The organism is Pontibacter populi (assembly GCF_040278685.1).
GTDB classification, from domain to species: domain Bacteria; phylum Bacteroidota; class Bacteroidia; order Cytophagales; family Hymenobacteraceae; genus Pontibacter; species Pontibacter populi.
The window spans coordinates 57,672-173,014 of record NZ_JBEOKT010000003.1 but is presented as its reverse complement, the minus strand read 5'-3'; the positions used below and the strand labels follow the sequence as shown (position 1 = coordinate 173,014).

General features: G+C 46.7%; 96 protein-coding genes (2 of these 96 cut by a window edge). 37 read left to right on the top strand and 59 right to left on the bottom strand.

Going from position 1 to position 115,343, the window contains the following annotated elements; genetic code table 11:
• The 7 genes from hrpB to ABS362_RS04190 all read right to left on the bottom strand — a co-directional run.
• Positions 1–402 carry the 5' end (the start) of an ATP-dependent helicase HrpB gene (hrpB, locus tag ABS362_RS04220; protein WP_350411058.1) on the bottom strand. 2,145 nt of this gene lie to the left of the window's left edge, so 402 of the gene's 2,547 nt are visible here — the first part of the coding sequence; it begins with the start codon at positions 400–402; the stop codon falls past the left edge of the window.
• A gap of 250 nt (positions 403–652) precedes the next feature.
• Positions 653–2,218, bottom strand: coding sequence for an amino acid permease (locus ABS362_RS04215; protein WP_350411057.1), 1,566 nt, complete (start codon positions 2,216–2,218; stop codon positions 653–655).
• Between the two features lie 49 nt (positions 2,219–2,267).
• Positions 2,268–2,630, bottom strand: coding sequence for a hypothetical protein (locus ABS362_RS04210; protein ID WP_350411056.1), 363 nt, complete (start codon positions 2,628–2,630; stop codon positions 2,268–2,270).
• A 13-nt stretch (positions 2,631–2,643) separates the two neighbouring features.
• Entirely contained in the window at positions 2,644–4,380 is a 1,737-nt protein-coding gene (locus ABS362_RS04205; protein WP_350411055.1) for an amino acid permease, read from the bottom strand.
• A gap of 282 nt (positions 4,381–4,662) precedes the next feature.
• Entirely contained in the window at positions 4,663–6,597 is a 1,935-nt protein-coding gene (locus ABS362_RS04200) for a KUP/HAK/KT family potassium transporter (RefSeq protein ID WP_350411054.1), read from the bottom strand.
• Between the two features lie 98 nt (positions 6,598–6,695).
• A complete protein-coding gene (locus ABS362_RS04195) occupies positions 6,696–7,349 on the bottom strand; it encodes a DedA family protein (protein WP_350411053.1) in 654 nt (217 codons plus the stop codon).
• An 88-nt stretch (positions 7,350–7,437) separates the two neighbouring features.
• Positions 7,438–7,773 (bottom strand): hypothetical protein, encoded by a 336-nt coding sequence (locus ABS362_RS04190; protein WP_350411051.1) that lies wholly within the window; start codon positions 7,771–7,773, stop codon positions 7,438–7,440.
• Positions 7,774–7,990: 217 nt separating this feature from the next.
• Between ABS362_RS04190 and ABS362_RS04185 the strand changes: the two genes are divergently transcribed.
• The 5 genes from ABS362_RS04185 to ABS362_RS04165 all read left to right on the top strand — a co-directional run bounded on the left by ABS362_RS04185 (position 7,991) and on the right by ABS362_RS04165 (position 14,873).
• Positions 7,991–9,643, top strand: coding sequence for a peptide MFS transporter (locus tag ABS362_RS04185; RefSeq protein ID WP_350411050.1), 1,653 nt, complete (start codon positions 7,991–7,993; stop codon positions 9,641–9,643).
• A 145-nt stretch (positions 9,644–9,788) separates the two neighbouring features.
• Positions 9,789–10,691 (top strand): magnesium transporter CorA family protein, encoded by a 903-nt coding sequence (locus ABS362_RS04180; RefSeq protein ID WP_350411049.1) that lies wholly within the window; start codon positions 9,789–9,791, stop codon positions 10,689–10,691.
• Between the two features lie 124 nt (positions 10,692–10,815).
• The gene (locus tag ABS362_RS04175; RefSeq protein WP_350411048.1) at positions 10,816–11,193 is read left to right on the top strand and encodes a hypothetical protein; all 378 of its coding nucleotides are present in this window, start codon (positions 10,816–10,818) and stop codon (positions 11,191–11,193) included.
• Between the two features lie 104 nt (positions 11,194–11,297).
• Positions 11,298–13,589: a TonB-dependent receptor domain-containing protein gene (locus ABS362_RS04170; RefSeq protein ID WP_350411047.1), complete on the top strand. Its 2,292-nt coding sequence runs from the start codon at positions 11,298–11,300 to the stop codon at positions 13,587–13,589.
• Between the two features lie 18 nt (positions 13,590–13,607).
• Positions 13,608–14,873: a hypothetical protein gene (locus ABS362_RS04165; RefSeq protein ID WP_350411046.1), complete on the top strand. Its 1,266-nt coding sequence runs from the start codon at positions 13,608–13,610 to the stop codon at positions 14,871–14,873.
• 452 nt (positions 14,874–15,325) lie between these two features.
• Here the strand turns inward: ABS362_RS04165 and ABS362_RS04160 are convergent, their stop codons facing one another.
• The 4 genes from ABS362_RS04160 to ABS362_RS04145 form a co-directional block, all read right to left on the bottom strand.
• Positions 15,326–15,952 carry a pseudouridine synthase gene (locus tag ABS362_RS04160; RefSeq protein ID WP_350411045.1) on the bottom strand — a complete coding sequence of 209 codons (627 nt, stop codon included), beginning with the start codon at positions 15,950–15,952 and terminating at the stop codon, positions 15,326–15,328.
• A gap of 33 nt (positions 15,953–15,985) precedes the next feature.
• Positions 15,986–17,485, bottom strand: coding sequence for an N-acyl-D-amino-acid deacylase family protein (locus tag ABS362_RS04155; protein WP_350411044.1), 1,500 nt, complete (start codon positions 17,483–17,485; stop codon positions 15,986–15,988).
• 49 nt (positions 17,486–17,534) lie between these two features.
• Positions 17,535–18,026 (bottom strand): VOC family protein, encoded by a 492-nt coding sequence (locus ABS362_RS04150; protein WP_350411043.1) that lies wholly within the window; start codon positions 18,024–18,026, stop codon positions 17,535–17,537.
• Positions 18,027–18,143: 117 nt separating this feature from the next.
• Positions 18,144–20,183: a PA14 domain-containing protein gene (locus ABS362_RS04145; protein ID WP_350411042.1), complete on the bottom strand. Its 2,040-nt coding sequence runs from the start codon at positions 20,181–20,183 to the stop codon at positions 18,144–18,146.
• Between the two features lie 405 nt (positions 20,184–20,588).
• Here ABS362_RS04145 and ABS362_RS04140 point away from each other — a divergent pair, with 405 nt between their 5' ends.
• The 6 genes from ABS362_RS04140 (at position 20,589) to ABS362_RS04115 (ending at position 26,020) form a co-directional block, all read left to right on the top strand.
• Positions 20,589–21,149 (top strand): DUF1543 domain-containing protein, encoded by a 561-nt coding sequence (locus tag ABS362_RS04140; RefSeq protein ID WP_350411041.1) that lies wholly within the window; start codon positions 20,589–20,591, stop codon positions 21,147–21,149.
• Positions 21,150–21,258: 109 nt separating this feature from the next.
• A complete protein-coding gene (locus tag ABS362_RS04135) occupies positions 21,259–22,338 on the top strand; it encodes an efflux RND transporter periplasmic adaptor subunit (protein WP_350411040.1) in 1,080 nt (359 codons plus the stop codon).
• The gene (locus ABS362_RS04130) at positions 22,335–23,594 is read left to right on the top strand and encodes an ABC transporter permease (protein ID WP_350411039.1); all 1,260 of its coding nucleotides are present in this window, start codon (positions 22,335–22,337) and stop codon (positions 23,592–23,594) included. Before ABS362_RS04135 ends, ABS362_RS04130 begins: the two co-directional genes overlap by 4 nt.
• A gap of 1 nt (position 23,595) precedes the next feature.
• Positions 23,596–24,276, top strand: coding sequence for an ABC transporter ATP-binding protein (locus tag ABS362_RS04125; RefSeq protein WP_350411038.1), 681 nt, complete (start codon positions 23,596–23,598; stop codon positions 24,274–24,276).
• Positions 24,277–24,329: 53 nt separating this feature from the next.
• A complete protein-coding gene (locus ABS362_RS04120; RefSeq protein ID WP_350411037.1) occupies positions 24,330–24,833 on the top strand; it encodes a hypothetical protein in 504 nt (167 codons plus the stop codon).
• Between the two features lie 170 nt (positions 24,834–25,003).
• Positions 25,004–26,020: an NADP-dependent oxidoreductase gene (locus ABS362_RS04115; RefSeq protein WP_350411036.1), complete on the top strand. Its 1,017-nt coding sequence runs from the start codon at positions 25,004–25,006 to the stop codon at positions 26,018–26,020.
• A gap of 108 nt (positions 26,021–26,128) precedes the next feature.
• Here ABS362_RS04115 and ABS362_RS04110 read toward each other — a convergent pair whose 3' ends face one another.
• The 14 genes from ABS362_RS04110 to ABS362_RS04045 all read right to left on the bottom strand — a co-directional run bounded on the left by ABS362_RS04110 (position 26,129) and on the right by ABS362_RS04045 (position 43,806).
• Positions 26,129–26,830, bottom strand: a complete 702-nt coding sequence (locus ABS362_RS04110) for a DsbA family oxidoreductase (protein ID WP_350411035.1) — start codon at positions 26,828–26,830, stop codon at positions 26,129–26,131.
• Positions 26,831–26,888: 58 nt separating this feature from the next.
• Entirely contained in the window at positions 26,889–27,131 is a 243-nt protein-coding gene (locus tag ABS362_RS04105; protein WP_350411034.1) for a DUF3820 family protein, read from the bottom strand.
• A 136-nt stretch (positions 27,132–27,267) separates the two neighbouring features.
• On the bottom strand, positions 27,268–27,600 hold the full coding sequence (locus ABS362_RS04100) for a hypothetical protein (RefSeq protein WP_350411033.1): 333 nt from the start codon (positions 27,598–27,600) through the stop codon (positions 27,268–27,270).
• A gap of 57 nt (positions 27,601–27,657) precedes the next feature.
• Positions 27,658–28,821: a hypothetical protein gene (locus ABS362_RS04095; RefSeq protein ID WP_350411032.1), complete on the bottom strand. Its 1,164-nt coding sequence runs from the start codon at positions 28,819–28,821 to the stop codon at positions 27,658–27,660.
• Between the two features lie 104 nt (positions 28,822–28,925).
• Positions 28,926–29,555 carry a DUF3347 domain-containing protein gene (locus ABS362_RS04090; RefSeq protein WP_350411031.1) on the bottom strand — a complete coding sequence of 210 codons (630 nt, stop codon included), beginning with the start codon at positions 29,553–29,555 and terminating at the stop codon, positions 28,926–28,928.
• Between the two features lie 96 nt (positions 29,556–29,651).
• On the bottom strand, positions 29,652–30,122 hold the full coding sequence (locus tag ABS362_RS04085; RefSeq protein WP_350411030.1) for a hypothetical protein: 471 nt from the start codon (positions 30,120–30,122) through the stop codon (positions 29,652–29,654).
• 153 nt (positions 30,123–30,275) lie between these two features.
• Positions 30,276–31,481 (bottom strand): efflux RND transporter periplasmic adaptor subunit, encoded by a 1,206-nt coding sequence (locus ABS362_RS04080; protein ID WP_350411029.1) that lies wholly within the window; start codon positions 31,479–31,481, stop codon positions 30,276–30,278.
• Between the two features lie 82 nt (positions 31,482–31,563).
• Positions 31,564–32,871: a heavy metal-binding domain-containing protein gene (locus ABS362_RS04075; protein WP_350411028.1), complete on the bottom strand. Its 1,308-nt coding sequence runs from the start codon at positions 32,869–32,871 to the stop codon at positions 31,564–31,566.
• Between the two features lie 82 nt (positions 32,872–32,953).
• A complete protein-coding gene (locus ABS362_RS04070) occupies positions 32,954–34,213 on the bottom strand; it encodes a TolC family protein (RefSeq protein WP_350411027.1) in 1,260 nt (419 codons plus the stop codon).
• 37 nt (positions 34,214–34,250) lie between these two features.
• Positions 34,251–36,149, bottom strand: coding sequence for an efflux RND transporter permease subunit (locus ABS362_RS04065; protein WP_350411026.1), 1,899 nt, complete (start codon positions 36,147–36,149; stop codon positions 34,251–34,253).
• A 139-nt stretch (positions 36,150–36,288) separates the two neighbouring features.
• On the bottom strand, positions 36,289–37,575 hold the full coding sequence (locus ABS362_RS04060; RefSeq protein ID WP_350411025.1) for an efflux RND transporter permease subunit: 1,287 nt from the start codon (positions 37,573–37,575) through the stop codon (positions 36,289–36,291).
• Between the two features lie 158 nt (positions 37,576–37,733).
• On the bottom strand, positions 37,734–38,162 hold the full coding sequence (locus tag ABS362_RS04055; protein WP_350411024.1) for an HYC_CC_PP family protein: 429 nt from the start codon (positions 38,160–38,162) through the stop codon (positions 37,734–37,736).
• A 129-nt stretch (positions 38,163–38,291) separates the two neighbouring features.
• Complete coding sequence (locus ABS362_RS04050) at positions 38,292–39,431, bottom strand: efflux RND transporter periplasmic adaptor subunit (protein ID WP_350411022.1); 1,140 nt, start codon at positions 39,429–39,431, stop codon at positions 38,292–38,294.
• Between the two features lie 4 nt (positions 39,432–39,435).
• Entirely contained in the window at positions 39,436–43,806 is a 4,371-nt protein-coding gene (locus ABS362_RS04045) for a CusA/CzcA family heavy metal efflux RND transporter (RefSeq protein ID WP_350411021.1), read from the bottom strand.
• 483 nt (positions 43,807–44,289) lie between these two features.
• On the opposite strand from ABS362_RS04045, the gene ABS362_RS04040 reads away from it, so the two are divergent.
• On the top strand, positions 44,290–46,431 hold the full coding sequence (locus tag ABS362_RS04040) for a glycoside hydrolase family 97 protein (protein WP_350411222.1): 2,142 nt from the start codon (positions 44,290–44,292) through the stop codon (positions 46,429–46,431).
• 125 nt (positions 46,432–46,556) lie between these two features.
• Complete coding sequence (locus tag ABS362_RS04035; protein ID WP_350411020.1) at positions 46,557–46,733, top strand: hypothetical protein; 177 nt, start codon at positions 46,557–46,559, stop codon at positions 46,731–46,733.
• A gap of 210 nt (positions 46,734–46,943) precedes the next feature.
• Here the strand turns inward: ABS362_RS04035 and ABS362_RS04030 are convergent, their stop codons facing one another.
• The 15 genes from ABS362_RS04030 to ABS362_RS03960 all read right to left on the bottom strand — a co-directional run bounded on the left by ABS362_RS04030 (position 46,944) and on the right by ABS362_RS03960 (position 62,109).
• Positions 46,944–47,351, bottom strand: a complete 408-nt coding sequence (locus ABS362_RS04030) for a VOC family protein (RefSeq protein ID WP_350411019.1) — start codon at positions 47,349–47,351, stop codon at positions 46,944–46,946.
• Between the two features lie 104 nt (positions 47,352–47,455).
• Positions 47,456–48,103 carry a hypothetical protein gene (locus ABS362_RS04025; RefSeq protein WP_350411018.1) on the bottom strand — a complete coding sequence of 216 codons (648 nt, stop codon included), beginning with the start codon at positions 48,101–48,103 and terminating at the stop codon, positions 47,456–47,458.
• A gap of 257 nt (positions 48,104–48,360) precedes the next feature.
• Complete coding sequence (locus tag ABS362_RS04020; protein WP_350411017.1) at positions 48,361–49,653, bottom strand: IS1182 family transposase; 1,293 nt, start codon at positions 49,651–49,653, stop codon at positions 48,361–48,363.
• A gap of 150 nt (positions 49,654–49,803) precedes the next feature.
• Positions 49,804–50,256, bottom strand: a complete 453-nt coding sequence (locus ABS362_RS04015; protein ID WP_350411016.1) for a hypothetical protein — start codon at positions 50,254–50,256, stop codon at positions 49,804–49,806.
• Positions 50,257–50,403: 147 nt separating this feature from the next.
• On the bottom strand, positions 50,404–51,624 hold the full coding sequence (locus ABS362_RS04010) for a hypothetical protein (protein ID WP_350411015.1): 1,221 nt from the start codon (positions 51,622–51,624) through the stop codon (positions 50,404–50,406).
• 1 nt (position 51,625) lies between these two features.
• Entirely contained in the window at positions 51,626–52,318 is a 693-nt protein-coding gene (locus tag ABS362_RS04005) for an ABC transporter ATP-binding protein (RefSeq protein ID WP_350411014.1), read from the bottom strand.
• Positions 52,319–52,608: 290 nt separating this feature from the next.
• The gene (locus ABS362_RS04000; RefSeq protein WP_350411013.1) at positions 52,609–53,820 is read right to left on the bottom strand and encodes an ABC transporter permease; all 1,212 of its coding nucleotides are present in this window, start codon (positions 53,818–53,820) and stop codon (positions 52,609–52,611) included.
• Between the two features lie 12 nt (positions 53,821–53,832).
• A complete protein-coding gene (locus ABS362_RS03995; protein WP_350411012.1) occupies positions 53,833–55,050 on the bottom strand; it encodes an ABC transporter permease in 1,218 nt (405 codons plus the stop codon).
• A gap of 3 nt (positions 55,051–55,053) precedes the next feature.
• Positions 55,054–55,782 carry an outer membrane lipoprotein-sorting protein gene (locus tag ABS362_RS03990; protein WP_350411010.1) on the bottom strand — a complete coding sequence of 243 codons (729 nt, stop codon included), beginning with the start codon at positions 55,780–55,782 and terminating at the stop codon, positions 55,054–55,056.
• 177 nt (positions 55,783–55,959) lie between these two features.
• Positions 55,960–56,208, bottom strand: a complete 249-nt coding sequence (locus ABS362_RS03985) for an acyl carrier protein (protein ID WP_350411008.1) — start codon at positions 56,206–56,208, stop codon at positions 55,960–55,962.
• The gene (locus tag ABS362_RS03980) at positions 56,205–57,473 is read right to left on the bottom strand and encodes a dihydrolipoamide acetyltransferase family protein (RefSeq protein ID WP_350411007.1); all 1,269 of its coding nucleotides are present in this window, start codon (positions 57,471–57,473) and stop codon (positions 56,205–56,207) included. The genes ABS362_RS03985 and ABS362_RS03980 overlap by 4 nt, the downstream gene beginning before the upstream one ends.
• Positions 57,460–58,452 carry an alpha-ketoacid dehydrogenase subunit beta gene (locus ABS362_RS03975; RefSeq protein ID WP_350411006.1) on the bottom strand — a complete coding sequence of 331 codons (993 nt, stop codon included), beginning with the start codon at positions 58,450–58,452 and terminating at the stop codon, positions 57,460–57,462. Before ABS362_RS03975 ends, ABS362_RS03980 begins: the two co-directional genes overlap by 14 nt.
• Complete coding sequence (gene pdhA, locus ABS362_RS03970; RefSeq protein WP_350411005.1) at positions 58,452–59,447, bottom strand: pyruvate dehydrogenase (acetyl-transferring) E1 component subunit alpha; 996 nt, start codon at positions 59,445–59,447, stop codon at positions 58,452–58,454. The genes ABS362_RS03975 and pdhA overlap by 1 nt, the downstream gene beginning before the upstream one ends.
• Before the next feature lie 123 nt (positions 59,448–59,570).
• Positions 59,571–61,286: an acetate--CoA ligase gene (gene acsA, locus ABS362_RS03965; RefSeq protein WP_350411003.1), complete on the bottom strand. Its 1,716-nt coding sequence runs from the start codon at positions 61,284–61,286 to the stop codon at positions 59,571–59,573.
• 67 nt (positions 61,287–61,353) lie between these two features.
• Complete coding sequence (locus ABS362_RS03960; protein WP_350411002.1) at positions 61,354–62,109, bottom strand: SDR family oxidoreductase; 756 nt, start codon at positions 62,107–62,109, stop codon at positions 61,354–61,356.
• 224 nt (positions 62,110–62,333) lie between these two features.
• Here ABS362_RS03960 and ABS362_RS03955 point away from each other — a divergent pair, with 224 nt between their 5' ends.
• Positions 62,334–62,969 (top strand): hypothetical protein, encoded by a 636-nt coding sequence (locus ABS362_RS03955; RefSeq protein ID WP_350411001.1) that lies wholly within the window; start codon positions 62,334–62,336, stop codon positions 62,967–62,969.
• 114 nt (positions 62,970–63,083) lie between these two features.
• Positions 63,084–65,516, top strand: coding sequence for a phosphoenolpyruvate synthase (ppsA, locus tag ABS362_RS03950; protein WP_350411000.1), 2,433 nt, complete (start codon positions 63,084–63,086; stop codon positions 65,514–65,516).
• Positions 65,517–65,596: 80 nt separating this feature from the next.
• On the opposite strand, the gene ABS362_RS03945 is transcribed toward ppsA, so the two are convergent.
• Together ABS362_RS03945 and ABS362_RS03940 are read right to left on the bottom strand one after the other, a co-directional pair.
• Positions 65,597–66,331 (bottom strand): PRC-barrel domain-containing protein, encoded by a 735-nt coding sequence (locus tag ABS362_RS03945; RefSeq protein ID WP_350410999.1) that lies wholly within the window; start codon positions 66,329–66,331, stop codon positions 65,597–65,599.
• A gap of 28 nt (positions 66,332–66,359) precedes the next feature.
• Positions 66,360–66,563 carry a hypothetical protein gene (locus ABS362_RS03940; protein WP_350410998.1) on the bottom strand — a complete coding sequence of 68 codons (204 nt, stop codon included), beginning with the start codon at positions 66,561–66,563 and terminating at the stop codon, positions 66,360–66,362.
• Positions 66,564–67,023: 460 nt separating this feature from the next.
• Here ABS362_RS03940 and ABS362_RS03935 point away from each other — a divergent pair, with 460 nt between their 5' ends.
• The 12 genes from ABS362_RS03935 (at position 67,024) to ABS362_RS03880 (ending at position 86,191) form a co-directional block, all read left to right on the top strand.
• Positions 67,024–69,663 (top strand): PAS domain-containing protein, encoded by a 2,640-nt coding sequence (locus ABS362_RS03935; protein WP_350410997.1) that lies wholly within the window; start codon positions 67,024–67,026, stop codon positions 69,661–69,663.
• Between the two features lie 24 nt (positions 69,664–69,687).
• Positions 69,688–70,320 carry a response regulator gene (locus tag ABS362_RS03930; protein WP_350410996.1) on the top strand — a complete coding sequence of 211 codons (633 nt, stop codon included), beginning with the start codon at positions 69,688–69,690 and terminating at the stop codon, positions 70,318–70,320.
• Positions 70,321–70,588: 268 nt separating this feature from the next.
• Positions 70,589–71,065, top strand: a complete 477-nt coding sequence (locus tag ABS362_RS03925; RefSeq protein ID WP_350410995.1) for a hypothetical protein — start codon at positions 70,589–70,591, stop codon at positions 71,063–71,065.
• Positions 71,066–71,232: 167 nt separating this feature from the next.
• Positions 71,233–72,786, top strand: coding sequence for a GAF domain-containing protein (locus ABS362_RS03920; protein ID WP_350410993.1), 1,554 nt, complete (start codon positions 71,233–71,235; stop codon positions 72,784–72,786).
• Positions 72,787–72,851: 65 nt separating this feature from the next.
• Entirely contained in the window at positions 72,852–76,946 is a 4,095-nt protein-coding gene (locus ABS362_RS03915) for a chemotaxis protein CheB (RefSeq protein WP_350410992.1), read from the top strand.
• Between the two features lie 86 nt (positions 76,947–77,032).
• Positions 77,033–77,449, top strand: coding sequence for a response regulator (locus ABS362_RS03910; RefSeq protein ID WP_350410991.1), 417 nt, complete (start codon positions 77,033–77,035; stop codon positions 77,447–77,449).
• A 549-nt stretch (positions 77,450–77,998) separates the two neighbouring features.
• Positions 77,999–79,459, top strand: a complete 1,461-nt coding sequence (nirK, locus tag ABS362_RS03905; protein ID WP_350410990.1) for a copper-containing nitrite reductase — start codon at positions 77,999–78,001, stop codon at positions 79,457–79,459.
• Positions 79,460–79,470: 11 nt separating this feature from the next.
• Positions 79,471–80,256 (top strand): formylglycine-generating enzyme family protein, encoded by a 786-nt coding sequence (locus tag ABS362_RS03900; protein ID WP_350410989.1) that lies wholly within the window; start codon positions 79,471–79,473, stop codon positions 80,254–80,256.
• A gap of 42 nt (positions 80,257–80,298) precedes the next feature.
• Complete coding sequence (locus tag ABS362_RS03895) at positions 80,299–80,925, top strand: SCO family protein (protein ID WP_350410988.1); 627 nt, start codon at positions 80,299–80,301, stop codon at positions 80,923–80,925.
• A gap of 46 nt (positions 80,926–80,971) precedes the next feature.
• Positions 80,972–82,378, top strand: a complete 1,407-nt coding sequence (locus ABS362_RS03890; protein ID WP_350410987.1) for an alginate export family protein — start codon at positions 80,972–80,974, stop codon at positions 82,376–82,378.
• A gap of 426 nt (positions 82,379–82,804) precedes the next feature.
• Positions 82,805–85,153, top strand: coding sequence for a TonB-dependent receptor (locus ABS362_RS03885; protein WP_350410986.1), 2,349 nt, complete (start codon positions 82,805–82,807; stop codon positions 85,151–85,153).
• 6 nt (positions 85,154–85,159) lie between these two features.
• Positions 85,160–86,191, top strand: a complete 1,032-nt coding sequence (locus tag ABS362_RS03880; RefSeq protein WP_350410985.1) for a DUF4249 domain-containing protein — start codon at positions 85,160–85,162, stop codon at positions 86,189–86,191.
• A gap of 85 nt (positions 86,192–86,276) precedes the next feature.
• Here ABS362_RS03880 and ABS362_RS03875 read toward each other — a convergent pair whose 3' ends face one another.
• Complete coding sequence (locus ABS362_RS03875; RefSeq protein ID WP_350410984.1) at positions 86,277–86,690, bottom strand: hypothetical protein; 414 nt, start codon at positions 86,688–86,690, stop codon at positions 86,277–86,279.
• Positions 86,691–87,199: 509 nt separating this feature from the next.
• Here ABS362_RS03875 and ABS362_RS03870 point away from each other — a divergent pair.
• The 4 genes from ABS362_RS03870 to ABS362_RS03855 all read left to right on the top strand — a co-directional run bounded on the left by ABS362_RS03870 (position 87,200) and on the right by ABS362_RS03855 (position 92,468).
• Positions 87,200–88,354, top strand: coding sequence for an acyl-CoA dehydrogenase family protein (locus ABS362_RS03870; protein WP_350410983.1), 1,155 nt, complete (start codon positions 87,200–87,202; stop codon positions 88,352–88,354).
• Positions 88,355–88,360: 6 nt separating this feature from the next.
• Positions 88,361–89,899, top strand: a complete 1,539-nt coding sequence (locus ABS362_RS03865) for a sensor histidine kinase (protein ID WP_350410982.1) — start codon at positions 88,361–88,363, stop codon at positions 89,897–89,899.
• A 92-nt stretch (positions 89,900–89,991) separates the two neighbouring features.
• Complete coding sequence (locus ABS362_RS03860) at positions 89,992–91,020, top strand: synaptic vesicle VAT-1 family membrane protein (protein WP_350410981.1); 1,029 nt, start codon at positions 89,992–89,994, stop codon at positions 91,018–91,020.
• A 215-nt stretch (positions 91,021–91,235) separates the two neighbouring features.
• Positions 91,236–92,468 carry a serine hydrolase domain-containing protein gene (locus tag ABS362_RS03855; protein ID WP_350410980.1) on the top strand — a complete coding sequence of 411 codons (1,233 nt, stop codon included), beginning with the start codon at positions 91,236–91,238 and terminating at the stop codon, positions 92,466–92,468.
• Positions 92,469–92,470: 2 nt separating this feature from the next.
• Here ABS362_RS03855 and ABS362_RS03850 read toward each other — a convergent pair whose 3' ends face one another.
• The 5 genes from ABS362_RS03850 to uvrA all read right to left on the bottom strand — a co-directional run bounded on the left by ABS362_RS03850 (position 92,471) and on the right by uvrA (position 99,002).
• Complete coding sequence (locus ABS362_RS03850) at positions 92,471–92,902, bottom strand: response regulator (protein ID WP_350410979.1); 432 nt, start codon at positions 92,900–92,902, stop codon at positions 92,471–92,473.
• A 193-nt stretch (positions 92,903–93,095) separates the two neighbouring features.
• A complete protein-coding gene (locus tag ABS362_RS03845; protein WP_350410978.1) occupies positions 93,096–94,190 on the bottom strand; it encodes an endonuclease/exonuclease/phosphatase family protein in 1,095 nt (364 codons plus the stop codon).
• Between the two features lie 287 nt (positions 94,191–94,477).
• Complete coding sequence (locus tag ABS362_RS03840; protein WP_350410977.1) at positions 94,478–95,281, bottom strand: pseudouridylate synthase; 804 nt, start codon at positions 95,279–95,281, stop codon at positions 94,478–94,480.
• 211 nt (positions 95,282–95,492) lie between these two features.
• Positions 95,493–96,434: a DUF808 domain-containing protein gene (locus ABS362_RS03835; RefSeq protein ID WP_350410976.1), complete on the bottom strand. Its 942-nt coding sequence runs from the start codon at positions 96,432–96,434 to the stop codon at positions 95,493–95,495.
• Positions 96,435–96,461: 27 nt separating this feature from the next.
• Entirely contained in the window at positions 96,462–99,002 is a 2,541-nt protein-coding gene (gene uvrA, locus ABS362_RS03830) for an excinuclease ABC subunit UvrA (protein ID WP_350410975.1), read from the bottom strand.
• A gap of 1,065 nt (positions 99,003–100,067) precedes the next feature.
• Here uvrA and ABS362_RS03825 point away from each other — a divergent pair.
• Both ABS362_RS03825 and ABS362_RS03820 read left to right on the top strand, forming a co-directional pair.
• Complete coding sequence (locus ABS362_RS03825) at positions 100,068–101,039, top strand: aldo/keto reductase (RefSeq protein ID WP_350410974.1); 972 nt, start codon at positions 100,068–100,070, stop codon at positions 101,037–101,039.
• A 10-nt stretch (positions 101,040–101,049) separates the two neighbouring features.
• Positions 101,050–101,964 carry a pirin family protein gene (locus ABS362_RS03820; RefSeq protein WP_350410973.1) on the top strand — a complete coding sequence of 305 codons (915 nt, stop codon included), beginning with the start codon at positions 101,050–101,052 and terminating at the stop codon, positions 101,962–101,964.
• Between the two features lie 233 nt (positions 101,965–102,197).
• Here ABS362_RS03820 and ABS362_RS03815 read toward each other — a convergent pair whose 3' ends face one another.
• From ABS362_RS03815 to ABS362_RS03765, 11 genes are all read right to left on the bottom strand, one after another.
• Positions 102,198–102,848 (bottom strand): CatA-like O-acetyltransferase, encoded by a 651-nt coding sequence (locus ABS362_RS03815; RefSeq protein WP_350410972.1) that lies wholly within the window; start codon positions 102,846–102,848, stop codon positions 102,198–102,200.
• A 195-nt stretch (positions 102,849–103,043) separates the two neighbouring features.
• Complete coding sequence (locus ABS362_RS03810; RefSeq protein ID WP_350410971.1) at positions 103,044–103,547, bottom strand: YkgJ family cysteine cluster protein; 504 nt, start codon at positions 103,545–103,547, stop codon at positions 103,044–103,046.
• A gap of 145 nt (positions 103,548–103,692) precedes the next feature.
• The gene (locus ABS362_RS03805; RefSeq protein ID WP_350410970.1) at positions 103,693–104,292 is read right to left on the bottom strand and encodes a hypothetical protein; all 600 of its coding nucleotides are present in this window, start codon (positions 104,290–104,292) and stop codon (positions 103,693–103,695) included.
• Between the two features lie 168 nt (positions 104,293–104,460).
• Positions 104,461–104,895: a hypothetical protein gene (locus ABS362_RS03800; RefSeq protein WP_350410969.1), complete on the bottom strand. Its 435-nt coding sequence runs from the start codon at positions 104,893–104,895 to the stop codon at positions 104,461–104,463.
• Positions 104,896–104,966: 71 nt separating this feature from the next.
• The gene (locus ABS362_RS03795; RefSeq protein WP_350410968.1) at positions 104,967–105,569 is read right to left on the bottom strand and encodes a hypothetical protein; all 603 of its coding nucleotides are present in this window, start codon (positions 105,567–105,569) and stop codon (positions 104,967–104,969) included.
• A 256-nt stretch (positions 105,570–105,825) separates the two neighbouring features.
• A complete protein-coding gene (locus ABS362_RS03790) occupies positions 105,826–107,073 on the bottom strand; it encodes a sulfate adenylyltransferase subunit 1 (protein ID WP_350410967.1) in 1,248 nt (415 codons plus the stop codon).
• 3 nt (positions 107,074–107,076) lie between these two features.
• A complete protein-coding gene (cysD, locus tag ABS362_RS03785; protein ID WP_350410966.1) occupies positions 107,077–107,982 on the bottom strand; it encodes a sulfate adenylyltransferase subunit CysD in 906 nt (301 codons plus the stop codon).
• Between the two features lie 7 nt (positions 107,983–107,989).
• Positions 107,990–108,706: a phosphoadenylyl-sulfate reductase gene (locus ABS362_RS03780; RefSeq protein WP_350410965.1), complete on the bottom strand. Its 717-nt coding sequence runs from the start codon at positions 108,704–108,706 to the stop codon at positions 107,990–107,992.
• Positions 108,672–108,962 carry a DUF2061 domain-containing protein gene (locus tag ABS362_RS03775; RefSeq protein ID WP_350410964.1) on the bottom strand — a complete coding sequence of 97 codons (291 nt, stop codon included), beginning with the start codon at positions 108,960–108,962 and terminating at the stop codon, positions 108,672–108,674. The genes ABS362_RS03780 and ABS362_RS03775 overlap by 35 nt, the downstream gene beginning before the upstream one ends.
• A gap of 103 nt (positions 108,963–109,065) precedes the next feature.
• A complete protein-coding gene (locus tag ABS362_RS03770) occupies positions 109,066–109,488 on the bottom strand; it encodes an RrF2 family transcriptional regulator (protein ID WP_350410963.1) in 423 nt (140 codons plus the stop codon).
• A 179-nt stretch (positions 109,489–109,667) separates the two neighbouring features.
• Complete coding sequence (locus ABS362_RS03765; RefSeq protein ID WP_350410962.1) at positions 109,668–110,690, bottom strand: rod shape-determining protein; 1,023 nt, start codon at positions 110,688–110,690, stop codon at positions 109,668–109,670.
• A gap of 467 nt (positions 110,691–111,157) precedes the next feature.
• On the opposite strand from ABS362_RS03765, the gene ABS362_RS03760 reads away from it, so the two are divergent.
• The 4 genes from ABS362_RS03760 to ggt form a co-directional block, all read left to right on the top strand.
• Entirely contained in the window at positions 111,158–111,670 is a 513-nt protein-coding gene (locus ABS362_RS03760) for a DUF488 domain-containing protein (protein ID WP_350410961.1), read from the top strand.
• A 186-nt stretch (positions 111,671–111,856) separates the two neighbouring features.
• A complete protein-coding gene (locus ABS362_RS03755) occupies positions 111,857–112,942 on the top strand; it encodes an alkaline phosphatase family protein (protein WP_350410960.1) in 1,086 nt (361 codons plus the stop codon).
• A gap of 269 nt (positions 112,943–113,211) precedes the next feature.
• Positions 113,212–113,481, top strand: a complete 270-nt coding sequence (locus ABS362_RS03750) for a hypothetical protein (RefSeq protein WP_350410959.1) — start codon at positions 113,212–113,214, stop codon at positions 113,479–113,481.
• Positions 113,482–114,135: 654 nt separating this feature from the next.
• Positions 114,136–115,343, top strand: the 5' portion of a protein-coding gene (gene ggt / locus ABS362_RS03745; RefSeq protein ID WP_434086513.1) for a gamma-glutamyltransferase. It continues 523 nt past the right edge of the window; 1,208 of the gene's 1,731 nt are visible here — the first part of the coding sequence; its start codon is at positions 114,136–114,138; its stop codon lies off the right edge, out of view.

The window sequence follows — 115,343 nt, the reverse complement described above, 5'->3', positions numbered from 1 at the left end:
CTCATCGAAAATAATGGCTGCTATCCCTTCCAGTGCCGGGTCGTCCTGTATCAATCGGGTAAGTATCCCTTCGGTTACAACTTCCACTCTCGTCTTATTCGAAACCACATGCTCCATACGCACCCAATACCCTACGGTCTGGCCAAGCGGCTCATTCATCAGGTCAGACATGCGCTGTGCTGCTCCGCGGGTAGCTAAACGTCGTGGCTCCAGCACCAGTATCTTCCCATCGTTTCGCCAGACGGCTTCGAGTAATGCGAGTGGCACAAGCGTAGTTTTACCGGCACCTGGCGGCGCCTCAAGCACAACCCGGGTGTTGGTTTCCAGGGCAGCAAGCAGGCGGGGCAGGGCTTCCTTAACAGGTATGTCAGGTAAGCTTTGTAGTATAGTTGTTGGCGACATTACCTGCAAAGTTCAGAAATCTAATGGAGAAAGCTATAGTTAAATGGGGAGGTGTGGCAATCTGTTAAACTATAAAAAACAAAAACCGCCCGGATCTCTCCAGGCGGTTTTTTATGAGCAAGTAGCAAATATGGTTTATTTCTTTTTCTTTTTTTCAGCTCTTCTGAAATAGAAAGTGAGAACAGTTAAGGCTGTCAGAAATATGAATAATTCAAGCATTCCCATAAGATCACTTTTGCATTAGTTGAAGTTAACTTACTGATACTTTATCCACTTCAAGTGCATCGTTCTGTTTGCGAAGCTTGCTGTGTTTGCGACCATACAAAAAGTAAATAGCAACACCAATTGCCATCCAGATAATAAGGCGCATCCAGGTATCCCAACCCAGGTTTACCATCATGTAACCGCAGATCAGGATACCAAGAACCGGAACAAGCGGCACAAAAGGAGTCTTGAACGGACGCTTTAACTCAGGACTCGTACGGCGCAACACTATAATACCGGCGCATACAATCACAAATGCCAGTAATGTACCGATACTTACCAGTTCACCCAGCAAGCCAATAGGAAAAATACCAGCTATAACAGCCGCTACCAAACCTGTAATGATCGTAGTTACATAAGGCGTATTGAACTTAGGATGTACTTTACCAAATAAGGCAGGTAATAAGCCATCGCGGCTCATTGCAAAGAAAATCCGTGGCTGCCCCATCAACATTACCAATACAACTGAGGCCAGACCAGCTACAGCACCCACACCGGTAAAAAAGTATAACCAGCTAAGCGCCGGACCAGCAGCCTGAAGTGCCACCAATACCGGATCCGGAACGTTCAGCATTTTGTAAGGTACAAGGCCAGTCATAACCAACGACATCAGAACGTAAAGGAGCGTGCAAATACCAAGGGACGTTAACATACCAATAGGCATATCGCGCTGAGGATTTTTTGCTTCCTGTGCAGCCGTACTTACAGCATCAAAACCAATATAAGAGAAGAATACTATAGCCGCACCAGCCACTACACCCTGCCAGCCGTAGCGTGTGGCGCCATCAATCAATACTTCTTTTTCAGGGATGAAAGGAGTCCAGTTAGAAGGGTCGATGTATTGAAAACCAAAAGCGATTACCAGCAATACGATAGCAACTTTCACGATAACGATGACATTGTTGAATTTGGCAGATTCCTGAATACCGATTACCAGTAAGGCCGTCATGACAAGTATAAGTACTATAGCCGGGAGGTTGATAAAAGAACCGGTTGCAGTAAAGGAGTTGCCATCGTAAGCAAGTGGGGCAGCCGCAATAGCAGCCGGTACAGTTATGCCGATCGATTTCAGAAGGCTTACAAAGTTACCGCTCCAGCCCACAGCCACCGTAGCCGCGCCAAATAGGTATTCGAGTATCAAATCCCAGCCGATGATCCAGGCTATAAATTCGCCCAGTGTAGCATAACCATAGGTATAAGCGCTACCGGCAATCGGTATCATGGATGCAAATTCGGCGTAGCACAAGCCGGCGAACAAACAGCCAAGCCCGGCAATTAAAAAGGAGATAACAATTGCAGGACCCGCAGCATTTGCAGCAGCTGTTCCGGTAAGTACAAAAATACCCGCTCCAATAATGGCACCTACGCCCAGCATGGTAAGGTTAGTAGCGGTCAGGGTACGTTTAAGTCCGTGCTCCCCGCTCTCTGATTCTTTGATCAGTTTATCGACAGATTTTGTCGCGAAAATATTATTAGACATGTAAGTAACTATAGTTAGGTAAATAGATAGGTAATGCCATTCCAGAAGAAAAAGCAAAAAAGCTGCGTACACACTTTAGCTATAAAGTATGGCAGGGTGATCTATCAGGCGTAACTATAAACTAGGGAGCGTTGGGGAGAATCCGGAAGCGGATGGTGGCAGATGCAAAAGCCAGTAAAGCCTTTACAGTTTTTTTACCTACATAAGAGGTTTGCGGCCTTGTGAGCTGGAAAACAGTAGTGAAAAGATGTGAATAGGATTCAACATGGCTGGAAACAACCTGTGTATTCGATTGCTCCGTCCAGGCAACCGGGTGGCTTTTCTCTTCTGAAGTTAACTTTTCGTTGTTCTCGAAAGCTGAACTATAGATGTACGTTGCTTTTGCGGGTTGTTTATGCAGCGTAACTGAAACAGAAAAGCAAAACATAGCAGCCCACACCAGCAGGAGCAGTGTTGTAGCTATGTTTTGCTTCTGTTTTAACATATTAAACTACCAACTATAGCTGGTGCTTGCCTAATTTGCTGTTCCGGTAACCGTACACAAAGTATAGCAGCAACCCAAACGCCAGCCAACCCAGGAAACGGGTCCAGTTTGTAATGCCAAGCTCCGTCATCAGGTACAGGTTTGTAAGTAAGCCAAGCACAGGTATCAGCGATAGGTTTTTAGTGAAAGAAAGTATCGTCATGATAACCGCTATGATAATAAAGCCAAGCAAAGGTAACTTGTGCTGAAACTCTTCCCAACCGCCTTCTGTACTCAGATAAGTTGCCATAGCTTCGCCGTTGTAAATGTACAGGATGATCAGCAGGCCGATCAGAATTAACGGCAATACAAATTTTGCATTGATATAAGGTACTCTAAAACCTTTATGTGCTGTGTCAAGCTCTTTCTGCTTTTCATCCATTACCAGGATACCACCACACACAAGCACAAACGCAAATAAAGTACCGATACTTGTCAGGTCAGTTACTTCGGTCAGGTTCATGAATAGGGCAGGCACTGCTACCACAAAACCAGTAACTATAGTTGCAAACCACGGTGTTTTATGTTTCGGGTGGATGCTGGAAAATATCTTTGGCAACAAACCGTCGCGGCTCATGCTCATCCAGATACGTGGCTGGCCATACTGGAAAACCAAAAGTACGCTGGCCATAGCAACTATAGCACTTACGGCAACTATACCGGCCATCGCATCCAGGTTAACGCTCGAGAACACAAACGCCAGTGGGTCGCCAACTGCCAGTTCGTTGTAAGGTACCATGCCGGTAAGCACCAGCGACAGAATAACATAGAGTGTCGTACAGATGATCAGAGCCAGGATCATGGCACGTGGCAGGTCACGCTGCGGGTTCTCACATTCTTCAGCAGTAGTAGAGATCGCATCGAAACCGATATAGGCAAAGAACACAGCCGATACCCCTTTCAGGATGCCGGAAATACCATTTGGTGCAAATGGAGACCAGTTATCGGTATTCACATAAAAAGCACCTACCGTAATAACCAGCAGTATAACGATAAGCTTAAGCAACACCAGCAGGTTAGCCGTACGCTTCGATTCTTTGATACCAATGTAAACCAGGTATGTGATGAGAACCGTGATACCTAAAGCAGGAATATCAGCTACCAGTTTTATACCGGCTATAGATGGTGCATTTAGCCAGGCAAGGTAAGCCTCCTGCAGGTAGCCAGGCAGGTCGGTAAGTGCTTTGCCCTGTGCCAGTTGAGCCGAAACTTCTGTAAAACCACGCGATGCGCTCAGATAATCCATGGTCAGATATTCGGGCATGCCGATGCCAACGCCCGTAAGCACAGCTGTAAAGTAATCAGACCACGAAATAGCCACCGCAATGTTACCAATGGCATATTCCATCAGTAAGTCCCAGCCAATGATCCAGGCTACTAACTCGCCAAAAGAGGCATAGGCATAGGTATAAGCACTGCCAGATACCGGTATGGAAGATGCAAACTGCGCATAGCAAAGAGCCGAAAAGCCGCAGGCAATTGCCGTGAAAATGAACAGGAGCGATACACCCGGGCCACCGGCTGCACTGGCATTACCGATAGTACTGAAAATACCGGCACCGATGATAGCTGCAATACCAAACGAAACAAGGTCCTTCAGCTTAAGGGTACGTACAAGGTTAGTGCCCTGTATGTTGTCGTCGAGTTGATAATCTGCCAGTAGCGCTGTTCCGCTTTTTCGTCGGGTAATGTTCTGTAGAAATTTACGCATGTAGTAATAGGTGTAGTTTAGCCATCTGCTGATGGATAGGTTGTTGTTTGGTGTCGGTAAAGTTATCGTCTGTGACCTGTGCAAATATTTACAGCCACATCCGGATAAAAGCTGATTGCGCGCCGCTTTTGAACCTGATTGGCGGGCAAGCAACATAGCAAGATACTAATAGTTAAGAACCTGCCAATAAAAAACCCTTAAAAAAGCAGCACCCATCGCTTCATAAACTATAGTTTAAGAACGCCTAACTATAGTTTATGAAGCGACATGAAAGCTTATAGTTTAAGCCATTATGCGCTTAAGCTCAGGTAATTTTACAGGCCTGATAACGAGCGGCACTTTCTCAACTTTAACAGAACTGGAATCCAGCCCAAACCATTTGCTTTCGGAGCTGGTGTATTTTTTTATGTTGAAGTACCATTCCATGATCAGGCGGTTCTTAAAGGGCAGGTCGTTTTCGTAAGACAGGAATTTCTCTAGCACTACAAACCGAAAATCGCCTATCAGGTTATGCTTGCTCAGGGAGTCGTAACGGCTGGTGATATCTACCTCGCCATCTGCCACCAGTTCTTCCACCACTTTCCTGAAAAACATATTTATACGCTGCTCTACCCTGAAACCAAGTTTAAAGTCTATCCGGATCACGGTCGGGTCCAGTTGCTTTACTTTGTACTCGGTGGTATAAGGCTGATCAGTGGTTTCCACGTGCACAAACCAGTAAATATCAGCACGTTTCGGTCGTTTCTGAAAGATAGAGTATATCACCTTTGTTTCCACATCTTTTGGTTTGGGCGCACTTGTCATAAACACCAGATGTGTGGTGTATTTTGGTATTGTGTCGTCGGCGCTCAGTTCTTTCAGGGCTGGCAGGTGATCTTTCAGGCGTACATATTCGGCCAGGCTGCGCTTAATGTAAAAGGCTTTTATCCAGATGTACATTACCACAAGCAACAAACTGGCTATCAGCACCGACACCCAGCCACCTTGCGTAAACTTGCTCAGGTTAGCTACCATAAAGGATGTTTCTATAGAAAGGTACACCGCTAAAAACAGGATAACTGCCACCCATGACTTATAGCGAACGCGCAGGAAATAACTCATCAGGATAGTAGTAGACAACATCGATAAGGTAATGGCCATGCCATAAGCTGCCTCCATGTGCTCCGACTCGCGGAAGTATAGAACGATGCCCACACAACCCAGGTAAAGCAACCAGTTTATACTTGGCACATACAACTGACCCTTCTGGTTGGTAGGGTACACCAGCTTAACACGAGGCCACAAATTCAACCGGATCGCTTCTGAGATAAGAGTAAAAGACCCTGAAATGAGCGCCTGGCTGGCAATTATGGCGGCTATAGTTGCAATGGCAATACCAATGATCAGGAACCACGAAGGCATAATGCCATAAAAAGGATTTTCACGGATCGCGCTTCCTTCCTGTGTCATCAGCCAGGCGCCCTGGCCCAGGTAGTTTAGTAAAAGGCATAGTTTCACAAATCCCCAGCTTAGCCTTATGTTTGGACGGCCGCAATGCCCCAGGTCTGAGTAAAGCGCTTCGGCACCGGTCGTACACAGGAAAACGGCACCCAGCACCCAGAACCCGTTCGGGTAATTTACCAGCAGGTTATAAGCGTAATAAGGATTAAGGGCATTAATGATCTCGGGATGTTCTACCAACGACAACGCGCCCAAAACACCCAGCATAGTAAACCACAAGAACATGATCGGTCCGAACGCTTTGCCCACTATCTCGGTACCAAAACTCTGCATCAGGAAAATGAGGGTCAGGATGGTGATAACTATAGGCACAGTCGGGATATCCGGATACAGGATGCGAAGGCCTTCGATGGCAGACGAAACTGAGATAGGAGGCGTAATGATACCATCGGCCAGCAAGGCAGCACCCCCGATCATGGCCGGAACTATAAGCCAGGGTGCTCGGCGGCGGATAAGCGTGTAAAGCGAAAAAATACCACCTTCGCCGTTGTTATCAGCCTGCAGCGTTAAGAAGACATACTTTATAGTTGTCTGTAAGGTCAGGGTCCAGAAAACGCAGGAAATACCGCCATACACCAACGCCTGCGTAACAGGTGCGCCACCCAGTATCGCCTTCATTACATAAAGCGGTGAGGTGCCGATATCGCCGTAAATAATGCCAAGGGAAATTAAAACACCAGCCGTGGAAGCAGCGCTTCCTTTAGAAAGGTTACTCATTTAAAGAACAATAAAACTGACATTGGATAAAGCACCGGGCACAGTTGCATGCACCGGGCACCCCGTATAGTTAATGGAAATAGTTGAATAGGAATGATCTACACTTGTTTGGGGGTTGCCAAACGCTGCTTCACTATAGTATAAACCGGCGGCAGCAGCGATACCCCGATAATACCCAGCACCAGCAGCGAGAAGTTAGACCTGATGCCCGGCAGGTTTCCGAACAGATACCCGATCAGGATAAAGAACACCACCCACACAAAAGCGCCCACCACGTTAAAGATCAGGAATCGTTTATAGTTCATGTTGCTCATGCCGGCCACAAAAGGGGCAAACGTACGCACAATAGGCACAAAACGGGCATAGATTATAGTTCGGCCACCATACTTCACATAAAACTTCTCGGCCTGGCGCAGATGCGACTGGCGCAGGAACCAGTAATCTTTGTTGTAAATGGTTCGCCCGAACTTATGCCCGGTCAGGTAATTAAAAGAGTCGCCGAGGATGGCCGCAACTATAAGCAAACCCATCAGGTACCACACATTTAAGCCCGAAGCAGGCAGGGCAGCAAGCGCACCCAGCGCAAACAGCAGCGAGTCGCCGGGCAGAAAAGGCGTAACCACCAAACCTGTTTCGCAGAAGATGATAAGGAACAGGATCAGGTAGATCCATTTTTCATATTGATTTAGCAGATCTACCAGGTGCTGGTCTATGTGCAATATAAAGCTGATGAGGTGCTGAATAAGCTCCATAAAATTTAAACTATGAGATACAGGTAAGGAATAGTCTTAGCCGGATTGGCTCTGACAACTATAGGTAAGGCTGCAAGTACTAATGAAGTTAAGGCCCGGCCGTGAAAATGGTATGAAGGCCGTTATCAGATTTTGAAGAAGAATGCGAAACCAAAACCTGTTGTTCGCTTAGGAAGGTTAAGGGCGATAACTTTAGCAGGCTCTGAGCTATAGTTGTGAATAGTGTTTCGTCGAGTAGCGGTAAAGCTTCCGGGTCAGTGTAGTTAATTTCCTGGAAAAGGATGGCAGCTAGTGTATTGTTCTCGGATGCAACCTGTTGATTTGCAGAATATTGAGAAATACAGGTTAGTGGAGAAGCCTGTGAAGCTAAAGCCAGCACACTGCACCACAACAATAACAACAACACCTGAAGTTTTTTCATCATTAAGCAGCCCAAGCCAAATAAGTCCGCAAAGGAATAGAGTAGGACTATCTAAAACAACACATCCGTTAAAAGATTTTTTATAGCTGCGGTTTTCAAATAGTTTATAAAGAATAAGTTCTGGCCATAAAAAGTTTAAAATTGTGCCTTTCAGCCCTGGTTTTATTTTGCAGGCTTGCAAACTGTAGCTAATTTGGAGCAATATTTATCTAACACTTACATGTCTACAACTAAATCTAAACACCCTAAAGGACTCTACTACCTGTTCTTTTCTGAGATGTGGGAGCGTTTCGGCTTCTACCTCATGCTGGCCATTTTCTTCCTGTACATGATCGATGCGCAGAACGGCGGTCTTGGCTTATCTAAAGAGAATGCTTCGGATATTTTTGGTACGTTCATCGCGTTTGTGTACTTAACTCCTTTTGTGGGCGGCTTGCTTGCCGACAGGGTGCTGGGCTACAGGCTTTCGATCTCGATAGGAGGTATACTGATGGCTATTGGCTACATCGGGCTGGCATTGCCCGGCGATCTTGCTATGGTTGCTGCCCTGGGCCTGATCATTATTGGTAACGGTTTCTTTAAGCCGAATATCTCTACGTTGCTGGGTGGCTTATACTCAGCACCAGAGTACCAGGAACAGAAAGATACCGGTTATAACATCTTTTACATGGGTATAAACCTGGGTGCTTTTATCGCGCCTTTCGTGGCTTCGTACCTGCGTAACAACTTTGGCTGGGGCTATGCGTTTGCGGCTGCCGGTGTAGGTATGTTGCTGGGTGTTGTCATTTTCTGGATGGGTAATAAACATTACAAAGAGGCCGATGTTCGCAAGCCTGCCGCCTCCAACGACATGTCGCTGATGCGTATTTTTGGTATCGTGATTTTGCCTGCTGTAATTGCGGGGGTGTTGGGCTGGGTACTTATCCCAGGCGATATTTTCGGTTCTAACTCTACGGATGCGTTCATTTTTGGTGCTATTCCGATCATGGTGTTCTATGGCTCACTTTGGGCACGTGCCTCTGCAGAAGATAAAAGACCAATAGCGGCGCTGCTTTCTATTTTTGCCGTGGTTATCGTATTCTGGGCGATATTTAAACAGAACGGTACAGCACTTACCACCTGGGCCGAGTACTATACCGACCGCAGCATGGCAGAAGGTTTAACCGGACCTGCGGGTGCAATTGGCATGGTGCAGGAAGTTGACCAGAGCACGGCCACTGTTCCGGATTATGACCAGAACTTTAGAGCGAGAACTGATGCGGAAGGCAAAGTTATCACCAAAGAGGGCGTTGCGCCATACTTGAATAACCTGCAGGAAGAGCGTTGGCCGCAGGAAGGCGCACCATTAAAGCTCATCTCGACAGAACTGTTCCAATCTATTAACCCATTCTTCGTGATCCTGCTTACGCCATTGGTGGTGTGGTTCTTCGCGTTTCTGCGCAAGCGTGGCAAAGAGCCATCAACGCCTGCTAAAATTATGTGGGGACTGGTAATTACGGCTATGAGTACACTGGTTATGGTGGGTGCTGTGTTTGCCAGCATGAACGGTGCCGAGAAAAGCTCTGCCTTGTGGCTGGTTGGTTCGTACGCTGTTATTACGGTAGGGGAGCTGTTTCTGAGCCCGATGGGTCTGTCGCTGGTTTCGAAACTGAGCCCGCCACGCTTAACGGCCCTGATGATGGGTGGCTGGTTCCTGGCTACTTCTATCGGTAATAAACTATCGGGTGTGCTGGCTAGTATGTGGGATAAATACGACCACAAAGCGTACTTCTTCCTGGTGAACTGTGCCGGGTCGTTACTAGCAGCATTTGCCATCTTCCTGATGCTGAAGTGGCTGCGCCAGATCGTGCATGCCCACACCGGCAAAAGCTAACATTACTGAACTATAGTTTGAGATCGCTCGGACATTCATCCGGGCGATTTTTTCTTTTGCAGATGTAACTTATAGTTGCTAACTAACACCAAACTATAGTGCGCGTAAACAGATTGTTTTTAAGCAAACCTATAACTATAGACCTGTGCAACAAACCTTAGTATCTGCTGCTGAACATGGCTGGGAATGGATCGATATAGAAAACCCGAATGCAGAAGAGATGCAGGAACTGGCCCAGAAATATGGCCTGCACCCGGCATCAGTACGCGACTGTCTGCAGCCGGAACACCTTCCTAAGTATGAGGTCGCGAACAACATTGTGTTCATCATCACCCGTATTTTTGATACCAAAGCCCACCGGGAAGCAGACACTATTCAGGAGCTTACAAATAAAGTATCCATCTTTTACCACGAGAACTTTGTATTTACCATACACCGCCACCCGGTTGATTTTATTGCGGAAGTAAAAGAAAAATACATTGATACAGGGCTGATCAAAACCTCGTCGGGCTTGCTTACACGCCTGGTTCGCTCTGCGTTCCGGACCTTTGATGACCCGGCAGATAAGCTGGCAAACGACCTGGATTACTACGAGACCAAAACGTTTCTGCAGTCAAAACCTGTCTCGCTTACGAAAGGCCTATACCACTTAAAACGCAAAGTAGGGGTGTCTAAAAGGGTGCTGAAATTATCTGAAGTGATACTGGATAACCTGAAACTGCTGAACCTGACACCCACCGAAATGCAGGATATGCAGGATCTGCACGTGCACATGGTAACGCTCTACGACGAGCTGAATGACAGCACGAATCACCTGGTCAATACCTATATATCGCTCTCATCCCAGAAAACAAACGAAGTGATGCGGGTACTTACCATCTTCTCGGTGTTCTTTATGCCGCTCACGTTTATAGTTGGTATCTATGGCATGAACTTCGAATTTATGCCCGAGCTGCATTCTGTTTATGGTTACCCAACTGTAATTCTGGCGATGGCCCTGATCACGCTGGTGGTTTATCTCTGGTTCCGGCGCAAAGGCTGGCTATGATTGATAAAGGTCAATGCTATAGTTGACACAGGTCATTATTTGGGTAAGCTTTGTGGTCTACTTTTGTACCGTGAAGGAAGTATTGGCATAAGAGCCAGTGCTTACATTACAACCCAGGTAAACCATGAAAAACTTTTTTGTTTTAACGCTGATGGCCATTATGTTGCTGCAAACCTTCAGTAAGGTTGTAGTGCTCGTGGATTTCCAGGCGAACAAGGAGTATATCATGGAGTTTCTGTGTATAAACCGCGATAAGCCCGAACTGGAGTGCGAAGGGAAATGCCAGCTCACCAAAAAGCTGAAAGCCCAGCACGATACAGATAAGCAGGCCAATGAACGCGGACAGAAACAGGAAGTGCAGGTAAACCTGTATTGCCAAAGCTTGCCTGTATTTACGTCCTATTCTCCGATAGCTATAGTTTCCTTTCTCTCAAACTATAGTTTCAGCCATACTTCCGTAGCTTACCATAGCATCTTTCATCCGCCCAAAACTATAGTTTAATCTTCCGGCGTGTGCGCCGCTATTACTTCTGAGCACAGTTTATTCCTGTTGCCCTTCTCTTTGCGCACGCTAAAAGTTTTGATTAAACTATAAATTCTGCTTCCATGAGAAGTTTATTGCTATATGCTATGAGCCTGCTGGTTCTATGCCAACCGGCTTTTGGCCAAACTATAACCAAAGGCCAGGTAATTGATGCCTTAACAAAAGAGCCGCTTTACGGTGTAACTATACGCACCACCCAATCAAAGACCGGAACTATAACCGGAGCCGATGGTACCTTTAACCTGCCAGCAACTGTAGTTTCCGACTCATTGGTGTTCTCCTACATTGGGTATGATGCCCAGAAAAAGCCCCTGAAAAAAGATGGATTGTTGGTGCAATTACAACCATCTGCTAACCAACTAGGTCAGGTAGTAGTTTCTGCGAGTCGTGATGCTGCTTTGCGTACCGAAACGCCTGTTGCCATCAGTGCCATCTCGAAAGAAGTATTGCTGGAAACCAAGGTAGTGTCGCTGGAACAGGTGCTGAACAAGGTGAGTGGGGTGTATATGGTAAACCTGGGCAACGAGCAGCACACCATGGCCATTCGCCAGCCGATCGGGTACAAAAGCCTGTTTTTGTATTTAGAAGATGGCATCCCGATACGCACAACCGGTAATTTTAACCACAACGCCCTGATCGAGATAAACATGGGGGCGCTGCGCAACATTGAAGTGATACGTGGGCCGGCATCGTCGCTGTATGGCAGCGAAGCTATAGGTGGCGCCATCAACTTTATAACCCAGGCTCCGGCCCGGATTTTTACGGCCAGACTACAGGCCGAGGGCAGCGACAAGGGCTACCGCCGCACCGATTTCAGTGCATCAAACACAATTGGTAAAATGGGGATATATGTGTCAGGATACTATGCAGCCCAGCGCAATGGCATTATAGAGCACAGCGATTTCGATAAGCTGGCGCTTACTCTTCGGGCAGATTATACCTTCAATCCAAGCACAAAACTTATCTCCTCAGCTAGTTTTATTGATTACCAGACCGACCAGACAGGTGGACTTGACAGCACCCGTTTTTACAGCAAAGAATACAGCAGTCTGCATACGTTTACTTACCGCAAAGTAAATGCCCTGCGCCTGAGAACGACCTTAGAACAGAACTGGAACGAGCAGCAAAGCACACAGGTAACTGCCTTCTACCGCAACAATGCCATCGGCCAGAATCCTTTTTATGCTATCAAAAACATAAAAGATAACCCGCTTAAAGCGAAAGGGGAGATAAACGAAGACGCTTTCCAGAGTTTCGGGTTGATTGCGCAGCACAAAATACGTTTTCCGTTCCTGAATGCGCAACTAATAAGTGGCTTAAGCGCAGACTATAGCCCGGCCACTTACAAAGCGGAACTGATCGACATTGACCGTAGCGAAACCGGCAAGTACACCAACTATAGCCAGACCGGCACATTGCTGACCAACTATAAGGTAGACCTGCTGAACACTGCTGCCTATAGCCAGTTTGAGATCAACCCACTGGAAAGACTGAAAGCTGTGGCCGCCCTGCGCTACGACCGCCTTGATTTTACATTTGATAACCACCTGGAGCCGGGCGCTTTTACAGGTACCCCTGATGAGAAGAACGGTTTCAAAAGCCTTACTCCAAAACTCGGTCTTACTTATGACCTGGGCAGAGACATGGGCGCATACAGCAATTATAGTGTAGGTTTTACACCACCCCAGATAACAGAACTATACCGAGGCGTGCAGGTACCAACCCTGAAACCAGCGAACTATAACAACTACGAACTTGGCGGCTGGATCAGTTTTGCCGATACCAAAGGCTACCTGGATGTAAGTGTGTACCAACTGGATGGCCGTAACGAGATCGTATCTGTGAAGCTGGAAGATGGCTCTTATGAGAATCAGAACGCAGGGAAAACCCGTCACCGTGGTGTAGAATATACTTTGAAATATGCCCCTGTCGAGAGCCTGACTTTCCGGTTTAGTGGTACCAATGCCAAACATACTTACATAGAATATACAGAGAAAGGTGCCGAATTTGGAGGCAAGGAAATGGCTACGGCTCCGCGCTTTATCAGCAATACTGAGGTAAACTTTAAGCCGACAACTATAAAAGGGCTGCGCCTGGGCCTGGAGTGGCAACACATGAGCAATTATTATCTTGATGCTGCCAATTCTGAAAAATATGCCGGCTACAACCTGCTGAATGCACGTGTAGGTTACACGCTAAGCGGACTGGAACTATGGATAAACCTACTGAACGTGACTAACGAACTATACGCCACTACTGCCGACAAGAATGCCTGGGGCAAAAGCTACCGACAAGGCGCACCGAGAACCCTGCACCTAGGGCTTGGCTACACTTTCGGAGCCAGAACTAAATAAAAAATAAACCGCACGATCATGACACGTTCATTTAACATACTTTATACTTTAATCCTGGGGGCACTGCTTTTTGGTACCGCTTGTAGTCAATCCGGAAAACCAGAAACAAAGGCATCAGCTAATGAAGTATCCGCACCAGCTGTAAAAATCTCTGAAGAAGGCCTATCCGCATCCTGCCCTTACCTGACGAAAGATAACAAAGGCAATATGGTGCTGAGTTGGGTACAGGCTATAGATACGACCGGTAATTACCTGATGGCTTATGCTGTTTCGGATGACGCTGGTAAGACCTTTGGCAAAGCACAAACTATACCCACAACCAAAGGTGTGCACCCGCACGACGAGAACCTGCCCAAAATACTTTTCCGGAAGAATGGAGATATTATAGCGATGTTCCCGGTCAGTAACCCGAACCCAAAGAACAGCTATGCCGGATTGGTTTTTTATACGCAGTCGTTTGATGGTGGTAAGAACTGGACCGAAGCAAAGCAACTGGCTGAAGACACTATAAACAGCATTGACGAGCGTTATTTTGATATGGAAGTATTGCCAAACGGAGAAGTAGGCGCTATCTGGCTCGACTCCAGGAAAAACACAGACAGGGAAGGCTCCAGTTTATACTTTGCCAGCACCAGCGGCCGCAATGGCTTTGCAGGTGAGAAGGTGATAGATACGCAACTATGCCAGTGCTGCCGAACCGACTTGTACTTAGATGAAAAACAGGAACTGCACGTAGCTTACCGTGGCATCCTAAACGACAGCATCCGAGACATGATGCACCTGGTTTCTGTAGATGGCGGAAAAACTTTTGTGAAGCCGGAACGCATTAGTGCTGATAACTGGGTAATTGATGGTTGTCCTCATACAGGCCCGGCGATGATCTCAAATAAATTCGGGATGCATTATGCCTGGTTTACAATGGGTGGCGGCAGCGGTGTATACTATAGCCAGAAAGAATCCGGAAAGGCCTTTACACCACGCGAAACTATAAGTAATGCACCGGCAGCAAGGCACCCGCAATTAGCTACTTTTGGCAATGGCAAACTGGCTGTAGTCTGGGATGAACGCGGTAACGACAGCAGCAAATCAAACAACTACATAGGCTTACAGATCAGGAGCGATAACGGTGCACACTTAAAAACAATACAGCTAACTGAAGCAAATGGAAGTGCAGTGTACCCGGTCATCGCAACTATAGATGATAAAGATTTACTGGTCGCTTATACTATAAAACAGGAGAAGTATAATGGGGTTTGGTGGCAGTTGGTGAAGCCGGGGATTTAGTTGTTAATATACGATTATACTGTTCGAACCAAGCTATCCTTTCAAACCACTCTTAATCCTGGGAGCTTTACTCACCTATCGTTTTATAGGTAACCTGGCTCCCTCGCGGCCGGGAGGCCCCGTCTTCGGGCATCGCGCTGTGCGAATCTCTTTTGCTCGCACACTCGCAATGCCTAACGGCACCAGATATTCACAAGGCGCTCAACCCAAAGACTGATACGTTTCTCATAGCAACCACCAATCTATAGTTTGAACCAGTAAGCTTCGATATTTATCGTGGTCATAGTTCCGTAGGGACAGGTCGCGACCTGTCCGCTCTTTGCCTGTAACTATAGAACTATAGTTTGAAAATTGGCAAGGACAGAAAGTCCCCCTTTGAAGGGGGCGAAGGGGGATGATAAACAGAAACTATAAAACTATGGCCAGCCAGACTCTCATAGGAACTGTGCAAACTACGAGTTATAAATTACTCTTGAAAATCCTGATTCAGACAAAATTTGTTCAGCCGCCATAGCCAGCGACAGATCTTCCACTTCCACCACTTCGCCAGACAGCAAGTCCCCTAGCTGAATATCACCAATTCTAACCCTTACCAAACGCAACGTAGGGAAACCTGCCGCGGCGGTCATTTTACGGACCTGGCGGTTTTTGCCCTCTGTTAAGGTAATCGAGACCCAACTGGTAGGGCCATGGCGATCGTCGCGTATCTTGCGGCTGCGTTGCGGAAAACTTGGGTCTTGCTCTAACCTGAAAGCAGCGCATGGTAAGGTTTGATACTTGTCGCCATCAATGCCAATTTCTACGCCTTCTTGCAGCAGTTTTACAGCTTCGTCAGTTATCAGACCATCTACTTGGGCATAATATTCTTTTTCTACGCTTTTCCTGCGAACCTGCTCGCTTACTTTACCATCGGTAGTTAGTAGCAACAGGCCTTCGCTATCCTGGTCGAGTCTGCCAATGGACATTGTTCCTTCAGGAAAGTCGTGTAGTTCGCCGAGGAGTTTTTTCTTTTTAAGCTCGCAAACAAACTGGCTCAGGTAACCATACGGCTTATGTACTATAAAATGGCGGTGTGTCATAAACGGGTACTATAAAGGCGCAAGTTAAGCAATTTATAGTTGTGGCTTTCGCAGCACACGCCCTGTCCGCGCTCCTGTAAACGTTTCCTGTTCCTTTACCACCTTGCCATTAACTATAACATACCGGAAACCAGTACTTAGTTGCATTGGGTTTTCGTAAGTGGCGTTTGCTTTTATTTCAGTTGGGTCGAAGAGCAGCAGGTCTGCCTTGTAGCCCGGCTTTATAAAACCACGATCCGATATGCCAATTGTTTCAGCAGTCAGGCCAGTCATTTTACGGATACCTTCCTCCAGCGGGAACAGCTTTTTATCCAGCACAAATGTCTCAATCATTTTGGCGAACGAACCGAAGCTGCGCGGGTGGTTCATGAATGGGCTGCCATCGGTACAAAGCATCGTGTAGGGGTACTTCAAAAGCGTATCCTGCAGGGCTTCATCCATAATAAAATAAGCTCCAAAGGCGCCGTAAGGACCAATGTCATCGCGTAGCACTTCTTCAAAAGGCTTGTTCAGCTCTGTTGCTACCTGGCCTAAGGTTTTTCCTGCAAATGGGCCTGTTCCGAGTAACGTAGCTTCGGGACCATTGCGGGAGATGATCTTTTCTTTCAGGTATTGGGTCAGCTCTTCGCCTCTCGTGGCTTTAACTTCCTCATAATCATAAGGCTTTTTAGCCCAGTCCGGGAACAGGATCTCGATGGAAGTATAGCTGGCGGTGTAGGGGTAGAAATCGGCAGTGGCTTTTATTCCTTTTGCGCGGGCATCGTTCAGTAGTTCACAGATCTCTTCGGCGCGGCTGGTGCCTTTTCCATAAACTACTTTTATGTGTGATATCTGTACCGGGCAGTATTTTCCTTGTGAAAGTAGTTCTTCTATAGCCGGAATTATAGTTGCATCATTCTCGCTGCGCATGTGGCTCATGATCATACCGCCACGTTCGCCTACAACTTTTGCCAGTCTGTTGAGTTCCGGGGTTTTGCAGTTAAATCCGGGGTTATATTCCAGGCCGGTCGTCATGCCAAAACAGCCCAGATCCATGCCTTCGTGCAGTAGTTGTTCCATTTCGTCAAAGTCTGTTTCGGTAGGCTCTACTTTATACTTTGCCCCGGTCTGCATGCGAATTGTATTATGGCCCACAAACATCACAATATTCACGCCCGGCTGCAGTTCATCCACGCGGTACATCCAGCTTTCCAATGTCTCACCTGAAGTATGACTGTCTTCGCTCAAATCGGGGCTGAAACCATCCTGACCCAGGCAAATAGTGGTTACGCCCATCGCCAGGAAGTTCTCGAACGCAGGTGTTTTAAACGGTTCGCCATGGGCATGGGCATCAATAAAACCGGGTGTAAGTATAAGTCCGCTTCCGTCTATAGTTTTAGCTGCCGAAGCCGAAGGTTGCGTACCGATCAGCTTAACTTCATCGTCTTTCACCCATACATCAGCAACGTAAGGGGTTTTTCCAGTTCCGTCGTATAGAGTAGCTCCGGTTATCAGCAGGTCGTAAGTCATGGGTTGTGGCGTATTATTTTGCATGCGTACACGAACTTACTGATTTTTGAAAAGCAAACTATAGTACCGTTAATTATTCCAGTTCTTTCAGCAGGTCTTCCAGGTCCAGGTGGCGGGTATACATGTAAAGAGAGCCATCGGCATGAGTTGGCCAATGGGCTTTCGGTTTGTCCCAGTATAGTTCTAGGCCGTTATGGTCGGGATCGTTCAGGTAAATAGCCTCCGAAACCCCATGGTCCGACGCTCCTGTGATGGGGTAATTTGCATCTAGCAGGCGTTTAAGTATAGCTGCAAGGTCTTTGCGGGTTGGGTAAAGGATAGCTGCATGGAAAAGCCCCGCGGCATGCTTAGGAGCCGGTTCTGCGCCTTTGCTGAACCAGGTGTTTAACCCGATATGATGATGATAGCCACCCGCTGAGACAAAAGCTGCATCTTCGCCATACATCTGTGTCAGTTCAAAGCCTAAGGTGCCGGTATAAAAATCGATGGCGCGTTGCAGGTCAGTTACTTTTAAATGCACATGCCCGATGCTGGTTTTAGCGGGTACTTTATAGTTGTCTTCCATATACGGTCCGTGTTTTTTACCTTATACTATAGTTAGCCCTGAAAAGGTAAGCTGCATAAGCCGGACCTGGGAAAACGAAAACAGGCACCCCGGTTAAGAAGTGCCTGTTCTGTAGTTTTATTCTTTTACAATCCGGATGGTTTTACTCAGGCCGGTGCTGTCGGTGTATCTCAGGAAATACATACCGGCGTTTAGCCGTGCTTTTGTCAGGTCTATTTCCAGTTTGTTCTCAACCAGAGTTACATTCGGGACATTGTATTTCATCACACCTTCCGGCGTCAGGATCACTACCTTCTTCAACGTTATTTTCTGAGTGCCCATATCCAGAACCAATACATTGGTAAACGGATTCGGATAGGTAGTAGGCTCCACAGATTCGGTTGGTGGGGTAGTGGTGGTTGGCGGAGGAGTAGCGGTTGTTCCCATCGTCGACAGCCTGTTTCCTGCAATCGGTCTTTCCAGTGTTCCGTCCGGTAATTGCCAGCCAACGGCTACGTTATCCTCGCCTTTACCTTCTACATGCAGTACCTCAATATAATAGCGTTTACCAGCCTCCAACGTAATGGGTTCTGATTTCTGTGATGATTGCTTGGTCCATTCACGGCTGCCGGTATAGCCATTTACATATGCAATTCTTTTCTTTAAAGCAGGGTCTTCCGATGTGCTCAGGGATAGTTCAGCATTATTATCGCCTGCTACCCAAAAAGTGTATTGCCCGCTTGCTGGTGCAGTAACGTAGCCTCTAATTCGCTGGCCATAATGGTCAGCTACATCACTATGCGACTCAAATAGCTTCAGTTCTTTTGTAGTTGTCGGAGTTTGGTTTACAGGTATTTCACTTACATTCTCTGTATAGATATCAGCCCAAAGCTCACTGATGATCATACCAGTGCCGGTTGCTGTAGTTGTGGTATCAGGTTCCGGCTCTTCCTGTTCCGGAGCTGGCTCTGTTGTGGTTGGTATAGTTGTTCCGTTTCCGTTCGGGCCTAACACAACACCATTGCTGCTCAGTTTCTGCTGCCACCTGGTATATTCGTCGCGCTCGTGCTGTTTGGTTATAGTACCCGGCAGTGAGATGTTATTTTCTGCGGTAGCGCCCGTCATATCAGATATATCTCTTCTGTCGTTTGGCCAGTTCCAGGCCATTACGCCAAGTGTGTTATTGTCGATGGAGTTGGAATAGGTTATGCCGGTTTTTTCATAGTCCTTGCTCCATACACCGGAAGTATACATGTTGAAGCGCGTACCGTCATCAAAAGTAGCAGAGTTTATGATGCGGTTATGATGATAGCGGATGTTATGGCCCGCAGCGATACCCATGGAATAATTGCCCAGGTTCACCAGTTGGTTATCATAAGCCTCTATAAATGCCGGGCATCTGTCTGCATTTCCATCACTGTCTGTAAGTATGCCGCCCCCCGAAAAACTATGGTCTGTTGCATTAACCGGGTAGGCGCCCTGTATGTAGTTGTTGTGTATCCTGATTGGTGATGATGGCGTGCCACGCGAGTTGTAGATATTGATATTATCTTCCTTCACGGATTTGTTTGGCTCATTTATCACCTCGTTCCAGGCGATCTCAACATGAGGGATCTGGCCTCTGTAATTGAACTGCACAAACTGCGAGTGCATCTTACCGCCATGTACCCGGCCATCAACGTTCTTTACCTTGTTATAGCGGATCTTGATGGTCTGATTTGTAGATCCGTCGCCCCGGTAATCATCTCCTAACACAATGCCGGTCGTACTTTCCATGTAGCAGTTCTCTACCACCAGGTTTCTGAAGTCGTTCAGGGTAACAAAGCGGCGGGTCTTGGGGTAATCGGTGGTAGGGGTAGGTGTAATACCGTAACCGTTCGTATGCTTAACAGTAATATCGGCAGCGTAATACCAGCTCTTTATCAGGAAACCAGCACCCCGAATATTGGAGTTGATAATGATAACAGGCTCTGTTGTACGGATGTCAACTGCCGGTATATCTGAGTTGGTTGACTCCCAGTTACCTGTGTAAGTGCCGCCTTTTGTGATAGTAATAGGGCCGCTGTAGGTCTGGGCATTTGAATAAGTTGGGAAGAGAAAGAGGGCCAGGATCAGAACTGGCAGGATGTGAAAAATGAAATTCGAAACTGTTCTGGAGTACACATTTCTTAGTACCATAGTGCAATTGTAAAGTTGAGTAATATATAACAATACTAATATTAATGATTAAAAAAATATGCTAAACGGTGGCAAATCTATTATTAAAAATTAATTAAATGCAAATTTTATATAAATATGTTTAATAAAATCCAATTTTTTGGTGGTGTTAATTGGACGATGTTGTTTATCAAAAAAATAAATTATAAAATGTTGATATACAATAAAATGTGTATGTATTCATGCGTTGGTCATGCTAAAGTGTAATTTATAGTTGATAGATCAAGTGGATTAAATTGCACTGTTTTATTTACTAAAATTTAAATAAAAATTTATAATATTAAATAAATAGGATATTATATAGTTGTGCACTTTTTTGATAAAACAGTTTAAGAACAATAAAATCAGCTCAGCGTTTTTTTTAACATGGCAGAACAAAAACTATTTATGGTGATGGTAGGTTGCCGGCCGCCGGGCAGAAATACAGAGCAACACGACGTGTTCTTCGGGATAGGAGAAACTATAAAAGACCTGGTGCCTCAGCTTAAGAAGTTCTGGCCCGGAGCCGGAACAATGCATGTAGATGCCTGGCGCGAAGTAACTATAGTTGATAGCTACAAAATAGAGGTACTGCCAAGGCAGGAAGCAACGGAAGTAAAGCAGAACTATAGTTTATTTTTCCTGAACCTGGGCGGTTATAAGCAGGGCGAGTTTGATGAGTTTCATTACAAGTTGCTGGTAGTTGCCCAGGACAAAAAAGAAGCGCTGCGGGCAGCAAAGCAGTCAGCTTTTTACAAGCATACAGGCTTTAAGGAAGCACCGGCGCACATAGATGATAAATTCGGGGTGGATGTGGATGATCTTTACCAGGTAAAGGATATTCTTGCCCCGGATCTGAAGGCACTCTATAGTTTAGAAATCAGTCCCGTAAACACTACTCAAACCGACAAACTATACCTTGGCTATTTTCCTTTTCATAAACTATAGATTTCACAAACTATAACCCTAACTTGGCAACACAAAACTTATAGTTCTACGGGCTGTTTGTTTGTATATAAGTAACACTGAAGTGTGCCGGAATTACGTAGATCCCACCATGAAACTATACTTCTCATTTGCTCTCTTGCTTTTGCTGGCTGCCTGCACCGGCAAACAGGAAACCACACAGCCAACTATAGAAGATATAACGGAATCGGTGTACGCCTCTGGAGTTGTGAAAAGCCGAAACCAGCACCAGGTTTTCCCGATGGTGAGTGGCATTATACAGCAGATACTGGTTACCGAAGGAGATGTAGTGAAGAAGGGAGATCCGCTGCTGAAAGTAGATAACGATGCCGCCCGGTTAAGCACCGAAAATGCGCGCATTGCAGCCGAATATTCCAGTGTAAGTGCCAACGCAGCCAAACTGAGTGAACTACAGGAAACCATAGACCTGGCCAGAAGCAAAAAGCAAAACGACTCGATGCTGCTGGTAAGACAGCGCAACCTGTGGGCAAATAAAATAGGCACCCGTGTAGAGTTGGAACAACGGGAGTTGAACTATAAAAATGCGGTTACCGCTTTGCGTTCGGCACAGCTGCGCTACAACGATCTTAAAAAACAACTAAACTTTGCGGCCAAACAATCTCAGAAATCCCTGCAGATAAGCGAGACCATGTCGGATGATTACACTGTAAGAAGTGAAACTGATGGCAAGGTGTATAGTGTGCTGAAAGAAAAAGGAGAGATGGTTAGCCCGCAGATGCCGGTTGCTGTAATTGGTGCTGCCGACGAATTTATTCTGGAGCTGCAGGTAGACGAATATGATATTGCCCGCATAAAACCCGGCCAAAAAGTGCTGCTGAACTTAGATAGTTACAAAGGGCAGGTGTTTGAAGCGGAAGTGTATAAAGTAAACCCGGCCATGAACGAACGCACGCGCTCGTTTACCGTCGAGGCTAGTTTTGTAACCGTGCCACCCGCCCTGTACCCCAACCTTACCACCGAAGCCAACATTGTTATCCAGCGCAAAGAGAATGCCCTGATCATCCCCAGGGAGTACCTGGTGGATGGCAACTATGTGATGATGGAGGATGATAAAAAAGTGCAGGTAAAAACAGGCCTGAAAGATTATCAGAAAGTGGAGATACTGGAAGGGTTGACCAAAGAAGACGTGATCGTAAAGCCGGTGCAATGAACTCAAAACTGATCTTCGGGATTGCCAGGTCGATGATGCTGGCGCGATTGGGGCAAACGCTGGTTGCCGCAGTGGGTGTCTCGTTCAGTATTGCGATGTTTATTACGTTACTAAGTTTTATGAATGGCCTGAACGATATGCTGGATGGCCTGATCGTGAACCGTACCCCCCATGTGCGGCTTTACAACGAGATCAAACCAAGCGAGAACCAGCCCATCAATTCAGCAGCAGCCTTCAAAGACTCCTATAATTTTATAAGCTCAGTAAAGTCCGGCATCAGCCGGCAGGAGATCTATAACAGCGGGCCTATATTAGAGGCGGTAAAAACCGACCCACGCGTGCTGGGTGCTACTCCAAAACTTACGGCCCAGGTGTTCTTTAACGAAGGAACTATAGATATTACCGGCGTGATAAACGGGGTGGATGTGGAGGAGGAAATGCGCCTTTTCAAGTTCCGGGATTATGTTACGGCAGGAAATGCCATAGATGCGAAGAATATAGCCAACAGCATTATTTTAGGCAAAGGCCTCGCCGATATTCTTGCTGCCGATATTGGCGATGTGGTGCAGGTAACTACCGTGCAGGGCGAGCGTTTTCCACTAAAAGTAGTCGGGTATTTTCAGTCGGGTATTCAGGAGATAGATAAAGTGCAGAGTTATGCGTCTATAGTTACCACCCAAAAGCTGATGGCCAAACCTGCCAACTATATGACGGATATTCAGGTGAAACTATACGACCTGGAACTAGCCCCGGCAGTTGCACAAGAATACAGGCAAAAGTTTAACATCGACGCCGAAGACATTCAGACAGCCAATTCACAGTTCGAAACGGGTAGCGATGTGCGTTCGATCATTTCGTATGCCGTTGGTATTACACTGCTTATAGTGGCGGGCTTCGGCATTTTCAATATCCTCAACATGATGATCTATGAAAAGATGGATTCTATTGCCATACTAAAAGCCACCGGTTTTTCGGGAAGGGATGTGAACCTGGTGTTCCTGGTGATCGCGCTGAGCATCGGTTTCTTCGGAGGGATGGTCGGGTTAGTGTTTGGGTTCATCTTTTCGGTTATCATCGACAACATTCCGTTTATTACGGCCGCGCTGCCAACTATAACAACCTACCCGGTAAACTATAGCCCGGTCTTCTACTTTATCGGCGGCTTCTTTTCACTGATCACCACCTACCTGGCAGGTTTTTTCCCGGCGCGCAAAGCCAGCAGAGTTGACCCTGTGGAAATTATAAGAGGTAAATAACATGCAGGAAACGATACTGGAAGCTAGACACATTACAAAAGAGTTTCATGACCCGGTAACGGTGCAGGTGCTGCATGACATTACGTTTTCCATTAACAAAGGCGAGTTTGTATCGGTTATAGGCAAGTCAGGTTGCGGTAAGTCTACGCTGCTCTATATTCTGTCTACAATGGATACGGACTATAAAGGTGAGCTGCTGATTGACCAGGAACTGATGACTGGCAGGAGCGATGTGGAACTGGCGCGCATCCGTAACGAGAAGATCGGTTTTGTTTTCCAGTTTCATTACCTGCTTAATGAGTTTTCTGTGATCCGGAACGTAATGCTGCCCGGCTTAAAGTTAGGAAAATACAGTGAGCAGGAAGTAGAGCACCGGGCCCTTGAAAAGCTGAAAATGCTGGGCATAGACCACCTGGCAACTAAAGAGGCTTACCGTATATCAGGTGGAGAAAAGCAGCGCGTAGCCATTGCCCGTGCCCTTATAAACGACCCGCACATTGTAATGGGCGACGAACCAACCGGTAACCTGGACACAAAAAACAGCGAACACGTTTTCGAAATATTTAAAGAGCTGGCCGGCGTGCACAACCAGACCCTGCTTATAGTTACCCACGACCAAAGCTTTGCCGAGCGCAGCGGCCGGATTATCGAAATGGAAGATGGCAGAATTATCAGGCATTGATACCGGAAATACCTATATTGTTTTCTGTAATAGTTCTGCCTTAAAATAACAAAATGAAGCAATCTATACTGCTACTACTAGCATTTTTACTTGCCTATACAGCATCAGCTCAAAGTCTGAGATTTAACAAGCTCATCAAGTTTCAAGCTAAGAACCAAGAGTACATTCAAAACAAGCTGATCAGAAATGGTTGGTCGTTTAATGAGGATAAAAAACCAACCACAGATATGCTGGGTAAGGTTGTTTGGTCTTATAAACCCATTGGTATTAATGCTAATGCCTGGCTGGTACTTTACTATAGTGACACTACTCCAAACAGGATTTTATATAACACGACGGATTTAAAGCAGATAAAAAAAATCAGAAAGCGGTTACAGCGGAAAATGAGTATTATCGATTCAGGCAGAAATTCAGCAGATTATGTAGATTCTTATACTGATTATGCGGATGACAACTATGTGATACGATTTTTTAGTTATATACAGCCTGATTACTTTGGCATCAAGATTTTTGATAAAAAGGATTATCTGTTAGCAAAGTCTAACAACCGATTGTAAGTATAATAGCTGGTTTATTACCCTTGCTGCGTGTTCTCATCAGCAAGAGTAAAAGCCAGGCCATGGAATTGTTGTTGGAATCACCAACAATGGTTCGGTTTCCACCTCAGAAACGATAACTACAGCCGCCGCTTCTGCGTGTAACTAGTTCTACCTGATCAGGACAAACTATGAAAACAAGAAGCATATTACTGAACGAGCGTCCTAAAGGCCTGCCCACCGAAAGTACCTTTAAATTTACGGAAGAAGAGTTGCCTGAACTGCAGGACGGACAGGTGCTTCTGAAAGCATTTTACATTTCCGTAGACCCGTATATGCGGGGACGCATGAGCGATGCAAAATCGTATGTGCCACCTTACAAGTTGCACGAACCTATTATGGGTGGTATAGTTGCCGAAGTAACAGAGAGCCGCAATTCAAAACTGCCAAAAGGTAGTGTAGTATTGGGCAACCTTCCCTGGCAAACCTATAGCATCTCCGATGGCAGAGGCCTGACGCCTGTCGACCCGAACATTGCACCGCTGAGCTACTACCTGGGTATACTGGGCATGCCTGGCCTTACGGCGTATTGCGGACTGCTCTTCATCGGTGATCCTAAACCTGGCGAGACAGTAGTGGTGTCGGGAGCGGCTGGAGCGGTTGGCACTGTTGTAGGGCAGATAGCCAAAATTAAAGGATGCCGTGTGATTGGTATTGCTGGTTCTGATGATAAGATCAATTACCTGAAAGAGGAGCTGGGTTTCGACGAGGCTATCAACTATAAAAGTACTTCTGATATGCGTGGTGCACTAAGCGCTGCCTGCCCGGATGGGGTAGATGTGTATTTCGATAATGTGGGCGGGGAGATATCTGATGCCGTTTATAGTTTGCTCAATAACTTTGCCCGCATTGCTGTGTGTGGCCAGATCTCGTTATACAATGCTACGTCGCAGCCTATGGGGCCAAGGGTTGAACCTATTCTGCTCAAAACAAAGTCACTGATGAAAGGATTTATAGTGAGCGACTACGCAGACAGGTTTGGAGAAGCCGCCGCAGGCCTGGCAGGTTGGATACAGGAAGGGAAACTGAAATATGAAGAAACAATTGCAGAAGGTTTTGACCAGTTGCCGCACGCATTCTTAGGTTTGTTCTCAGGCGAAAACATTGGCAAGCAGCTCGTAAAAGTAGCAGGCTATAGCGGCAGCTAACATCCAGTAAATTTCAGTTTTGATCAGTTCTGTTAAAGAATTTATTACAAGTAAACTATAAAAGCACCCATTAGTGGGTGCTTTTATAGTTTAAGGGGATGCTATAGTTTAGCAAGTACCGTCTATGCTGCAGCTTTCGCCATCGGTGTTAATTTGCTGCAGGGTAGGAGCTACCTGGTCAAATACCTGGTGGAACACCTCGGTAGGTTGGGCTCCGCTAACCAGGTACTGGTCGTTTATGATAAAAGCCGGAACGCCGGTTATACCAGAGGCCTGTGCCCATTGCTCCATTTCCCGGACTTCCTGTTTCCCTTCTTCACTTTCAAAAAAGTTCTCCAGTTTTTCGGCAGGTATTCCGTTTTCAATCCCGATCTTTTCGAGCAGGGTAGTGTCGTTCATGTTTTTGCCTTCGGTAAAGTAACTATAGAACAGGGCATTTGCTACTTTTTCCTGCACGCCACACTCGCCTGCAAGCCAGATAAGCCTGTGCCCGTTAAAAGTATTGTTTATCCTGGGCTGTTTGTCGAAATTAAATTCAATGCCAACTTCTTTGCCTGTATCTGTCAGGCGCTGGTTCATGGCACCTATCTGCGATACGATCTGCGGGCCATAGTTCATTTTGAAATACTCCACCTTGTCCATGCCTTCCGGGGCAATAGCGGCGTTTAGCTCAAAAGGCTTAAAGCTAACGTCGAAGTCGTACTTCTCCTTTGCTGTTGCAAGGGCACTGTTCAGACGTTGCTCACCCACATAACACCACGGGCAGTTAATATCCGAAACTATATCAATCTTGATCTTTTGTTTACTCATAATTCTGTGATTTATAACTCCAGAACAGGCAGGTATGTAAAATGTTATAAACTATAGTTTACCTTACCCGCCTTACATTTCGCTTGATAGGTGTTAACAAAAATTCGAGGCCGTTTAGTTTTATCTCGTAGGCAGTGGCCAGCAACATGCCCAGTTTGCCCTCCGGAAAGCCTTTTCGCTGAAACCACTCCAGGTAAGAAACCGGCAGGTCGCTGATAAAATAATCTTTATACTTGCCGAACGGCATTTTCATTTTTACCAGGTCCACGAGCAGCTGCGGATCCATCCCTAAATTCTCCATAAGCAAGCGCGGTTTTTACCAAAGAAAAGCCGCTATAGTTGGTGTGTTTTAAAGCCTAAAGATAGCTTAAAATATGGTGGCAGGATGTACTATAAAGCAGCATAGAAATGAAAAACTATAGTTTATAGTGACTGAATCAGTCGGTGTGTCGGTTTCTTTCTGATTCTTCGATGCGCTCCATTAATTCAGTGATCAGGTCCAGTTCGGGCTGTTCGTTTTTATATAGTTCCTGGTCTGGAGCAATAGGCGTAGGAGCCACCTTGTTATGAAAGACCTTCAGGAGATGGATATAACCATCGAGCTGTCTTGAAATGTTAACGTAAAACTCCGGGTTCTCAGTAGCCTGGTCCAGGTAGGCGACTTTCATGTTCTCAGCAGCACGTATCTCCTTATAGATCAAAGTGCCAAGTTCCTGTCGGGTAATCTGGTCTGGCAGGTTTTTAATAAAATCGCTTATATCAAAATGCATGTGCTGATGTTTTAGCTATAGTATACGCACCTCTTTACACGGGTTTTATAGTTAGACTCAGATTCTTTTAAAGTACAATTCTTTGTCATCTTCCCAGACACAAAGTGTACGTTTGTCCGGCATTTCTATAGTTTCGATGTAGCTGCCTTCGCCTATAGTTTGTATGGCTGCAGAATGCAGGAATTTTAGTTTCAGATTATTGCCGTCTTTCCAGGTAATAGCAGGGTTGGTACCACCACTGATGCGGCAGTTTCGGCCTTTGCCAACTTCTACTTCGGCTTTGCCGGGCTGTGCGTAGTAAATGCTACCATCGCGCTGCCAGGCGGTGTGTACGCTGTCGGTTTCATCTAACACCAAACCACCGCCGTCCATCGGGCAGCCTTCCACTTTCCAGGTGTCGTAGCCTAACTTCTGAGGGGCTGTAAAGGTTTTGCCACCATTAGCGGAGGTTGTGAAATAGAAATCGCGCGACCCGTTCAGCCAGTTACGGAACATCAGGTTTACTTCTTTGCCTTTCACGACGATACTTGGTTTGCAGCATTCACAAACGGTGCTGTCCGGCGACTCATATATGATGCGGTTTGCCGACCAGGTGTTGGCAGGACCGGTAGCAGTAGCCAGCGCGATCTTGTTTTGCTTGTCATGCCGCACATCCAGCCACAGGGCATAAAAAGTATCATTCTTATCGCAGGCAATACTCATCAGGCCTTCGGCAGCAACCTGGGGAACGTCATTCACACCGGCAGCTTTATCCCATTTACCGGTGGCATGGTTCAGGCTGAACGAGTGGATATTTCCTTTTTTATCAATAGCAGTAACAAGTGTATAGTTAACCGAGCTCGCGATCTGTGGCCCCATCGACATGCCCAGCAAAAGCCCCGGAATGGTGCCTACCAGTTCAGGTTCCGTAAAGTTTTGCCCGTTGTCGGTAGAGGTGGCGCAGTAAATATTTTCCTCCAGGCCATAAACTATACGGGTTATGCCCTTTGCATCAACAGCAAGTTGTGGCTGGCGGCCTTTTGCCAATAATTGGGTACTTGTTTCGGCGGCAGGTGTGTTGCAGGCAAAGCCCAGGAATAGAAACAGTGCAAGAGTCAGGAGGTGCAGGGTGGTCTTCATCAGGTGTAATAGGGTCGGGGTTGTAACCTGTAAGTTAGCATTTTTTTCTGCAATTTTTCCGGATGGCTGTTTGGTAACTATAGGTCTATGGTTTGTGGGCAACTATAGTATACTGCGGGAAATGTGGTAACTATAGTTAAACCTTAACCCTGTAAAGAAAAAGAGGCACCTTATGGGCGCCTCTTCTTATTGCTGTAACTATAAATTTACTTTTTGTAAACCTCTTCGTTGCTTCCGCACTTCAGCATCTGGTCGCCGAAATATGGGTTACGGATCTCCTCATTAGAGCTTAACCAGTAAGCGCCCTGGTCGTTGTTGGCCATTGGGCAATGCTGGTAGTAAAGTGTCTGGTTGGCTGCGCCAAAAGCTTTGGTTAATGCAAACGTAGCCTCAGAAAGTAACTCCAGCTGTGCACGCTGCAGCGCCAGGTCAGCAGACTCTGCCATAGCAGAAGCGGCCTGTTTTACTTCGCTTAGTTTTTCTTCAGCAAAGGTTTTCTGTTCACCTTCCAGGCCTGCAACTTCTACTTTATTGGCGGCTTCAACTATAGCTTTGGCATCTGCCTGCGCTTTTTGTGCGTCAGAGGCTACCAGGTTATCTTTCAGTTTCAGGTAATTATCCACTACAACTGTTAACTGTTCTTTTACCGGTGCAGCCACTGCGGTGTAATCCGGAGTTTCTACCACTACTTTGCTTTCAGCAGGCATCTCATCGCCGTGCGCCATGCCTTCGTGGTGTTCCATGTTATCAGTTTCTGCAACAGTTTCCTGCTTGGTATCAGAACAAGATGCAAATACAAATGCTGCAAGCGCAGCTGCTACAAACGTTTTTTTCATGATCGTTTACTTGGTTGATATAAAGTTTAAAGTTAAGAATTCATTTTTAAAGTAGTATCTCTGTTATGTGTTGATGATCGCTGCCGACAACAAGAGTTACTGTACGTACTTTTTATAGTTCTCCTCGGATGCAAAGTATAATACATCGCCATTGGCACCACCGGGTTTAAGAGCAATAAATGCTTCAGACTTGTCTACTTCCTGGCCTGTTACCGGATCTTTTGCAAAACGTACTCCGCGATCATTTTTTATAGTTTTTACACACATCTCGCAGCAGCCGTAATACATCTTATCGTCAAAAGGAACCGGGAACTGAGTTTTGCCGCCCATGTACGCATTGTTCACCATGCAAACCAGGTCTTTCGGTAATCCGTCTGCAGTCATCAGTTCAGTTGCTTGTTGGGCTGTAGCAGCTGTGGAAGCCATATGGCCGGCATGGCTGGCAGAGGACATTTCTGTTGATGTTTCGGAAGTGGTAGCAGCCTGTGTCTGAGGTGCTTTTTCTGAAGAGCACGAAACAAACAGTACAGCAGCAACTACAACGATATAATTCAGGTTCTTTTTCATGGGTTAAACTATAGGTTAAAAATTGATCTGTTCAAAAATTACCAGCCCTAAGGCCAGTAGAATTGCAAGGTAAAGAAGCCGTTTTGGCCAGTTGTTCTTATTAGGTTCCTGCTCGTCTCCGGTTTTGCAGCAATCTCTCATAGCAGGTATAGTTTAATGTTGATGACCGGCCATCGGGTCAGCGCCTTTTTTAAGCACAAACTCACTGTAAAGCAGGTAAGCCCCCGATACCACTACTTTTTCATTTTCTTTCAGCCCGGACAGAATTGCCACGTTGTCTGCGCTCGTCTCGCCTAAGGTTACCATTCGGGCCCGGAAGGTGTTTTTGCCTGATTGCACCCATACATGCGCGCCTTTTTCATCCCGTATCACGGCATCTGTCGGCAGGATAAGGGGCGTTCCTTTTGTTTCCGTATTCGGGATAATTACATTGGCCTGCATGCCCGGTAAATACTCGTCGTCCGGGTTTGGCAGCTCGGCACGAAGTATAGCGACCTGGCTGCCCGCCCTGAACTCCGGACTGATAAACGTAACTTTGGCTGTAACAGGCTCCTGCCCGAATCCTTCTACAGACACACCGATCGGATCGCCTTCTTTTACATTGGCTACTTCCTGTGGGTATAGTTCGGCTTCAACCCAGATCTTACCCAGTTTACCCAGCCTGTAAAGTACACTGCCTTCTGCAACATACTGGCCTTCGGCGGCTGCTACTTCGGTAACTACACCACCAGCAGGAGCCACAAACGTAATGCGCGGACTAAGCTGCTCGGTTCGGGCAAGCGTACGGATCTGGCCTTCGGTTAAACCATAGAGTAATAGCTTCTTTTTAGCAGCCTCCAGGAACGAGGCAAACCTCGGATTCTCTTTGCCAAGCTCACGGTTCTGTGCCAGGGCCAGCAGGTATTCGCGTTGTAGGGTCAGGAGTTCTTCGGAGTATAGTTCGTAAAGCGGCTGGCCTTTTTTTATAGTTTGTCCGTTCTCTTTCAGGTATAGTTTCTCCACCCGGCCGGCAACGCGGCTGCTTATTACATCGGTCTGTGTTTCATCAAGAACTAGTTTGCCGGTAAGTATAGCCTCGCCACCCACTGATCCTGATTTCACGCGTTTGGTTTTAATGTTTCCTAACGCGATCTGGCTTTCGCTCAGCATCAGTTCCCCGTTCTCTTTCCCGGATTGTGAAACAGGTACCAGGTCCATAAAACAGATAGGGCAGGTGCCGGGCTTATCCTGCACGATCTGGGGGTGCATCGGGCAGGTATAGGTAGCCGATTCACCTTCTGCATGCGATTTTTCTTCCGTGGAGCAGGCCGCTACAACTATAGCCACCAGCAGGAAAAGTATGTTCAGATATCGTCTCATGTTTAATTTTGAATGAGTGGATGAGTGAATGTGTGAGTAAGTTTTGATATTCACTTCTGCACACATGCGCTCATTCACAATTTTATTTACCTACTTTTATAAAGCTTTCGCTATCAACCAGGAACTGCGCATTTGCAGCGATCGTATCTGTCTCTTTTAACCCGGAAATGATCTGTACTTCTTTGCCGGCATCGGTTCCTATAGTTACATTTACAGGCTCAAAAACTCCATTTACCTTTCTGAAAGCTACATTTTTAGTGCCGATATTAAGAACCGCTTCCTTCGGCACCCATAATGCTGAATCTGTTTCGAAAGTGGCCTCACCTGTCACTAACTGGCCTACCATAACCAGCTTATTACTGCCCGGCAGGTATACCCGCACCTTTGCAAAATTCTCGCCTTCATCAAAAAATGGTTGAAAGAAATCTACTTTTCCCTCCAGCTTTTCGCCGGGCAGTTGCGGGAACGATATCACGATAGGAGAGCCTTTGGCTAACGAGCTCATTTCACCGGCAGGCACATTAAACTCTGCCCATAGTTGCTCCGCATTTACCACCCGTAACAGTGGTTGACCAACAGTTACGTATATGCCTTCTCGAAGCTGTATGGTTTGTCCGGCCGGGGTTGTTGGTGTTGGAGTTGTAGAAGCTGCGCTGCTTCCTCCGCCCATAGCATCCATTCCTCCTCCAGCGCTTGCAGCAGGTGCCGGAGCCATGCCGGGTGTTGCTGTCGGGGCCGATGCATTCAGGTCAACCACATAGCCGTCGTAAGGGCTGTAAACAGCAAATGTATAGCTTTCTTCCCCATTCCGGATCAGCCGGTTTATCTGCTCGTTCGTAGCGCCCAGGTACTGTAGTTTCTGTTTAGCTGCCTGTATCAGTTGCTTATCTTCAGGGGCCGATTGCACTAGGTACAATAGTTCTTTTTGTGCCGTAATCAGGTCCGGACTATAGATTTCCATCAGCTTCTGACCTTTGCGTATCGGCTGGAAATTATACTTCACAAACAGCTTCTCAATGCGTCCGCCAACTTTTGCAGGTACCGAGAATACACGGCGCGGGTCATAGGTGATAATGCCATCCATCTGTACAGTTGCTTCCATAGCTTTTTGCTCAGGTTTAGTAGTGGAGATGTTGGCAACCACAGTGCTGTTGGTTGGTTTCAGCAAAAAGGCCAGGTCTTCTGTAATTTCTACGCCATCGCCGTGCACCGCTTTAGGTACCAGGTCCATGCCACAGATGGGGCAGGTGCCGGGCTCTTTCTGCACGATCTGAGGGTGCATAGGGCAGGTATATTCCGTATCGCCTTCTGCATGGTTATGGTCATCCCCGGAACAGGCAGCCACAACTATAGCCAGCACCAGCAAAAGTATGTTCAAATATCGTTTCATGGTCTAATGTTGAATGAGTGATTGAGTGAATGTGTGCGTAAGAGTTTTAATTCACTCATGCACACCTTCGCTCATTCACAATTTATCTCTCAATCTCTTTCTCGTAGTTCACGGTCATTTGGTAGAGCTGCTGCAGGTTACGCAGATACTCCATTTGCGCCATGTTCAGGGCTTCCCAGGCATCGATCACCTCTGGCAGTTGCGCATTGTTCTGCTCATAAGCCAGCATTGTTACATCGTAGTTCTTCTTCAGTGCCGGGATGATCTTGGTAGTATAGTTCTCCAGGTGATGATGCAGACTGCCTAGCTCCAGGGCCATACTTTTGGCCATACCTTCCGCTTCGTTCAGCATGGCTTTGCGCTCCCGCTGCATGGCCTGTATTTCCAGGTTCATGGCTTTGGTATTCGCCTTATACATCTTCGACGACCATGGCGCGATCGGAATCGAGATCATGCCCATGGCGGTATACTGCTGCGGCATCATGTTGTCGCGCGGGTACATGTGGTCGAAACGCAGGCTGAACTCCGGTAAACGCTCTTTTTTTTCCATTTCAACACCCAACTGCATCGATTCTATCGTTCTGTCGAGCTGGCGAATATCGCTTCGGGCACTGGCCAAATAGGTGGAATCTACTGTCCCCTGTGGTACCGCCGGTAGCGTTACAGCTATAGTTGTGTCGATCTTATAGTTCGTGTTCTGCGGCAGGTCCATCAGCATATTCAGCTGTGTGTTCTGCTGAGCTATCTGAGCTGTCACCATATCCTGCATGTTCTGTACTTCGTGCAGGCGGGCTTCGGCCTTATAGATACTACCCAGTTTGCCCTGGCTGTATGGGTAGCGGATGCGGGCAACTTTCAGCATAAATTCCATGATGCGCTCATTGTCCTTTAAAACATCCAACTGCTTTTCCAGCACCACCCAGTTATAGTATGCGGTTTTAGCCTGTGCACGCAGATCGTTATACTGTACTTCTTTAGAAGCCTGCTCAATACCTGCTTTGGACTGCATATACTTTTGCTTGGCGCGTTGCTTGGCCGGGTTAGGTATACTTTGTTCTGCAGAGATCATAAAAGAGCCTTTGTCGCTTTCGTTCATCACTTCGGCGCCCGGGTATGGAATCATAAAAACACCACCGCCCACCATAGGAGCCATCCAGCTTTTTGCTCCTTCGGCGTAAGCATCCATGGCTTTGGCGCGGTAGTCGTACTGCTGCAGCATCGGGTTATTTTTGCTGATGCGTTGCAGCACGCTGTCCAGGGTTATAGTTTGCGGTAGTTGTTGTGCCCGGGCCGGAACTATAGTTAGTAGAGTAAGCAGGAGAGCAAATGCTAAACATCCCACAACCCCCTTCAAAGAGCTAATTAAAAGTGTATATTTCTTAGTGCTTAACATCGTAGATATCCAGTTTGCCGTGTTTTCTTAATTCGTATTCTTTTATCATCTCAAACACAACAGGTGTTACCAGTAATATGTGAATGGATGAGGTAAACACACCCCCGATCAGCGGAAGTACAATAGGTTTCATTACATCTGTGCCCACGCCAGTTGCCCAAAGAACCGGGATCAGGCCAAACAGCGATACAGATACTGTCATGATCTTCGGGCGGAGGCGTTTTACAGCGCCTTTGAATACAAAGTCACGGATATCCTGTTTAGTTATAGTTTCGTGGGAATTTCCTTTCAGCTCCACCAGTTCTTTCATGGCTTCGTTCAGGTACACCACCATTAGCATACCCGTTTCTATGGCCATACCAAACAGCGCAATAAAACCCACTGCTACCGCCACCGACAGGTTTACGCCATAGAAGTATACTATAAATACACCCCCGATCAGCGCAAACGGAATGGTTATCAAACTAAAAAAGGCTTCCTTCAGAGAGTTGAAGGAGAAGTAAAGGATGAAGAAGATGATGAGCACTACCAGCGGGATAATGAGTTGCAATGTCTGGGTAGCACGCACCTGGTTTTCCCACTGTCCGCTCCACTCCAGGTAATAGCCGCTTGGTATACCAGTTACTTCATTGCTGATCTTTTCCATGGCCTCTTTCACGGTGCTGCCCAGGTCGCGGTCGCGCACATTAAAGAGCACGGCCCCACGCAGCTGCGCATTTTCAGAGTTGATCATCGGCGGACCATCTGTAAAACGTATAGTTGCTACGGAGGATAAAGGTATAGTTCCGGAGGCAGCCGTCTGGATCGGGATTCTCTGGATGCGCTCTACGCTGTTGCGGTATTCCTGGGCCAGGCGAACATTGATAGAAAAGCGCTGACGACCTTCGATGGTGTTGCCAATAGAAGTTCCGCCCAACGCAGATTCCACGATCATGTTCACATCATCTACCGTCAACCCATAGCGGCCAAGTGCTTCGCGGTTAATATCTATCTCGAGGTATTTACCACCTGTAATCGGCTCCACATACAGGTCGTTCACACCCGGCACATCGCGCAAAGCTGTTCGCACTCTTTCCGACACAGAGGCTATAGAATCAAGGTTCTGGCCATACACTTTTACGCCCACATCGGTACGGATACCGGTTGCCAGCATGTTAATGCGGTTGATGATAGGTTGGGTCCAGCCGTTCACCACACCCGGTATCTGCAGTTTTGTGTCGAGCTCCCGGATAATATCCTGTTTGGTAATGCCCTCGCGCCATTCCGACTGCGGTTTCAGCATAATAATAGTTTCGATCATGCTGATAGGGGAGTTGTCGGTGGCGGTACTTGCCCGGCCAGCTTTCCCCAGCACACTTTCCACTTCCGGCACCGATTTGATGATCTTGTCCTGCACCTGCAGAATGCGCTTGGCTTCGGCGTTGGAAATATCCGGTAGCGTTACAGGCATGAACAGGATAGAGCCTTCATCCAGCGGCGGCATAAATTCTGTACCCAAACTGAACAGCATCGGTATGGCAACCAGCAGGGCAAGTATGTTTACCCCAATAGTTGTTTTTCGCCAGTTCAGGCACCACCGCAGCAAAGGACCATACACCCGCTCCAGCGCCCTGTTAATCGGGTTAGCATTATCCTCTTTAAACTTCCCTTTAAGGAAAAAGGAGATGAGTACCGGTGTAAGTGTAATGGCTACAATGGCATCAACTATAAGTATAAAGGTTTTTGTCCAGGCCAGCGGACCGAACAGTTTGCCTTCCTGGCCTGTAAGCAAAAACACCGGCAGGAACGACGTAATAACTATAATGGTACTCCAGAACACACTCGGCCCCACCTGTTTGGCGGCCTTCTCTATGATCCGGATTCTATCTTCTTTTGATAATTTCATTTTGATTCAATTTTGAATAATTGAATTTTGAATAACTAACTGTTCTTTTTTTGTCATCTCGACGTGAGGAGAGATCTATCTGGAATTCTAAACAGATTTCTCGCTAAGCACTAAATGACAGTGAAGCACCTTCAAAATTCTATTCCTCTTCCATCCATTCTTTGCCTTTCTGTGCATCTGCCAAATGCCGGTAAGCGTTCTCAACCATCACAATAGCATCGTCCACGATCACACCTATAGAAAGGGCAATACCAGTCAGCGACATGATGTTGGAAGAGATGCCGAATGCATTGAGAAGTATAAACCCGATGGCAACTGAAAGCGGCAACTGAATAAGTATGACCAGGGCACTGCGCCAGTGAAACAGGAACAGGAACACGATCACGGAAGCAACAAGCATTTCCTCGATCAGCGTTTTCTTGATGGAGTCGATGGATTCATTGATAAGGCCGCTGCGGTCGTACACAATGTTGAACTTCACGCCTTCCGGTAAGCCTTTTGCTACTTCCTCCATCTTCAGTTTCACGTTATCGATCACTTCGTCAGCGTTCTCGCCATAGCGCATCACCACGATGCCACCTACTGCTTCGCCTTCGCCGTTCAGGTCAAAAATTCCCAGGCGGCTTTCGCCTGTCATCTGCACAGTGGCCACATCGCGCACCCGTACCGGAATGGTATTGTTAGTAGCAATCGCAATATTCTGGATCTCTTCAGCCGATTGTAAATAACCGGTGGTTTTAATGATGTAACCGATATCAGAAAGCTCGAATTTGCGGCCACCAGCTTCGTTGTTATTTGACCGGATTGACTGGATAACCTTCGGAACGGAGAGCTTATAGTAGGTGAGTTTATTCGGGTCCAGCGTTATCTGGTACTGCTTTTGAAAACCTCCGAACGAAGCCACTTCACTTACGCCCTTCACGTTCTGCAACCCGAATTTTACATACCAGTCCTGGATGGCACGTTGCTCGCCAAGGTCCATGCCGGGCGCATCTAAGGTGTACCAGAGAATGTGACCTACACCCGTACCATCAGGACCAAGAGTAGGAGCGACACCTTCAGGCAGCATATTACCAACCGAGCTCAGGCGCTCTAAAACCCGTTCGCGGGCCCAGTACACGTCCGTCTCATCCTCGAAAATGACATAGATAAAGCTCATGCCGAACATAGAGCTGCCGCGCACATATTTTACCTCGGGCAGGCCCTGCAGGTTGGTAACAAGCGGATACGTGATCTGGTCTTCGATGATCTGCGGGCTGCGGCCCATCCATTCGGTAAAAACGATCACCTGATTTTCAGACAGATCGGGAATGGCATCCACCTTATTTGTCTGTACCGAGTATAAGCCCCAACCGAACAGCGCCGCTGAAATGAGCAGCACGATAAACCGGTTACGGAGCGAAAAGGAAATTAATTTCGCAATCATGTAAGTATAAGATTAACCTTAACAGGAAGTTGAGGAACTGCTGAAAAGCAGCTTAATCGGGGAGATGCCAACTATGAACTATAGCTAGGGAAAGCGCCTGTCGTGCTTAAAAAGACACAGCTACGCCAGCCAAACTATGGCATCCGGAAACTATAAAATTAAAGTAGGAAAGATTGCACCAGCACCGGTATGTCGCGGGCCAGTGGGGGAGCTTCGTAAAAAGCGTAAGCAGGCTTAGGGTCAGCCTCAAGAGCGAAGAACTGAAGAATAACGGCTTTAAAAGCAGCTACAAATTTCAGGTCTAAGGTTTTGGTAAGTATAAGTGATTTTGAATCTGATGCGGCGTCATCGTGCTCGAAAACCAGTGTGTGGTCGTCGCAGCATTCCGCTTCATCGGTAGCAGGTACTTTGTGGCAGGCTGGCTGCTTATCTTTCTGCTCCTCCATCGGGCAGTCTGCTTCCGAGCCAAACAACGCAATATCCTGCAACTCACCAGCGCACAAATGCATGCCCACCGAAATGCCCGTCGAGGAGACGAACACCAGCAGTGTTAAAGCAAGCAGTACTATCTGGCGGTATAGTTTCATATTCCGGTTTATACTTATAAGCAAAGTTACAACCTAATGCGCAGGTAAACTTACACAATTAAGAAAAACTTTTACAGAATTTCATTTCGTATTTTAAACTTTACCCCAGATCGAGTTATAACAATTAACCTATTCCTCTTCTTTGTTCTTCATTTTCATAAGCAGGGCATAGGCACCATCGGTAACATAGGTCTGGGTTTCCGGGTTTAAAGCCGGGCCGGGCATCAGGGCCGTAAAACCATGTTCGGAGTTTCTTGTCTGCGCCTCTACCATCTCGAAAACGCCATTGTCTTTGGCTGCGAACACATATTGCTTATTACCATACCGCACTATAGCATCCTCAGGCAAGGTATAGGCTTCCCTGCTTTGAACTTCAATCTCCGCATTCATAAACATACCGGGCACCAGTGCAGGATCTTCTTTTTCCAGGTGGCAATGCACTTCTACGGCACGGTCGTCGGTTACATCTTTGCCAATGTAAATGATCTTACCAGGATACTTTTTTTCCGGTTGGTTAGCGCGGTAAGCCAGCACCTCCTGTCCGATCTCCAGTTTGTCCAGGTCTTTCTCGAACACGGTAAGCATCAGGTGCAGGTCGCGCGGGTCTACCAGTTCAAAAAGTATATCGGTTGGTACCACATACTTGCCGGTGTTTACATTCACTTTGGTAACATAGCCGTCAATAGGCGAATACAGTCTTAAGGTGCGTGTCAGGTTATTCTTAGTAAGCCGGTTCGGGTTAATGCCTACCATGCGCAGTTTTTCTGCCAGTGCCTTCAGCATTACCTGCTGGCTCTGGTATTCGGACTGGGTTTGCTGGTATACTTTGTCGCTGGTAGCTTTACTTTGGTTCAGTTCGCGCTGGCGGTTATATTCCTTGTTCAGGTAGCCAAGTCGGGCTTTGGTTATAAGGTAGTCCTGTTGCAGTTGTATGTAGGCCTGGTCTTCCAGTTCTGCCATTAGCTGGCCTTTTTTAAGGTGCATGCCTGGCAGCAGGGTGGTCTTTTTCAGGTATCCGCCCAGCGGCACGCTCACCGAAACCATACTTTGAGGCGGCGCTTCCATTACCCCATTTACCTGCAGCACCGACGCTACCTTTTTCAGTTCGGCCTTTCCGGTTGCCACGCCTGCATTTTTCATTTGCGCCGGGGTAAGTTGCACCAAGTTGGTTTCCTGTGGCTTTTCAGCTACCGAAGATTCTGTTGGTTGCTCCGAACTGCAGCTTACCAGTAAGGCAGTTATAAAACATATATAGCTTAACTTTTTCATGGCTTTATCTGCTTCCGGTTAAGGCTTTTATTTCTAGTATGGTCAGGTTATAGTTGCGCACAGCATCCAGGTAACTGGTTTGCAGGTCGATAGCCTGGTTCGTGAGCAGCACCCATTCCAGGTAATCAATTTCGCCGCCCCGGAACTGCTCATCTGCAATTTTAATAATAGATGCAGCATTTGGTAAGGCAGTCTTTTCATAGTAATCAAGGTTTTCAGCAGCCACCCGGTACTGTGCCGCAGCTTTTTGTAACTGCAGTTCAAGCGATAGTTTTCCGGCATCGTAGCTGTTACGGGTGATTTGTTCCTGTATTCTGGCGGCCTGTATCCGTGCTTTTTGCGCCCCATAAAACAACGGAATACCCATGCCCACTTCTACAGAGGTAAAACGGTCGGAGGATGTAAAATTCCGCTCTACGCCATCCACATTCTGTATGCCTTTTATGCTTTGGTTGTTGTAGCCAATTTGCAGATCGGGGAGGAGGTGAGCCTGCTCTGCTTTTGTGCTGGCCCGGCTGACTTGCTGTTGCTGCTGCAGCAGTTTTAAATACGGATGGGCAGCTATAGTTGCTGAGTCGTTCTGTATAGCCAATTCTATTTTTAACGGGCGTTCAGCAGGCACATAAACGGTATCGGTATTGAGCACAAACTGGAACTGCTGCTGAAGGTCTGTTATTTCCTGTTGGAGCTGCCGGAGTTGCAGGCTTACCTGGCCGCGCTGTGTCTGGGCAGTATTTTTTTCAAGGATGTTGCTGGACCCGAGTTTGAATCGGAGCTCGGCGGTGCGCAGAAATTCTTTGTACAGGCTGTCGGTGCGAAGCAACAGATTCTGTTTTTCACGGGCATACAGCATCTCATAGTATAGTTGCGTTACCTGCCATTCCAGTTCAAATACACTCAACTCAGATGCAAGCACAGCTTGTTGCCATTCCTGTTTCAATAACTGTTTTTGCCTGGCATATACTGTCGGGAATTTCAGGCTTTGCGATATGTTTAAGCGGGTATCCTTGTACGTGCTGTTTATCTGACCATACTCTCCGGCAACTATAGTTTGCGGAATATCTAAGGCAGTACCCTGTAGTTTTTGTGCGGCTCCTGCCTGTAGTCTTTCGTTCTGTAGTTGGGAGTTCTGTTTTTGTGCTTTGTCAATGGCCTGCTCCAGGGTTATAGTTTGCTGTGCCGATGCCAGGTTAGGGAGCAATAGCAGCAGTAGAATTCCGACCGCTTTCGTTACTGGTGTAATAGGTTTGTCATCATGGTGCGCAGCTTTCTCGAAAAGGATGTAAAGCGATGGCAGCACGAATAAGGTAAGCAAGGTTGCAACGATCAATCCCCCGATCACTACAGTTGCCAGCGGACGCTGCACCTCTGCGCCGGCTCCGGAGCTAAGCGCCATAGGTAAAAAGCCCAGACTTGCCACGCTGGCCGTCATCAGAACCGGGCGAAGGCGTGTTTTGGTACCTTCCAGTACGATTTCTTTTAAACTTAAGCCACCAGCCAGCCGCAACCGGTTAAACTCCGCGATCATTACAATGCCGTTCAGGACAGCTACACCAAACAAAGCGATAAACCCAACACCCGCCGAAATACTGAAAGGCATACCCCGCAACCACAACGCAAAAATACCCCCGATAGCCGACAAGGGAATAGCCGAGTAAATAAGCAAACCGTAACGCACCGACCGGAACGCAAAATACAGCAGCAGGAATATAAGCCCCAGCGAAACAGGAACGGCTACGGTCAGGCGTTGGCGTGCGGCCTCCAGGTTCTCGAATGCACCGCCATAAACCACATAATAGGCGGGCGGAAGATCTAGCTGTTGCTGTACCTTTTGCTGCAGTTCATCCACAATACTCTGCACATCCCGGCCACGCACGTTAAAGCCAACCATAATGCGGCGTTTGGCATCTTCGCGCTGTATCTGGTAGGGGCCTTCTTCCAGTTTAACATCAGCTAAAACGTACAACGGTACCTGTTGCCCCGATGGTGTCGGGATAAGCAGATTCTGCACATCAGGGAGGTTCTGCCGCAGTTCTCCTTTTAAGCGTACTACCAGGTCAAAGCGCCGTTCGCCTTCAAATACCAGGCCACTGCTTACGCCTGCAAAAGCAGCATTAACCGTCTGGTTTATGTCGGCTACGTTGGTGCCGTGCTGGGCAATGGCAGCGTGATTATAGTTGATCACGATCTGCGGCATGCCGGTAACCGTCTCTACATACAGGTCTGTGGCGCCTTCCACGGTAGTTGCTATCTGGCCGAGGCGTTGGGCATAATGGGCCAGTGTATCCAGGTCTTCCCCAAATATCTTGCAAACCACATCCTGCCGGGCACCTGTCATCAGTTCGTTAAAACGCATCTGCACCGGGTACTGGAAACCAGCCGTAATACCGGGCACATCCTGCAGGGCATTTCCCATTTTTTCGGCTAGTTCATCAAATGTTTTAGCGGAGGTCCATTCTTTTTTCGGTTTCAGGATCACCATCATATCGCTGGCTTCGATGGGCATAGGGTCGGTTGGTATCTCACCGGAGCCGATCTTTGTCACCACTTTCTCTACTTCCGGAAAGCGGTCTAAGAGTATGCCTGCGGCCTGTTGTGTCGATCTTATAGTTGTGTTGAGATTACTTCCGGTCAGTACGCGGGTATCAACGGCAAAATCGCCTTCTTCCAGGGCAGGGATAAACTCTCCACCTAAAGATAAGAGTACCAGTACAGCGCCAGAAAACAACAGAACAGCACCAGCAATAACCATTTTAGGGAATTCGATGACGCGACGGAGGTATTTCTGGTAAAAATTCTCAATACGGCCCATCATTCTATCTGAGAAAGTGTCTTTGTGGTTAATTTTTTTACTCAGGAAAAGCGCACTCATCATCGGTACATAGGTCAGCGAAAGTATGGCAGCGCCTATCAGGGCAAATGTTACGGTCTGGGCCATGGGCTTGAACATCTTTCCTTCTATACCTTGCAGGGTAAGTATAGGCAGGTAAACAATGAGGATGATGATCTGTCCAAAAATGGCGCTGTTCATCATGCGGCTCGCCGATTGTTGTACCGTATCATCCATCTGTGCCTGATCGATGCGGTCGGTGGTGGCAAAGCGCTTGTTAAAATGAAAGGTGTGGAGAACCGCCTCAACTATAATTACCGCACCATCCACTATCAAACCAAAGTCCAGGGCACCCAGGCTCATCAGGTTACCGCTCACACCGAAGGTGTTCATCATGGTTATGGCAAACAGCATGGCCAGCGGAATAACGGATGCAACTATAAGCCCGGCCCGCAGGTTGCCCAGGAAAAGTACCAGCACAAACACCACGATCAGGGCACCTTCCAGCAGGTTTTTTTCTACGGTACTGATGGCGTTATTTACCATTTTGGTACGGTCCAGGAAAGGCTCTATCACAACGCCTTCAGGCAGCGATTCGCTGATCTGTTCGATGCGCGCTTTCACTTCTTTAATGACCTGGTTGCTGTTGGCACCTTTCAGCATCATCACAACAGCGCCGGCTACTTCGCCCTGGTCGTTATAGGTCATGGCGCCAAAACGGGTGGCGTGGCCATAATCTACTTCGGCTACATCGCGCAGGTACACAGGAGAGCCGTTTTCCGTGCTTTTAACAGCTATACTCCGGATGTCATCCAGGGTGCCCAGCAGGCCTTCACTTCGGATAAAAAGCACGGCATCGCCTTTGTGGATGTATGAGCCGCCGGTGTTCTGGTTATTGTTTTCAAGCGCTGTAAAAATATCGGTTATAGTCAGGCCATAGGATTTTAGCCGGGAAGGGTCTACTGCTATTTCATACTGTTTCAGGTAACCGCCAAAACTGCTCACATCGGCCACGCCGGGCACGCCCAGCAGTTGCCGGCGCACGATCCAGTCCTGTATGGTGCGCAGTTCCATGGCATCGTACTTCCCTTCGTAGCCGGGTTTTGGCCGGACCATGTACTGGTAAATTTCGCCCAGTCCTGTGGTTACAGGGCCAAGTTCAGGGTTGCCGATGCCTTCCGGAATTTGTGAAGCTACCGTCTGCAGCCGCTCTGCCACTTGTTGCCGGGCCCAGTATACATCTACATTATCCTCAAAAACTATAGTTACCAGCGAAAGGCCAAACCGTGAAAAACTGCGGATCTCTTTAATGCCTGGGATGTTGCTGTTGGCCTGCTCTACCGGAAAGGTGACCAAACGCTCAATATCGGGGGCACCCAACGATGGGGCAACTGTTATTACCTGAACCTGGTTGTTGGTGATATCGGGTACTGCATCAATTGGAAGGCGGGAGACGTTGTAGGCACCAATTATAATTAAAGCGATCACAAAAAGGCCGATGATGAGCTTATTCTGTATTGAAAAGGCTATAATTCTGTTAAGCATTATACTTCTCGTTAATGGTGGCCTTTACCCTGTTTCTGATAGCAATATTTGTGGGTCGGTAGTATGAATATTAAACTCCCAAATCCGAAATCAGTTAGTAAATATCTAATTTATTTTTATCTTAAAGTATGATATAAGTCACCTGAAAATATTTGCCTGACATTGAAAATCAGGGAAGAGGCCACGTTGGCTCGGTTTACATTAATGCTTTATCCTCTTATTTTGCCAGATTTTATAAGGAGTGTACCGTATCAGGCTATCTCGGGCATGATGAATGCTGCAGCGGAGTAATAAACACAGGATATACTTTAGATTATCAACAATATTTAGAAGGTAAAAACGAACTTTTAATGTAATTTGCCTCTCCGAAATGCCACCTTATGGCAGACTATAGTTTATGCTTTGTAAAACAGTTAACCAATGAATTATAAGTACACTATGAATTTACACGTTGCAGCAAAAACAGCTGAGGCTTCGCGCAGTATGTTGCGCAGGCTGACCTTAATACTGCTCCTTTGTACCTTTACCTTCCTGGTAAATGCGCAGGTAATAACCTCTCCGGACAAGAACTTTACCTTGAAGTTTGAACTGGCAGATGGTGGCGTACCTACTTACCAGCTGACGTACAAAAAAAAGCCTGTCATCAAAGAAAGTAAACTGGGCCTGGAACTAAAGGATGCCCCGTCGATGATGAATGTTTTTACAGTCTCAAAAACAGAGCAGAACAGTGTGAACAACACTTGGGAGCCGATCTTAGGAGAGCAGAAAACCATCCGTAATAACTATAACGAATTGCTGGTAACCCTTAACCAAAAAGACCAGAAGGACCGCCACATCCGCATCCGTTTTCGTTTGTTTAACGATGGTCTGGGTTTCCGTTATGAGTTTCCGGAGCAGAAAGAGCTGAACTACTTTATCATTAAAGAAGAAAACACGGAGTTTAACCTGGCAGGTGACCACAAGATCTGGTGGATACCGGGCGACTACGATACCAACGAATATGCTTACACCACTTCTAAGATATCTGAAATTCCAGGTTTGATGAAGAAGGCAACGATAGATGTGCACGCGCAGTGGCCAATCAAAACTACAGCTGTGCAAACGCCTTCTATGATGAAATCTTCGGATGGTATTTACATCAACATTCACGAAGCAGCCCTGATCAACTACCCGGCCATGAACCTGAACGTAGATCCGAAAACCTTCAAATTCAGCTCGCACCTTACCCCGGATGCGATGGGCAACAAAGGCTACATCCAGACCGACTTTAACACACCCTGGAGAACTATAGTTGTAAGCGACGACGCTACGGATATCCTGGAATCTAAGCTGATACTGAACCTGAACGAGCCTACAAAATACAAGGACGTTTCGTGGATTAAGCCGGTAAAATACATTGGTGTTTGGTGGGAGTACTTTGTAGCCGGTAAAAGCACCTGGGCTTATGGCACCGAAACAAACGTTAAACTGACAGACGATTTCTCGAAGCTGACTCCGAACGGTCGCCATGGCGCTACTAACGAAAACGTGAAAAAGCACATCGACTTTGCTGCCAAGCATGGTTTTGATGCCGTATTGGTGGAAGGCTGGAACATTGGCTGGGAAGACTGGTTCGGTAACTGGAAAGAAGAAGTGTTCGACTTTGTAACGCCATATCCTGATTTTGATGTGAAAGAACTTAATGCGTATGCCAAGTCGAAGGGTGTAAGGATCATGATGCACCACGAAACATCGGCTTCCGCTACCAACTATGAGCGCCGTCTTAAAGATGCGTTTGAGTTTATGCAGGAAAATGGTTACAACTCTGTGAAGACAGGCTATGTAGGCAAGATTATACCACGAGGGGAGCACCACGACAGCCAGTGGATGGTGAACCACTACATACACGTGGCCGAAACTGCAGCAGACTATAAGATAATGGTAAACAGCCACGAAGCTGTAAGGCCAACTGGTGTGCACCGTACCTATCCGAACTGGTTTTCGCAGGAATCTGCACGCGGTACTGAGTTTGAAGCCATGGGCGGACTTGCGCCGGAGCATGCCACTATTTTACCGTTTACAAGACTGATGGGTGGCCCGATGGACTATACGCCAGGTATTTTCCAGACTGATCTTTCTTACTACAACACAGGCGGTAACCAGCGTGTGAATACAACCCTGGTGAAGCAACTGGCTTACTATGTAACCATGTACAGCCCGCTGCAAATGGCTGCCGACCTGCCTGAGAACTATGAGCGTTTCCCGGATGCATTCCAGTTTATTAAAGATGTAGCCGTGGATTGGGATAACACCTGGGTGCAGGAAGCAGAGCCAGGGGACTATGTAACAATAGCCCGTAAAGCAAAAGGCAAGAACGAATGGTATGTTGGTGGTATCACCGACGAGAATGCCCGCACAGCAACTGTTCGTTTCGATTACCTGCCAAAAGGCAAAAACTACATCGCCACTATTTATGCCGATGCAAAAGATGCCAGCTGGAACAAGAATCCACAGAAATATACGATCCGTAAGGTGCTTGTAAATTCTAAAAGCGTGCTGAAGCAGCCAATTGCCCCGGGTGGTGGTGTTGCGGTAAGCATTAAAGAAGGCAGCAAGCAGGATATGAAAGGCCTGAAGAAACTATAGTCTATAGTTGACACTAACCGAAAAGCGCGGGGCAGGAAACTGTTCCGCGCTTTTTTTTGCCTAAATCGAATTATTATAGTTTATAGTTTGTATCTTTTGGTAGATAAACTTTTAGCCACATACTTATGACCTCCGAAGAATTTGAAACAAACTTTACGCAAACCCTTGATACGATCTTAGAAGCACTTGCCAACAGCTCAGAGGTAAAACCTGAGAAATTCTATAGTTTGGCCTGTGTCGTCGAGAACCTGCGTTATTTCAGTCCTGTGTTTTATAGTGCCATCAAGCAGAAAGAAGAATAAGACCGCATTAGGAGGTTGAAGATACCTTTACATACCTAAACCATTATCAGGTCACTGATAGGTATGAAGCCCTAATACAAGCAACCAATTATATTACCAAACAGGTAAATCTGTACATTGGATGTCCTTAATGTATAAAAGCCACGCAGCAGTTAGGGTGCGTGGCTTTTATACTTTGTGTCTTTGTATGTATAGCTGAAATACGGTATTTTAGGCTTGCGGTATTTGACTCATATCCATAAAGAACACTTCCCAGATGTGCCCGTCCGGGTCGTTGAAAGCTCTGCCATACATAAAGCCCTGATCATCTGTTGGACGTGCCTCGGTACCACCTGCCGCTAGCGCTTCGTCCACCAGTTTGTTCACTTCATCTTTACTGTTAACCGATAGTGCCGTTAACACTTCGGTTGTTTTAGTAGCGTCAGAAATGCCTTTTGGGGTGAACATTTTAAACTTGTCGTGTGTCAGCAGCATGGCATAAATAGTCTCTGAAATAACTACACACGCCGCTGTTTCGTCCGTGAACTGCTCGTTTATAGAGAACCCTAGCTTTGTGAAAAAGTCCTTAGACTTTTTCAGGTCTGAAACAGGAAGGTTGACAAAGATCTGGGTTACCATAGTTTTTGGGGTTTGTTGGAAGTAGATTTAACGTGTTGGTACATGAGGTGAGTAAGGCGTAGCCGTAGCTTTGCTCATGTGCTTTGTTGGCTTATGTTGTTTCACTAATACTTTTTGCACACTACACTCGAGTCAATTCCTAATGCATTAAAAGATTCTAAAGGAGTATAAGTTTTCCCTTCCATTTTAGCTCTTATCGCATAGCTTTCTTCCTTTGTCCACTTTCTAATGTTGTATCTTATATGTAAGCCATTCGTTAGGTAGTTGCTAATCTGTTCAAAAGCAGGATTTGTTATCGTGTCAGTTGAACTTGAGAGGGTAACGACCCAGTTAGGCTGGTACATCTGCCAGTTAATTCTCATGGCAGAATCAAGGAAAGGAGCTACATCTTCAGTTCTTAGCTCCTTAACTTGTTTAGGCGTAAGCTCTATGAAAGGTACTTTGATGTAATCTGATTCACTCATGCCGAAACCGCAAAGATGCCTGTGGGAAACCGTATGTAGATATACTTTATCGCTGCCAACAAATATGAAGTTGTACTCGCCATAGGTCAGGTCAGTTGGCGGTGGCGGGTCATTTTTATATTTTTCACTCGTGATATAGTTTTCCCCTTCCTTCACCACATAGTATATCTTTTCTGACTCCTTTGGTTTGTCTCCACAAGAAGCTAAAAGGATGGTTAACAGTAAAAGAGCGAGTCTATTCATCATTTCAATTAAAGCCAACGCCAGTTTGTCTAATAACCTCTGCATGTTGGCTGTTTAAAGATAGCAATTTGCAGATATAATGAATGGTTATATGTCAACTTTATAAGTAAGCCCAAGTGCTGCCAGCAGGCCCGAAAGGTGCCTAGGAGGGATTCGCAAGTCATATAGGCCCTGAAATAGGCCAGCAGTCGCTCCCAGCCGATGATGTGGAAGATGCGGCGCAGGTTGTAGGCCACCAGCATCAGGCCTACATCAGCTGAAGCCCTATCCATTCCTTTTTTGGTAAGCACATAGCTGTAGCCTCATTGCCGCTTGATGGTGCCGAAAGGATGCTCGACAATGGCCTGCCGCCGCTTATAGAGCTCCGGGTTGGCTGCTACATTTTGTCGGTTCTTCTCAAACAGAGGCGAGTAAAGGTTGCGTTCGATGAGCTTTCCGTTTTTGGCCGTGGTACAGCGCGTTCGTGCCGGGCATGTCTTGCAGGCTTTGGTACGGTACTGGTGAAAGCTGGTCGGGTTAGACCGGTTCAGGTTCTTGGTGTAGACATGCCCATTGGTCGTAAGCGTGTGGCCTTCGGGACAGGTGTAGGTATTTTTAGCCCTGTCGTAGATAAAGTGCTCCAGGTTGTAAGCCTGGTCCGGAGCCACCGCTGCCGGTGCCGGGATGGCTACCAGCGTTCGGATGCCCAGCTGCTGGGCAATCTCTAGTTCAGTTCCAGTGTAGTAGCCTTTGTCGAAAAGGGCCGTGAAGGAGTGCTTTCTAAGTATGCTCTTAGCCCTTCTGAGCATATTGCCCATCGCTTTGCAGTCGTTGTGGTTGGTCACCTGGTAGTCGATCAAAAGGCAGTGCCGGGCATCGACCGTAGCCTGTACGTTATAAGCTACTTCGGTGATGGTATTACGAATGATCATTTGCCGGCTTTCGGGATCGGAAGTAGAGACCTGATCTTCACCAAACTCCTGAAGCTGTTGCAAGAGCTGCAGGTAGTATTCCCTGCGCCGGGCATGCCGAGCCATGTTGTCGGCCAGCTGCGCAACCTGAACAGCGTCTCTTGCCTGGGCAAGTGCTTGGTTGCTCTCCGAGAGCTTCTGCTCGATGTAGAGAAGGTGGCGGGCTATCTTGGCCCGGTTGTAGTTGTTTTTCTTAGAGTTCTGGGCGCGAAGTTTAGTGGAGTCGCCAGCCAATAGCTCCCCGCCGATCAACTGGAGCTGCCGGGCCATTCGGACGGCGTTGCGGAATACGTTCGTGATAGCTTTGCTGTTATGTTTGCGGAAATTAGCGATGGTGTTGTGGTCGGGTGTGAGCTGGCCCAAGAGCCACATCACTTCCAGGTTACGGTGGCACTCCCGCTCCAGGCAGCGCGACGAGCGGATGCGGTTCAGGTAGCCATAGACCAGGAGCTTGAGCAGGATGGTCGGGTGGTAAGCCGGGCGCCCGTTCTCGGGGAAATCGGTACGGAAGCCTAATTTCTCAAGTGAGAGCGAATCAACAAAAGCGTCGATCAACCGCACCTCATTGTCCGGGGCGATTAGCGCCTCCAAACTGGCACCCCCACAGGGAGGCTGGTCGCGGCGGCAGGCGTGTATGAACTTCATGGCCGTAAGGAAATGGTAAACTAATGTTTAGTCCTTTCCCTTCATGAAAGTTGCAGCAAACAGCAAGTATTTAGACAGTCTGACGTGCTCGTGCAGAAGGTGTGCAAGGCTATCAGCCGAAGCATAACTTATGAGCTGTGTTGGTGGAAGTTATTCTTTATAATTCTTTTTATCAATAAGAACTGAATCAGCAACTTGAAGAAATACAGTGTCTCCTAATCCATTTTGAATTATGATTGACTCTGTTTTATCATCAGTGATTAAGTATTCAGCTTCTGCAAGTGCTTCTTCACTAGGTTCATAAGGTTTTCTAACTTCATTCAAGATAATCAAGAAGTAGATACCAAAGCCACCTATCACAACAAAGTGAATAAGTAGTGCGCCTTTATTTGAACTATTCGCAGAGTTTTTAAAAAATTCAACTAACCTGCGGATTAGCAGAAAGACACCAATAATCAAAACAAGAAGACCAATCAAGTGGTGGATACCAGGGGCATGTATATATTCCCAACCAAAGATTAGATAGGCTGCCCATGCTATCGCAAACCCAATAACATAATATGCTGCTGCTCTCAGGCCACCTTTTATAAATTCTTTTTCCAATTCATAACTGTTATTACTACCAACTAGCGTATAGCAGGAGTAGCTACTCCCACTATCTGCACTATGTATGGAGTACTTATCTGTTTTAGCAATTATAGTACTTTTAACTTATCAAATATAGAAATTAATTTATACTTAATCCTTCCCTCAAAAACTCCATTTCACCCGCGCATAAATAACCTTGGTTGTTGCCTTAAACTCGCCCTGTTCAGAATCCATAAACAACTGCCCTATAGCGTCAAGGTCCAGGTTGGGGAAGGCGGAGTAGGTGAGGACGGGGTTGAGGAAGAAGGCCTGGTCTTCGGGGAAGTAGATGGTGGCGAGTCTGCCGGTGAGCAGCGGATGAAAGGTATAGCTCACCTGCCCGAATACATTGTACCGGTAGGGCGATAGCTCCTTGACCGACAGGCGTCCCGGCTGAAAGGCCTGAAGCAGAAGTGTCTGCGGGTTTTTCTCTCCCTTGCTGTTGTATAGCACCGAGCCATGCAGGTATAGCGAACTGGCAAAAGAATAGTCTGCCGAAACGGAAGCGAGCAATTGGCCACTTGCATCCAGCGGGTCCCGGTAGGGGTGGAAGTAGGTAAACTCTCCCTTAAAGCCGGCATCCTGTATACTTCCGGCCCAGCCCAGGCCCAGTACCGCTTCCCGTCCAACTACACCTCCCAGAAACTGAATGTCGTACTCGCTGCGGTTAAACTTATACAGGCCGGCTATGGTGCGTTTTTCCGGGTCGGTGGTGAGGCGGGCGGCAAACTCGGCTCCCCCGGCAAAACCACTGAAGTAGCGTACCCGCACGGCGTCGCTGCCAGGGCGCTCTTCATAGTCAAAATCCAGGTAAGAGTAGGCGTTGAAAATATCGTTGGGGTTCCAGACAAGGTTCAGGCCCCAGTTAATGCGCTGCCGGCCCAGGCGCACTTCCAGCTGGTTTTTGGTATACTCCAGGTACGCGCGGTCAAGCATGGTATGCACCAGTAACGAGCGGCTTTTAACAGGCATCGCCGAGAGGTCCCATACATCGTTTCCGGAGTCGATAAGTTGCGGGTAAATGGGTACCTGGCGCAGCAGGTCGCCGTAGAAAATGCGGGTGCGCACTTCTGCCATCACATGCAGCGAGGTATCAATGGTGTAGTTAAAGTTGAGGCGGTTGTGCAGCAGGTTTTCAGTGAGGAGGGAATCGAGGCCACGGACAAGTATAAATGTCTGCAGTTGCTTTACATAACCCTTTAGCTGCAGGTTCTGAAGTATAGCTTTACGTGGTTTGGTTTGGGTAACTGTATCGGAATCTATACTTACTGAATCCGTTTGTGCCAGGGCATTGCAGGCGCTCAGCCAAAGTATAAATACCGCTATCCAGGCCCGGGCACGCATATCAGGATTTGGTTACGTCCGAAACGATCACGCCATCTTCCAGGGTAATCACGCGTCGGGCTTTCTCGATCACGCGCTGGTCGTGGGTCGAGAAGATGAAAGTGGCTTTTTCGCGCTGGTTCATCTCGGCCATCATGTTCAGCAGGTTTCCGGCAGCTTTGGAGTCGAGGTTGGCGGTGGGCTCGTCGGCCAGTATAAACTGCGGCCTCGAAGCCAACGCCCGGGCCACCGCTACACGCTGCTGCTGCCCACCCGAAAGTTCTGATGGCCGGTTGTGTATGCGGTCGCCGAGGCCAACTTCCTGTAGCAACTTTATGGCCCGTGCTTCCCGCTCTTTGGCAGAGAGTTTTTGCAGCAGCATGATAAACTCTACATTCTCTTTAGCCGTGAGCACTGGTATAAGGTTAAATGCCTGGAACACGAAGCCAATATGCTCCAGCCGGAAGTCGATGAGTTCGCGATCGTTGAGTTCGTTCAGGTGGTGGCCACCCACTTCTACCTGACCTTCCGTAGGATAATCAAGACCGCCGATAATGTGCAGTAACGTAGATTTGCCAGAGCCGGATGGCCCGACCACAGCTGTAAACTCACCTTCCCGTATCTCCAGGTCTACTCCGCCCAGCGCATTTACGGGTACTTTCGTTTCCTGGTATACTTTGGTTAACCCGCTTGTCCTGATCACAACTTCTGGCATGGTGGTTTGTGTTTGGTTTATACTTTGGTTTTAATATTTGTGCACGATTGCCGCCCCCTTCAAAGGGGAACTTTACCTCAAGTAACTATGGCGCGAGCGTCCTCGCTCGTGACTTGCTATAGTTGCGCCTCCGGCCCAGTTGAGTTATATACTTGATAACCTACTTAACCACAAGTTGCAAACTTGCGGCATGGGTTATTCCTGTATAATTCCCCCCTTGGAGGGGCTAGGGGTGGGTTTATTTAATAGATTCATACTTTATAATTCCCATTCCTAATTCTTAATTTCCATCAGCTTCTCATTGCCTCTACCGGGTTTAGTTTTACGGCTTTGTACGAGGGATACATGGCGGCAAGTATAGCTGTCAGCACTACGCTGGCTACCATCAGGATGTATTCTTTAAGGGATAGAAACGGGAAGAACTTAGTGCTGTAACCGTATTGCTGCAAGCCTTTGGTCCAGGCTGAGAGATCTATACCCGTATCGCCGAGCCACGTAACGGTGGCATAGCCCAACAAACACCCGACGGGCCCACCCACCAGCGATAGAAAAATAGTCTCCATCAGGATCATACTAAAAATGCGCTGCCGGTTCATACCGATGGCCATGAGCATGCCCAGTTCCCGCTCACGTTCCAGCACTGCCATCAGCATGGTGTTCACAATGCCAAAAGCCAGTGCTACCATCAGAATTACCAGAAGTATAGCCATCGTCAGGTTAGATTGTTCCTGTATCAGTTCCAGCTCCGGCGACAGTTCTTCCCAGGTTTTTATTTCTGTAGTTAGGTTTCTACGTCGGAGCTCTTTCGCAACTGCCGGCACTTTTGCGTTGGTGTGCAGCAAAACCGCTATTTCGTGTGTAAGGGTATCGGTGCCGAGTAACTGGTTCAGGTCCTGTTGTCGCACATACACGCCTCCTTCGTTTAAGCGGGGCGAAGGCGAATCGAAAATACCCTGCACCCGAAAAGCTCCTGCCGTAACGTTGCCCTCTATATCCTGGAAAGTAAGTACCAGTTTTGTTCGTAGTTCAGCTTTCAGTTTGTCGGCCAGTTTTCGGCTGATAAGTATAGCGTTCCGTGGTTTTTCGGTAAAGTAATTTCCTTCTGTTAGCAACGAATCGATAGAGGTAACCGCTTTTTCCTGGGGTAGGTTAATGCCGTAGATCTGCACGCCGGCACTTGCCCTGGTGGAAGCGATCATCCCGTTTATCAGCACGCGCTGGCTATAGGCCTTCACGTCAGGGTTGTGTTGCAGGTAGTCGGTTATACTTTGGCTGTTGCGTATGCTGTACCGTGCTTCTGGTTCCTGCAGAAATTGCGGATGGTGTACCTGCAGGTGCGAATAATCGTAGTTGATGGAGTTTCGGATATAGCTGTCGGACAAGCTGTTGATGAAGCCCACCGTAATTGCAATAGCCCAGATACCAACGGCAATGGCCGCAATCACCACTATACTTCGGGTGGGGTTGCGCCAGATGTTGCGCCAGGCTATCAGGAGGAGCATAGGCATAAGGCGTTAGTTTCGGAGTGCAGTTACAGGTATAAGCCGTTGTATGAACCAGAGCGGGTAAATGCCCAGTACCGAGGTGATAATGGCCACGATGTAGGCCTGCCGCAAAAAAATTGCAGCTTTGCGCGAGAACGGAATGACAGGCTCCATGCCATAGTTCTGGTACAGTTCTGCTAGGTTACCGGTAACAGGTATGGGGTTATGATGCAGGTAAAAAATTACTGGCAGGCTCAGCAACAAACCCAGTAACGTACCACCCAGGGCCAGCATAATTATCTCCAGGAACATAACTGCCTGCAACTTCAGTCGGCTCATACCAATCGCGATCATCACACCCATTTCGTAGCGACGCTCGGCGGTCATCATCAGGAACGTACCGAAAATACCAAACCCGATAACGGCATATAGTATATATAGAATGATCTCACCACCCAGGCGATCGATCTCGAAGCTCTGCACCAGTTCCGGCATCATTTCCTGCCAGCTCATCACCTCAAATTGCGTTGCGTTCAGCTCTTGCTCCAGCGACCCGGTAATAGTTTCCACTTTCTCCGGATCATCTACCAGCAGCGAAAGCGAGGTAATGCGGTTACCAGTATCGTAAAGCCATTGCGCTTCTGCCAGCGACAGGTAAACTACCTGGTCGTTTAGTTGGGGTGACGGGAATTTAACGATGCCGGCAACTTCATACTTGCCCGCAGCATTTGCCCCATGGTAGCCCTGGCTGATAAGCACAACCGTATCTTTTGGAGCGAGTTTCAGGAAATGGGCCAGGCCTTCGGCCAGTAATACCTTCTTTTCACCTGTCTTTAAATAGCTGCCTCCCCGCATTTTGTTACGCAGGTTGGTCAGTCCGTCTTCTTTTTCAGGTTCAATGCCAATCACGAGCGTGCCCTTGGTGCGGTCGGTGCCGGAAGCCAGCGCAAAACTTTCGAGCCGGGGAACAACAGTAACTATATGCGGGTTTGAGGCTATTCTCTTCTGCAGCGCTGGCTTGTTTTCGAAGCTGTTATCGAGGGTCTTGTCGTTCCAGTAGCCTTGCTGGTGTACTTGTATGTAGCCGGTATAAAAGCGTACCGCATTATCTATCAGGTTTCCCCAGGCGGCTGTGTGCATAGACTGCATCATGCAGGAGAAGAAAACAGCAAATGCCACTGAGGCCAGCGTGATGAGCGTGCGGCGGCGGTTGCGCCAGATATTTCGCCAGGCCAGGAGCAGGTACATCGCTTATTTTACCCGTTTCAGGTTTTGAATGGAAAAGAAACTATCCTCCAGCGGCACATCAAATTTTAAAGAGCGATACTCTATGATCGTATGGTTCTGCGGATTATCGGCTGGTGTCATGTCCATGCGGGCCGGCAATAAACGGCCTCCCAGCATTTTAATGTTCGAAGCCTTCATGGTGTTTACCAGTTCTCCGTCTTCGTCATAAAAAAGGACAAGCAGTTGCAGGTAATCTTTCTTGTCGATGTACGTGATGACCTTGCCCCAGACCACCGCCGCTTCTTCCTTCGGAATCATGATGATCTTATAACAGGGTCGATTGTCGATGATGGTATCGCCGGCCAGGGTATGGGTATAGTCCTGCACCACCGAAGATTCCTTTACCAGGTCGTCGTTTGTAAAGTCGGAGCCCATCCAGGATTGCAGCATCATGGAAGGAGGGAGTTTTATAGTTCGGTCTATGGAAGGTTGCCAGTTCCATACTTCGCGCTTTCGTTTCAGGAAGGCGGTGCCTTTGTCGCGGGCAGGGGAGGTAACTACGATCATGGCCTGTTCAGTGCCTTTGGCCCAGCTTTTCAACCCGATTTCCCGCTTCCAGGTTGGTCGTACGATCCGCATCACCATTTCGCCCTGGTTCGATTTGCCCCGCACTTTATCATCGGCACGCTGCACAATTTCCTGGGCGCTGGGCTGTTTATGAAGAGGCGCTTCGGACCAAATCAGTGTGAACAAAAGTATGGGAAGTATAAGCATGGACACTTGTAATCGGGTTAAATAAGTATAAACTATTATAAGTATAGTTTTACGTGTGAGCTACTAAAATAACCTAAATAATCCTCTATGTTTTAGGTAGTTATGCAGAATATAAACCAATCGATAGAAGTAGTATTTATTGAGGTATACTTTAATTCACCCTTTCACCCGCGCTGCTACATACTCAGTCAGCTCCCGCAATGTCTGGATCTTGCCGTAATCCTCTTCTGGTGTTTCAATACTAAACTGTTCATCGATCGCAACTATAAACTGCAGATAATCAAAGGAATCAATACCTAAACTTTGCCGGATATTATCATCAGGTTGCAGTTGTGACGGCTCCGTATCGGGAGCTATACTTTTTAGGCGCTGAACCAGGGTCTGTTTTATCTCTTCTGCTGTCATAGTTTGTCGGGTTGCTGTAAGTAGTTTTTGATGGATGTGAGGAATCTGCTGCCAGTGCTGCCATCGGAGGCCCGGTGATCTGCGGCAAGTGTAGCAGTAAGTATAGGCCGTACTGCCAGCATACCGTTCTCTGTCCAGGGTTGCTCGGTAATGCCTCCAAAACCCACCAGGGCCACTTGTGGCGGGTAGATAACGCCATACACAGTTTCAACTCCTCCTTCACCCAGGCTTGTTACGGTAATAGTGGAGTCGGCAAGTTCAGAGCTGCGCAGTCGAAGGGCACGGGCACGGGGAATCAGGTCGTTCAGGGCCTGCATCAGCTCATCCAGCGATTTGGTATCGGCATCGTGAATAGCAGGCACCATGATACCGCCTGTGCGCAAGGCTACTACATAACCCACATTTATACTTTCTTTCCGCTGCAGTCCGTTTTCCCACCAGGCGTTCAGGTCGGGTACATCTATCAGTGCTTTCGCCACAGCTTTGATCAGCAACACCGACGGTAACAAGCGTTCTTTTACAGGGCGCTGTTTGTTCGTTTCCGACAGCCAGGCCAGCGCCTTGCTCATGTCTATTTTAGTTTCGAGGTAATAATGCGGCACTTCCCGGTTCGACTTGCTCATGGCGGCGGCCACGGCCATTCTTATACTTTCTGCAGCAGTGGTGGGTGTAGCTGTGGGCTTAGGTATTTCGGGGATTTCAATTTTTGGTTTGGCTTCGGCCTTTATTTCAGGCATAACAGGTTTTTCTGCAGGTGCTACTTTAGGTGCTTCTGCCATAGGGGCTACCTGTGCCGCAATGGCATGCTCTACATCGTCCCGTGTTACGGCGCCATCTGGTCCTGTACCATGTATGGTAGCTATGTCAATCCCTTTTTCAGCTGCAATTCTCTTAGCCAGCGGCGAAGCCCGGATATGATGAGGGTGCGGTATAGTTTCCGGTTGAACTATAGTTGCAGTAACCGGCGGGGCAACAATAGTTTCCTTTTGTGCTTCAGTTGGTACCGCTTTAATACCCGACCGGGCTTCCTCCTCCGAAAGTATAGTTGCCATAGCTGTACCTACTGGTACCTGTTCATTTATCTTAACAAGCAGTTCACCAATTATACCTTCTTCAAAAACCTCTATCTCGATAATGCCTTTCTGTGTTTCCACTTCGGCAATGATGTCGCCTTTATGGATATGGTCGCCGGGCTGCACGCGCCACTCACGCAGAAAGCCGCTCTCCATATCGGCTCCGAGGCTGGGCATTTTATACTCGATCATGCTGCAGTATACTTTTTACCATTGATACAATCTGGGCAGGCTGTGGCACGGCTGCGTCTTCAAGGTGTTTGGGGTAGGGAATCGGCACTTCAGCACCACAGAGCCGCTGCACCGGCGCGTCAAGTTCATAAAAGCATTTTTCCATGATCCTGGCACTTACTTCAGAAGACACGCTAACCGATCTGCTGGCGTCTTCCACTAGCAGGGCACGATTGGTTTTCGCCACGGAAGCCATAATGGTTTCATCATCCAACGGGCGAAGTATACGCAGGTCCACTACCTCGGCTTCCATACCTGCCTGCGCCAATTCCTCTGCAGCTGTTAAGGCTTTGTAAACGCCGGTGCCATACGTAATAATGGAAATATCCTTGCCCTCACGCCGTACTCTGGCTTTGCTGATGTCTATACTTCCAGCGTGTACGGGCAGCTCTTTTTCTACATTCAATAAGGAGGTATACTCAAAGATGATGACCGGGTCAGGATCGAGCAGGGCAGGAGCGAGCATGTAACGGGCGTCTTCGTGGGTTCCGGCAGAAAGTATACGCAAACCGGGCAGGTGTGCAAACAGCGGTTCCCAGCTATGCGAGTGTTGCGCTGCCAGTTGCCTGCCTATACCGGCGCTCATCCGGATAACAAGCGGCACATTAAACTGCCCACCAGACATGTGCAGCAGCGTAGCGGCATTATTAGCGATCTGGTCCAGGGCCAAAAGGCTGAAATTCACGGTCATGATCTCCACAATTGGTCGCATGCCGCCCAGGGCTGCGCCTATACCTGCGCCTACAAAACCAGCTTCGGACAAAGGTGTATCCATAATCCGTTCAGGACCGAATTCCTGCAGCAGGTTCTTGCTTACGGCAAATGCGCCGCCATAATGGCCCACATCTTCGCCCATCATAAATACACGCTCATCACCAAGCAGGACCTCCCGTATGGCCTGTTTTATACATTCGCGGTATGTGACCAGGTTGCCTGCCATCAGCTTTTTCTTTCGCTGTATGTATACTTCAGGAGTTCTTCCACCGGCTCAAAACTGCAGGTCTCGGCATAGTCCACGGCTTGCTGAACTTCATTGTCTACCTGGGCTCCTATTATTTTGAAATCTTCATCTGTTAGGAGTTGCTGCTGCATCAGATAATTGGTAAAGGCAGGAATCGGGTCGCGTGTCTTCCATTCTTCCACCTCACTTTTTTCGCGGTAAAGCTCGGCATCAAACATGGAATGCGCCCGGAAACGATACGTATTGCATACCAGGAAGTATGGCTGACCAGTTTTACGCACAGTTTCAGTAGCTGTGTTGGCAGCTGCCATCACTTTAAGTAAATCCATGCCGTTCACTGTAGAGGATGAGATACCATAAGCGGCACCTTTCAGTTCGAGGTTTGTCTGGGCGTGGGTATAGCGCAAAGCTGTTCCCATGGCATAGAGGTTATTTTCACATACAAACAGAACCGGCACCTGCCATAGCGCAGCCAGGTTTAAGGCTTCATGAAAAGCACCTTCCGCCATGGCTCCTTCACCAAAAAAACAACAGGTCAGTTGGTCTCGTTTCATCTTTTTATCCGCGAGAGCCAATCCCACGGCCATCGCCAGGTGACCCGCCACAATCGCGTTGCCGCCGTAGAATTTTGTTTTAGCGTCGAAGAGGTGCATAGAACCTCCGCGGCCCCGGCTACAGCCTTCCTGCTTGCCATACATTTCAGCCATGATTACACCCGGTGCTAGCCCACGCACCAGTGCATGGCCATGCTCCCGGTACGTACAGAGCACATTGTCTTCCGGACGCAGCGCCTGCATCACACCCACGGCAACAGCTTCTTCACCGACGTATAGATGCAAAAATCCACGGATCTTTTCCTTGGTATACATCTCGGCAGATTTTTCCTCAAACCTCCGGATCAGTATCATCTGGTAAAGCAGTTTTTTGACCTGCTCAACAGTGAGATTTATACTTTGGTTTGCTTGCTGTTCCATGCAATATTTTTTAGTGTCCCTTTGAGGGGACTACAGGGGTGTTTAATACAATAACAAATTATTCGACGGCTATACTTCCCAATGTACATTAACACCCCTCTTGCTCCCCTCAAGGGGAGAGTTTTACGGCTGCTCTAAGGTCGAAAGATCACCTTCCGGTAAACCCAACTCCCTGGCCTTCAGCAACCGGCGCAATATCTTTCCGCTGCGTGTTTTAGGTAGATTATCAATAAAAGCGATCTCTTTTGGTGCCACAGCAGGACCCAGTCTTCGTCTGGCGTGAGCCGTTATATCCATTTTCAAATTATCATCTGCTTTCTGATCCGGCTTAAGCACGATAAAGGCTTTCACTACTTCTCCGATCAGTTGATCTGGCTTCCCGATCACGGCGGCTTCGGCTACGGCAGGGTGTTCCATCAAAGCGCTTTCCACTTCAAAAGGACCTACCATGTGGCCGGAAGTTTTAATGATGTCATCAGCTCTGCCCACGAACCAGTAATAGCCATCAGCATCCTTTTTGGCCAGGTCGCCGGTTATGTACCAGTCTCCACGGAAACATTTGTTATAGCGTTCTTCTTCGTGCAGGTAGGTGCGGAACATCGAAGGCCAGCCACGTTTCAGAACCAGGTGTCCGTCTCTATTTGGTTCATCAATGATTGTTAAACTCTCATCTGTAACCTCGGCAATGGCAGCTTCCACGCCCGGCAAAGGCTTACCCATCGATCCAGGTTTTACCTGCATTGCTCTATAGTTTGCGATCATAATGCCGCCTGTCTCGGTTTGCCACCAGTTATCCAAGAATGGCATTCCGAACATCTTTTCGCTCCAGATCACTGCATCCGCGTGCAGGGGTTCCCCCACACTCAGCATCAGGCGGAGGTTTTCCAGTTTGTATTGTTCTCCTGGTTTGATGTTCATGCGCATTAATCGCCGGATGGCTGTCGGGGCAGTATACCAGATATTTACCTTCTGTTTTTCAAGTATAGAATACCAGCGGGTGGCATCAAATTCCTCTTCATCGACCACATTGGTTACGCCATTTACCAACGGGGCGATGATGCCATAGGAAGTACCTGTTACCCAGCCGGGGTCGGCAGTGCACCAGTAAATATCATCGGGGTGAAAATCGAGCACATATTTACCGGTAACGTAATGCACCAGCACAGCTTTATGTACGTGCAAAGCACCTTTTGGCATGCCAGTCGTGCCACTGGTAAAGTGCAGCAAAGCCGGATCTTCGGGGTTGGTAGGAGGTATGGAGAATTCGTCCGAAGCCTGTTCCATCATGCGGGGAAGCGAACGGATCTTTTCATTTTCATCCTTGTCAATATCAGTCAGCAACACAAACTTTAGCCCCGGTAATCGTTCCAGCAACTGGCGTACTTTTTTCTCAAACAGGTCTTTGGTTGTAATCAGCACTTTGGCATCGCCACGGCTCAGGCGTTGAAATATAGGTTCAGGGCCAAATACGTTGAACAGAGGGCAAAAAACTGCTGCTTTCTTAAGCGTGCCGAGCGCTGAAAAGTATAACTCTGGCATACGGCCCAAAAAAGAGAAAACGCGGTCACCTTTAGTTATGCTTAACTCACTTAGCACGTTGGCAAAACGATTGGTCAGCTCCATAAAATCATGGTAAGAGCATTGCATCACCGACAAATCCTTTTTTATAAAGCGAAAGGCCGTGTGGTTTCGCAATTCCCCGGTCGCGTGTCTGTCAATTGCCTCGTAAGCAATGTTTAATCCTTGTCCATCAGGCAATCCGCTCAGACCAGACTTCTCCTTCTCCCAGCTAAAAGCGGAGGTGAAGGAAGTATAATCCGGTAAGTTTGGTGCAACCATTTTAATGTCTGATTATTAATGACTAATGATTAATGGCGTAGGATAAAGAATAATTACTCATTATTAATTACCTCGCTACCCAACCGCCGTCTACTACCAGTGCATGACCTGTGGTAAACGAGGAGGCATCAGAACAAAGCCAGATCGCGGCTTCTGCAATTTCTTCGGGCTCTCCAAACCTGCCGATGGGCTCTCCGCTGGCCATTGCTTCCCGGGTGGTGTTATTCTTCTCTATAAAACGGTCTATCATGGGGGTCTGAATTACGCCGGGGCAAACGGCATTTACCCGGATTCCCTGAGTAGCATATTCTAAAGCCGCTGTTTTGGTAATGCCGATAACCGCATGCTTTGAGGCGGTATAAATAGGGATGCCCGGAAAACCAATCACGCCGGCTATGGAAGAACAATTAACGATAGCGCCTTTGCCCTGCTTTAGCATTTGCGGGATTTGGTATTTCATGCAAAGCCACACACCTTTCAGGTTAATACCGATCACTTTGTCAAAGTTTTCTTCAGTAACCTCGTGAGTCGGGGCCGATTCGCCCTCGATACCTGCGTTATTAAAAGCGTAATCCAGACGGCCGAACTTGTTTATAGTTTGCTCTACCATGCTGCTTACATCAGCATCTTTAGACACATCGCATTTAATAAAAATAGCCTCCCCGCCGGCTGACGTTATGGAATCAACGGTTTCCCGGTCTTCTATCCAGTCAACTACAGCTACTTTAGCACCGCGCCGGGCAAACAAAATGGCCGTAGCCCTGCCAATTCCGAAACTTCCTCCGGTAACGATGGCAACTTTATCCTTGAATGGTAATTCCATTTTACACCCTTTAAATGATTAATACCTGCATTGCTGCTTACAGGTAACTATAGTTAACACACTGATCAGCAGGAAGGGTGAATAGGTAGTTTACACGAAACTGTAAACTTTAATTTTTTGTGGTATTTTATAACTATTGTTTGATAAATAATACGTAAGCAAATAAAAGTAAGCTGAAATTTTATGGCTTATACTATAATTTAACGCTTGAACATCAGTTGGTTATGGTGAATAAAAGGTCAATTGGTTTAGGGAAGTTAACTATAGCAGCAATGCTTGGTTATGTGGCTGTGGTAGCAGCCTTAAGGCAGCGGTACATTAACTGGGGAACAACTATAGATGAACAACTGCAGCCTTTGCCCGGCGACGAACTGATGCACTATGCTTCTGCGAATCATGCCATCACCATAAATGCCCCGGTAACTATAGTCTGGCAATGGCTGGTACAGATCGGTCAGGACAAAGCCGGTTTTTATAGTTACTCTTTCCTTGAAAACCTGGTGCGCGCCGATATCCATAACGCCGACCGTATTATGCCGGAATGGCAGCACCTGAAAGCGGGCGATACGATCCGGCTTGGCTCTAAAAAAGTATACGGCGATACAACACTACTGCGCGTGGCTGCCCTCGAAGAAAATCATTTTATAGTGCTGGAAAGATGGGGCGCTTTTGTATTGAAGCCTTTAGACGAGGAGCGTACCCGCCTTCTGATCCGGTCGCATGGAAGAAAGCTAAGCTGGATGAATAAATTACTGGCGTACCTGCTTTTAGATCCTATACATTTTGTGATGGAGCGCGGCATGCTGCTGGGCATAAAACAGCGGGCAGAACACCAATATCTTAAACAAGGCAGGAGCTAAGCCTGGAGTGCTGGTGAAAAAACTATAGCCGGAGGATTATAAGAAATAACTGAACAGGAGGAATCACTATAACATAGATTTTAACCGCATATCAGGTACAAAATATTTACTTCTATGGAGCCATTTATCAAGTATTTTAAAGACATCAGTTACAAAGACCTGGGTAAAGTTGGCGGCAAAAATGCTTCGCTCGGGGAGATGTATAATCAACTGGTGCCGGAAGGAATAAAAGTGCCGGATGGGTACGCCACTACAGCCGATGCCTACTGGTTTTTCCTGGAACAGAATAACCTGAAACAGCAGTTGCAAGAGGTGCTTAATAGCCTGGATACTGCACAATTCGGGAATTTAGCTGAAGTTGGCAGCAAAGCCCGCGAACTTATACTGGGCGCCACCTTACCACAGCCACTGCAGGAAGAGATTACGAAAGGCTATAGTTACCTCACCGCTACTTACGGAGACGGGATTTCGGTGGCCGTTCGGAGCAGTGCCACAGCTGAAGACCTGCCCACTGCCAGCTTTGCCGGGCAACTGGAAACCTACCTGAACGTGAGAGGTTTGCCCAATCTCCTGAAAGCCTGCCATCATAGTTACGCTTCCCTTTTCACTGATCGAGCTATAAAATACCGGGTTGATAATGGATTTGAACATATGCAGGTCGCATTATCAGTAGGTGTGCAGGTAATGGTTCGCTCGGATAAGGCAAGTTCGGGTGTCATGTTCACCCTTGATCCGGATACTGGATTTGAGAATGTTGTCGTTATTTCTGGCTCCTGGGGACTGGGTGAGAACGTGGTGCAGGGCGCCGTAAATACCGATGAGTTTGTCGTTTTTAAGCCAATGCTGGGCAAGGCAGAACAACCGATCCTGTCGCGCAGGCTTGGCAGTAAAGCAAAGACCATGGTATATGCTGACCCTGGCGCTAATGAACTGCAATTGCCCACCGATGCGATCATCAATCTGGATACACCACCCGACAGGCAGGAACAATTTGTGTTGAAAGATGAGGAAGTTGCGCAACTAGCTAAATGGGGAAAACGGATAGAGGAACACTATAACCAACCCATGGATATTGAGTGGGCACAGGACGGTGTAACCGGTGAGTTTTTTATAGTTCAGGCACGCCCCGAAACAGTGCAAAGCCAGCACAAGAATCAGGCATTTTTTACAGACTATACGCTTAAAGAAAAAGGAAACGTGCTCTGCTCAGGAATTGGACTCAGTAATAAGATCGTATCAGGCGTTGCGCGTATACTTCAATCCCCCAAAGAGATAGATAAACTGCAGGAAGGAGAGGTGTTGGTTACCCGCAAAACTGACCCCGACTGGGACCCTATACTCCGTAAAGCTATAGCAATCATAACTGAACAGGGTGGGCGCACCAGTCACGCTGCCATAGTTGCCCGCGAAGTAGGTGCCGTAGCTGTGCTGGGAACCCAAAACGCTACCCAAACTATACAAGACGGGCAATTGGTAACGGTATCAACGGCAGGTGGCGAAACCGGCTATGTGTATGAAGGCAAACTAAAGTGGACCGAAAAGCAAACCGACATGAGCAAACTGGAAAGGCCGCAGACCAAAGCCATGCTTATCCTCGGCGACCCGGAGCAGGCATTTAAATATTCTTTTCTCCCGAACGATGGGGTGGGACTGATGCGCATGGAATTTATCATAAACAACGCGATACAGATACACCCGATGGCGCTGAAGCATTTTGATAAAGTAAAGGACCAGGAAGCCCGTGAAAAGATAGAGCAGCTCACACACCATTACCCCGATAAAGAAACTTATTTTGTTGACCGGCTGGCTGAAGCTACGGCTGTAGTGGCAGCAGCATTTTACCCGAAGGATGTAATCGTCAGGATGAGCGACTTTAAATCGAATGAGTATGCAAACCTGGTTGGCGGCAAACAGTTTGAACCTGATGAATCGAACCCGATGATCGGACTCAGAGGAGCCTCCCGTTATTATCACCCCATGTACCAGGATGGCTTTGAACTCGAATGCCGCGCCATGAAAAAGGTACGCGAAGCGATGGGACTGACAAACGTAAAGCTCATGATTCCTTTTTGCAGAACTATAGAAGAAGGCAACAAAGTAATAGACCTTATGGCACAGAATGGACTGCGCCGCGGTGAACACGGACTGGAACTATACGTGATGGTAGAGATACCAAGCAACGCCCTTTTAGCCGAGGAGTTTGCTGAAATTTTTGATGGCTTTTCGATAGGATCTAACGACCTTACACAGCTTACCCTGGGCGCAGACCGCGACTCTGGTTTGCTTAGCGATATCTTTTCGCCCTTCGACCCGGCCGTGCAGCAACTGATCGTGATGACCTTACAGAAAGCTAAAAGTACCGGTACTAAAGTAGGGCTTTGTGGCCAGGCTCCCAGCGATTACCCAAGTTATGCCGCCTTTTTGGTTAACCACGGAATTGACAGTATTTCCTTTAACCCTGATGCCTTTTTCAGGGGGATGGAGAACATGGCGCAGGCTGAAAAACAACTGGGAAGAGATCAGGCTGCAGGTGTATTTTATGCTTAGCGCGCAGCTGTAAACTATAAAGCCATGCAACACAAAAGCCGCATGGTTTTAAAGTTTAAAGTAGTATAAGTTATAGTTGCTTACAGGTTAAGAGCACGTTTTTTTAGTAGTATAAATTCTTCTTCTGTCAGAGATCCTCTCTCACGTAATTGCTCCAGGCGTTCTATAGTTGCGATAGAATCTTCTACGGATTTCGGTTTTATATCTTCGTTGCGTACATCATTTAAGTCGGTGTCGGTATGGCTGTAAGCAGGGTAGGTTCTGTCGCGGTGCACTTCCTGGTTTGATGTATAAAACCTGTCTTCGTTAAACGTTTCATCGTTATAAAAATCATCTGATATGTGCCGGGTAGTGTCCTTGTCATGATGCAGTGCTTCCTCAAACTCTGTGCTGTGCCTTTCGGTAGTTCCCGGAAGAATGTCTCGTTGAGATCGGTGGAAAGTGTCGCGTACGGCATACTCATAATCCTCAGGAATCGGGCCGCCCTGGTACACCGGGTACTCGCCTATAGTATTTGAGTCGATAGAAGACAGGAATACTTTTTTACTGCTTCTGTCGAGCGCGGCCACACCAATGGGCACCAGCATGTGCTGGTCGTTGTCCGTGTTAAAGAATTTACGGTCGGCCACTACCGATAAGTAACGGGCTTTCATCACCTTCGGGTCCACGATCAGGTCACGTACTATACCCAGGCTTTCTCCGTCAGCACCTACCACTCGCCAGCCCAGCACATCGGGGTTGTCCTTAGCAATTTTATAGTCTTTCATGGCGCTCAGTTCAACCAGGCGCTCGTTTCTGAAATCGTTGTCTTTCATAGCTATAGTTTATGTGTGTTATGTGTCGTTAAGATACTGTCCGGTATATACATTCTGGCTGCACGCTGGCCATAAAAAGGCTACCTGATGTAGCAGGTAAAACAGCTGTTTCGGTATCAGTCCTGTCGTTCGTAAATTCAATGATCGCCCAGATAATTAGCCCAACTATTATGAGCAGAAGTATCCAGGGCCACACAGGTTTTTTCTTTTTTTCAATGTTTATTTCTACCATTTTTTCAAGAGTTATTTTCCATAGTTAATTTTGTGGTTGCTGCAGATAAGAAGGCAAAAGCAACAGTAGATTTAGTACGCTGATAATGAGGTTTATGTTGATGGATCATCTATTAGAACAGCTTTTAAAAAACTGCCTGCAGCTTAAAAAAAGAACTTAAACGAAGTGGATTTTATTGGGTAGTCTCCCTTGAAAACAGGCTTTAAACTATTTAAAGCACTAATAACAGTCGAACTAAATTGAATTAGTTTTAGCTAACTGCTGTTCATTATAAACTTTTGCCGATATTCTATTTGCTGAAGTACAGTATCCCGAGCCAGTTTGGCTCTCCCTCTTACCGCATTGCTTAGGCAAGCACCTGTTTACTTTTAGCCGTAGCGTTCAGCGCTAACCAGTGAGCACTTCAACTCTCTTGATGACTGTGTTCAGTAGTAATTAGTTTAACTATAAAGACACGACTATGTCTCACAGTTCATCTTCTACTTTACAGGAAATAAGTAATATATCAAACCTGCCTTTCCTGAAGATATTTGAAGCTCAGTCCGAGGTAGGGTATATACTTTCACCGGATCTGTATATACTCGCCGTTTCCGATGCGTTGCTGAAAGAGACCTTTACTTTGCGTGAAAAAGTTGTCGGGAATTATATTTTCGATGTTTTCCCTGATAACCCGGGCGCACCGGATGCTTTATCAACTGCAAACCTGAAAAGTACTTTCGACTATGTGTTGTCGGAGGGTAAACCTCATCGGTTAGATGCCCAACGATATGATATTGCAGATCCTGAAAACCCCGGTTGTTTTATAGAATATTACTGGAATACAAACACGGTACCTATACTTAACAGTGTGGGGGAGGTGGTATGCATCCTGCACGAAGCAAAAAATATTACGAAAGAGGAAAATGCAAAACGCCAGTTAAAGGAAAGCCAGGAACGTGAGCGAATTGCCCTGGCCCAGGCCGAACAGCAACGGCTACGCCTCGAACGATTGTTTGAACAGGCGCCCGCTGCCTTTGCCTTACTCGAAGGTCCTGATTTTGTATTTAAGGTGCTGAACAAAACCTATCAACAGCTTTTCCCGGGCCGGAAACTGATGGGGTTGCCTTTATTTGAAGCTTTGCCCGAACTGAAAGAACAGCCTGTGTACGACATTATTCAGCATGTATATAACACAGCAGAAACGTTTGAAGGCAAAGAAGTTCTGGCACCTATGGCTCGCTACCACGGTCAGCCGGTAGAGGACTTATACTGGAATTTTATTTACCAGGCGCTTTTTGATGCGGATGGACAGGTAAGTGGTATCCTTATTTTTTCGCTGGATGTAACGGACTTTGTGAAGGCCCGCCAACAGGTAGAGAAAAGCGCTGCATCGTTGCAGGAACTGAGCCGTGAGTTAGAGCAACGGGTGGAACAGCGAACACAGGAACTTCGGGTAGTACAGGGCGAAGCTGAACGGCAAAGCAAACGATTGAACAGCCTGTTTATGCAGGCACCGGCTGCTATCTGTATTCTGGATGGACCCGACCTGGTGTATGAACTTGTTAATCCTGGGTATGCAGAACTATTCCCGGAACGTGAGCTCTTAGGAAAACCTATTCTGGATGCATTGCCTGAATTAAAGGATAATAAAGCGTACAGCACTTTCCGGGAGGTTTACGAAACAGGCATTACTCATGAAGAACAGGAACTGTTGATCCCGTTTATCAGGCCTGAGGATGGTGTGCTGGAAGACAGGTATTTCCGGTTTATACAACAGGCACGTTATAACGACCAGGAACAGGTAGATGGTGTGGTAGTTTTTGCCCTGGAAGTTACCGAACAGGTAAAGGCACGCAAATCCGAAGAAGCAAGCGTACAGCAATTACGGCTTGTAACTAACTCGCTCCCGGTGCTTATTGGTTATTTAGATAGGGATGAACGCTATGGTTTTGCAAATAAGGCTTATGAAAAGTGGTTTCCCTACAAGTCAGAAGACCTTATCGGTAAAAAACTTCGGGAAGTAATTGGTGAGGTTCCTTACCAAAATGTTAAAGAATATATTGATCGGGGGCTTGCCGGCGAATCAGTTGTATTCGAATCGCGCATGCCTTATCGCAATGACTTCGTAAAATATATTCACTGCTGCTACGTGCCGGATATAAGGGATGGGGTAGTGTATGGGTTTTATACATTGGTAACCGATATAACGGAACAGGTAGTTGTGCGGCAGGCCCTGGAGGAAAGTGAGCATAAAGCCAAAGCCATTGCTGAAATGCTGGCTGCTACAAACCAGGAGCTAAAGTTAGCGAACGATACCCTGGCCAAGTATAATTTTGAACTGGAAACACGTGTGCAAGCGCGTACCGCTGAGCTTCAAAAAGCTAATAAGCTGTTAAAGAAACAGATCAAGGAGAATAAAAAAGCAGAGGAATCGCTTTCAGAGTCGCACACAAAATTGCAGGCCCTTACAAAGCACTTACAGGTAATGCGCGAAGACGAGCGAAAGTACATTGCACGGGAACTGCACGATGAACTGGGGCAGTCGTTCACCGCATTAAAAATCGACCTGACGCTTATCATGAAAAAGCTTACTGCCGGGCAAATGGAAAAAGACCTGTTTTATGCCGAGCTGCAATCCATGATGAAAACAATCAATACTTCGATAACATCAGTTCGTGAGATTGTGGCTACCCTGCGGCCGACCATACTTGATAATTTTGGGTTACTGTCCGAGATAGAATCGCAGGCGCAGGAGTTTCAGAAGCGCACCGCCATTGCTATGGAGCTGAACACATCGCTAAAGTATATCCCGTTAGGGCAGGAAGCGTCTATCGAAGTGTTCCGGATCATACAGGAATCTATAACCAATATCGCACGACATTCCGAGGCTACCGAAGCAACTATAACAATAGATGAATCTGATAACCATTTCCGGTTTGCGGTGACAGATAACGGAAAAGGGATGCAAGCAGACAACTTAACGAAATTAAGAACGTTTGGGCTTCTTGGCATGCAGGAAAGAGCCGATCGGATAGGGGCCACCTTAACGTTTGATTCAATGCCTGAAAAAGGAACCAAAATTGTACTTAAAGTGCCGTTTACTGCCCTTGTTACTGTTTAAATATAGAAGTTAGATTATTAGAGAATGATTAAATTGTTGATCGCAGATGACTACGTGCTGATCAGGGAAGGATTAAAAAAAGTCCTGAAAGAGGAAGCAGATATTGCTGTAGTTGCCGAAGCTGAGAGTGGAGCTGAAGTACTTAATAAACTGAAAAAAAGCCAGGCTAATTTTGTTGTGCTGGATATTAATATGCCTGTTAAAAGCGGGTTGGATGTATTGCTGGATATGAAACGTTTGTACCCAACTATACCTGTCCTAATACTGAGCATGTACCCCGAAAAGACCTACGCCTTGCGGTCGCTGAAAGCAGGTGCTGCCGGATACCTTTCCAAGGAAAGTGCAGCCGATGAATTAGTGACAGCCATACAAAAGATATGGAGCGGAGGGAAGTATATTTCTGAATCGCTGGCCGAACTACTGGCTGAAGCGGTAGTGAATAGCGGCAAACCTGAAGTAGCTCATGAAATATTATCTGATCGTGAATTCCAGATCATGTGTAAGATAGGTGAGGGCGAATCGCTTAAAAGTATTGCTGATAACCTGAGTATTACGTTAAGTACCGTAAATACGTATCGAAACCGAATTTTCGAGAAGATGGGGTTTGCGTCTAACACAGACCTGATCAGATATTGCCTTGAAAACGAACTGGCGTAGTGAGCTTTTAACTATAGCACGTTAGCCTTCCCGTTTTTATATTCTCCTTATTCAAACTTGTGTCGTAAAAAATACGACACAAGTTTGATTTTTTTACTGACACAGGTTTAGTTTAGCCCTTTCCGTTTGTTAATACACGCATAGGTACCTTTGTATAGAGCAGCTTCCTGAAATATCCACATCCTGACTGACCTTGCGTATCTGGTCACATTTTGATGTAGTTTATCTGAAGACTGAAGCTATAGTTACATGGCAGCATATTTCTGTTATGAAAAGTCTAAATCAAAGTCCCCTGATTTTACCAGAAAATTTAAAACCGACCGCGAGCAAACTACCTGCTGCAGAGCACGAGTTCAGGAATGAATTTGGGAAGATCTACTGCAAAGTTTCGTACTTGTCTGCACCGCATGTTATAGTTGCAGAATGGCATGGCTACTCTACAAAAACACAGGTAGAGCCGGTAATGAACTGGATTGCCGAATGGTGCGAAAAGAATACCTGCACCACGTTGGTAAATGATTGTAGTAATATCAAATCAGTTTGGTTCGATACTATTGAATGGTTTTCCCGTATATGGGTACAAAAAATGAAACAACTTGGCCTGCAGAATTTTATTCATGTTGCAAATCCGGGCAGTTTTGGCGACAGAATTGGTGAACGGCTGCAAAGTATGTTATCAGATCAGGTGCAATTCTTGAGAGTAGGTTTAAGAGCTGATGTAATGAATTGGTTAGAAAACCGCTGATTTTTTTATGTTTTATCTATATCTTTAAGTCGGGGCATACCTGACAATATGTTGCACTGGAGTAAACTAAGTAAACTATACAATGATTAATCGTTCTAAACTGTGTTTGAAATTAATCGGTTAGTTTACAGTTTGATCCGTTTGCAGATCACCCTTTAACAACAACTATGGACAAAAAGACTGCGCCTGTAAATATTACTGTAGATAAGAACTATGATTCGGAGATGTGCGGAAGTATACCGCTGCATCTTGTAAACCTAATACAGCCGCACGGCGTGTTGCTGGTATTAGATAAAAAAAATTACCAGATCCTGCAGATCAGCGAAAATGCGGAGCAATTGCTTTCAATGGCTGCCAACGATCTACTGGGGCAACCATTAGCCAATTATGTGCCGCAGGAGAAATACACAGAAATCATATCAAAAATAGAAGGTCAGGCCAGTCTGGATAAAATCCCTTTAACCTTACCATTTGCAACGCAGCATAAGAAACAGACGTTTTCGGCCGTAATTCTACCGCAGGAAGAGTACATACTGGTTGAACTGGAAGAAAATGAATCTGCAGAAGCAGAGCACTTTACAAGTCTGTACCAGCACCTGAAGTATATCACCACGTTACTAAAGCAATCCCATACAGGCCAGGAACTTGCCCAGCGCTTTACTGAAGAATTTAAGAAATTTACCGGTTTTGACAGAGTGCTCGTTTACAAGTTCGATACGCAATGGAATGGCATTGTGGTAGGGCAGGCGAAAGAGGCGGATATGGATGACTACATGGGGCTTCGTTTCCCGGCATCCGACGTGCCAAAACAAGCCCGTGAGCTATATTTCCGTAATCCGTACCGCTTGATACCCAACCGGGACTATACACCTGTGCGACTTATCCCTGTCATAAATCCCATCACACAGCGTTTTACCGATCTGTCAGAAACCAGCCTGCGCAGCGTGGCAAACGTGCATTTAGAGTACTTAGGTAATATGAAGATAACGGCATCTATGTCGCTGCCGATCATTATAGAAGACAAACTTTGGGGCCTGATTTCCTGTCATCATAAAACGGCAAAATACCCGAGCTACGAGCTTCGTTCTGCTATGGAACTGCTGTCAGATATATTGTCGGCACAGTTAGAGGGAAAGCAGAAAGAAGAGCATATGGAACTGAGAGTGCAGCTCCGCAGCATCCACGTTAAGCTGATGGAGCAACTATATACCTCCTCTAATTTTGCCGAAGGATTGCTGGAAGGCGAGATCACCCTACTTGACCTGTTATCCCTGTCGGGTGCTGTGGTGGCATACGAAGGCAACATCTGGACAAAGGGAACTACACCAGACAACCAGGAAATAAAAGAATTGCTTTCGTGGCTGCGTCGCACCAAATCCAACGGAATGTATGTTACCAATTCGTTACCGATAGATTACCCACATAGTAAAGATTATAAAGAAGTGGCCAGTGGCCTGATCGTTATCCCGATCAACGCCGAACAGGGTGAATTTGTTCTTGGTTTCAGGCCGGAGCTTATTCAAACTGTTAACTGGGGTGGCGATCCTAACAGTGCCATCCAGATGGAACCGGACGGGAAAGGGTACCATCCTCGCAATTCTTTCCAGATCTATAAGGAAACAGTTAAGAGCACAGCTGCCGCATGGCAGCATGAGGAAATTTCGGCGGCCGACACTTTACGCAATGCGTTACTTGAAAAGCTGCTGAAAGAAAGGTACTAACTATCGTTTAAGTTTCCTGTTAATATAGCGCCACGCTCTTCCGGCACCAATCTGATCAACTAAAAATGACATTAACTAACGCATCGCCTAAAAAGAAAGACACCAAACCTGCCGATCATTACCTGGTTGGTATAGGTGCCTCTGCAGGTGGGTTAGAAGCTATTCATAAACTGTTTGATCATTTTCCGAATAACTCCAGCTTTTCCTTTGTAATCATACAGCATCTTTCGCCGGACCATAAAAGTTTGATGGCTGAACTCCTGAGCAAACATACCAGCATGCAGGTACAGGAGGCAGAAGACAACATGTTTACAAGGCCGAACTGCGTGTATGTGCTGCCAAGTGGCAAACAGTTAACTATAGAGCATGGCCGCCTTCGGCTGACAGAGAAGACAAGAAGCCGCGAACCAAATTTTGCGATCGATCTTTTCTTTGAATCTATAGCTAAGGCAAGAGGAAAGCTTGCGATCGGTATTGTGCTTTCGGGTACCGGAACCGATGGGACCAAAGGAGCGAAGGCTATTAAAAAAGCTGGCGGTATGGTGGTAGTTCAGGACCCGACCACAGCTAAATTCGACGGTATGCCACGTAGTGCCATAGATGCCGGATTTGTTGATTATGTGTTGGCCCCGGAAAACATGCCCGAGGAAATAATAGAATACACCCGTAAAATACCGCTGGTGAAAAATCTGATAGAACAAGACTTACAGGGCGAAGAGGAGGAAATATTTAAAGAGATCCTTGACCTTATCTGTACCCATACCCATACTGACTTTACCAACTATAAAGAGGCAACTATAAACCGCCGGATACGCAAGCGCATGGATCACCTGAAGGTGAAAGACATGAAATCGTATCTCGATTTTCTGCATGACAATCCGGCTGAGATCAAAAAACTTTGCCAGGAATTTTTTATAAACGTTACCAGCTTTTTCCGGGACCCCGAGGCCTTTGAGATACTGGAGAAGGACGTTATACCAACAATAATTACAGGCAAAGCCTCAAATGAAGGAATAAAAGTTTGGGTGGCCGCCTGTAGCACCGGCGAAGAAGTATATTCCTTAGCCATACTTTTCAAAGAGGCTTACGATAAATTAGGACGAGTACCAAACGTCAAACTTTTTGCCACTGATATCGATCAGCAGGCTATAACTGAAGCCTCGAAAGGCAGTTACCCGGTATCTATTGCGAAGCATGTATCAGCCGAACGCCTGGAGAAATTCTTTGTACGCAAAGCCAACCGGTACTACATCCATGACGATGTTCGGAAAATGGTAGTTTTTGCGCAGCACGACCTTCAGAAAGACCCGCCTTACAGCAAGGTTGACCTGATTACGTGCCGCAATATGCTCATCTACCTAAACACTGGCCTGCAGAACAAAGTGCTGTCGCTTTTCCCTTATGCGCTTAACCTGGGCGGCTACCTGATGCTTGGGCCAAGTGAACACATCGGCGATATGAAACCCTTTTTCTCGGAAGAGAACCGTAAATGGAAGCTGTTCAGGAAAATAAAGGAAAGCAAAGGCATTAAACAAACCTACGGCATCACAGACTATTCAAGTAGCATCGGTTACCAAGATCACCTGGCTAAGGCTAAAAACTCGCCTATGGCGCAGTATAACAACGGCTTTATGGATGCAGTTGGTGAGGATTTTAAAGTAACCGGCCTGTATGTAGACGAGAATTACCAGTTGCTGCATGGCATCGGCGATATAAACCGTTACCTGAAGTTCCCGGATAAACGCCTGCACTTTAATTTGCTGAAAATGGTGCCCGAAGACCTGGCCGTTACTCTGAGCGTTGGCATCCGGAAGGCTATACGGCAGGACCGCAAAGTGATAGCCCGGCAGGTAGCTGTTAAGCTTGGCAAAAAAGAGCAGATGGTGCATGTCTCTATCCGTCCTATAGTTATGGATAAAGGGCAGCCTAAGGTAATCCTTATCCTGTTGCAGGAAATGGGAGAGGTAGCACCTTTGCCAAAGGTTTCGGACCTTACCTTTGTTTCAGATACAGATTATTACCAGCAGCTTACCTCCCTGGAAACAGAGCTGAAAGATGCCCGCGAAAGCCTGCAGCTCACAGTACAGGACCTGAGCACCGCCAACGAGGAACTGCAGAGCACCAACGAGGAGCTGATGTCGTCGAATGAGGAACTGCAGAGCTCTAATGAAGAAATGCAGTCGCTGAACGAAGAGCTGCACACCGTAAACTCCGAGCATCAGCTAAAAATCAAAGAACTGCAGGAACTGAACGAAGACCTGGACAACTATATCAGGAGCTCCAATGTAGGGCAGCTCTTTGTCGACCATTTTCTCGTTATCCGCAAGTTCACACCTTCTATAGAGGGCCTTATAAATATCATAGACAGCGACCTGGGCAGGCCGATCCATCACTTATCGCACAACCTTAAATACAACGGCTTAATTGAGGATATCAAAAAGGTAAACAACACATCGGTTGAGATCGAACAGGAAGTTGAGACCACTGATGGTAAGTTTTACCTGATGCGTATTATCCCTTACCTGAAGCACGACGGTAATAAAGATGGCGTGGTGGTGAGCTTTGTGGATGTAACAACATCTAAAACGCTTAGCAATGTGGTGCAGGGCGTGCTGAACAGCTCACTTAACAGCATTATGGCGTTTAAGGCTGAAAGAGATGAAAAACAGCAGATAACAGATTTTTGCTGGAGCATTCTGAACAATAAAACGGAAAGCATGTTGGGTTATTCGCAGGCTGATCTGCTGAATACCAGTGTGCTGCAGGTTATGCCATTCCTGAAGAAGAGTGGCTTGTTCCGTAAGTTTATAAAAGTGGTCGAAACGGGCCAGCCTATTCATACAGAACAGCAACTGGAAGTAAAAGACCAGAAGGTTTGGTACGAGATAGCTGCTGTTAAAATGGGCGATGGCATTACCGTAACTATGGCTGATATTACGGAGAAAAAATCAAGCGAGGATAAGGTGCTGATGGCTTATGAGGAACTTAAGATTGCAGAAGAGAACCTTATAAAACTGAACAACGAACTCGAGAAACGGGTAAGCGACCGAACCCGAGCCCTTGCCTCCAGCGAAGAGCGTTTCAGGATGGTATCGATGGCTACGAATGATGTGGTCTGGGACTGGAACCTGGTAAATAACGAGATCTGGTGGAGCGATAACCTGAAAACACTGCTGGGTTACGAGAACAAGGAAATGGGCGAAGGCATGGAAGGCTGGTTAAAGCTGGTGCACCCCGATGAACGTGATACAGTATTGAACGGAATAAACAAAGCCATTAATACCGGCAAAGACCAGTGGTCCGGCGAGTACAGGTTACAGAAATTCGATGGCTCTTTTGCGTATGTATCGAACAGGGCGTACATTATGCACAACGAGTACCAGATGCCGTACCGTGTGCTGGGCTCTTTTATAGACCTGACCGACCTGAAAAACACCCAGGAAGAATTGCAGCAGACTAACGAACACTTGTTGCGCGTGATCGAGGACCTGGATACGTTTGTATACACAGCATCACACGATCTTAAATCGCCGATCGGTAATATAGAAGGCTTAATGCTGCTGCTCGAAGACCAGATAGATTCGGCAGGACCATTGCCTGGCGAACCGACGCAGCCGGTTTTTGATATGATGAAAGGCGCTATTGCCAGGTTTAAGAATGTAATAAAAGACCTGACCGACATTGCCAAAGTACAGCGCGACATTGATGGCGAAGTAGAAGTTGTAAATGTGCAGGAGGTGTATGAAGAAGTAAAGGAAAACATGCAGGAGCTTATTGAAAGCGAACATGCCGAGTTACAGGTTAATTTCGATAACGCTCCCCAGATAAACTTCTCGAAGAAAAACCTGCATAGTGTATTGTATAACCTGATCAGCAACGCCATAAAATATAAAGCCAGGAACAGACCGCCAAAAGTAGTGTTAAAAACAGAACGCGCGGACGGTTATGTAGTGCTGACGGTGAAGGATAACGGGCTTGGCATAAGCAAAGAGAATATTGCAAAGCTTTTCATTCTCTTCAAACGTTTCCATTCGCATGTTGATGGTACTGGTATGGGCTTATATATTGTAAAACGCCTGATGGATAATGCGAATGGTTCGATAGATGTGACGAGTAAAGAAGGAGAAGGTACTACTTTCAGACTTTATTTCAGAACATAACAGACAGTGACTATACGAACTATAGATTAAATGAAAGTGTAACAGGCAACTGTAGTTTCAAGTTGCTAATTACCCTAAAAAATTGAATGAAGAAGATTCCATCCATATTGCTCGTTGACGATGACGAGACCACGAACTACATCAGCAAGCTGATCATAAACAGGGCAGAACTAACCGATGAACTCCTGATAGCACTGAATGGCAAAGAAGCGATCGACCTGTTAAAAGCAAAATGTGCAGCAACAAAAGCCGAAGGAGTAAACCGGGTGCCCTGCCTCATCCTGCTCGATATCAATATGCCGGTTATGGATGGATTCAAGTTCCTGGATACGCTGCAGACTATTGAGGGCTTTAGCACAAAATCAGTAGTGATAGCAGTACTTACTACCTCCCTCGATCCACGTGACATTGAGAGGGTAAAACAGTTTGGTGTGAATGAATTTATAAGCAAGCCCCTCACCAAAGAAAGCCTGGAACTACTAGTCGAACGACATTTTAATTGAGACAGAAACTATAGTTTAGAAATATGAGGAGGCTTTCCCGGCAGGGGAGGCCTTTTTTGTTTTTTACCCAATTGTCCCCTTTAGGGCAAAGGCGTTTCATTCTCCTTTTTTTTGTCATCCTGTAAGAATCATAATGCCCTAGCTCGCGTCCCGCGAGTGTGAGCTACCTAGTGGCGTCCCGCCACTTGTGCCTGAGGCACAGTTTAAAGCGGCCAGAGTCCGCAACTAACTCACACTCGCGGGACGCGAGTGAGGGCGAATAACAGAATGAAATGAACCTACCCTTATCCGAAATAGTCATGATTTAGAAATAGACTAGGATACAAATGATCAGAGCTTTTATGTTTCCAACGGTAATGAGCTGGGGACTTTATAATATATCCTACCCATTCAATTTAATCCTGAAACTATAGTTTATCTGACCCAAACAAAATTCTAGTAAGTGATGCATGTCACTTTGGTTTATGACCTCAGTCATCAGAGTATTAGATTTTACGAAGTTACTTTGTTCAGAATTCAACTAAACGATTCTTCATGAAAACCTCTACAATGACAAAAATCGTACAGCTGCTGGCAATAGGTATATACAGCATCGGTATTTTAAGCTCCTGCAGCTCTCAGACCACACAGGCCGAAGCTGCTGCCCAGACAAATGAAGCTGCCTCTGCAACATTGCCAACTGTAATGGCAGAACTGACAGACGCCCCCAATGTACCTGCACCTATCACCCGTAAGCACGCTGCCAAAGTAGTGGTTAAGCTGGAAGTAACAGAAGTAGTGAAAAAGATGGCCGATGGTGTTGATTATACTTTCTGGACATTTGGCGGTTCAGTACCGGGGAAATTTATCCGTATCCGTCAGAACGATGAAGTGGAGTTTCACCTGATGAACCACCCGGACAGCAAAAACCCACACAACATTGACCTGCACGCCGTTACCGGCCCTGGTGGTGGCGCGGCTTCCACATTTACTGCTCCAGGCCAGGAAACAGTTTTCAACTTTAAAGCACTTAACCCTGGGTTGTATGTGTACCATTGCGCCACTGCGCCTGTAGGTATGCACATTGCAAACGGTATGTACGGCCTTATATTAGTTGAGCCTGAAGAAGGTTTACCTAAAGTAGATAAAGAATACTATGTAATGCAGGGTGACTTCTATACAAAAGGAGATTTCGGAGTACCTGGTCTTCAGCCATTCGATATGCAGAAAGCCCTGGACGAGAACCCTTCTTATGTTGTGTTCAACGGTTCGGTAGGTTCACTTACCGGCGACAATGCCCTTACAGCTAAAGTAGGTGACAACGTTCGTCTGTTTGTTGGTAACGGTGGTCCTAACCTGATCTCTTCCTTCCACGTGATCGGTGAGATATTCGACAGAGTGTATGCTGAAGGCGGAACAACCGTGAACGAACATATCCAGACAACTTTAGTACCAGCCGGTGGTGCTGCCATCACAGAGTTTAAAGCTGATGTACCTGGTAACTATGTACTGGTGGATCACTCTATCTTCAGAGCGTTTAACAAAGGTGCCCTGGGTATGCTGAAAGTAGAAGGCAACGAAGACAAGAAGATCTACTCTGGCCAGCTTGTACAGAAGATTTACCAGCCGGAAGGTTCTACAGTACAGGAAATGCCTAAGTCTAAAGCTCCTGCTGCTGCCATGGCATCTAACAAAGACATGCGCCTGGAGTTAGGTAAAACACTTTACGCCCAGAACTGCCAGGCTTGTCACCAGGCCGAAGGACAAGGTATCAAAGGAGCTTTCCCTCCGCTTGCCAAATCTGATTACCTGAACGCTGATGTGAACAGAGCCATTGGTGTGGTAGCACACGGCCTGGAAGGTCAGATAAAAGTGAACGGCGAACTATATAACAGTACCATGCCAAAGCTTAAACTATCTGATGAAGAGATTGCCAACGTGATGACCTACGTGATGAACAAGTGGGGCAACAAAGGTGGTGAAATTACACCAGCCCAGGTTGGCAAAGCAAAGGCTAACTACAAGCACTAAAATTTAAAAAGATGATGCTCCACAGATTGTTGTTATTTGTGCTGTTGGTCGGAGTCTGCGGTAATGTGCAGGCACAAAAGTCTCTCCCTAAAAACATGGTTAATGTTAAGGGTGGTACTTTTGTGCCCCTTTACGGCAACGATTCAATACCGGTAAAGGTGAAGACTTTTCTGATGGATGTATACCCGGTTACCAATACCGAATACCTGGCGTTTGTAAATAAATATCCGAAGTGGCGTAAATCTGCTGTAAAGAAAATATTTGCCGACGAGAGCTACCTGAAAAACTGGACCGCTGACCTGAACATTGGGCCTAATGCTGCTAAAATACAGAATAGCCCGGTGGTAAATGTGTCGTGGTTCTCTGCTAAAGCTTATTGCGAGTGCCAGGGCAAAAGACTGGCAACTGTAGAAGAGTGGGAATACGCCGCCCTTGCAAGCGAAACTAAAGCCAATGCCGCCAACGATGATAAGTTTTACCAGCGCAGCATTGAATGGTACAGCAAGCCAAACCCAACGTACCTGCCACCGGTTAAGGAAAGCTTCCGGAATTATTATGGTTTGCACGGCATGATCGGGTTGGTGTGGGAATGGACACAGAACTTTAACTCAGCTATGGTGGTCGGCGAATCGCGGGCAGATGTAACGATGGACAGACAGCTGTTCTGCGGATCTGGATCTGACGGGGCAAAGGATGTGAAGAATTATGTGGCCTTTATGCGCTACGCTTTCCGCTCTAGCCTTAAAGCTAACTATACGGTTGCCAACCTGGGTTTCCGTTGCGCCAAAAGTATTTAGTCCTTTGCAATCTCAGAAATCAAATTTAAAATAAACGCCACCATGAAATACCTTTTACCACTTAGCATACTTTTGGGTCTAACACTTAGCTCTTGTTCTGAAACCAACACGACTGATGCGCTTGCTGCACACCAGAGCGCACAAGCAACTATAGCTGGCAATACAGAATTGTCTGAGATGTCGCTTTACAACCTGGAATCGGAGTGGCAGAATGAGGATGATGAAACTGTAAAGTTGGTGCAACTGAATGGGAAAGTACAGCTGGTGGCTATGATGTATACCAATTGTACTTATGCTTGTCCGCGTATAGTTGCCGATTTAAAACGCATCGAGGCAAAGCTCGACAACTATAAAAAAGAAGATGTAGGCATAGTGCTGGTAACCATGGATCCGGAGAACGACACGCCCGAAAAACTACAACAGTTTGCTACAGATAATAACCTTGACCCGGACCGCTGGACCTTACTGACCAGCGACGAAATGAACATTCAGGAACTTGCCGTGCTGCTTAACATGAAATATAAGAACGGTGGCAAAGGCGAGATCGCTCACTCTAATATCATAACCGTGCTTAACGCCGGTGGCGAGATCATACACCAGCAGGAAGGCTTGGGCAAAGATCCCGATGAGACCGTGAAAACTATTGACGGGCTGCTCCGGAGTATCTAAACTATAGTTGCTAAGTGGAAGATCAGGCGCAAAAATAAACTCTCTTATGAAAAGAAATCTACTCAAAGCGCTCTTCTTCACAGGAGCGGGCTTTATACTGTTGCAACACACCGCCAGCGCGCAACTCTCTGTTACAGGGCAACTGCGAACAAGAACCGAACTGCGCGACGGACAGGGAACCTTACCAGCCCAGGATGCCAAAGCCAGTGTTTTTACCAGCCAGCGCACCCGCCTGAATTTAGGTTACAGCGCAAGCCGCTATCGTGTTTTCGTTTCGGCGCAAGATGTACGTGTCTGGGGTTCCGACCAGTCAACTATAAGTAACATGGAGGGCAGCAAACTGTTCCTGCACCAGGCCTGGGGCGAAATGATCCTGAGCGATTCTGCCACTATAAACGTAGAGAACCTTTCTGTAAAAGCCGGCCGCCAGGAAATCATGTATGATGATTCACGGTTACTGGGTAACCTGGATTGGCTGCAGCAGGCCCGCCGCCACGATGCTATCGTTGTAAAGTTCAGCCACAAAGGCTGGGCAGCAGATGCGGGCTTTGCCTTTAACCAGAACCACGGTAAAGATACGCCCGGCAAAAATGGCAACATCTATAACGGCACACCAACAACTCCGGTAGTTCCGGGTACCAATGGCATCGGCATGATGTATAAATCCATGCAATACCTGTACGCTGCCAGAACTATGAAATTTGGTAAAGTAAGTGCATTGCTGTTTAAAGACGATTTCCAGAAGACCCAAACGATCGAGGGTGTAGTTACCCCGGTAGCAGGCGTGAACAGCAGAGTTACGGTTGGTGGCGCGTTGTTCTCTAAAATAACAGATAAGATCGGTTTTAACGCCGCAGCTTATTACCAGGGCAACAACGACAAACTCGGCAACACTTTAGATGCCTATAACCTTACCGCCGACGCAAGCTATAGTTCCGGTAAATTCACCACAAACCCTGGCTTCGATTATCTGTCCGGCAACAACACCACCAAACAAAGCAAAATAAACCACCGCTTCGATCCCTTGTACGGCACGCCGCACAAGTTTTGGGGCTTTATGGATTACTTTTATGTAGCCGATCCTTTTGGTATAGATGGTAACTTAACCCGCTCACCGGGCCTGGTAGACTACTTTATCCGCAACAAATACAAGGCAAACGACAAGCTTATAGTTATTCTGGACCTGCACGAATTTTATGCCGCTAACAAACTTGCTGACAGCGAAATAAACCCAACTATAGCAACTACTTCAGGCAGAAGACTGGCAACTGAGATAGACCTTGTAGTAAACTATAATTTGTTTAGGAACATGACCATAGAAGCCGGTTACGCTACCATTTTTGCTACAGATAAACTAAACCTGCTAAAAGCACCGGCTACAACCAAACAGGACCACGGCCAATGGGCCTACATGATGCTGAATTTTACCCCGGATTTTCTGGTGAAGCAGTAAACTATAGATTTATAGACTTTACAGTTATAGAAGCCGCTCTATGCAAATAGGGCGGCTTTTTGAGTTATAACTACAGCATATGTTATGTAATATTTTGATATCATGTGTAAGTAAATAGTGAAGAATAAAGTAAATCTGCCTATATTAGACCAATTTTCAGCATCCGTTTTACAGCTCATTCTGTTTCCGAACAGGGTATAGTATTGTTAAAATCTGTAGTTGCGTTGCTGAAATTAACCATGAGCTTATCTCTCTTTTGCGCAGTCAGTTTAAAATTTGTTGGTGAAGCTGGTGCCCCAGTTGGTAAAAAAATCCTGATTGTGTGTCAATAACTTACAGTCTTTTTAATGGAGTTTTTCCGGCTTGGCGTCTAATCTTTGTTTAAACATAGATTAAATTTTATATTTGATTTTACAACTCATTTATATGCTACAAAAAATTCTACTATTATTTCTGGTGTTGCTTGTTCAGCAAGGCTTCGCACAACAGCCTGATAGCAGGAAATATAAGGTAACCGGTACGGTAAAAGGTGCCTGGGGAGAAAGGTTAGAAGGAGCGTACGTGGTTTTTTCGCAGGATAAAACAGCTCTTAGCGATAAGCAGGGGCGCTTTAGTATCTCCCTGAGCAAAGGCTCCTACGAAGTAACCTGCCAGTTCATCGGGATGGCTCCATTTAAAGAGACCATTACCGTTACCGAGGACAAGGATATTGTACTGACGCTGGTGCCGCGTAATTTCGATCTGAAAGTAGTGGAGGTTACAGCCCGGCCAACAACCGGCGTAAACTCTACCAACATGGGCAGCTCGTACATCGACCAGAAACTGATGACCCGTATGCCGAAGCTGATGGGGGAGGCCGATGTGATCAGGACCGTATCGACGCTGCCGGGTGTGGTAAATGCTGGCGAAGGAACGTCCGGGTTTTTTGTGCGCGGTGGTAGTGCCGACCAGAACCTGGTATTGATGGACGATGCCCCGCTCTTCAACTCCAACCACTTATTTGGATTCTTTTCAGTTTACAACCCCGATATTTTAAAAAGCTTTACGCTGCACCGCAGTGGTATTTCGGCACGGTACGGTAGCCGCATTTCCTCAATTTTAGATGTAAGCCTGCGTGATGGCAACGAGGACAAAATGCAATATGAGATTGGTCTGTCGCCGATTACAGCAAAGTTCAGTATGGATGGGCCTATATCGGAAAAGCTGACGATGCTGGTGGGAGTAAGAGGTGCCTACCCGAACTATATCATGAAGCTTTTCCCGAGCAGGAACATCAAAAATAGCTCTGGTCACTTTTATGACGGCAACCTGAAACTAAAGTATAAACTGGATGAGAAGAACAGCGTCTCTTTCTCGGGGTACCATAGTGGCGATGGCTTCAAATTCCCGAACGATACGACCTACCAATGGACCAATACACTAGGCACGTTAAAGTGGAATCACCTTTTCAGTAACGATTTTACAGGTACTGCTACTGTAGTTAAAAGCATCTACAAAAATAAAGTAGAAGGCATCTCGACAGGAGAGGAGTTTGAGCTGAAATCTGGCATTGACCTGAGCCAGTTTAAAGTAGATTTCGGGTATTTCGGAAAAGAGAACCACCAGGTAGATTTTGGCGGAGAGGTATCGTTGTATGCTATTGAACCCGGCGACCTGGTACCGTATGGCACCTCGAGCCTGAACCGGCGAACCTTGCAGGATGACAAAGGGGTTGAGTCGGTCGCTTTTATAAATGATGAGTTTAAGCTGAATGATAAGTTCTCGGTTTCGGTAGGGCTCCGGTATTCGCATTTCGCTAAAATAGGCCCGTCTGTTACGTATGTTTATGCAGAAGGCCAGCCCCGCAGCGACCTTAATATTGTGGACACGCTATACTATAGTTCGGGCAATGTGGTGCAGACTTACCAGGGTTTAGAGCCGCGCGCTTCTGTTAAATATTCGTTATCTGATGCATCGTCGTTTAAAGTTGGTTACAGCAGAACGCGGCAGTATATACAGCTTATCTCCAACACGGCAGCCATTACGCCAGTTGATGTCTGGAAACTATCGAACAAGCACATTGAGCCGCAGGTATCGGACCAGGTTTCGGTAGGGTATTTCTTTATGGAGCCGGAAAGCATGTATGAGTATAGCTGGGAAGTGTACTATAAAAAGCTGTACAACCAGGTAGACTACAAAGACGGCGCTACCATTCTGCTTAACCCGTCGCTGGAGTCGGACCTGTTGTTTGGCGATGGCTATGCCTATGGCTCGGAATGGCTTGTTAAGAAGAACCTGGGACGTATGCGTGGCTGGGTGAGCTTTACCTATTCGCGCTCGCTTCGCAAAATAGCTGGTGCCACCAAAGCCGAAACCATAAACGATGGCGAGTATTATCCATCGAACTTTGACAAACCGCTTAACCTGAACGTGTTTGTAGATTATCACCTATGGCCGAACTGGAAAGTATCCGGCAACTTTACGTACACCACCGGCCGCCCGGTAACAGCCGCCGATTCGTGGTACTGGTACCAGGGCCAGATCTACTCTAACTATGCTGGCCGCAACCAGCAGCGAATGCCCGATTATCACCGCCTGGACCTGTCGCTTAACCGCGAGATCATTAAAACAGACAAGGCAGAGTATAGTGGCAGTTTATCGGTTTACAACGTGTATGGTCGCAAAAATGCCTATTCTATGTTGTACCAGCACTACTACGGCGAGTCACCATCGGCCTACAAACTTTCTGTGTTGGGTGCGCCGGTTCCGTCAATAAACTTTAATGTTAAATTTTAGCCAGCTATGTTAAGGAGGATATTCATTTTTGCGCTTGTTCTGTTAATGGGATGCATCGATCCGGTAGATGTGGACCTTGATACACAGCAAAAACACCTGGTAGTGGAAGGCTACTTTACAAATGAGGCCAAGTTAAACTATATCCGCTTAAGCTACTCGCAGCCACATTCGGTGCCATATAACGAGTTCGAAGAAGAAGCTATCGTTTTTGTTTCCAGTGATGAAGGGGAACGCTATAGTTTCAGCTACGATAAGGCAGGTTATTATTACCCCGAAGCAGGTGCGATGGCCTATGGTGTGCCGGGTCATACGTATTGGCTTAACGTTTCGGTAGGTAATAAACTATACCAGTCTGAATCGATAAAGATGCCGGAACCATTGCCGATCGATTCTGTACATTTTGAAGTTGATGAGCAGAGCTATGCCTTTGAGGGGGTGCGTGAAAAGCAACTTTACATGGGTTACAATGTGCTGGTAAACTATAAGGACCCGGCTGAGTACAAGAACTTTTTAAGGTGGTCGTTCTCAACGCAGTATGAGGTAAACACACAACCCTACGACTTTATCAGTCCCTGGTCGGGGTTGCCGGCACCAAAAGATTGCTGTATCCAGTGCTTCCTTCACGAAAAATTAGAGCTGTTGAAAGTTGCTGATGACCGGCTGGTAAATGGCAGAGATGTAAAGAACCAGGCTGTGCTGTTCATGCCGTTCGAGAAGTACCTGGGCGTAAAAAATAAGCTGACAATTTACCAGCACTCCATTACCAACGAAGCCTATGAGTTCTACCGCATTCTGGAGCAGCAAAAGAACAGTACGGGCACTGTGTTCGATCCGCCTCCGGCAGAAGTAAAGGGAAACATAAAAAACACGGCTGATGAGAAAGAGCAGGTATTGGGCTATTTTGATGTGTCAGGTGTGAGTGTAAAGCAGGTTACCATTCTCCGGTCTGATATAACGTACCCTGCACCTCCGTACAAGTACCCCGACGATTGCCTGACACTTAAAGGAGCTACAATGCAGATACCCGAAGGCTGGTGATGTTATAGTTCTGGAATATAATTGAGATAAAAAGAAAAGGGTTTGAACTATAGTTCAAACCCTTTTCTTTTATGCGGAAGTAGCGTTACGCGTTCTCTTTTAACCAGGTAATAGCATCTGTTCTATCAGAAAAGTTTTGAAGCTGGAAGGGTAACAGCTGGGTCTGTTCCAGGCTTTTGATGTTGTTCTGTGCCACTGTTTCAACTTCCTGGGTAGGCGATTGCAAACGGGCCACTTTCTGTACGCGGGTGGTAGCTATACCTTTGGCGAGGTAGGTTGCCACCTCGCGGCTTTCTTCATCGCTTACGGCAATTGCGGTCCTCGATGAATCAAGCATCAGCTTTTTAATATCATAGCTTTTAATGATATCTACCATCACATCAATGGTATATTTTATTTCAGGTAACAGGTAGGTATGTAGGTCAGGGTAAGCTACTTCTATAATATCTGTTGCCGGGTCGTATACTAATTTTACTATGCTGCTTTCAAATAAAACCATTCGTAAGATGCTAAATATAAGGTATGTGGTAGTTTGCAAATATAGTAATGCGAACCTAAGAAAGAAGGTTTTATACTATTTTTACCGTTAGGGTACTGTATAAATGCTAAAACTATAAGTCTACGCAACATCTTGCCTTATATCTGGATATAGTAAAAGTTTACTTTAAAGTGCAATTAATTACCTGATACCTTAAACAATAGCTTATATTCTTGTTAAAGTATGACTTGTTGTAAATTAGGTTATAAACTATAACGCTATAGTATGAGTATTACAGTTGTCCTGTAGCCTTACCAGTTAAGCACTAACTGTGTTGTTGAGCAACCAGTAAATCAAGCGGCAAAACTATAGTTCAAGAGGGCTGCTAAGCTGTCCCATTTCATTTTTAATTATTATTTACAGTTATTGTAGAGTGCTTATGTGCGTACAAAAGCGCTGAATTTGTAAACCTTACGTCTTATATTTGCTGTAATTGGCCATGTAAGTACCTTTCACCAACATACCATTCAATGCAGTTACAAGATATTCTATCTGAAATAGAACACATCGCAAAGAACACAGTTAAGTCAGAAGCCCTTGCCGTGGATGCACAGGGAAAATGGCCTGAAGACAGTATTCGCGAGCTGCAGCAGGCCGGTCTGGGTGGTTTGGTAGTGTCGGAAGAGTTGGGTGGCCATGGGCAGGGCTTACATGCCATTGCCCGTGCCTGCGAAATATTAGGCGAGTATTCTGGTTCAGTGGCACTGTGTTATGGCATGCATTGTGTCGGCTCTGCAGTAATTGGGGCCAAAGCTACCGAGCAGCAGAAAGAAGAATTTCTGAAACCTATAGCCCAGGGCAAACACCTGACAACACTTGCGCTAAGCGAGCCCGGTACAGGTGCCCATTTCTATTATCCTCAAACACAGTTACTGGCCTTATCTGATAACGAGTTTCTGCTGAATGGCAGCAAGAGTTTTGTAACCAACGGTAGCAAAGCTGATTCTTATGTAGTTTCAACTGCCGGTGTAGACCCCGAAGCGACACGCGATGAGTTTTCGTGCCTGGTGCTGCGTAACGATACGGCTGGCCTGGAGTGGGGGCCTGACTGGAAAGGATTAGGCATGCGCGGAAATTCATCCAGAACACTCCTGTTAAAAGATATAAAAGTACCCAGCCATAGTTTATTAGGCGAAGTGGGCGATCAGTTGTGGTATATTTTCCAGGTTGTAGCACCTTATTTTCTCACAGCCATGTCGGGTACGTATCTGGGAATTGCCCAGGCTGCATTTAACGAAGCAAGACAACACCTGATAGAGCGAAGCTACAGCCACAGTGGCACTACCCTAAGCCAGAACAGTATCCTGCAACACAGGCTCGGCATGCTATGGGCTAAAATTGAAAGAACAAGACAACTGTTGTACCATGCCACGCGCGAAGGAGATAATGGAAATCCGGCTGCAGTTTTACCTATATTAGCCTCTAAAGCCGAAGTGGCTCATTGTTGTGTAGATGTGGTGAATGATGCCATGACGCTGATGGGTGGAATCGCCTACAGTCAGCAATCCCGGATGGATGTTTTGCTGCGCGATGCAAGAGCGGCACACGTAATGGGGCCTACAACCGATATATTATACACCTGGCTTGGGCGCGGCCTGCTGGAACAGCCTATTTTAGACAGCTAACCGCCTATGACCCGAACTATAGTTCATATCGGACTTCATCCTGAGACCCTGGACCTGTTGCAGCAGGCTGTGCCGTTTAAAGATGTACAGTTCTGTAAAAGCGAACTGGAAAGTTTTAAGGAAGACAGTAAAAACCTGCATGCTTCTCACGCGCTGTTGATCGGCGAAGAAGTTGCTAACCCGATCCGGTTAGCCCAGGATGCCTTTACGCACGATAAAACAATATCTGTGTTGCTGGTAAACGACAGCAACAATTACTTAAAGATAAAACAGGCCTTACAGTTTTCGCCGTTCATTGGCCCTACTGTGTTATGCATCTCCAACGAGACCGGGGCTCGCATGGCGCCTATTGTAGAGGATGCGATGCAACGTACCGCTCAGCGCAGGAGCTTTGCCAAAGTAAAAGGGCAGTTAGCCGCAGGGCAGCAGTTTGCCCCTAATGCCCTCGATAGGGTCCGGACAGATTTTACGACAAAAGTACTACAGGAGGCACCAATCGGAGCTGTTCTGGTATCAGGAACCGGAATAGTATTCAGTATAAATAATTACGCGCTTAATATCTTCGGAAAATCTGAGAAAGAAGTGCTGGGGCAAATGTTTTCAAGTCTTTTTCCAGAGCATGTTTCTTTTGCTGTAAAGCAGTTTGTACTGGATGGTTACTTGAGCAATGGCAAGCAGGTGTTTGAGGTAATTAAAGGAGAATCTGTTAAATACCTTGAACTGTCTGTCGCGCCCATAAACCTGGAAACGAGCGCTAACTATAAACTGGTGCTGGTAAACAATATTTCTGAATCGGTACTGGCTCAGCAACGCACGCAGGCCCACCTGCAGGAACTGGAAAGCCTGAATGCCAACCTGGAGCGTGTGAACACCGACCTCGATACCTTTGTTTATACCGCCTCTCACGACCTGAAATCTCCTATCCTGAACATAGAAGGCCTGGTGTCATCGCTGGAGTATGAATTGGGTGATGCCCGGTCTGCTGTTGCCCTGGAACTGGATCATATTAAGCGGTCTATAGGTCGTTTTAAGCAAACTGTGGAAGATCTGACCGAAGTATCCCGGATACAACGCAGTTTTGAGCAGGATGCCACCCTAATAGACCTGGCAGCTATAGTGGAGGAAGTGATGCAGTTGCTGGACCGTGAAATTAAAGAAGCCGGCGCAACTATAGATTTTAAGAACGAAGGCCTTTCAACAGTAAGGTTTCATAAAAAGAACCTGACCAGCATCGTTTATAATCTCATCAATAATGCCATTAAGTACAGGTCCCCGGACAGGAAACCAATTATAAATATAAAAACCTGGCGCGACAAAGAGTGTTTTTGTCTGGAAGTGCAGGATAATGGGCTGGGCATACCGGAAGCTAAGCGGGAACGTGTTTTCCAGTTGTTCAAGCGGATGCATTCGCATGTAGAGGGCAGCGGCGTTGGGCTGTATATTGTAAAGCGTATCGTTGAAAATAACGGCGGCAGCATTGCAGTGGAAAGTGAAGAAGGAAAAGGCACTGTTTTTATCCTGCACCTGAAAGAATATACTGCTTAACTGAAACAGTTCTGTTCATCAAATTATAATTTCCGGGAGCTATAGTTCAACTATAGTTCTGGTAACTGGCTTTCAATCCTAAACTATAGCTTATGCCTGATCGCAAGGTTTACCGCATGCCTAAAGCCGGCTCTATCAATGATCTTAAACTGCAAACGGAAGCATTAGGCGCTCCCAGTCCCGGTGAAGTTACCGTTAAGGTAAAAGCGATCGGGCTGAATTTTGCGGATATTTTCGCGATGCAGGGGCTCTATAGTGCTACCCCTGCAGGCTCTTTTATTCCTGGCTTAGAGTTTTCGGGTGAGGTGGTGGCTGTAGGCGAAAGTGTTGAAGAATGGAAGGTTGGCGACAGGGTGATGGGCGCTACAAAGTTTGGTGGCTATGTGTCGCATATCAATATCAACCAACGGTATGTTATCCCGCTTCCGGATGCGTGGAGCTTTGAGGAAGGAGCCGGGTTTTTGGTGCAGGGGCTGACGGCATACTATGCTCTTACAACGCTGGGTAACCTGCAGCAAGGGGCAACCGTGCTGATACACAGCGCTGCCGGTGGTGTAGGTATTTTAGCGAACCGCATCTGTAAAAAGTTTGGCGCTTATACCATTGGCACGGTAGGGCGGGGAAGCAAAGTAGATTTCCTGTTAAAAGAAGAAGGATATGATGCGGTTATAGTCAGAGACAGCTCGTTTGGAGATAAATTGAAAAGCACACTCGATGGCCGCCCGTTGCAACTGATCATGGAATGCATTGGCGGATCCATTTTATCACAGGGCTGGAAAATACTGTCGCCTATGGGTCGGATGGTGGTTTATGGCAATGCCAGTTTTACAAGCCATAGTTCGCGGCCCAACTACCCAAGCCTGATCTGGAAATTTTTGCGGAGGCCAAAGATAGATCCGCTGCGCTTACCCACCGAAAACAAATCGCTGATGGGCTTTAACCTCATCTACCTTTACGAGCAAACCGACATGATGCACCAGCTGCTCCGCGAATTAGAGGCTCTGCAGCTAAAGTCCCAGTTTGTCGGCCACGTCTTTCCGTTCCATAAAATGCATGAAGCCATCCGCCTTTTTCAGCAGGGCAAAACCATTGGAAAAGTGGTAGTTAGTGTAGAAGAATAGCATTTGCCGGAACTATAGTTCGTCGCTTTGGCTTTAATTAAACTCAACCCCAGGTCTGCATTCAGGGTAGCGGTTTGTAAATTTTTAACTGCGAGGCTATACCAGTTTACATGCTGTCGCGTTTTGTGTAGCGTGTTGGGATATGCAGTTTTCAGCTTTTTAACTTTCTAAAGTAACCATTTAGTAGGCGTTTTTTGGCGTTTGTAGTTTCAGGTATGACTTTTTTCAAATTACATTTATTTTCTATCCGGTTTCTAACTATAGTTCTACTTATCGTATCGCTGGTGTCATGCCGTGAGTCGGAGAAAACAGAGCAGAAAAAGCAATTCAGTAAAGAAGAAGAGGAGCGAGAGCAAATTGAAGTGCCGGCTTACTTTACAGCTGATAGTGCCGCAAAACTGGGTACCCACCTTGACTCAATTTTTAAAAAGCTGCACAAAAAAAGAGGCTTTAACGGCACCGTGCTGGTTACCAAATACGACCAGGTGCTTTATAAAGGCGCTTTTGGCTACACTGATTTTTCCAGCAAAGATACGCTTACCACCCAAACTGCTTTTCAACTGGCATCGGTATCAAAGCAATTTACGGCTATGGCCATTATGATGCTGAAAGAACAGGACAAGCTTGCCTACGACGACAGCGTGCAGCAATACATTCCAGATTTTCCGTACCATGGCATAACCATACGACAGCTGCTAACACACAGGTCCGGGCTGGGCAACTATACCTATTTCAGTGACGAACTATGGCCCGACCGCAGCAAACCGATCACGAACCAGGATGTGCTGCAACTGATGGCAACACATCAGCCACCTGTCTATTATCAGCCCGACACACATTTCGATTACAGCAATACAGGTTATATGGTGCTGGCGTCTGTAGTTGAAAAAGCTTCAGGTATGCCGTTCGCTACATTTTTACAGGAGCAGATCTTCGCCCCCCTGGAGATGAAGAATACTTTTACCTATAGTAAAGATGTGGCTACCTTAACCGGAAAAGTGGCCACCGGGCATACTGGCGGCAGACGCAAACGATCCCCGGACTATTTAGATACCGTGCTCGGCGACAAAGGAATTTACTCTACTGTAGAGGATCTTTATAAATGGGACCAGGCACTTTACACCCGTAAACTAGTTAAAAAGGAGACGCTGGAAGAAGCTTTTACCGGTTCGCGCAAAAAGAAAAAAGCTGAAGACTATGGCTTTGGCTGGCGCATAACCACCGTGACAAGCGGCGACACCATTGTTTACCACGGAGGTTTATGGCACGGCTACGCCACCTACCTGCTCCGAAACCCCAAAGACCATAGCGCGCTTATCATTTTGAGCAATGTACCTAACGGAACCTTCGGTCAGTTAAAGGAGATCCAGAAGTTTCTGTACCCGGAACAGCCAAAACTGGTAGCTGTCACTAAAAAGCAAGGCAAAACAGCCGGCAACAAACTATAGCTTTATGAATTGTCTCTTGCTGTGTCGTTAGCCCAGTATTTATCGTATGCCTCCTGCAACCGTTTTTTAGAAAGTGGCTTATCAGTAAATTCCTGAACACCCAGGTCTTCGAAATGCTTCAGGTCTTTAATATCTGTATGCACGGCGAGTAGCAGAAAGACGGTTCGCATCTTTTCTATCAGGCCGTTTTCGTGCAGTTTTTTCATGAATTGCATGCCATCCATCTCGGGCATAAAATGGTCTAATATGATGAGCTCGGGGCAGGCATTATGATCAATACCACAGTTTTTTGAAATATATTCGAGTGCCTCTTTACCGTTGTGAAGTACCTTTACATGCTGCGCAATCTGCATTTCTGTTACAATCCGTATGTTCAGATAGTTGGCAGTCATGTCATCGTCTATGATCAGTACTTCTTTCAGTTTAGGGCTCATATTAACCTATAGTTTAGCGTGCTTTAAGTAACGCTTACATTTTAGCGGGGTTTTGTATTTTAAGGAGCGAGATATAGTTATTTCTGTTAAAAAAGCTGTTTAAATGGCTTCTGGCATCTACATCTATCTGGTTACTAAAAGTAGGGACCATTGCTGTATATTGTGAGCCATCGATAGCTATAGTAAGATTTACTTACTCCTTTTCTTTGCCGGGCTCGTGTACATCCGCCTCCTCCACGGCGTGCTCTTCCATTTTTTGTTCGGCCCATTCGTGGTCTTTTTCGTCGGCTACCAAACCTTCCTGGTCGGCGCCGTGTGGTTCGTCGTAAACCAGTGCCACCAGCATCGGGAAATGGTCTGACCCAAAATAAGGCAGTCTTTCGATATGGGCCAGCGTAAAATGCTCGCTATGGAAAAGGTGGTCCAAAGGCCAGCGGGCAAACCAGAACTCAGCATGAAACGTGTTAAACATGCCCCTTCCAATACGTGGGTCCAGCAGGCCGCTTATTTTCCGGAACAGCCGCGTTGTTTCAGACCAGGCCACATCATTCAGGTCACCGGTAACAATAATAGGGGAAAACTCATCTGAAACACTTTTGGCAACCACCAGCAGTTCGGCATCGCGCTCCGACGAGGCAGGATTTTCGGTGGGGCTAGGCGGGGCAGGATGTAAAAAGTGTACCCGTACCCGAACCCCGGACCGCAATACTACCAGCGCATGCATCGAGGGCACATCCGGCTCTACCAGGTATTGTATGGCAGTGTCTTCCAAAGCTAACCTGGAGTACACGTGCATCCCGTACTTGTTATCCAGCGGGCACTTCATGGTGTAGGTATAGTCTGTTTCGAGCACACGCAGCTTATCTTCCCACCAGCGGTCTGTTTCCAGTGTTACCAGCACATCAGGTTGGTGTTTGGCTACCAGGTCCAGGAGGCCTTTATAGTTTTGGTTGGTGGTTAGTACATTGGCCGTCAGGATGCTGATCTTGTTTTTGGGGTCGTTGTGCCGCGAAATTTTTACCTCTACCGGAAACAGCCTTGTAAATGGTAAAATCCAGCCGCCATGAAAACAGAATGCAGCAAGGGCTATTATTGTAACGATCCAGGTATCGTAATGCGAAAAGTCAAGAAAAATGATCTCAGCCACCAGCAACACGAAAGCCATGATCATGAACTGCAACCTCGGAAAATCGAACCCGCGTACCCACCACGCACTATGGCGCCACAACGGGATGACCGTAGCAAAGGCAAGAAAATATGTGAACGCCACCAGTGTTTTATAAGCCATCTGCCAATAGTTACAAAAAGGATATGCAAACTATACTGTTTTCAGTTAAAGAGGATACGTTATAACACCGGTAGGGGAGATTTATAGTTGAAAATAGATGAAGGGAGAGGGAAATTAAAAAGCTAATACAGCCAAGTAGTAACACTTAAGATTTACTTTTTCTGGCGCGAATCTCCAGATTCGTGACATGAAGTGCGTGTGAGTCTCCAGACTCACTTTAACGTACCAGCGAGTCTGGAGACTCGCACACACACAGGCAGGCACGGGATGGATTCCCACGCCAGAAATTACTGAGGCTTCTCTTCCATAACTATACCTTGCAGCATGTGGGCTAGAATGGGAGCGCACTTTTCGCGGCAGGCAGGGTAGTAATGGCCATGTTTCCAGGTATCAGATTTAGGGGACAGGCCCCACCAGAATTCGGCCATGGCAATGGGCGTCATGCCATGCCGGAAAGCGTAATGCAAAAGTTTTGGTGCAGCACATTCTCCGGCTCCGGCAGGAGGGTTGTTATGCGTTGCTTTCTGAAAGATATCCCGTATACTTTTGATTTCGCCAGCCTGGTTCTGGAACTGAAACTGATCGAAAAGCTGGCCCTGCAAGGCTACAGAGTTTGCTCTGCGTGATTCCTGTAAACGTGTGATCTCAGCTTTGTTTTCAGCGGATGTTTCTTCTTCAAGTTTCTTTATTTGCTTATTTATTCGCGTCAGTTCCTGCATCCCAATGTTTAAGAAACTACCTTCTGTCAGGCTATCGAAAACAGGAGGTACAAACCCTTCATGATGATAACCACCAGCCAGCTTACCGGAGAAAGCAGCCAGATAACCCAACTCGTTTTGTGCCGTCCTGACAACCAGCACGCCAAACATTTTACCGATAACAGTTCCTTTCTGGCCTTCTGTTAATCCGAAGTTATGCTGCCAGTCGGTTTGATTTTTCAGGTGAACCTGGAGCTTTTCGGCAGCAAGCAAACTGACAGGGTGGGGCGTATAGCTGAAAGGATAAGTAAACTTTTCAGGTAAGGTTTCAGCCGCTAATGTATCATCAAAAGGAGTGAAAAAAGTACTTGGGTGGACTACCGGGTGTGACAAACTGTTGTGTGTAAGGCTAAAGTTTGGCAAAAATAACAACAGCAGCCATCATTCGTTCATTTTCTGCAACACATTTAACTATAGCAATAACTATAGTTGTAAACTTAGTGTAATAATTCTGCTTCGAAGGCAGAAGCTATAGTTAGCAAAAAGAGCAACTCCGCACTAATCAGGCAGGGTTGCTCTTTTCAGATGATCGTCTGGCTATCGTTTACACGCTTTTCTCAGCAGGAGTTTTTTTGAAGATCTTTTTGAAAAGTGTTACCAACTTTTCGATAAAAAAGCCCAGGATCAAACCACCGATGGCACAAACCAATGCTTTTACAAACCAGGCTAACGCTGGAATATCAGACAGTGAATGTTCGAGGTTATCAAGCGCATGACTCGTAAACGGAATACCGTGTGCAATGATTTCGGCTCCAACCCACAGCATGGCTGCCGTACCAACATAGCTCAATATCTTTAAGAACGTAGGCATAAACTTTACAATTCCTGCTCCGAACTTCCTTACCTGCGGACTGTTCTTTTCCTTCGCCATATGCACGCCAAGGTCATCGGCTTTTACAATTAAGCCTACAAAGCCATACACAGCTATCGTTATAAAAATACCCACAGCCAGCATCACTGCGATCTGGTTAACTAACGGCTTATCTGCTACGGTGGCATAGGTTATGGCCACGATCTCTGCAGATAAAATCAGGTCAGTACGGACAGCGCCGGCCACTCTTTCTTTTTCAAGTTCCTGTGGCGTTATCACTTCCATCTCCTCTTCCGGGTGTGCGCCGGCTTCTTTGTGTTTGCTGAACATGGAGTGCACTTTTTCATACCCCTCGAAACACAGGAAAGCACCACCCACCATTAGTATTGGCGGAATTGCCCATGGCGCAAAGAAACCAAGAATGAGCGCAGCCGGGCTGAGCAACAGCAGCTTGTTAATGAGTGATTTCTTAGCGATCTGGTAGATGATAGAAAGCTCACGGGACGGGTCCAGGCCGACTACATATTTTGGCGTTACGGCCGTGTCGTCTATCACAATACCGGAAACCTTGCTGGTGGTTTTTGCTACCTGCGTTGGTACGTCATCCAAACTTGCCGCACTCACTTTCACAAGAGCAGCCACGTCATCTAATAAGGCAAGAAGTCCTGAAGCCATTTTATAGTTTTAAGCTTTAATTTATAGTTAACTGTTCAATGCTTTTTTAAGGAAAGGCGCCGTCTTGCTCTGCCTGGACTTTGCCACCTGTGCAGGCGTACCTGCTGCTACAATTTTACCGCCTTCTTCACCGGCTCCCGGACCAATATCTATTACCCAGTCACTGGCTGCTACTACACGCATGGTATGCTCCACCACTATAACGGTATTACCGGCCTCTACCAGGTTATCGAGTTGCACCAGTAGCTTTTCTACATCTGCAGGATGCAGCCCGGTGGTTGGTTCATCCAGAATGTATAGTGAGTTACCCCGCTGTGCTTTCTGCAGTTCGGTCGCCAGTTTTATACGCTGCGCCTCACCACCAGATAGCTCTGTTGCCGGTTGACCCAGCCGCAAATAACCTAAGCCAACTTCCCGCAAAACTGTTAAGGCGCGTTGCAAATTCGGTTCTTCATCAAAGAACTCCGAGGCAGCATCTACAGTCATGTCCAGCACATCAGCTATGTTTTTTTCGCGGTACGTTACCTCTAATGTTTTAGCGTTGTAGCGGGCGCCATGGCAAACAGGGCAGGGGGCATACACGCTTGGCAAAAACAGAAGCTCCACCATTACAAAACCTTCGCCCTGGCAATTCTCGCATCGGCCCTTCGCCACATTAAACGAAAACCTTCCGGCATCATACTTCCGGGCGCGGGCCATAGGCGTTGCAGCGAACAATTTACGAACATTATCAAACAAACCAGTATAGGTTGCCAGATTTGAGCGCGGCGTGCGGCCAATTGCTTTCTGATCTACCCGCACCAGCCGTTTTATAGTTTCCATGCCAGCCGTAATTTGTCCGCCGGTTTCGTGTTGCACTGTCCTTTCCAGTTCTTCGCTTTCGTCTTCCTCCATCGTTATCACATGACCTAAGTGCTCAGCCACCAACTCCACTAGCACCTGGCTCACCAGACTGGATTTACCTGAACCTGAAACGCCTGTTACGGTTGTAAACACGCCCAGCGGAAATTCAGCGTCGAGGTTATGCAGGTTGTTTCGGGTAACGCCGCTAAGTTTTAACCAACCTGTAGGCGTGCGCGGATTCTGCTCATGCACTACCGCTGTTCCTGAAAGGTAGGCTGCCGTTTTAGAGGTTTGTACCTGGTGCAGATTTTCCGGAGGACCGCTATACAGTATTTCACCACCCTTTTGCCCGGCATCGGGGCCTACATCTACCAGCCAGTCTGCATGCCGGATCACGTCGAGATTATGCTCTACTATAAACAGGGAATTACCGGCTTTTTTCAACCCTTCCAGGGCAGTAAGTAAGGCCAATGTATCAGAAGGGTGTAGTCCGGCAGAAGGCTCGTCGAGTACATATACCACCCCGAAAAGATGGGAGTGAAGTTGTGTAGCTAAACGCAAGCGTTGCAGTTCGCCGGGTGATAAAGTTGGGGTGCTGCGCTCCAGCGATAAATACCCTAAGCCTAGATCGAGCAGTACTTTTATCCGGGCTACCAAATCTGCAGCAATGCGCTGGGCAACTATAGTTTGTTCGGGATGTTCGGCTTCCTGTTTTTTGTGGGTAGTGTCAGTTCCTTCAGCGTAAGGTAAAAGTATAGTTGATAGTCGTTTTAGTGGTAACCTGGATAGTTCTGTGATATCATAACCAGCAAACTTAACCGATAACGATTCCGGGCGAAGCCTTTTACCCTGGCAGTTGGGGCAATCGGTGCTGAGCATGTATTGCATGACCCGTTTTTTCATGAGCGGGCTGTTGGTATTGGCAAACGTATGGAACACATGCCGCCGGGCACTGGTAAAGGTGCCCATATAGTTTGGCTCTTCTTTGCGTTTAAGTGCACGTTGGGTCTGCTCGGGTGTGTAACTAGGGTAAACCGGAACGACAGGCTGCTCGTCTGTGAACAAGATCCAGTCGCGTTCTTTTTTTGGCAATTCACGCCAGGGTTTGTCTACATCAATTCCCAGGGTTACCAGTATGTCTCGCTGGTTTTGTCCGCCCCATGCGGTTGGCCAGGCCGCTATGGCTCGCTCTCTTATCGTTAAAGAGTCATCCGGTATCATTGACTTTTCAGTAACTTCATAAATTCTCCCCAGACCATGGCAGACCGGGCAGGCACCTTCGGCAGTGTTAGGTGAGAAAGCCTCAGCATAGATAATCGACTGGCCCGGAGGGTAATCGCCGGCACGGGAATACAGCATGCGTACCAGGTTAGAGAGCGTGGTTACACTGCCGACCGAAGAACGGGTAGTAGGGGTACCGCGCTGTTGCTGCAAGGCCACAGCAGGAGGCAGTCCTTCAATAGAGTCTACTTCCGGCACCGCCATCTGGTGAAACAGTCGACGGGCATACGGCGAAACAGATTCCAGGTATCTGCGCTGGGCTTCGGCGTAAAGTGTGCCAAACGCCAGCGAAGACTTTCCTGAACCAGACACACCCGTGAACACCACCATGGCATCGCGCGGTATGGTCAGGTCTATGTTTTTGAGGTTATGCTCCCGCGCGCCCTTCACTGTTACAAAGCCGGTAAAGTTTTTACCCAACGCTTTAGCTGTTTCCTTCGCCATGTAATATTCTGGTATAGTCAGTTTAATCCTTCATATAATGTTCCGTCTGTTTACTGGCTAAGGGAATAGTTCGTTACTTTATAATGGCTTTAAGACTTGTTGGAGTTTATAGGGATGAAGGATTACATGATGCCTTATGACCTGGATGCCAGGGATGCCAATGATGGATTTTGAGGTATAATCTATAGATACTAGTTGTCATCCCGAGTGTCAGCCGAGGGATCTTATGTGTCTTATTGTTAGGATCTCACTCAACCTGAGCCAAGCTATCCTTTCAAATTACTTCTAATCCAGGGAGCTTTACTTACCTATCGTTTCAATCCAGCTTTGGTGCGCTCACGGCCGCGGGGCCCCGTCTTTGGGCATCGCGCTGTGCGAATCCCTTTTGTTCGTTCCTCACAATGCCTGACGGCACCAGATATTCACAAGGCGCTCAACCCAAAGACTGAGAAGTTTCGCATAGCAACTGCTTTTCTATAGTTTGAACTGATAAGCTTCGACTTTTATCATGGCTATAGTTCCGTAGGGACAGGTCGCGACCTGTCCGCTTGAAGGCTATAACTATAGAACTATAAATCCAACTATTGCTAAGGCCGAAAGTCCCCCTTTGAAGGGGGGGAAGGGGGATGTTAAACTGTACCAGATCTCTCACGCTGTTCGAAATGACAAAGTAAAATGCAGAAAGCAGAAGAATCCCCTCTCCCAAAACAAGTCCAAGATCCCGGACTTGTTTTGGGAGAGGGGTTAGGGGTGGTTGGATAACGTCAACTATAGTACTATAGCCAAAGCCACTATCAATCCCTGTCCCTGCCGGGCCAGTTGAGTCAGGAGACGCAACATTCACCCCAAGTCACGAGTCTGGAGACTCGCGCCAGATTATTACGAACTATAAACCCAACTATAGCAAAAGCAGAAGTGGTGACAAAACTATAAAAGGAACCGTTGGTTATTAGCATGGTGATATCTGGCTTAACTTTTCATAACAAAAACACCATATACCTACTGCAACTATAATTTCGTATCAGAAAAAGACAGATCAAAACCAGCAAATATCAACCAACGACTATGCAAAAAAGAAGATTAGGGAATACTGCATTATACACCGCACCGATCGTTTTCGGGGGAAACGTACTTGGCTGGACCCTGAATGAAAAAGAGTCCTTCGCGATACTGGACGAATTTGTTGACCTCGGTTTTAATACGATAGACACGGCTGATGCTTACTCCAGATGGGCGGAAGGTAACCAGGGTGGTGAGTCGGAAACTATAATCGGGAAGTGGATGAAGGCCAGGGGAAATCAGAAGGATGTTACCATTATAACAAAAGTAGGCTCAGATATGGGCCAGGGGCATAAGGACATCTCTGAAAAGCATATTCTGAAAGCAGCTGAAGATTCCCTTAAGCGGCTGCAGGTAGAGCAAATTGACCTTTACCTGACGCATTGGGATGATGATAAAACACCTGTGGAAGAAACGCTGGGAGCTTATCAAAAACTGATTGATGCTGGTAAGGTAAAATACATTGGTGCCTCCAATCTTTCTCCGGAGCGCTTAAAAGCTTCATTAGAAGCGAGTAAAAAGCATGGGTTGCCACGATACGAAGTGTTTCAACCGGAATATAACCTCTATAACAGGCAGGCTTTTGAAGAAGGGATCGGGCCTATATGTAAGACAGAAGGCTTGGGTGTTATAACTTATTTCGCATTGGCAAGCGGTTTCCTGACGGGCAAGTACAGAACGGAAGATGACTTTGGTAAAAGTGTGCGAGGCGGCAGCATGCAAAAGTACCTGAACGAAAGAGGGAAACGCATACTGGCAGCGCTGGATACGATAGCCGATAAACACAACATTTCTCAGGCTGGTGTAGCGCTTGCATGGCAGGTAAACAAACCCGAGGTAACGGCACCAATTGCCAGTGCTACTAAAAGCAAACACCTGCAGGCTTTCGCAGAAGCTACTCAAGTTAACCTTACCCAGGAGGATATGGAGTTGCTGGACCAGGCATCATTCTACGAGAAAAAAGAATTAACATCGTAATAAAACCGATATGCTGGATATAGTGATAGAAGCCCGGAAAGCTGCCATTGCCCCGGGCATGGATGTGCGCCGTATTCTTCCGTTCCGACTGCGCAGAATGGTGGGACCTTTTATTTTTATGGATCATGCCGGACCAGTGGATATCGCTCCCGAAATGACGCATTCGATGGATGTACTGCCCCATCCGCATATCGGTTTATCTACGGTCAGCTATTTGTTTGGTGGGCAGGTAACGCACCGCGACAGCCTGGGCGTGGAACAGATCATCAGGCCCGGAGAAGTGAACTGGATGACAGCTGGCAGCGGCATTGCGCATTCCGAACGTTTTGAAGACCCAAGTGCCCTGGCCGGAGGTAACCTGGAAATGATACAGACCTGGGTGGCCCTGCCGGAGAAAGATGAAGAAGATGCGCCCGCTTTTACCAACTATAAACCTGAGCAACTGCCAATTTATACCGATACCGGTGTTTGGATGAGGCTGATAGCCGGAGATGCCTACGGCCTGCGGAACGATGTGAAAACCCATTCGCCGTTGTTTTACCTCCATGCGGTGCTGCAGAAAAATGCCCGAATAAGCTTGCCAAAAGAACACACCGAGCGGGGAATTTACGTGGCCAAAGGCAGCATAGAAGTTGCAGGTCGTACCTATACCGTAGGGCAAATGCTGGTATTTAATAAAACCGCTGAGCCGGCTATAGTTGCCAAAGAACCAACCACGCTTATGTTGCTGGGTGGCGAACCGCTGGGCGAACGCTACATCTGGTGGAATTTTGTGTCGTCCAGGAAAGAGCGTATTGAGCAGGCTAAAGCCGACTGGAAAGCAGGACGAATTATTTTACCACCTAACGACAATGCTGAGTTTGTGCCGCTCCCGGAAGATAAGTCCAGGCCGGCAGGCAACCCTGCGCCGCAAGCCCTTTCCTGATTTCGTTAAAACTATAGTTTGAGTAACTATTCGCCCTCGCTCGCGTCCCGCGAGTGTAAGTTCCCTGCGGACTCTGGCCGCTTTAAACTGTGCCTGAGGCACAAGTGGCGGGACGCCACAGAGTAGCTCACACTCGCGGGACGCGAGCGAGGGCATTAAAGAGGTTGGGTTTAACAGAATAAAACGACTCTGCTTTCCTGATACTGTGCCAACTATAGTTTGAGGGCCTGCAACTATAGTTTATAGTTTGAGATTACTGCTTCCATTTCCTGCAGGAAAAGGTGCATGTGGTAACCGTCGGCAAGGGCGTGGTGCAAGGCAATACTCATCGGTAGCAGTACTTTATCCTCCCTAAACTCTAAACGGCCATACCCGATTCGGGGCACTCCCGTTTCCTCTTGCGTTAACGAGAATGCGTGCTCCATGCCTTTGTATGTAAACCAGGGCAGGGTTGTCATGTGCAGCAGGTCATTGCCCTGGTAACCGTTAAACAGTTTACGACTCTTTTTAACCTCCGCAATAATTTCGGCTCCTTCGCGGCAGAAGTCTTCCAGCTTTTCGTGGTGAGGGAAGTGGGTGAAAGCGATGTTATTGTCATCTTTCAGCACCGTAGAAGAAGTGTCAAGACCGTTATACTTTACCACCTGGCCATTTTCTATCCGGTAACAAAAGTTTTCGGTAGCGCGGGCTGCCTGCAGGGTGGCATGCATGTAAGCAAGCGATATAGATAACCCGTTCGTTTTACAATACCGGTAAAGCGGCGTAATGTCAATTTCGGTGTGTACGTTAAAATAAGGCTGCTTAAAAGTGCTGAAAAAGCGAAAAGTTTCTTCCCGGTCCCAACCCTCCAAAGGTATAATTTCCTTACTGTATTTAGATTCCATAAGTATGACGTACCTGTACTATAGTTTGATGAACAGGCTCCAATTGGTCTGCAAAAGTAGGGGAGTGATCTGAATAAGTGAAGGATTATCGGGGCGTTATGGGGAATAAACTACTGTTGTTATCGTGTTTGTTTAACTTTCATTAACAACAGTGAGCATGTACGGTCTTATTATTCAGTCAATAAGCCTTCATTTTTAAGAAAATGAGATACCAAATCTTTTTAACAGCAGACTCTCTAATTGCGCCAGGTCCGACATTAAATTCAGATGAGTTTGCGGTAATGAGGAGTCATACTGGCTGTTCTGAAAAAACCTGTTCAGTTCGACCATTTTAAAGTAGAATGATTCGGATTTAAGTTCAAGCGGTAATAGCGCCAGCTGTTTTTCTATAGCAATTTTTTGTTGTTTAACGACTTGAATTGTTTCAATAGCCGTGTCAAAATCTATTTCCTTTTGTTCGACAGACTTTAAAAGTTCGCACTCGTATTTGGCACATTGTTTCGGTCTTTTGGAATATATAGTGCAGCCATCACAAAACTTTTTGCAGGGCTGAAGAAAAAAACCCTCACCGTTTGTATTCTCAAGATCCAGCAATTCTCTCAATACAGGCAATTCTTCACTATCAAGCTGTACAAATCCAATCAGAGTACCGTTACAACATAACCCACAAGCCAAACATAGATTCGTTGAATCACTCATGCTTTTCAGAATTTAAATATTTCTTTGATGAACTCATTTGAGTACATCTTCAATTGGTTCTAACGGACCGGGTGTATGTGTAGTAGCGGATCAGAAACAAAGTCTTTTGATTTACCACTTCACCCGCTATTGCCCCTACACGTTGTTAGCGGTTCGGGCTTTTATTCAGACTATTTATCATTTTCATTGTTAGCATTATAATCACTGGTCTGATAAATCTATAGGTAAGAAATCCAATAGCTGCCAAAAGGAGTATGAAAATGGTCGGTAATATTGCGCCAAAGGTATAGGTCATGCCAAGGATAAAGCCTAACATAAACTCAGCGTAAAATATGGGAATAATTAGACTGAGCAGTAATATGATGTAAGGCACATTGTCTAAAAAAGTGTTGTAACCATATGTGAATGAGGTTGCTATTACAACACCTAATACCAAACCTGTTACAAAAAGCCCTAAAACCTGACTTTGCAGAATATTCGTTTGTTGTACCTGTAAGAATTGTTTGCTAAGTCTCTTTTCTGTCCTCCCTATAAGAAACCAGGTAAGAACAGGAAGTAATAGTCCGCTCCACCAGTTGGAAATAGCAGGTAGGTTTTGTTGTTGTAGAATATGATGACTGGCAACACCACCATGAAAATGCTCCCAAAAAAGTAGGCACAGAATAAAAACCGTTACCGTACCTGTAATAAGGGCTTTAATCTTTGTCCCGTTTTGACTTAGAAGGGTTACTTGATTTATCATCATTTCTATCTTTCTTTTGCGTTTTTGCCTGACTGGGAACGGTTTGCAGCTACCTGAAGGTGGCGATTTTGAAGCAATTCACTGTCAACCATACAGAAACTTTAATAGAAGCACAAAGCTTGGTTCAACCACTGTCTCGCTACTTTTAGGTAGGTGTTGTTAGTGGTAGTATTATTTTTGTTTATCTAATGTGTTTCTTAGTTTTTCCCCTAAAAAGAAGTCGAACTTTCCTACAGAGTTACTTTTGACTACGTCACTTCTATATAATGGAAAAATCGACATCCCTTGGACCACAATAGTATTCGAAGAACCTCCTATTACAGCATAAGACCGTAATGAAAGCCCCCAAATAATCAGAGAGATTGCAAATAAATACCTTGACCATTTAGATCCTGCTGATAAGACACAAAATAGAATAACAACAAATGATAAGCCTATCACCAACCAGTATTTATTATAAATAAGTGCAACCGCATAAGTTGCACTGGATCCTGAGTACAAAAACTTAATTAAATCCTCATTTACAATGTAAGGTAAGGACGCAATAAGCAAAACAAATAAGCTGAAAGTAGCGATTTTATAATTTACATTGGCTTTCTTCTGCATCTCTTTATATTACGGCCAACGTACTTGGCTTTGCTGTGGCATAGCTACAGTAAAGGTGTGGTTGTAACTTGTTATTCTTTATTTTGTAGATATTCTTCAGTTTCAAAAGATTCAAAGGCTCCTTGTCTCAGTTTGGCTGTTAGGGTAGCACACACTTCTTTGCTTCCAACTACACCAAACTCTTTCTGATAATCATGATTGGTAACCAGAATGTAGTCGGATTGATGAAGGAGCTTAATTGTTTTACTGTTCAAACCAGCCAAAGTATCATCAAAGTCAACCCATCGTTTTGGAAATTGCTCTTCTATCCATCTAATAAAATCACTTTCTTTTATTTCTTCTCTGCTGAAGAGATAGAAATAGCTTCCGTATTGATAGGGATAGAAGAAACCATCTTTAGGGTAAATAAGCAGCTCCTGCTCTATTTTCTTGCTAAGACCAAACCAAGTCTTTCTTTCTTTTTTGAATAACTTAAACTTGACACCTAACTCACTCAACTCATCAAAAGACATCACATATTGATAGTCTGGCAGAATAAACTGATAAATGCTGTAACCGTCAAGCTTTAGAAGTTCATATACCAATGTTTCTTCAATCTCTGAATCGAAGTCAATGCGAGTTTTCACTTCTTCTCCGACAGGATGAAACAATGCTATGTAATGCTTCTTTTTCAATTGATTCTAATATGTTACAACTATAGTATATACGCCACTATAACGTTTATCTGCACTATGTACGAAATAGGTTTATAGTTTAATCTGAACCATAAACTAAGTAATCTGAACAAGATAGCGAAATTAACTACAGCTGCTATAAATAAACAATTCAACTCTCTAAACTAAAAGTAAAAAGCCGCTCCTTTAACAGGAAGCGGCTTTTGGTAAAAACAGGAAAGCGTTTAACGCTGCAAATTCAAGCAGCTAACTATAGTTACTTTATCAACCCAACACCAACTGTAGAATTGGTTTGCTCATCTATCACTATAAAGGAGCCGTTTGCCTTGTTGTCTTTATAAGAATCGTAGAAGATCTCTTTGGCAGTTTTTAGCTGCACGTCAGCGATCTCATTCAACTGCAATTCACTCAGGGTGTTGTTTGCTTCAAGCGTTACTACATCTATCAGGTTGGCAAGCGCGCTTATTTTTGCTTTCGAGGTATTTACGCCGTGCTGCACCAGGTACGTGCCACCAACGCGAAGCGGTTTCTTATCCATCCAGCAGATGGTGGCATCCAGTTGGCGGCCTTGTTTTGGCAGTTGTGCAAACGGAACGATCATGTCGCCACGGCTGATATCTACATCATCTTCCAGCAAAATACTGATAGATTCTTTCGCCTGGGCAGCTTCTATTTCGCGGCCAAATTTCTCTATTTTAGCAATGGTGGTTTCCTGGCCACTTGGCAACACCACTACGCGTTCGCCTTTGCGTAACAAACCGCTGGCTACCTTGCCTGCATAGGCACGGTAATCATGAAACTCTTCCGACTTTGGCCGTACCACATACTGCACCGGGAAGCGGCTTTCCTCCTCAGGCAACTGCTCATCTATAGTTACTTCTTCAAGTAGCGTTAGCAGCGGAGCACCGGTATACCACGGCATGCTCGCAGATGGCGCTGTCAGGTTATCGCCATAAAGCGATGACACAGGTATAAAACTGATCTGCTGGCCTTCGAATTTAACCTTCTCAGCAAAAGCCATGAATTTAGCCTGTATCTCCTCGAAAGCTGTTTGCGAATAGCCGACAAGGTCCATTTTGTTGATGCACACCACTACATTAGGGATGCGCAGCAAACATGAAATGTAAAAGTGCCTGAACGTTTGCTCCACCACGCCATTGCGGGCATCCACCAGGATCATCGATACGTTGGCATTGGAGGCGCCAGTAACCATGTTGCGGGTATATTCAAAATGGCCCGGCGTATCGGCTATGATAAACTTACGTGTAGGCGTCGAGAAATAGATATGCGCCACATCTATCGTGATGCCTTGTTCCCGCTCGGCTATCAGTCCATCGGTCAGCAGCGAAAGGTCTATGTAATCCAGACCCTTCTTTTTGCTGCTTGCCTCTATAGCCTGTAATTTATCGGTGGTTATTGAATTTGTTTCGAACAGGAGCCTGCCGATCAGGGTGCTTTTTCCGTCGTCTACGCTGCCTGCTGTTGCTATTTTCAGAACGTCCATACCTTAAAAATATCCGGTTTGCTTTCTTTTTTCCATCGCCGCCTCAGAGCGTTTGTCATCTATGCGGGCGCCGCGCTCCGAAACTGTAGCGCTTAAAATCTCTTCTATAATATGGTCTATCTCAACAGCCGTAGACTCCACAGCAGCCGTACAGGTCATGTCGCCAACCGTACGGAAGCGCACCATGCGTGTGCTTATAGTTTCATCTTCGGTAATGTTGATGAACGAAGAGAAGGGGAGAAGCTGCCCGTCGCGCTCAAACGTTTCGCGCAGGTGCGAATAGTAGATAGACGGAATAGCCAGTTTTTCTTCTTTTATATAGTTCCAGACATCCAGTTCGGTCCAGTTACTGATCGGGAACACGCGTACGTTCTCGCCCAGGTTAATCCTGCCGTTCAGCATATCAAACAGCTCAGGTCGCTGTTTTTTTGCATCCCACTGTCCGAAGTCGTTTCTTACAGAGAAGATCCTTTCTTTTGCCCGGGCTTTTTCTTCGTCGCGGCGTGCGCCACCTATGCAGGCATCGAAACCAAATTCTTCAATCGCATCGAGCAGGGTAACGGTTTGCAGCACATTGCGGCTGGCGTATTTACCAGTTTCCTCCACCACTTTTTGCTGGTCTATGCTGTCCTGCACATAACGCACGATCAGCTCCAGGCCCAATTCAGCAACCAGTTCGTCTCGGAATTTTATAGTTTCCTCAAAGTTGTGCCCTGTATCAACGTGCAGTAGCGGGAAAGGAATTTTAGCCGGGTAAAAAGCTTTTTGAGCCAGCCTTACCAGCGTAATCGAGTCTTTTCCGCCGGAAAACAGGAGTACAGGTTTCTCAAATTGCGCGGCAACCTCACGTAAGATATAGATCGCTTCATCTTCCAGTTCTCTCGGAAAAACTCCGGCATGAATAGTCATAGCAGTATTATTTGTTAAAGTAATTAGCATGTAGTCCGCACTCTTTCTGGGTTTGTTCCCACCACCAGCGGCCTGCCCGTGGTTCTTCGCCTGGTGCTATAGCTCTTGTGCAGGGTGCGCACCCGATGCTTATAAAACCCTGGTCGTGCAGCTTGTTGTAAGGCACATCGTTCTCTTTCAGGTAGACCAGCATCTCATCGAAAGACCAGTTAATGATCGGGTTAAATTTGATGACCTGGAAAGCTTCGTCCCACTCCAGCAGGTTAAAGCTACTGCGGTTGGCACTCTGTCCGGATCGTAAGCCGGTTACCCAGACATCTACGTTCTCCAAAGCTCTGCCCAATGGCTGCACTTTACGCACATGGCAGCAGGCTTTCCTGTTTTCTACAGAATCATAAAATCCGTTTATCCCGTTCTGGCTTACCAGTTCTTCCACGGCTTCCGCTTTCGGGTAGTAGGGCACAATTTTGCTTTGGTACTTCTGCTCGGTTTCCGCCCATAGTTCGTAGGTTTCCGGAAACAAGCGACCTGTGTCTAAAGAGAAGATCTTTATCGGAATTTTGTCTGAAAAAATGGCGTGTGTAATGACCTGGTCTTCCTGTCCTAGGGCAGTAGAGAATGCTACCTTACCCGGAAAAGCCTGTGCTATAAATGCCAGTGCTTCAGACAGTGGCATGTCGGCTATCGCGTTAAGCAGCGATGGTATCTGGTCTTTCAAGTTCATGTGCTACTTTTTTAACTGTAAATCGTTCCCAAATCCGTTCGTGTACATAGTAAAGCGCTATTTTGCTGAACACCTCAATAGAACCTATCGAGAAGGCCATTTTTAGCTCACCTGTAATAAAATAGGAGATGATAATGGTATCAAAAGTGCCTAAAATGCGCCACGAGAAGGCTTTGGCCACACTTTTGAATTTGCTGTCGGTGCGCGGGTTGCCCTTGCTGCTGAATGCCTTTTTTAAGTATTGGTCGATTAGCATAGCTCTGCTTTGAAAGCTAAAAGTATATAAACTCTACAAACTTTGTAGACTAATAAGGCAAAAAAAATCAAAAATTTGCTATATCAGATATTAAGGCACTGATTTATAGTTGTTTGCTGCCTATAAGGTCCTGTACGGTCTTATTTTCGACTATACTTAAGGTCTGGTCACGCACCTGGCACATGATCAGGTGCATGTTGCAGGTCGCCTCATCCTGGCAATCGCCACATTTTTCGTAATAGTTCAGGCTAACACAGGGCAGCCAGGCAATCGGGCCGTTCAATAACCTGATGATCCTGGCAAGGGTTATCTCTTCTGGTTTTTTGATGAGGTAATAGCCACCGCCTTTTCCTTTTTTGCTGCCAAGCACACCTGCCTTTTTCAGGTCGAGCAGGATACACTCCAAGAATTTCTGCGATATATTTTTTGCCTCTGCTATTTCCTGAATCAGGATGGCGCCTTTATCCTGGTTTTCGGCCAGGTAGCTAAGCGCATGAAAAGCATATTTTGTCTTTTTCGACAACATGGATATGTACTGTTAAAGCCGGGCCGGAAAGGTGTTCCGGCTACCGGGTAAATGCAGCATCAAAACTATAAAGTATTTTAACAAGATGCTGCTTAAACTATAAGATTATGTCGGGATAAAAGGCTGGTTTGTATAGTAGATGCATCGTTGCTACCCGTAACTATAGTTTAAGCGCCAGCCTACCGCATCAGAAATTTAAAGTTATTGATGTTGTTCAGGGCAATTCCTGTTCCTTTTATTACAGCCAGCAGGGGGCCATCTACTACATGCACCGGCAGTTTGGTTTTACGCGCTATACGCAGATCCAGCCCTCGCAACAACGCTCCGCCACCAGTTAAATAAATACCGGATTGGTGTATGTCTGATGACAGTTCGGGTGGCGTTAGCTCAAGGGTTAACAGGATGGCGTCTTCAATTTTAGTGATCGATTTATCCAGGCAGAAGGCCACATCCTGGTACGTAACGGTTACCTGCTTTGGCAGGCCGGTCATCAGGTCGCGTCCTTTTACAGCGTAAGGCTCCGGTGCATCTGGTAACGAATCTACTACCGCGCCAACTTCGATCTTTATCTTTTCGGCGGTACTTTGCCCGATCAGGATGTTATGCTCTTTGCGCATGAATTGGATGATGTCTTCATCAAAGGTATCGCCGGCTACGCGCACCGACTGGTCGCAAACAATGCCACTCAGGGCTATAACTGCAATTTCAGTAATGCCGCTTCCGATATCGATCAGCATGTGCCCGGTCGGCTCCTGCACATCCAGGCCGATACCAATGGCAGCTGCAACCGGCTCATGTATCAGGAACACTTCTTTAGCGCCTGCAATAACCGCAGAATCCCGGATAGCTCTTTTCTCCACCTCAGTTATGCCGGCCGGTACGCAAACCACCATGCGGTAAGAAGGGGACATGCCGCGCCTGCCAGTGTTTGCCAGTTTCAGCATGCCTTTTATCATGTGCTCGGCTGCATGAAAATCTGCGATCACACCATTTTTAAGGGGTCTGATGGTACGTATATTTTCATGCTCTTTCCCTTCCATTTGTTCTGCTTTGTGGCCGACGGCAATTACTTCACCGGTAGTTCGGTTAAAGGCAATGATAGATGGTTCGTCCACCACCACTTTTCCCTCTTTCAGAACCAGGAAGTTAGCAGTTCCAATATCGATCGCAATGCCTTGTGTCAGGAAGTTAAAGAAGCCCATAAAACTGTGTAATTGGTATTTTGCTTTTTAAAGCAGCTGTAAAAATGTTAATGATCTTGATCTGGAAATAAGTTGAGTCCTTAACAAACTATAAACTATAGCAGTTTGAACGAACTTAAGTAAGAGCTTTTTAACTATAGTTTCGACTCTAAAGCAGAACTATAGTTACAGGTAGCAGGAGTGGTGCATTGGCCTTGGTTAGGCCTGTTTGTAAAAAGCTTTGGGGGCGGATAGGAAATGCAGGCAATAGCCCGTAAGCTTATCGCAGAGCGTAACATGATGAGATGTTGCCACAAAGCCGGTAAGCGGCTTCAGAAAAGTACAGCAATGTGTAGTAGGTGGTAACAAATCAGCAGTATGGTTTACCTTTCAAAGTTCACCATTGCAGCGTTAAAAAACAACATGTTGGTATAAACAAACGCAGGTTACACTATAGGCGTACAGTAAAGGCTAAACCTGTAGCAGCTATGCAAAACGATAAAAATACGATCTGGACCTTTGGCCACTCTACCCGAAGCCCCGAAGAATTTGTGTCAGCGCTGAAGTCGTTTAAGATTGACGTTTTAGTGGATGTGCGCCGCTACCCCGGTTCTAAAAAGTACCCTCATTTTAATGTAGAGGCGCTGCAGGCATATTTGCCGGAAGCAGGTATCGAGTACATGCCGCTTACCGAACTTGGTGGTCGTCGCAAACCAAAACCGGACTCAACCAACACCGTCTGGAAAAGCGAATCTTTCAGAGGCTATGCGGATTATGCTGAGACTACCGAATTTAAAGAAGCTTTAGGCAGGTTAGAAGAGGTCGCAACTATAAAACGGGTAGCCTACATGTGCTCCGAAGCCGTGTGGTGGCGTTGCCATCGGGCCATTATTTCAGATAAGCTTAAGTCGGCAGGGTGGACGGTGATGCATATCATGAACGAGGGCGTGGCCAAGGAACATCCGTACACGTCCGCTTACCTGGAAACGCATAACTCGTGAGATACGCATGACATCCAAACTATAGTTCAGAAGCTTATCCCAACTATAAAAACCCAATAAAGCTGCTACCTTTTTCCTCCACTTAACTCGTAAGCATAAAATGGGCTTTTCAATAATTTGCCGGTTAATACAACCAGGTTAAGTAAGTCGTGAAGCCCAGGCTTTTACTTGCATGAACCTACCACTATGAAAGGGTTGTGGACAATTTTATGCTTTATCCTGATATGGTGCCCTGCGGGAGCACAGGAGTTTAAAACAGAGAATGTTATCCTGGTAACGTTTGATGGGTTGCGCTGGCAGGAAGTGTTTGCCGGTGCAGATAAAAAGTTACTCCGGTCCGAAAAGTATACACCTAACCCTGACGCAGTAAAAAACCATTTCTGGCACCACGACCCGCAGGAGCGACGGAAGCTATTGATGCCTTTTTTCTGGAGCAACATCGCAACACAAGGGCAACTGCTGGGTAACCGGAAACATGGTAACAAAATGAACCTGGCAACCCGGCACTGGATATCTTACCCGGGCTACAACGAAATGCTGAGCGGTGCACCCGACCCCATATTGAAACATAACCGCAAAATACATAACCCGAATGTAACGGTGCTGGAATGGGTAAACCAACAGCCCGGTTTTAAAGGTAAAGTAGCAGTAGTCGGCTCCTGGAACCTTTTGCCATACATCGTGAACACAGAAAGAAGTGGCATAACGGTAAATGCAGGGAATAGTCTGGCTACCGGGAGAAACCTTACACCTGAAGAACTACGGTTAAATGAACAATTTACCCAAACCAAACCGCGCTGGCATTCTGTACGACAGGACACAATTACGTTTCAGTATGGTATGGCATACCTGGAGCGGGAGCGACCGCGGTTGCTGCACCTTGCCTTTGGCGAAACCGACGAGCATGCACATGAAGGAAACTACGGCGCTTACCTGGAAAGCATTTACCAAAGCGACGCCATGATCCGGCAACTATGGGAATGGCTGCAGTCACAGGAACAATACCGTAACAAAACCACCCTCATCATTGCAACCGACCATGGCCGTGGGTATTTAAACAAATTAAGCTGGAAAAAACACGGGCGCTTCTGGTACCCGGGCTCGAACCATGTGTGGGCTGCTATCCTGGGGCCCGATACGCCACCTGCCGGAGAAGTTAAGTTGCGCCAGAAGAACTACCAGTACCAGATTGCAGGAACTATCGCGTATTTCCTGGGTTTGCCCTTTCGCCCTCACCAGTCACCGGATTCCCCGCCTATGGCTAATCCCTAAGCATTTACGTCTATACTATTGCAGGAAAAGCCCGTCAATTTTAAACTTGTTTGCAAGATGTGCATTCGATGCATTGATAATTTGCTAAAGCCGGAACTGCCATTCTGTACCTGTATAGTTGCTGTGCGTCTGGCATGTTATTGATGCATTTGGGAGAGCCATTTCTGTTCTATGTGTGCAAATATGGTCAGCCGAGGGCAGGTAAGGTATGCTTGTATAGTTCGTGCAGATTATAGCGGTAACTTAGCACTGACAATTACCTTACAGAAATGAAGAAATTACTTTTTGTAGTAACTATAGCCCTGAGCGCCACAGCATGCTCCTCTGACAATAACCTGCAGGATACGCTTTACAATGTAGTGGAGTCAGGTGCCAGCATGGCCATCGACTCGCTGCACAATGCTGCAAACAAGGAACTGGAGCGACACACCGGCATCGACTCGCTGGCAACCAAAATAGGAGCGGCCGATACAATAAACGTGGAGCGTGAAATAGAGCGAGGTATGAAGCGTAGGATTATCGAAGAGCTTTCTAAATAACGGGGGACCTCATACCAGCCATTTCCTAAAAAATAGGAGAGGGAGTAACTATAATTTATACATTCATGCTGGCGCGAGTCTCCAGACTCGTGACTTTTGATGGCGTTGAGTCTCCCGACTCAACTGGCCCGGCAGGGACAGGCATGGCAAAGGCTAAAGTTATAGTTCTATAGTTTGCGTTATCCAACCACCCCCAACTCCTCCTTATCCAAGGCGGGGAGTTTTCTGCCTTTGCTATAGTTTGCCTTTAGTTCTATGATTGGCGCTTTAACACCCCAATAGTCCCCTCAAGGGTATGGTCGTTTCATTCTACTAAAATCATATAAAATAACGCCCTCGCTCGCCTCTGGCGAGTGTGAGCTATTTAGTGGCGTCCCGCCACTTGTGCCTCAGGCACAGTTTTAAGCGGCCAGAGTCCGCAGGTAACTCACACTCGCCAGAGGCGAGCGAGGGCAAATATTAGAATGAAACGACCCTGCCCTCAAGGGGACAGTCCTGCAAATGCTGCAGAAACATTCTATTTTTATAGTTGCTGTAACTCGTTTTACTACTTTGCTCCAAGTTTATCCTATAGTTTAGGAAGTGTACTTTTGCTTGTAAACTATATTTTCTGTAATCTGTGTCTTGATTACTTCCACCTACCCCTTATTGCCCATGAGTAGCGCATTACTTAAAAAAGCAAGGTCCCGTGCCCTGCTGGTCATCACATCCTTTAGTATAGTTTTCAGTGGCTGTGTAAGGCCGGTTAATACTACAGACCAATCCCGGAACCATGGCATACTTGCTGATAAGGCAATGGTCGTTTCTGCGCATCCGGAAGCCTCCAGGGTTGGGTTGGAGATAATGCGAAAAGGAGGGAATGCCTTTGATGCAACCGTTGCCACACAGTTTGCCCTGGCGGTGGTTTTTCCGGTTGCCGGCAACATTGGTGGAGGAGGATTTACAGTGTATCGGTCAGCTGACGGCGAAACCGGCACCTTGGATTATCGCGAGACCGCTCCTGCAACAGCCTTTGCTACCATGTACCAGGATAGCGCTGCCAACGTAATTGAAGGCCTGAGCACGAACGGCCATTTAGCAGTTGGTATACCAGGTACTGTAGATGGCATGGTGAAACTGCATCAGAAACTGGGTGTGCTTCCGTGGGCCGAAGTAGTACAGCCAGCCATAGACCTGGCACGTAATGGCGTTGTACTAACCCAAAAAGAAGCCGATGGCCTGAACAGTACACGACAGGCATTTATAGAGATCAACAAGCATACACCTTACCTTACACAAAAACAAAAATGGCAGGCCGGAGATACGATTTTCCATAAGGACCTGGCACTTACCCTGGAACGCATTAGGGATAAAGGGCGTGAGGGTTTTTACGCCGGCAAAACAGCCGAGCTGCTTGTGCTGGAAATGCAGCAGGGCAATGGGATGATCACGAAGGAAGACCTGGCTAACTATAGTTCGGTATGGCGGAAACCTCTGGAAGGTAGCTATAAAGGCTATAAAGTCATTTCGATGGCGCCGCCATCGAGCGGGGGTATTGCGCTCCTTCAATTACTGACTATGGTTGAACCACATAACTTAAGCAACTATAAATGGCAAAGCGCAGAAGCAATACAACTCATAACCGAAGCTGAGCGACGTGTATATGCTGACCGTGCAACCTACCTCGGTGACCCTGATTTTGTGAAAATACCTGTACAGGCATTGCTGGATAAAACCTACCTGAAGGAAAGACTCAGTACTTTCAGTATGGATAAAGCAACTCCTTCTTCGGAAATGAAGGCCGGAAAATTACCGTTTACAGAATCTGACCAGACAACCCATTTCAGTATTATTGATCCGGCGGGTAATGCAGTTTCGACCAC

Bases quoted from the DNA above. Each gene is read 5' to 3' on its own strand.
- ABS362_RS04155 (WP_350411044.1), bottom strand. From the start codon at position 17,485: ATGCAAAATAATACGCCACAACCCATGACTTACGACCTGCTGATAACC.
- ppsA (WP_350411000.1), top strand. From the start codon at position 63,084: ATGGAGCCATTTATCAAGTATTTTAAAGACATCAGTTACAAAGACCTG.
- ABS362_RS03925 (WP_350410995.1), top strand. From the start codon at position 70,589: ATGAAAAGTCTAAATCAAAGTCCCCTGATTTTACCAGAAAATTTAAAA.
- ABS362_RS04035 (WP_350411020.1), top strand. From the start codon at position 46,557: ATGACCTCCGAAGAATTTGAAACAAACTTTACGCAAACCCTTGATACG.
- ABS362_RS04175 (WP_350411048.1), top strand. From the start codon at position 10,816: ATGAAAAACTTTTTTGTTTTAACGCTGATGGCCATTATGTTGCTGCAA.
- ABS362_RS03880 (WP_350410985.1), top strand. From the start codon at position 85,160: ATGTTAAGGAGGATATTCATTTTTGCGCTTGTTCTGTTAATGGGATGC.
- ABS362_RS04060 (WP_350411025.1), bottom strand. From the start codon at position 37,575: ATGATTGCGAAATTAATTTCCTTTTCGCTCCGTAACCGGTTTATCGTG.
- nirK (WP_350410990.1), top strand. From the start codon at position 77,999: ATGACAAAAATCGTACAGCTGCTGGCAATAGGTATATACAGCATCGGT.
- ABS362_RS04190 (WP_350411051.1), bottom strand. From the start codon at position 7,773: ATGATGAAAAAACTTCAGGTGTTGTTGTTATTGTTGTGGTGCAGTGTG.
- ABS362_RS04030 (WP_350411019.1), bottom strand. From the start codon at position 47,351: ATGGTAACCCAGATCTTTGTCAACCTTCCTGTTTCAGACCTGAAAAAG.
- ABS362_RS04205 (WP_350411055.1), bottom strand. From the start codon at position 4,380: ATGCGTAAATTTCTACAGAACATTACCCGACGAAAAAGCGGAACAGCG.
- ABS362_RS04105 (WP_350411034.1), bottom strand. From the start codon at position 27,131: ATGGAGAATTTAGGGATGGATCCGCAGCTGCTCGTGGACCTGGTAAAA.
- ABS362_RS04140 (WP_350411041.1), top strand. From the start codon at position 20,589: ATGGCAGAACAAAAACTATTTATGGTGATGGTAGGTTGCCGGCCGCCG.
- ABS362_RS03975 (WP_350411006.1), bottom strand. From the start codon at position 58,452: ATGGCAGGCAACCTGGTCACATACCGCGAATGTATAAAACAGGCCATA.
- ABS362_RS04150 (WP_350411043.1), bottom strand. From the start codon at position 18,026: ATGGAAGACAACTATAAAGTACCCGCTAAAACCAGCATCGGGCATGTG.
- ABS362_RS03895 (WP_350410988.1), top strand. From the start codon at position 80,299: ATGAAATACCTTTTACCACTTAGCATACTTTTGGGTCTAACACTTAGC.
- ABS362_RS03865 (WP_350410982.1), top strand. From the start codon at position 88,361: ATGACCCGAACTATAGTTCATATCGGACTTCATCCTGAGACCCTGGAC.
- ABS362_RS04185 (WP_350411050.1), top strand. From the start codon at position 7,991: ATGTCTACAACTAAATCTAAACACCCTAAAGGACTCTACTACCTGTTC.
- ABS362_RS03770 (WP_350410963.1), bottom strand. From the start codon at position 109,488: ATGTTGTCGAAAAAGACAAAATATGCTTTTCATGCGCTTAGCTACCTG.
- ABS362_RS04075 (WP_350411028.1), bottom strand. From the start codon at position 32,871: ATGAAACGATATTTGAACATACTTTTGCTGGTGCTGGCTATAGTTGTG.
- ABS362_RS04135 (WP_350411040.1), top strand. From the start codon at position 21,259: ATGAAACTATACTTCTCATTTGCTCTCTTGCTTTTGCTGGCTGCCTGC.
- ABS362_RS03750 (WP_350410959.1), top strand. From the start codon at position 113,212: ATGAAGAAATTACTTTTTGTAGTAACTATAGCCCTGAGCGCCACAGCA.
- ABS362_RS04050 (WP_350411022.1), bottom strand. From the start codon at position 39,431: ATGAAAAAGTTAAGCTATATATGTTTTATAACTGCCTTACTGGTAAGC.
- ABS362_RS03985 (WP_350411008.1), bottom strand. From the start codon at position 56,208: ATGACAGCAGAAGAGATAAAACAGACCCTGGTTCAGCGCCTAAAAAGT.
- ABS362_RS03890 (WP_350410987.1), top strand. From the start codon at position 80,972: ATGAAAAGAAATCTACTCAAAGCGCTCTTCTTCACAGGAGCGGGCTTT.
- ABS362_RS03875 (WP_350410984.1), bottom strand. From the start codon at position 86,690: ATGGTTTTATTTGAAAGCAGCATAGTAAAATTAGTATACGACCCGGCA.
- ABS362_RS03800 (WP_350410969.1), bottom strand. From the start codon at position 104,895: ATGCAGAAGAAAGCCAATGTAAATTATAAAATCGCTACTTTCAGCTTA.
- ABS362_RS03850 (WP_350410979.1), bottom strand. From the start codon at position 92,902: ATGAGCCCTAAACTGAAAGAAGTACTGATCATAGACGATGACATGACT.
- ABS362_RS04055 (WP_350411024.1), bottom strand. From the start codon at position 38,162: ATGAAACTATACCGCCAGATAGTACTGCTTGCTTTAACACTGCTGGTG.
- pdhA (WP_350411005.1), bottom strand. From the start codon at position 59,447: ATGGAACAGCAAGCAAACCAAAGTATAAATCTCACTGTTGAGCAGGTC.
- ABS362_RS03825 (WP_350410974.1), top strand. From the start codon at position 100,068: ATGCAAAAAAGAAGATTAGGGAATACTGCATTATACACCGCACCGATC.
- ABS362_RS04010 (WP_350411015.1), bottom strand. From the start codon at position 51,624: ATGCGTGCCCGGGCCTGGATAGCGGTATTTATACTTTGGCTGAGCGCC.
- ABS362_RS03855 (WP_350410980.1), top strand. From the start codon at position 91,236: ATGACTTTTTTCAAATTACATTTATTTTCTATCCGGTTTCTAACTATA.
- ABS362_RS04005 (WP_350411014.1), bottom strand. From the start codon at position 52,318: ATGCCAGAAGTTGTGATCAGGACAAGCGGGTTAACCAAAGTATACCAG.
- ABS362_RS03915 (WP_350410992.1), top strand. From the start codon at position 72,852: ATGACATTAACTAACGCATCGCCTAAAAAGAAAGACACCAAACCTGCC.
- ABS362_RS04125 (WP_350411038.1), top strand. From the start codon at position 23,596: ATGCAGGAAACGATACTGGAAGCTAGACACATTACAAAAGAGTTTCAT.
- ABS362_RS03900 (WP_350410989.1), top strand. From the start codon at position 79,471: ATGATGCTCCACAGATTGTTGTTATTTGTGCTGTTGGTCGGAGTCTGC.
- ABS362_RS03995 (WP_350411012.1), bottom strand. From the start codon at position 55,050: ATGTACCTGCTCCTGGCCTGGCGAAATATCTGGCGCAACCGCCGCCGC.
- ABS362_RS04025 (WP_350411018.1), bottom strand. From the start codon at position 48,103: ATGCAGAGGTTATTAGACAAACTGGCGTTGGCTTTAATTGAAATGATG.
- ABS362_RS03845 (WP_350410978.1), bottom strand. From the start codon at position 94,190: ATGGCTTATAAAACACTGGTGGCGTTCACATATTTTCTTGCCTTTGCT.
- ABS362_RS03810 (WP_350410971.1), bottom strand. From the start codon at position 103,547: ATGAGTGATTCAACGAATCTATGTTTGGCTTGTGGGTTATGTTGTAAC.
- ABS362_RS04045 (WP_350411021.1), bottom strand. From the start codon at position 43,806: ATGCTTAACAGAATTATAGCCTTTTCAATACAGAATAAGCTCATCATC.
- ABS362_RS04115 (WP_350411036.1), top strand. From the start codon at position 25,004: ATGAAAACAAGAAGCATATTACTGAACGAGCGTCCTAAAGGCCTGCCC.
- ABS362_RS03930 (WP_350410996.1), top strand. From the start codon at position 69,688: ATGATTAAATTGTTGATCGCAGATGACTACGTGCTGATCAGGGAAGGA.
- ABS362_RS04090 (WP_350411031.1), bottom strand. From the start codon at position 29,555: ATGAAAAAAACGTTTGTAGCAGCTGCGCTTGCAGCATTTGTATTTGCA.
- ABS362_RS03775 (WP_350410964.1), bottom strand. From the start codon at position 108,962: ATGCTAATCGACCAATACTTAAAAAAGGCATTCAGCAGCAAGGGCAAC.
- ABS362_RS03955 (WP_350411001.1), top strand. From the start codon at position 62,334: ATGGTGAATAAAAGGTCAATTGGTTTAGGGAAGTTAACTATAGCAGCA.
- ABS362_RS03910 (WP_350410991.1), top strand. From the start codon at position 77,033: ATGAAGAAGATTCCATCCATATTGCTCGTTGACGATGACGAGACCACG.
- ABS362_RS04080 (WP_350411029.1), bottom strand. From the start codon at position 31,481: ATGAGACGATATCTGAACATACTTTTCCTGCTGGTGGCTATAGTTGTA.
- ABS362_RS03870 (WP_350410983.1), top strand. From the start codon at position 87,200: ATGCAGTTACAAGATATTCTATCTGAAATAGAACACATCGCAAAGAAC.
- ABS362_RS04160 (WP_350411045.1), bottom strand. From the start codon at position 15,952: ATGACACACCGCCATTTTATAGTACATAAGCCGTATGGTTACCTGAGC.
- ABS362_RS04195 (WP_350411053.1), bottom strand. From the start codon at position 7,349: ATGGAGCTTATTCAGCACCTCATCAGCTTTATATTGCACATAGACCAG.
- ABS362_RS03790 (WP_350410967.1), bottom strand. From the start codon at position 107,073: ATGGACGTTCTGAAAATAGCAACAGCAGGCAGCGTAGACGACGGAAAA.
- ABS362_RS04085 (WP_350411030.1), bottom strand. From the start codon at position 30,122: ATGAAAAAGAACCTGAATTATATCGTTGTAGTTGCTGCTGTACTGTTT.
- ABS362_RS04170 (WP_350411047.1), top strand. From the start codon at position 11,298: ATGAGAAGTTTATTGCTATATGCTATGAGCCTGCTGGTTCTATGCCAA.
- ABS362_RS03760 (WP_350410961.1), top strand. From the start codon at position 111,158: ATGCAAAACGATAAAAATACGATCTGGACCTTTGGCCACTCTACCCGA.
- ABS362_RS03960 (WP_350411002.1), bottom strand. From the start codon at position 62,109: ATGGAATTACCATTCAAGGATAAAGTTGCCATCGTTACCGGAGGAAGT.
- ABS362_RS03835 (WP_350410976.1), bottom strand. From the start codon at position 96,434: ATGGCTTCAGGACTTCTTGCCTTATTAGATGACGTGGCTGCTCTTGTG.
- ABS362_RS04000 (WP_350411013.1), bottom strand. From the start codon at position 53,820: ATGCTCCTCCTGATAGCCTGGCGCAACATCTGGCGCAACCCCACCCGA.
- ABS362_RS04130 (WP_350411039.1), top strand. From the start codon at position 22,335: ATGAACTCAAAACTGATCTTCGGGATTGCCAGGTCGATGATGCTGGCG.
- ABS362_RS04145 (WP_350411042.1), bottom strand. From the start codon at position 20,183: ATGGTACTAAGAAATGTGTACTCCAGAACAGTTTCGAATTTCATTTTT.
- ABS362_RS03945 (WP_350410999.1), bottom strand. From the start codon at position 66,331: ATGAAAGACAACGATTTCAGAAACGAGCGCCTGGTTGAACTGAGCGCC.
- ABS362_RS03815 (WP_350410972.1), bottom strand. From the start codon at position 102,848: ATGGAATCTAAATACAGTAAGGAAATTATACCTTTGGAGGGTTGGGAC.
- acsA (WP_350411003.1), bottom strand. From the start codon at position 61,286: ATGGTTGCACCAAACTTACCGGATTATACTTCCTTCACCTCCGCTTTT.
- ABS362_RS03980 (WP_350411007.1), bottom strand. From the start codon at position 57,473: ATGATCGAGTATAAAATGCCCAGCCTCGGAGCCGATATGGAGAGCGGC.
- uvrA (WP_350410975.1), bottom strand. From the start codon at position 99,002: ATGGCGAAGGAAACAGCTAAAGCGTTGGGTAAAAACTTTACCGGCTTT.
- ABS362_RS03940 (WP_350410998.1), bottom strand. From the start codon at position 66,563: ATGGTAGAAATAAACATTGAAAAAAAGAAAAAACCTGTGTGGCCCTGG.
- ABS362_RS03935 (WP_350410997.1), top strand. From the start codon at position 67,024: ATGTCTCACAGTTCATCTTCTACTTTACAGGAAATAAGTAATATATCA.
- ABS362_RS03805 (WP_350410970.1), bottom strand. From the start codon at position 104,292: ATGATGATAAATCAAGTAACCCTTCTAAGTCAAAACGGGACAAAGATT.
- ABS362_RS03920 (WP_350410993.1), top strand. From the start codon at position 71,233: ATGGACAAAAAGACTGCGCCTGTAAATATTACTGTAGATAAGAACTAT.
- ABS362_RS03780 (WP_350410965.1), bottom strand. From the start codon at position 108,706: ATGAACTTGAAAGACCAGATACCATCGCTGCTTAACGCGATAGCCGAC.
- ABS362_RS04120 (WP_350411037.1), top strand. From the start codon at position 24,330: ATGAAGCAATCTATACTGCTACTACTAGCATTTTTACTTGCCTATACA.
- ABS362_RS04065 (WP_350411026.1), bottom strand. From the start codon at position 36,149: ATGAAATTATCAAAAGAAGATAGAATCCGGATCATAGAGAAGGCCGCC.
- ABS362_RS04200 (WP_350411054.1), bottom strand. From the start codon at position 6,597: ATGAGTAACCTTTCTAAAGGAAGCGCTGCTTCCACGGCTGGTGTTTTA.
- ABS362_RS03765 (WP_350410962.1), bottom strand. From the start codon at position 110,690: ATGGGCTTCTTTAACTTCCTGACACAAGGCATTGCGATCGATATTGGA.
- cysD (WP_350410966.1), bottom strand. From the start codon at position 107,982: ATGACTATTCATGCCGGAGTTTTTCCGAGAGAACTGGAAGATGAAGCG.
- ABS362_RS04100 (WP_350411033.1), bottom strand. From the start codon at position 27,600: ATGCATTTTGATATAAGCGATTTTATTAAAAACCTGCCAGACCAGATT.
- ABS362_RS04165 (WP_350411046.1), top strand. From the start codon at position 13,608: ATGACACGTTCATTTAACATACTTTATACTTTAATCCTGGGGGCACTG.
- ABS362_RS03860 (WP_350410981.1), top strand. From the start codon at position 89,992: ATGCCTGATCGCAAGGTTTACCGCATGCCTAAAGCCGGCTCTATCAAT.
- ABS362_RS03820 (WP_350410973.1), top strand. From the start codon at position 101,050: ATGCTGGATATAGTGATAGAAGCCCGGAAAGCTGCCATTGCCCCGGGC.
- ABS362_RS04110 (WP_350411035.1), bottom strand. From the start codon at position 26,830: ATGAGTAAACAAAAGATCAAGATTGATATAGTTTCGGATATTAACTGC.
- ABS362_RS03755 (WP_350410960.1), top strand. From the start codon at position 111,857: ATGAAAGGGTTGTGGACAATTTTATGCTTTATCCTGATATGGTGCCCT.
- ABS362_RS04040 (WP_350411222.1), top strand. From the start codon at position 44,290: ATGTTGCGCAGGCTGACCTTAATACTGCTCCTTTGTACCTTTACCTTC.
- ABS362_RS03885 (WP_350410986.1), top strand. From the start codon at position 82,805: ATGCTACAAAAAATTCTACTATTATTTCTGGTGTTGCTTGTTCAGCAA.
- ABS362_RS04210 (WP_350411056.1), bottom strand. From the start codon at position 2,630: ATGTTAAAACAGAAGCAAAACATAGCTACAACACTGCTCCTGCTGGTG.
- ABS362_RS04020 (WP_350411017.1), bottom strand. From the start codon at position 49,653: ATGAAGTTCATACACGCCTGCCGCCGCGACCAGCCTCCCTGTGGGGGT.